General features: G+C 72.6%; 84 protein-coding genes (2 of these 84 running past the window's edge). 43 read left to right on the top strand and 41 right to left on the bottom strand.

Annotation, left to right across the window (positions count from 1 at the left end; translation table 11 throughout):
- Positions 1-764: the final stretch of an ABC transporter ATP-binding protein gene (locus C4V41_RS43105; RefSeq protein WP_103961816.1), read on the top strand. Its footprint begins 1,123 nt before the window's first position; the window shows 764 of its 1,887 coding nt (coding positions 1,124-1,887); its start codon lies beyond the left edge, outside the window; it ends in the stop codon at positions 762-764.
- Here C4V41_RS43105 and C4V41_RS43110 read toward each other — a convergent pair.
- The gene (locus C4V41_RS43110) at positions 736-1,620 is read right to left on the bottom strand and encodes a sulfotransferase family protein (RefSeq protein WP_103961817.1); all 885 of its coding nucleotides are present in this window, start codon (positions 1,618-1,620) and stop codon (positions 736-738) included. The genes C4V41_RS43105 and C4V41_RS43110 overlap by 29 nt on opposite strands.
- Before the next feature lie 42 nt (positions 1,621-1,662).
- On the opposite strand from C4V41_RS43110, the gene C4V41_RS43115 reads away from it, so the two are divergent.
- From C4V41_RS43115 to C4V41_RS43125, 3 genes are read left to right on the top strand one after another with little or no spacing between them, the layout of a single operon-like run.
- Positions 1,663-2,388, top strand: a complete 726-nt coding sequence (locus tag C4V41_RS43115) for an SIR2 family NAD-dependent protein deacylase (RefSeq protein ID WP_103961818.1) — start codon at positions 1,663-1,665, stop codon at positions 2,386-2,388.
- On the top strand, positions 2,375-3,271 hold the full coding sequence (locus C4V41_RS43120) for a S66 peptidase family protein (RefSeq protein ID WP_103961819.1): 897 nt from the start codon (positions 2,375-2,377) through the stop codon (positions 3,269-3,271). Before C4V41_RS43115 ends, C4V41_RS43120 begins: the two co-directional genes overlap by 14 nt.
- 33 nt (positions 3,272-3,304) lie before the next feature.
- Positions 3,305-4,198, top strand: a complete 894-nt coding sequence (locus tag C4V41_RS43125) for a hypothetical protein (protein WP_103961820.1) — start codon at positions 3,305-3,307, stop codon at positions 4,196-4,198.
- A gap of 94 nt (positions 4,199-4,292) precedes the next feature.
- Here C4V41_RS43125 and C4V41_RS43130 read toward each other — a convergent pair whose 3' ends face one another.
- Positions 4,293-6,608 (bottom strand): ATP-binding cassette domain-containing protein, encoded by a 2,316-nt coding sequence (locus C4V41_RS43130; RefSeq protein WP_103961941.1) that lies wholly within the window; start codon positions 6,606-6,608, stop codon positions 4,293-4,295.
- A 211-nt stretch (positions 6,609-6,819) separates the two neighbouring features.
- On the opposite strand from C4V41_RS43130, the gene C4V41_RS43135 reads away from it, so the two are divergent.
- The 4 genes from C4V41_RS43135 (at position 6,820) to C4V41_RS43150 (ending at position 11,782) form a co-directional block, all read left to right on the top strand.
- Complete coding sequence (locus tag C4V41_RS43135; RefSeq protein WP_103961821.1) at positions 6,820-7,488, top strand: hypothetical protein; 669 nt, start codon at positions 6,820-6,822, stop codon at positions 7,486-7,488.
- A gap of 12 nt (positions 7,489-7,500) precedes the next feature.
- The gene (locus C4V41_RS43140) at positions 7,501-7,818 is read left to right on the top strand and encodes a hypothetical protein (RefSeq protein WP_103961822.1); all 318 of its coding nucleotides are present in this window, start codon (positions 7,501-7,503) and stop codon (positions 7,816-7,818) included.
- Positions 7,815-8,285 (top strand): hypothetical protein, encoded by a 471-nt coding sequence (locus C4V41_RS43145; RefSeq protein ID WP_103961823.1) that lies wholly within the window; start codon positions 7,815-7,817, stop codon positions 8,283-8,285. Before C4V41_RS43140 ends, C4V41_RS43145 begins: the two co-directional genes overlap by 4 nt.
- Positions 8,286-8,365: 80 nt before the next feature.
- Positions 8,366-11,782, top strand: a complete 3,417-nt coding sequence (locus C4V41_RS43150; RefSeq protein ID WP_103961824.1) for an RHS repeat-associated core domain-containing protein — start codon at positions 8,366-8,368, stop codon at positions 11,780-11,782.
- Between the two features lie 61 nt (positions 11,783-11,843).
- Here the strand turns inward: C4V41_RS43150 and C4V41_RS43155 are convergent, their stop codons facing one another.
- Complete coding sequence (locus C4V41_RS43155) at positions 11,844-13,007, bottom strand: pyridoxal phosphate-dependent aminotransferase (RefSeq protein WP_200824609.1); 1,164 nt, start codon at positions 13,005-13,007, stop codon at positions 11,844-11,846.
- 261 nt (positions 13,008-13,268) lie between these two features.
- Complete coding sequence (locus C4V41_RS43160; protein ID WP_103961826.1) at positions 13,269-14,756, bottom strand: hypothetical protein; 1,488 nt, start codon at positions 14,754-14,756, stop codon at positions 13,269-13,271.
- 396 nt (positions 14,757-15,152) lie between these two features.
- Between C4V41_RS43160 and C4V41_RS43165 the strand changes: the two genes are divergently transcribed.
- Together C4V41_RS43165 and C4V41_RS43170 are read left to right on the top strand one after the other, a co-directional pair.
- Positions 15,153-18,353: an nSTAND1 domain-containing NTPase gene (locus tag C4V41_RS43165; protein ID WP_160150581.1), complete on the top strand. Its 3,201-nt coding sequence runs from the start codon at positions 15,153-15,155 to the stop codon at positions 18,351-18,353.
- Positions 18,310-19,035: a WD40 repeat domain-containing protein gene (locus C4V41_RS43170; protein ID WP_103961828.1), complete on the top strand. Its 726-nt coding sequence runs from the start codon at positions 18,310-18,312 to the stop codon at positions 19,033-19,035. Before C4V41_RS43165 ends, C4V41_RS43170 begins: the two co-directional genes overlap by 44 nt.
- Here the strand turns inward: C4V41_RS43170 and C4V41_RS43175 are convergent.
- On the bottom strand, positions 19,011-20,141 hold the full coding sequence (locus C4V41_RS43175; RefSeq protein ID WP_235030747.1) for a PP2C family protein-serine/threonine phosphatase: 1,131 nt from the start codon (positions 20,139-20,141) through the stop codon (positions 19,011-19,013). The genes C4V41_RS43170 and C4V41_RS43175 overlap by 25 nt on opposite strands.
- Positions 20,142-20,585: 444 nt before the next feature.
- Here C4V41_RS43175 and C4V41_RS43180 point away from each other — a divergent pair, with 444 nt between their 5' ends.
- The 7 genes from C4V41_RS43180 (at position 20,586) to C4V41_RS43210 (ending at position 31,743) form a co-directional block, all read left to right on the top strand.
- Positions 20,586-23,306: a lantibiotic dehydratase gene (locus C4V41_RS43180; RefSeq protein WP_103961830.1), complete on the top strand. Its 2,721-nt coding sequence runs from the start codon at positions 20,586-20,588 to the stop codon at positions 23,304-23,306.
- The gene (locus C4V41_RS43185; protein WP_103961831.1) at positions 23,306-24,757 is read left to right on the top strand and encodes a hypothetical protein; all 1,452 of its coding nucleotides are present in this window, start codon (positions 23,306-23,308) and stop codon (positions 24,755-24,757) included. The genes C4V41_RS43180 and C4V41_RS43185 overlap by 1 nt, the downstream gene beginning before the upstream one ends.
- A 116-nt stretch (positions 24,758-24,873) precedes the next feature.
- Positions 24,874-26,826, top strand: coding sequence for a lantibiotic dehydratase (locus tag C4V41_RS43190; protein WP_146104000.1), 1,953 nt, complete (start codon positions 24,874-24,876; stop codon positions 26,824-26,826).
- A gap of 92 nt (positions 26,827-26,918) precedes the next feature.
- Positions 26,919-28,661: an ABC transporter ATP-binding protein gene (locus tag C4V41_RS43195; RefSeq protein ID WP_103961833.1), complete on the top strand. Its 1,743-nt coding sequence runs from the start codon at positions 26,919-26,921 to the stop codon at positions 28,659-28,661.
- A 44-nt stretch (positions 28,662-28,705) separates the two neighbouring features.
- Entirely contained in the window at positions 28,706-30,481 is a 1,776-nt protein-coding gene (locus C4V41_RS43200; protein WP_200824610.1) for an ABC transporter ATP-binding protein, read from the top strand.
- 48 nt (positions 30,482-30,529) lie between these two features.
- Complete coding sequence (locus tag C4V41_RS43205) at positions 30,530-31,363, top strand: NAD-dependent protein deacetylase (protein WP_327537506.1); 834 nt, start codon at positions 30,530-30,532, stop codon at positions 31,361-31,363.
- A 5-nt stretch (positions 31,364-31,368) separates the two neighbouring features.
- Positions 31,369-31,743 (top strand): YchJ family protein, encoded by a 375-nt coding sequence (locus C4V41_RS43210; RefSeq protein WP_103961835.1) that lies wholly within the window; start codon positions 31,369-31,371, stop codon positions 31,741-31,743.
- Between the two features lie 4 nt (positions 31,744-31,747).
- Here the strand turns inward: C4V41_RS43210 and C4V41_RS43215 are convergent, their stop codons facing one another.
- From C4V41_RS43215 to C4V41_RS43230, 4 genes are read right to left on the bottom strand one after another with little or no spacing between them, the layout of a single operon-like run.
- On the bottom strand, positions 31,748-33,562 hold the full coding sequence (locus C4V41_RS43215; RefSeq protein ID WP_235030748.1) for a glycoside hydrolase family 2 protein: 1,815 nt from the start codon (positions 33,560-33,562) through the stop codon (positions 31,748-31,750).
- 13 nt (positions 33,563-33,575) lie between these two features.
- Positions 33,576-34,418: a carbohydrate ABC transporter permease gene (locus tag C4V41_RS43220; protein WP_103961836.1), complete on the bottom strand. Its 843-nt coding sequence runs from the start codon at positions 34,416-34,418 to the stop codon at positions 33,576-33,578.
- A complete protein-coding gene (locus tag C4V41_RS43225; RefSeq protein ID WP_103961837.1) occupies positions 34,415-35,344 on the bottom strand; it encodes a carbohydrate ABC transporter permease in 930 nt (309 codons plus the stop codon). Before C4V41_RS43225 ends, C4V41_RS43220 begins: the two co-directional genes overlap by 4 nt.
- Complete coding sequence (locus C4V41_RS43230) at positions 35,341-36,378, bottom strand: LacI family DNA-binding transcriptional regulator (protein ID WP_103961838.1); 1,038 nt, start codon at positions 36,376-36,378, stop codon at positions 35,341-35,343. The genes C4V41_RS43225 and C4V41_RS43230 overlap by 4 nt, the downstream gene beginning before the upstream one ends.
- Before the next feature lie 150 nt (positions 36,379-36,528).
- Between C4V41_RS43230 and C4V41_RS43235 the strand changes: the two genes are divergently transcribed.
- On the top strand, positions 36,529-37,992 hold the full coding sequence (locus C4V41_RS43235; protein WP_103961839.1) for an ABC transporter substrate-binding protein: 1,464 nt from the start codon (positions 36,529-36,531) through the stop codon (positions 37,990-37,992).
- 28 nt (positions 37,993-38,020) lie between these two features.
- Entirely contained in the window at positions 38,021-39,448 is a 1,428-nt protein-coding gene (locus tag C4V41_RS43240) for a sulfatase-like hydrolase/transferase (RefSeq protein ID WP_268808800.1), read from the top strand.
- 57 nt (positions 39,449-39,505) lie between these two features.
- Here the strand turns inward: C4V41_RS43240 and C4V41_RS43245 are convergent, their stop codons facing one another.
- From C4V41_RS43245 to C4V41_RS43265, 5 genes are all read right to left on the bottom strand, one after another.
- Positions 39,506-40,336, bottom strand: a complete 831-nt coding sequence (locus C4V41_RS43245; RefSeq protein WP_103961840.1) for an SAM-dependent methyltransferase — start codon at positions 40,334-40,336, stop codon at positions 39,506-39,508.
- A 68-nt stretch (positions 40,337-40,404) separates the two neighbouring features.
- A complete protein-coding gene (locus C4V41_RS43250) occupies positions 40,405-41,400 on the bottom strand; it encodes a LacI family DNA-binding transcriptional regulator (RefSeq protein WP_103961841.1) in 996 nt (331 codons plus the stop codon).
- The gene (locus C4V41_RS43255) at positions 41,397-42,275 is read right to left on the bottom strand and encodes a carbohydrate ABC transporter permease (protein ID WP_103961842.1); all 879 of its coding nucleotides are present in this window, start codon (positions 42,273-42,275) and stop codon (positions 41,397-41,399) included. Before C4V41_RS43255 ends, C4V41_RS43250 begins: the two co-directional genes overlap by 4 nt.
- Entirely contained in the window at positions 42,275-43,159 is an 885-nt protein-coding gene (locus C4V41_RS43260) for a carbohydrate ABC transporter permease (RefSeq protein WP_103961843.1), read from the bottom strand. Before C4V41_RS43260 ends, C4V41_RS43255 begins: the two co-directional genes overlap by 1 nt.
- Positions 43,156-44,481, bottom strand: coding sequence for an ABC transporter substrate-binding protein (locus C4V41_RS43265; RefSeq protein WP_103961844.1), 1,326 nt, complete (start codon positions 44,479-44,481; stop codon positions 43,156-43,158). Before C4V41_RS43265 ends, C4V41_RS43260 begins: the two co-directional genes overlap by 4 nt.
- A gap of 181 nt (positions 44,482-44,662) precedes the next feature.
- Between C4V41_RS43265 and C4V41_RS43270 the strand changes: the two genes are divergently transcribed.
- From C4V41_RS43270 to C4V41_RS43290, 5 genes are all read left to right on the top strand, one after another.
- Positions 44,663-46,648, top strand: coding sequence for a beta-galactosidase (locus tag C4V41_RS43270; protein WP_103961845.1), 1,986 nt, complete (start codon positions 44,663-44,665; stop codon positions 46,646-46,648).
- A gap of 9 nt (positions 46,649-46,657) precedes the next feature.
- The gene (locus C4V41_RS43275; RefSeq protein WP_103961846.1) at positions 46,658-47,758 is read left to right on the top strand and encodes a glycoside hydrolase family 53 protein; all 1,101 of its coding nucleotides are present in this window, start codon (positions 46,658-46,660) and stop codon (positions 47,756-47,758) included.
- Positions 47,759-47,841: 83 nt separating this feature from the next.
- Positions 47,842-48,480, top strand: coding sequence for a nitroreductase family protein (locus tag C4V41_RS43280; protein WP_103961847.1), 639 nt, complete (start codon positions 47,842-47,844; stop codon positions 48,478-48,480).
- Positions 48,481-48,533: 53 nt separating this feature from the next.
- Entirely contained in the window at positions 48,534-49,577 is a 1,044-nt protein-coding gene (locus C4V41_RS43285) for a uroporphyrinogen decarboxylase family protein (protein ID WP_103961848.1), read from the top strand.
- 31 nt (positions 49,578-49,608) lie between these two features.
- The gene (locus C4V41_RS43290; RefSeq protein ID WP_103961849.1) at positions 49,609-50,439 is read left to right on the top strand and encodes an SAM-dependent methyltransferase; all 831 of its coding nucleotides are present in this window, start codon (positions 49,609-49,611) and stop codon (positions 50,437-50,439) included.
- Here the strand turns inward: C4V41_RS43290 and C4V41_RS43295 are convergent.
- From C4V41_RS43295 to C4V41_RS43370, 16 genes are all read right to left on the bottom strand, one after another.
- Positions 50,436-51,827 (bottom strand): GH1 family beta-glucosidase, encoded by a 1,392-nt coding sequence (locus tag C4V41_RS43295; RefSeq protein ID WP_103961850.1) that lies wholly within the window; start codon positions 51,825-51,827, stop codon positions 50,436-50,438. The two genes, C4V41_RS43290 and C4V41_RS43295, sit on opposite strands and share 4 nt — an antisense overlap.
- Before the next feature lies 1 nt (position 51,828).
- Positions 51,829-54,108 (bottom strand): alpha-xylosidase, encoded by a 2,280-nt coding sequence (gene yicI / locus C4V41_RS43300; RefSeq protein WP_103961851.1) that lies wholly within the window; start codon positions 54,106-54,108, stop codon positions 51,829-51,831.
- A gap of 49 nt (positions 54,109-54,157) precedes the next feature.
- Entirely contained in the window at positions 54,158-56,149 is a 1,992-nt protein-coding gene (locus C4V41_RS43305; RefSeq protein WP_103961852.1) for a beta-galactosidase, read from the bottom strand.
- Positions 56,150-56,151: 2 nt separating this feature from the next.
- On the bottom strand, positions 56,152-57,171 hold the full coding sequence (locus C4V41_RS43310; RefSeq protein WP_103961853.1) for a LacI family DNA-binding transcriptional regulator: 1,020 nt from the start codon (positions 57,169-57,171) through the stop codon (positions 56,152-56,154).
- Between the two features lie 143 nt (positions 57,172-57,314).
- Complete coding sequence (locus C4V41_RS43315) at positions 57,315-58,274, bottom strand: arabinan endo-1,5-alpha-L-arabinosidase (RefSeq protein ID WP_235030749.1); 960 nt, start codon at positions 58,272-58,274, stop codon at positions 57,315-57,317.
- Between the two features lie 298 nt (positions 58,275-58,572).
- On the bottom strand, positions 58,573-59,112 hold the full coding sequence (locus C4V41_RS43320; protein WP_103961854.1) for a dihydrofolate reductase family protein: 540 nt from the start codon (positions 59,110-59,112) through the stop codon (positions 58,573-58,575).
- Positions 59,113-59,141: 29 nt separating this feature from the next.
- Positions 59,142-60,146, bottom strand: coding sequence for a LacI family DNA-binding transcriptional regulator (locus C4V41_RS43325; RefSeq protein ID WP_103961855.1), 1,005 nt, complete (start codon positions 60,144-60,146; stop codon positions 59,142-59,144).
- A complete protein-coding gene (locus C4V41_RS43330; RefSeq protein WP_160150582.1) occupies positions 60,143-61,231 on the bottom strand; it encodes a Gfo/Idh/MocA family protein in 1,089 nt (362 codons plus the stop codon). The genes C4V41_RS43325 and C4V41_RS43330 overlap by 4 nt, the downstream gene beginning before the upstream one ends.
- 34 nt (positions 61,232-61,265) lie before the next feature.
- Positions 61,266-62,114, bottom strand: coding sequence for an amidohydrolase family protein (locus tag C4V41_RS43335; protein ID WP_103961857.1), 849 nt, complete (start codon positions 62,112-62,114; stop codon positions 61,266-61,268).
- A 34-nt stretch (positions 62,115-62,148) separates the two neighbouring features.
- On the bottom strand, positions 62,149-62,610 hold the full coding sequence (locus tag C4V41_RS43340; RefSeq protein ID WP_103961858.1) for a VOC family protein: 462 nt from the start codon (positions 62,608-62,610) through the stop codon (positions 62,149-62,151).
- Complete coding sequence (locus C4V41_RS43345; RefSeq protein ID WP_103961859.1) at positions 62,607-63,593, bottom strand: alpha-ketoacid dehydrogenase subunit beta; 987 nt, start codon at positions 63,591-63,593, stop codon at positions 62,607-62,609. Before C4V41_RS43345 ends, C4V41_RS43340 begins: the two co-directional genes overlap by 4 nt.
- Entirely contained in the window at positions 63,586-64,533 is a 948-nt protein-coding gene (locus tag C4V41_RS43350) for a thiamine pyrophosphate-dependent dehydrogenase E1 component subunit alpha (protein WP_103961860.1), read from the bottom strand. Before C4V41_RS43350 ends, C4V41_RS43345 begins: the two co-directional genes overlap by 8 nt.
- On the bottom strand, positions 64,530-65,903 hold the full coding sequence (locus C4V41_RS43355; protein ID WP_200824612.1) for a lyase family protein: 1,374 nt from the start codon (positions 65,901-65,903) through the stop codon (positions 64,530-64,532). Before C4V41_RS43355 ends, C4V41_RS43350 begins: the two co-directional genes overlap by 4 nt.
- A 2-nt stretch (positions 65,904-65,905) precedes the next feature.
- Positions 65,906-66,664 (bottom strand): SDR family NAD(P)-dependent oxidoreductase, encoded by a 759-nt coding sequence (locus C4V41_RS43360; protein ID WP_160150583.1) that lies wholly within the window; start codon positions 66,662-66,664, stop codon positions 65,906-65,908.
- Between the two features lie 88 nt (positions 66,665-66,752).
- A complete protein-coding gene (locus C4V41_RS43365; RefSeq protein ID WP_146104001.1) occupies positions 66,753-68,534 on the bottom strand; it encodes an aldehyde ferredoxin oxidoreductase C-terminal domain-containing protein in 1,782 nt (593 codons plus the stop codon).
- 43 nt (positions 68,535-68,577) lie between these two features.
- On the bottom strand, positions 68,578-69,369 hold the full coding sequence (locus C4V41_RS43370) for an IclR family transcriptional regulator (protein WP_235030750.1): 792 nt from the start codon (positions 69,367-69,369) through the stop codon (positions 68,578-68,580).
- A gap of 166 nt (positions 69,370-69,535) precedes the next feature.
- Between C4V41_RS43370 and C4V41_RS43375 the strand changes: the two genes are divergently transcribed.
- The 4 genes from C4V41_RS43375 (at position 69,536) to C4V41_RS43390 (ending at position 74,996) form a co-directional block, all read left to right on the top strand.
- Positions 69,536-71,098 (top strand): carboxylesterase/lipase family protein, encoded by a 1,563-nt coding sequence (locus C4V41_RS43375; protein WP_103961864.1) that lies wholly within the window; start codon positions 69,536-69,538, stop codon positions 71,096-71,098.
- Between the two features lie 182 nt (positions 71,099-71,280).
- Positions 71,281-72,456 (top strand): ROK family transcriptional regulator, encoded by a 1,176-nt coding sequence (locus C4V41_RS43380; protein ID WP_103961865.1) that lies wholly within the window; start codon positions 71,281-71,283, stop codon positions 72,454-72,456.
- A 125-nt stretch (positions 72,457-72,581) separates the two neighbouring features.
- Entirely contained in the window at positions 72,582-73,703 is a 1,122-nt protein-coding gene (locus tag C4V41_RS43385) for a sugar phosphate isomerase/epimerase family protein (protein WP_103961866.1), read from the top strand.
- Between the two features lie 42 nt (positions 73,704-73,745).
- Positions 73,746-74,996, top strand: coding sequence for a cation:proton antiporter (locus C4V41_RS43390; RefSeq protein WP_103961867.1), 1,251 nt, complete (start codon positions 73,746-73,748; stop codon positions 74,994-74,996).
- 194 nt (positions 74,997-75,190) lie between these two features.
- Here C4V41_RS43390 and C4V41_RS43395 read toward each other — a convergent pair whose 3' ends face one another.
- The 3 genes from C4V41_RS43395 to C4V41_RS43405 are packed head-to-tail and all read right to left on the bottom strand — an operon-like array spanning position 75,191 to position 78,836.
- Positions 75,191-77,734, bottom strand: coding sequence for a serine/threonine-protein kinase (locus tag C4V41_RS43395; protein ID WP_103961868.1), 2,544 nt, complete (start codon positions 77,732-77,734; stop codon positions 75,191-75,193).
- 38 nt (positions 77,735-77,772) lie between these two features.
- Positions 77,773-78,033 carry a hypothetical protein gene (locus tag C4V41_RS43400; RefSeq protein WP_103961869.1) on the bottom strand — a complete coding sequence of 87 codons (261 nt, stop codon included), beginning with the start codon at positions 78,031-78,033 and terminating at the stop codon, positions 77,773-77,775.
- Complete coding sequence (locus C4V41_RS43405; protein ID WP_200824613.1) at positions 78,030-78,836, bottom strand: phytanoyl-CoA dioxygenase family protein; 807 nt, start codon at positions 78,834-78,836, stop codon at positions 78,030-78,032. The genes C4V41_RS43400 and C4V41_RS43405 overlap by 4 nt, the downstream gene beginning before the upstream one ends.
- Before the next feature lie 90 nt (positions 78,837-78,926).
- On the opposite strand from C4V41_RS43405, the gene C4V41_RS43410 reads away from it, so the two are divergent.
- On the top strand, positions 78,927-79,691 hold the full coding sequence (locus C4V41_RS43410; protein ID WP_200824614.1) for an AraC family transcriptional regulator: 765 nt from the start codon (positions 78,927-78,929) through the stop codon (positions 79,689-79,691).
- Between the two features lie 25 nt (positions 79,692-79,716).
- On the opposite strand, the gene C4V41_RS43415 is transcribed toward C4V41_RS43410, so the two are convergent.
- From C4V41_RS43415 to C4V41_RS43425, 3 genes are read right to left on the bottom strand one after another with little or no spacing between them, the layout of a single operon-like run.
- Positions 79,717-79,887, bottom strand: a complete 171-nt coding sequence (locus tag C4V41_RS43415; RefSeq protein WP_103961871.1) for an MbtH family protein — start codon at positions 79,885-79,887, stop codon at positions 79,717-79,719.
- Positions 79,866-85,328, bottom strand: a complete 5,463-nt coding sequence (locus C4V41_RS43420; RefSeq protein ID WP_103961872.1) for a non-ribosomal peptide synthetase/MFS transporter — start codon at positions 85,326-85,328, stop codon at positions 79,866-79,868. The genes C4V41_RS43415 and C4V41_RS43420 overlap by 22 nt, the downstream gene beginning before the upstream one ends.
- Positions 85,325-91,609: a non-ribosomal peptide synthetase gene (locus C4V41_RS43425; protein ID WP_103961873.1), complete on the bottom strand. Its 6,285-nt coding sequence runs from the start codon at positions 91,607-91,609 to the stop codon at positions 85,325-85,327. Before C4V41_RS43425 ends, C4V41_RS43420 begins: the two co-directional genes overlap by 4 nt.
- A gap of 331 nt (positions 91,610-91,940) precedes the next feature.
- On the opposite strand from C4V41_RS43425, the gene C4V41_RS43430 reads away from it, so the two are divergent.
- The 9 genes from C4V41_RS43430 to C4V41_RS43470 all read left to right on the top strand — a co-directional run bounded on the left by C4V41_RS43430 (position 91,941) and on the right by C4V41_RS43470 (position 101,932).
- Entirely contained in the window at positions 91,941-92,261 is a 321-nt protein-coding gene (locus C4V41_RS43430; RefSeq protein WP_160150584.1) for a phosphopantetheine-binding protein, read from the top strand.
- Positions 92,258-93,571, top strand: coding sequence for a glycosyltransferase (locus tag C4V41_RS65570; protein ID WP_103961875.1), 1,314 nt, complete (start codon positions 92,258-92,260; stop codon positions 93,569-93,571). Before C4V41_RS43430 ends, C4V41_RS65570 begins: the two co-directional genes overlap by 4 nt.
- Complete coding sequence (locus C4V41_RS43440; protein WP_103961876.1) at positions 93,568-94,749, top strand: glycosyltransferase family 4 protein; 1,182 nt, start codon at positions 93,568-93,570, stop codon at positions 94,747-94,749. Before C4V41_RS65570 ends, C4V41_RS43440 begins: the two co-directional genes overlap by 4 nt.
- Positions 94,746-95,681: a thiamine pyrophosphate-dependent dehydrogenase E1 component subunit alpha gene (locus tag C4V41_RS43445; protein WP_235030751.1), complete on the top strand. Its 936-nt coding sequence runs from the start codon at positions 94,746-94,748 to the stop codon at positions 95,679-95,681. Before C4V41_RS43440 ends, C4V41_RS43445 begins: the two co-directional genes overlap by 4 nt.
- Complete coding sequence (locus C4V41_RS43450; RefSeq protein WP_103961877.1) at positions 95,678-96,688, top strand: alpha-ketoacid dehydrogenase subunit beta; 1,011 nt, start codon at positions 95,678-95,680, stop codon at positions 96,686-96,688. The genes C4V41_RS43445 and C4V41_RS43450 overlap by 4 nt, the downstream gene beginning before the upstream one ends.
- Positions 96,685-97,749, top strand: a complete 1,065-nt coding sequence (locus C4V41_RS43455; RefSeq protein WP_103961878.1) for a 2-oxo acid dehydrogenase subunit E2 — start codon at positions 96,685-96,687, stop codon at positions 97,747-97,749. The genes C4V41_RS43450 and C4V41_RS43455 overlap by 4 nt, the downstream gene beginning before the upstream one ends.
- On the top strand, positions 97,746-99,068 hold the full coding sequence (locus tag C4V41_RS43460; RefSeq protein WP_103961879.1) for a condensation domain-containing protein: 1,323 nt from the start codon (positions 97,746-97,748) through the stop codon (positions 99,066-99,068). The genes C4V41_RS43455 and C4V41_RS43460 overlap by 4 nt, the downstream gene beginning before the upstream one ends.
- An 85-nt stretch (positions 99,069-99,153) precedes the next feature.
- Entirely contained in the window at positions 99,154-100,989 is a 1,836-nt protein-coding gene (locus C4V41_RS43465; protein WP_103961880.1) for a LamG-like jellyroll fold domain-containing protein, read from the top strand.
- Positions 100,990-101,008: 19 nt separating this feature from the next.
- Positions 101,009-101,932, top strand: a complete 924-nt coding sequence (locus C4V41_RS43470; protein WP_103961881.1) for a lytic transglycosylase domain-containing protein — start codon at positions 101,009-101,011, stop codon at positions 101,930-101,932.
- Between the two features lie 6 nt (positions 101,933-101,938).
- Here C4V41_RS43470 and C4V41_RS43475 read toward each other — a convergent pair whose 3' ends face one another.
- Positions 101,939-102,313 carry a VOC family protein gene (locus C4V41_RS43475; protein ID WP_103961949.1) on the bottom strand — a complete coding sequence of 125 codons (375 nt, stop codon included), beginning with the start codon at positions 102,311-102,313 and terminating at the stop codon, positions 101,939-101,941.
- 134 nt (positions 102,314-102,447) lie between these two features.
- Between C4V41_RS43475 and C4V41_RS43480 the strand changes: the two genes are divergently transcribed.
- Both C4V41_RS43480 and C4V41_RS43485 read left to right on the top strand, forming a co-directional pair.
- A complete protein-coding gene (locus C4V41_RS43480) occupies positions 102,448-102,846 on the top strand; it encodes a hypothetical protein (protein ID WP_103961882.1) in 399 nt (132 codons plus the stop codon).
- A 40-nt stretch (positions 102,847-102,886) separates the two neighbouring features.
- Complete coding sequence (locus C4V41_RS43485; protein WP_103961883.1) at positions 102,887-105,907, top strand: WD40 repeat domain-containing protein; 3,021 nt, start codon at positions 102,887-102,889, stop codon at positions 105,905-105,907.
- A 34-nt stretch (positions 105,908-105,941) separates the two neighbouring features.
- Here C4V41_RS43485 and C4V41_RS43490 read toward each other — a convergent pair whose 3' ends face one another.
- Both C4V41_RS43490 and yczE read right to left on the bottom strand, forming a co-directional pair.
- Positions 105,942-107,696 (bottom strand): glycoside hydrolase family 15 protein, encoded by a 1,755-nt coding sequence (locus C4V41_RS43490; protein WP_103961884.1) that lies wholly within the window; start codon positions 107,694-107,696, stop codon positions 105,942-105,944.
- A 78-nt stretch (positions 107,697-107,774) separates the two neighbouring features.
- Positions 107,775-108,344 (bottom strand): membrane protein YczE, encoded by a 570-nt coding sequence (gene yczE, locus C4V41_RS43495; RefSeq protein ID WP_235030752.1) that lies wholly within the window; start codon positions 108,342-108,344, stop codon positions 107,775-107,777.
- A gap of 95 nt (positions 108,345-108,439) precedes the next feature.
- Between yczE and yczR the strand changes: the two genes are divergently transcribed.
- Positions 108,440-109,867 carry a MocR-like transcription factor YczR gene (gene yczR / locus C4V41_RS43500; RefSeq protein WP_103961885.1) on the top strand — a complete coding sequence of 476 codons (1,428 nt, stop codon included), beginning with the start codon at positions 108,440-108,442 and terminating at the stop codon, positions 109,865-109,867.
- Between the two features lie 107 nt (positions 109,868-109,974).
- Here yczR and C4V41_RS43505 read toward each other — a convergent pair whose 3' ends face one another.
- Positions 109,975-110,583, bottom strand: a complete 609-nt coding sequence (locus C4V41_RS43505) for a trimeric intracellular cation channel family protein (RefSeq protein WP_103961886.1) — start codon at positions 110,581-110,583, stop codon at positions 109,975-109,977.
- 10 nt (positions 110,584-110,593) lie between these two features.
- On the bottom strand, positions 110,594-112,072 hold the full coding sequence (locus tag C4V41_RS43510) for a peptide MFS transporter (RefSeq protein ID WP_103961887.1): 1,479 nt from the start codon (positions 112,070-112,072) through the stop codon (positions 110,594-110,596).
- Positions 112,073-112,198: 126 nt separating this feature from the next.
- On the opposite strand from C4V41_RS43510, the gene C4V41_RS43515 reads away from it, so the two are divergent.
- Together C4V41_RS43515 and C4V41_RS61130 are read left to right on the top strand one after the other, a co-directional pair.
- Positions 112,199-114,043 carry an AMP-dependent synthetase/ligase gene (locus C4V41_RS43515; protein WP_103961888.1) on the top strand — a complete coding sequence of 615 codons (1,845 nt, stop codon included), beginning with the start codon at positions 112,199-112,201 and terminating at the stop codon, positions 114,041-114,043.
- Positions 114,044-114,114: 71 nt separating this feature from the next.
- Positions 114,115-115,343, top strand: partial view of a hypothetical protein gene (locus tag C4V41_RS61130; protein ID WP_146104002.1) — the 5' portion only. The gene runs 175 nt beyond the window's last position; 1,229 of the gene's 1,404 nt are visible here — the first part of the coding sequence; its start codon is at positions 114,115-114,117; the stop codon falls past the right edge of the window.

Genomic DNA, 115,343 nt, shown 5'->3' on the forward strand with positions numbered 1-115,343 from the left:
CGGCCGCTGACGAGGTCTCGCTGGCCTCGCTGGAGTCGGTGGCCAGGCAGGACACCGGGCCGTCGCACCCGGTGCTCAAGGGCGTGTCCTTCACGGCCGCCCCCGGTCAGCTCATCGCGCTCGTCGGCCACAGCGGCGCGGGCAAGACCACGATGACCTCCCTGGTGTCGCGCCTCTACGACGTCAACGAGGGCGCGGTCCGCGTCAACGGGCTCGACGTGCGCGACGCCACCCTCGCCTCCCTGCGCGACACCGTGGGAGTGGTCATGCAGGACGCCCATCTCTACCACGACACGATCGCGGCCAACCTCCGATATGCCAGGCCTGAGGCGTCCGACGAGGAGATCTGGGAGGCTCTCAGGGCCGCGCAGATCGGTGAGATGGTCGAGAGCCTGCCCGACGGCCTCGAAACCGTCGTGGGCGACCGCGGCTACCGGCTCTCCGGCGGCGAGAAACAGCGGCTGGCGCTGGCCAGGCTGCTGCTGAAGGCGCCGCGCGTGGTCGTGCTCGACGAGGCCACCGCCCATCTCGACTCCGAGTCCGAGGCGGCCGTGCAGGTGGCGCTGAAGACCGCGCTGGAGGGGCGCACCTCGCTGGTGATCGCGCACCGGCTGTCGACCATCAGGGAGGCCGACGAGATCCTCGTCATCCACGACGGGCGCATCGCCGAGCGGGGCGGCCACGAGGAGCTGCTGGCGCGCGGCGGGCTCTACGCCGAGCTCTACCGCACCCAGTTCAGCTCTTCTGGTAGCCCAGCCGGGTGAGCTCCTCCCTGGCGACCTTGCGCACCAGGTCGAGGTCGTCGCGGCGGAGCCGGGTGCGCCAGGCGCCGACCTTGGGCACGGCGTCGGCGTAGAGCACGGCCTTCGACACCCGCGTCTCCAAGAACTCCGTCAGCGCGGCGGCCGACTGCGGCGGCTTGCCGACCAGGTCCTCGTAGCGCAGCGTCAGGAGCCGGCCCTCGGGCAGCGTCCGGCGCAGCTCGGCGCTCAGGCGGACGGCGCTGCGCCAGCGCAGCGCGCTCTTGCCCGCCGCCGGCATGGTCTTCCAGCGTTCGAGGTGCTCGTCCTTGTTGACGCCGAGGAACGCGTTGGGGAACTCGGTCTGGTCGGTCAGCATCGCCGGCTTGAACCAGGCCAGGCACGCCGGGTCGGCCAGCATGTCGGACACCACGTCCCTGCCGTCGCGGATGAGCTGCACGAACCGGGCGTCGGGGAACGCCTGGAGCAGCACCGGCGCGCTGTAGATCAGGTCGGGGCTGCCGTCGCCGAACCGGGTGACGTCGGCGGCCGACACACAGGGACCGGTGCCCGTCACGCCGCCCGCCTCGCGGCACGGCTCGGCGCACTCGCCGCAGGAACGGGGCAGCACCTGCCAGGACTCGGCGAGGGCGTCGCGCATGACGCGCACGGCGCCGGACGTACGGGCGATCGAGGGCTTGCGGGCGAAGGCGTAGAGCACGTGCGCCACGCTCGCCCGGCCCATCGTCACATGGAAGCCCGGAGAGCGTTTCAGGGCACGGGCCAGCAGGTCCGCGCCGGAATGCGGAGCTCCGAGCAGGAAGACCGGCCGGCGGACTTTGATGCCGTTGACCACGAGGATGTGGGGCGGAAGTCGCATACGAGGGACAAGTGTGACACCGTTTGCCAGGTGAACGAGCCAATGCCAGTGTCGGTTCTCACCGGAGCGGGCATCTCCACCGACTCGGGCATCCCCGACTTCCGGGGCCCGCAGGGGGTCTGGACCAAGAATCCGCAGGCCGAGGCCAATGCGACGATCGACCGTTATGTGGCCGACCCCGGCGTCAGGCGGAGCGCGTGGCGGGCCAGGCTCGACAGCCCCGCCTGGAGCGCCCACCCGAACGCCGCGCACCTCGCGCTGGTCGATCTCGAACGGGCCGGGCTGCTGCGCGCCCTCATCACACAGAACATCGACGAGCTGCACCAGCGCGCCGGCTCCGCGCCCGGGAAGGTCATCGAGCTGCACGGTACGATGCACCGCGCCGAATGCCTGTCCTGCGACCTGATCACGCCCATGGACGAGGTGCTGGCCCGGGTGGCCGCCGGCGAGGACGACCCGCCGTGCCCGCGGTGCGGCGGCATCCAGAAGTCGAACACGATCTCGTTCGGCCAGTCGCTCAAGCCCGAGGTGCTGGACGCCGCGCGCCGTGCCGCGCAGTCGTGCCGCGTGTTCGTCGCGGTGGGCACCTCGCTGACCGTGCACCCGGCCGCCGGGCTCTGCGGTGAGGCGCTCGACGCGGGCGCCTCGCTGGTGATCGTGAACGCCGAGCCCACGCCCTACGACCCCTTCGCCGACCGGGTCATCAACGAGCCGATCGGCCAGGCACTGCCCACGCTCGTCAAGGAGTTGATCGATGCAGCCCGCTGACACCGTCGCGATCGTCTCGCCGTCGGGGCCGCCCAACGCCGTCCTGCTCAAGCGCGGCATTCAGCGGCTCGAGGCCCTCGGGCTCAAGGTGGTGACCGGATCGCACGTCCTCGGCCGGCAGCGGCTCGACTTCCTGGCGGGCTCCGACGCCGAACGGGCCGCCGACCTGCAGGCGGCCTGGTGCGACCCGGCCGTCTCCGCGGTGTTCTGCTCCCGCGGCGGCTACGGCGCCGGCCGGCTGCTGGGCCTGCTCGACTGGGACGCCATGCGGGCCGCCGGGCCCAAGGTGCTCCTCGGGTCGAGCGACATCACGGCGCTGCACAACGCGTTCGCGATCGAGCTGGGCGTGCCGACGCTGCACGGGCCGATGGCGGCCTGCGACGTCCTCTCCGGCGACGAGCAGGGGCCGGAGCCGGTGACCTGGGAGAGCCTGCGGGCGGCGCTGTTCGGCACGCCCCTGCCGGTCGCCGGTGACCGGGTGCTGGCGTCCGGGCGGGCCGAGGGCGTGGTGACCGGGGGCAACCTGTCGCTGCTGGCCTCGATGTGCGGAACCCGGTGGCAGCCGTCGTTCGATGGGAAGATCGTGTTCCTGGAGGACATCGCGGAGGAGCCGTACCGGATCGACCGGATGCTCTCCCAGTTGCTGCAGGCGGGCGCTTTCGACGGTGTACGCGGGATCGCGCTCGGGTCGTGGGTCGGGTGCGGGGATCCGTACCCGGTTCTGGAGGAACGCCTGGGGCCTCTGGGGGTGCCCGTGGTGGCCGGGCTTCCGGTGGGACACGGGTCGCCACAGTGGAGTGTGTGGTTCGGCGAGCTTGGGGCTATCGATACCGAATCGTGCTCCCTAGCTGGTCCGATCCGGCAGAGGGAGCAGGCAAGGTAGGAGGGACGAATCCGACAGAAAGGGACACGGCGCGTGAGTTTGTTCAGACGTGACCGGGGGTCCTCGCGCCGGCCGATCGAGGATGTCGATCTCGATTCGCTGCTCGCGCTCGTCGCGGAATCTCTCGGATACTCCTTCGAGTTCGCTCGTGACGGCTCCTCGGTGAAGCTCAGGGGCGACCGCGACATCGTCGTCCGGCTCACCGGGCTGCGGCGGGAGGCGGGGCGCAGGGCCAGGGAAGACTGGCCCATGCTCGTCTCCGAGCACCTCGGGCACGCCGTCTCCACCGCCGAGTCCGCCGCCCTGTCCGCCAACGGGCGGTGGCTGGACGTGTGCGACCTGCGGCAGGCCAAGCCGTTGCTGCGGACCCGGGTCGAGGCCGTGGACGAGGTGCCCGACCTGACCCGCGTCGTCGGCCGTCACCTGAACGCCGACCTGGTCGAACTGCTCACCGTGGGCACGCGCGCCGTGCGGCCCGAGGAGGCCGGGTGCTGGCCGATGCCCCCGGCGCGGGCCCTCGACCTGGCCGTGGCCAACGTCGGGCGGGAGGAGCGGCTGAGGGCCGAGCTGATCGAGCTGTCCGGCACGCCGGTGACCCGGCTGACCGCCGCCCGGCCGTGCGCGGCCACGCATCTGCGGTGGCTCGGCGGCCATCTTCCGGTGCCGGCGGACGGGGTGCTGGTGGTGCTGCCGGATCCGTACACGCTGCTGGTGCATCCCGTGGACGGGATCGGGGTGGTGCGGGCCATCGAGCGGCTGCGGGTGCACGCTGAGCGGATCTCCGGGCTCAGCTCGCAGGTCTACTGGTGGCATGAGGGGCGGTTGACGCTGATCAAGGCGGACATCGTCACGCAGGCGGGGCAGACCCGGCTGGTGGTGGCGCCACCGCCGGACTTCGCCCGCGTGCTGGCCCGGCTGGCCGTTTAGGGTCCTCCCGTATTTCGGTCCTTGTCCCTTGAGAGACGGGCGGGGCCGGGGCCCGAGGGCGCCGGGCCTCCCAAGGCCCGGCGCCGTCTTCGTGTCAGGGGCGGTTGACGTAGTCGCGCAGGTGGATGGCGGTGAGGGAGTCGCCGGTGGCCACCAGGTCGGACGGGGTGCCGGAGAAGACGACCTGGCCGCCGTCGTGGCCCGCGCCCGGGCCGATGTCGACGATCCAGTCCGCGTGAGCCATGACGGCCTGGTGGTGCTCGATCACGATGACCGAGTTGCCGTCCTCGACCAGCCGGTCGAGCAGGGCCAGCAGCTTGTCCACGTCCGCCAGGTGCAGCCCCGTGGTGGGCTCGTCCAGCACGTACGTGGTGCCGTTCTTGGCCATGTTGATGGCGAGCTTGAGCCGCTGCCGCTCCCCGCCCGACAGCGTGGTGAGCGGCTGCCCCAGCCCCAGGTAGCCGAGGCCGACGGCGACGAGGCGGTCGAGGATCGTGCCCGCCTGGCCGGTGGGGAAGAAGTCGCGCGCCTCCGCCACCGGCATCGCGAGCACCTCGCTGATGTTCTTGCCGCGCAGCGTGTACGTCAGCACCTTCGGCGTGAACCGCTTGCCCTCGCACTCCTCGCACACCGAGGCCACCTCGGCCATCATGGCCAGGTCGGTGTAGATGAGCCCGATGCCCTTGCAGGCCGGGCACGCCCCCTCGGAGTTCGCGCTGAACAACCCCGGCTTCACCCCGTTGGCCTTGGCGAACGCCGCGCGGATCGGGTCCAGCACCCCGGTGTAGGTGGCCGGGTTGCTCCGGCGCGAGCCCCGGATCGGCGACTGGTCGGCCACCACCACGCCCTCCCCGCCGGAGACGTGCCCGTGGATCAGCGAGCTCTTGCCCGACCCCGCCACGCCCGTCACCACGGTCAGCACGCCGAGCGGGATGTCCACGCTCACGTCGCGCAGGTTGTGCAGGGTGGCGTTCCTGATCGGCAGGTGCCCGGTGGGCTTGCGGACGTTCTCGCGCAGGCGTACCCGGTGGTCGAGGTAGCGGCCCGTCAGCGTGTCGGAGGCGCGCAGCCCGGCCAGGTCGCCGTCGTAGCACAGCCGGCCGCCGTGCGTTCCAGCGCCGGGCCCCAGGTCCACGACGTGGTCGGCGATCGCGATCGTCTCCGGCTTGTGCTCGACGACGAGCACCGTGTTGCCCTTGTCGCACAACTGCAGCAGCAGGTTGTTCATCCGCTGGATGTCATGCGGGTGCAGCCCGGCCGTGGGCTCGTCGAAGACGTACGTGACGTCGGTGAGGCTGGAGTTGAGATGGCGCACCATCTTCACCCGCTGCGCCTCGCCGCCCGACAGCGTGGACGACTCCCGGTCGAGGCTGAGATAGCCCAGGCCGATCTCGACCAGCGAGTCCAGCGTCGAGCGCAGCCCGTCGAGCACCGGGCCCACCGTACGGTCGCCGATGCCGCGCACGAAGTCGGCCAGGTCGTTGATCTGCATGGCCGAGCACTCGGCGATGTTCCTGCCCTGGATCAGCGACGAGCGGGCGGCCTCGTTGAGCCGGGAGCCGCCGCAGGCGGTGCACGAGGTGAGCTTGACCGCCCGGTCGGCGAACGCCCGCGCCCCCGGCTGCATCGAGTCGCGGTCCTTGCCCAGGTAGGCCCGCTTGATGCGGGGGATCAGGCCCTCGTAGGTGAAGTTGCTGGTGCCGTACTTGAGCTTGGTGGCGGGCTTGTGGAGCAGGTCCTGCCACTGCTGCTCGGTGAAGTCCTTGAGCTTGGCGTCGTTGTCGAACAGGCCCGAGCCGGTCACGATCTGCCAGGGCCAGCTGTCCACGGCGTGCATGGGGACCTTGATGGCGCCCTCGTTCAGCGACAGCTCCCTGTCGACCAGCTCGTCCACGTCGATCTCGGACGCCTTGCCCAGCCCTTCGCACTCGGGGCACATGCCCTCGGCCAGGTTGAAGCTGAAGGCGGAGGCGGAGCCGACGCTGGGCGAGCCGATCCGGCTGAAGATGATCCGCAGCATCGTGTGCGCGTCCGTGGCGGTGCCCACGGTGGAGCGGGCGTTGGCGCCCATCCGCTCCTGGTCGACGATGATCGCCGCGCTGAGGTTGTGCAGCGCGTCCACGTCGGGGCGGGCCAGGCTCGGCATGAACGCCTGGATGAACGCCGTGTACGTCTCGTCGATCAGCCGGCGCGACTCCGCGGCGATCGTGTCGAAGACGAGTGAGGACTTACCGGAGCCGGACACTCCGGTGAAGACGGTGAGCCGCCGCTTGGGGATGTCCAGGGAGACGCCCTTGAGATTGTTCTCCCTGGCGCCACGGACCTGGATGTGGTCGTGGCTGTCCGCGGCGGAGTGATCGCGGAGTCGGACGGTGCTGGCCTGCTGGCTGGAGAGCACGGAACCTTCCATCATCGGCTGACTTTTTATGCTGTAAGGGGATAGCCGGGACAGCTTACATCGGTCTGGAGGGTCCGGCGTATCGCAACAAGCAGTGAAATACGGGCGAACGATCGGCATCGGCCGCGGTGGATCTTCCCGGCGGCGGCTAGCGTGGCAGACGCTGTCAGTGCACCATCGGTCGGAGTGCGTCGAGTTGCGTGGGAATCACCGGGAGAGCGGCGTGCGTGTCGTTCTCGCGAGGGAAAGGCTGGTCTCGGTCGGGATCGATCCGCGGCTGCTGCGTGAGCCGCCGGAGACCGTCGCCGAGGTCGTGGCGGGGGAGATCGACGCGGCTCTGCGCGACCGGCCCGCCGATGACGAGGACGTGCCACGGGTCGAGCCGCTGGCGCTGGCCCGGGAGTTGCGCGCGGTGCGGGCCGAGCTGGACGCCAGGATGGCGCGGGTACGAGCGTCGATCCAGGCGAGCGCGGCCGGGCTGCGCGAGGAGGCCGAGGTGCCGGGCGACGTGCCCACCCTGGACTTCGGTGAGCTGTTCGACCCGCTCGTCGAGGTGCTGGAGACGATCGGCGGCGTGCCGGTGGAGGATCTGCGCGGGGAGTCCGGCGGACCGGTGAGCGCCGTCTGCGCGCCCGGGCCGCGGCTGGTGTCGTTGCGGGTGACGCCGCGGGCGATGGGCGGCGGTTCGCGGGAGTTGGGCGAGCGCGTGGCGGGCGCGGTCAACGCCGCCCTGGACGATCTGGCGGCCGGGCTGCTGCGGCGGCGCGAGGAGGCCGGCGCCGAGCAGATCATGGCCAGGGTGGCGGAGCTGCGGGAGCTGGGCGTGCTGCGGATGCAGGCGTACGTCCAGGAGATGACCGGGATGATGGCCGGGATCCGGCCGCGAGCGTGAGGGGGCGGCCGGGTGGCCGATGAGACGTGGGTGGACTGGGCGGGGCTGCGCCGCTCGGCGGAGGGCCTCGGGACGGCGTACGAGGACGCGCTCACCGAGGTACGGGCCTTCCAGGAGCGGATGGCCGGCTACGGCGCGCCCTGGGGCGTGAACAACGTCGTCAGCCAGGCGATCGGCCTGTGCTACGGCGCCGCCAGGGACGAGCACGCCACCTGCCACACCGACAACCTGGACGCCTACGGCGGCTACCCGGCGGGCATGCGGGCCATGGCCGGCAACGGCCGTCTCGCCGAACAGGACACGGCCGCCATGATCGGGAGCGTCCAATGAGTTTCGAGCTGCCCGCCGCCCTCGCGCCGATCGAGCTGTTCCTCGGCCGGCTGTTCTCCGACGGTGACGAGGACGTCCTGGTCCAGATGGGTGACGAGCACGACGGGCACGCTGTCAGGATGCGGGAGCACCTGGTCGCGGGGGCCGAGCATGTGCGGGGGTTCACCGGCGCGAACCTGGGCGACGGCGTCACCGCCCTCGACGAGAGCTTCGGCCATCCGGAGGGGCCACCGCGCAACCTGGCCGACGCCGGCACCGGCAGCCGGGTCATCGGGCTGGGGCTGAAGACGTCGGCCGGGATCGTGCTGGCCCACAAGGGGATCACCCTCTTCCAGTACGGCCTCACCGCGGCGGCCCTGGCCGAGACTCTGGCCACGGGCGGGGCGATGGCGCCGTTCGTGCGGCAGGCCGGGCAGCGGGCCGTCGACGCGGTCGCCAACGTCACCGTGAACGAGCTCCTAAGTTGAGATGACATCTCGGCGCACACCCCTTCCGGCGCCCCGCCCCGCTCATATGATCTTGCGCGGTCGGAGATCGGGGGGTTCGGGTGGCGGCGCCGCTGGGGTTGTTCAAGGCTCTGGCGGCGTTCCTGCGCAGCCCGGGCGCGGGGGCCCGCGCGGGCGCCACCGCCATCCGGCCGATCAGGTCGTCCCGGCGGGCCGGGCGGGACCGGGCGTACGCCTCCCGCGTGCTGACCAGGGACCCGATCGACGTGGCGACGGGCGAGGTGCTGCTCCGGCAGGTCGACGCGGAGGTGGCCGGGGCGCTGCCGCTGTCGTTCGAGCGCACCTATGTGTCGTCGTACCGGAACGGGCGGCTGTTCGGCGCGGCGTGGGCCTCGACGCTGGACGAGCGGCTCGCGATCGGTGACGGGCACGTGCGGTTCGCGGCGGCGGACGGGATGGTGCTCACCTATCCGGACGCCGGGCCGCGCCTGCCCCTGGAGGAGGTGGACGGCGGGTACACGATCACCGACCCGCTGACGGGCGTCATCAGGCACTTCACCGGCACCGAACTGGCCGCCGTCAGCGACAGGAACGGCCACCGGATCGAGATCGCCCGCTCCGGCGGGCTGCTGGAGGTGCGGCTGCCCGGCGGCCGCCAGGTGGCCGTGGAGCTGGAAGGCGAGCGGGCGGCCGTGCTGCGGGTGGCCGGTGAGGTGGTGGCCTCCTACCACCACGACGACGCCGGGCGGCTCAGGGAGGTGGGCGACGCCCGCGGGGAGCCGCTGCGGTTCGCCTACGACGAGGGCGGGCGGCTGGCCGGGTGGACCGACCGCAACGGGTTCCACTACCGCTACACCTACGACGAGCTGGGGCGCGGCGTCCGGGGCGAGGGGTCCGGCGGGTTCCTCGACGTCTCGCTCGCCTACGCCGCCGACAGCACGACGGTCACCGACGCGCTGGGGCACGTGACGACGTACCACTTCAACGAGCTGCGCCAGGTCGTCGCCGAGGTCGATCCGCTCGGCCGGCGCACGCTGAGCGAGTGGGACCGCGACGACCGGCTGCTGTCGCGGACGGACCCGCTCGGCCGCACCACCCGCTACGGCTACGACCCGGCGGGCAACCTGACCACGGTCGTCCGGCCCGACGGGCTGCGGATGACCGCCCGGTACGACGCGCTCAACCTGCCCGTCGAGATCGTCGAGGCCGACGGGGCGGTGTGGCGGCAGGAGTACGACGAACGCGGCAACCTCGTCGCCGTCACCGACCCGGGCGGCGGCCGTACCCGGCACGCCTACGACGCCCTGGGGCACCTCACGGCGACCACCGACGCGCTGGGCCGCCGCACGCGGGTGGAGACGGACGCGGCCGGGCTGCTGTCGGCGGTGACCGGCCCGGTGGGCGCGGCCATCCGGGTCGAGCGCGACGCCGCCGGCCGGGTCACCGCCCTGACCGATCCGGCCGAAGGGGTCACCAGGCTCGGGTGGGCGCCGGGCGGCGAGCTGCTGTGGCGCACCATGCCGGGCGGCGGGACCGAGCGGTGGCGCCACGACGGCGAGGGCAACCCGGTCGAGGCGGTGGACGCGGCCGGGGGCACGATCCGCACCGAGTTCGGGCCGTTCGACGTGCCCGTCGCCGAAGTGGGGCCCGATGGCGGGCGGCTCGCGTACACCTATGACCGCGAGCTGCGCCCGCTCACCGTCACCGACGCGCGGGGCCTGGTCTGGCGGTACGAGTACGACGCCGCCGGCCGGCTCGTCCGCGAGACCGACTACGACGGCCGCGCCCACCGCTACGCCTACGACGACGGCGACCGGCTCGTCGAGCGCGTCAACGCGGCGGGCCAGACGGTCCGGTACGCCTACGACGTCCTCGACAACCTGGTCGAGGAGCGCGGCGAGGACGTGACCACGTTCGCCTACGACCCGGCGGGGCGGCTGGTGCACGCCCGTGGGCCCGGCGCCGAGCTGCGCTTCGAACGGGACGCGCTGGGGCGCATCCTCGCCGAGACGTGCGACGGGGGCACGCTGACCAGCGACTACGACCTGGCCGGGCAGCGGGTGCGGCGGCGTACGCCGTCGGGGGCGCGCAGCGACTGGAGTTACGACGCGGGCGGCCGGGCCACCGAGCTGCGCACCGCCGGCGGGGCGCTCCGGTTCCGGTACGACGCGGCGGGGCGCGAGGTCGAGCGGCACGCCGGCGGCTGGGCGCTGTCGCAGTCGTGGACCCCCGATCACCTTCCGGCCTCGCAGACCGCGTGGGGCGTCCTGCACCGCTCGTACCAATACCGTGCCGACGGCCTGCTCACCGCCGTCACCGACCAGGACGACGGCCCGCGCCACTACACCCTGGACCCGGCCGACCGCGTCACCTCGGTGTGCTCGGCGGACCGTGAGGAGCGCTACGTCTACGACCCCGCGGGCACCGTCACCGAAGCATCGGTCCACGCGGGGCCCGCCCTCGTCCTGGCCGGTCGTGTCCGCTACGAGTACGACGCGCAGGGCCGGGTCACGCGGCGGACGTCAGGGTCGCGGGAGTGGCGCTACGAGTGGGACGCCGAGGACCGCCTCGTGGCCGCCGTCACCCCCGGCGGCGGGACCTGGCGCTACCGCTACGACCCGCTCGGCCGCAGGGTCGCCAAACAGCGCCTCGACGGCGCGACCGTGGCCGAGGAGATCCGCTTCGTCTGGGACGGCGACGTCCTGGCCGAGCAGGTGACCGACGGCGGGGTCACCACGTGGGACCACGAGCCGGGCACGTTCCGGCCGCTCACCCAGACCGAGCGCGCCCACGGCGGCGGGCCACGCTTCCACGTGGTCGTCACCGACGCCATCGGCACCCCGACCGAGCTGATCGACGCGGCCGGCCGGATCACCGCCCGCCTGCGCACCACCCTCTGGGGCGACGGCGGCCCGTCACCCTGCCCGCTGCGCTTCCCCGGCCAGTACCGCGACGACGAGACCGGCCTGCACTACAACGTGCACCGCTACTACGACCCCGTCGCGGGCCGCTACCTCAGCCAGGACCCGCTCGGCCTGGCCCCGGGCCCCGACCCGTACGCGTACGTCCCCAACCCCACCCGCCAGATCGACCCCCTCGGCCTGGCCCCCTGCCTGCCGGCCGTGCACGTCGCCTTCGGGCTGGGCAAGAACGGGCAGCTCAAGGCGTTCGCCGCCACGGTCGGCGCCCGCACCTACTTCAACCTGCCGAGGGAGTGGTACGTCGGCGAGTTCAAGGAGATCGTCCGCCACATCGTGGACCACCCGTCGGCCAAGATCTCGTTCAACCTGACCGGCATCCACAGCCCCCGGGCCTCGGTCAAGCGCGTGCGCAAGTACGGCCGCACGATGGGTCTGCGCAGGGGCACCGAGTTCATGGGCAAGAAGGCCGGCTACACCGACTTCGAGCTCTACACGATCGCCCACGCGCCGCAGTCCTGGTCCAAGATCACCTGGTACCGGGAGTCCCGCCTGCCGTGGCGCAAGGGGCTGCGCGAGACCGCCAACCCGTTCGGCTGAACGGGCTCCGGCCCGCCGGGACGCGGTGGGGCGCGTGGGACCCGGCGGGCCGGAGCGGTGTTCAGGCCGACAGCGGGTTGACGGCTCTGTGGTGCGTACCGATCACGGGGATCTCGTGCAGGCTGCCCGAGTACAGGAACTGCGTCATGCCGATCAGCAGCCGCCGTACGTCGTCCTGCGGGCGTACGACCAGGCGCAGGAACTGGCTGGTGGTGCCCAGCTTGTTACCGCACTCACGGACGTACACGCCGTGCTCGGTGAGCAGATGGTCGCGCAGAGGCACGCCGTCGTGCCCCGGCGGCAGCTTCACCAGCAGGAAGTTGCCCTGCGAGGCGAACACCGACAGCCCCGGCATGGTGCCGAGCTGCTGGAACATCGCCCGCCTGTCGGCGCCGAGCCGCCTGAGGCTCTCCTGGTACTCACCCATGAACTGCCGCATCATGAACACCACGACCTCGGCGAAGGAGTTGAGGTTCCACTTGGGCAGCGCGTCACGTACGCGCCCGGCCAGCGCCGGGTTGGCGACCATGTAGCCGAAGCGGATGCCGTGCAGGCCGAAGTTCTTGCCCAGGCTGCGCAGCACGATCACGTTCGGACGGACCGCCGCCTCGGCGGCGATCCCCGGGTACGGTTCGGCGTCCACGAAGTCGCCGAACGACTCGTCCACGATCACCAGGTCCAGGTCGATGAGCTCGTCGAGCAGGTGCAGGACCTCGTGTTTGGGCAGATAGCCTCCATCGGGGTTGTTCGGGTTGCAGATGACCGCCACCCGCGAGCCGCGCATGCGGACGAACTGCACGAAGTCGGTGACGTCGAGCGAGAAGTTGCGGCTCTCCAGCAGGGGATACATGTCCACCCGCTTGCCCGTCTCCAGCGGCTGGTCGGTCCAGCGGCCGAAGGTGGGGATCGGCACCGCCAGGCTCTCGCGCACCAGCAGATGGTCGATCCAGGTGATCAGCTCCGTGGAGCCGTTGCCCATCGCGACCGTCTTCGGGTGCAGCCCGAGCGTGGAGCAGAGCTCCTCGGTGATCGTGCCGGCGTCGCTCGGATAGAACTTGAGAATCGTTTCCAGGTTCCTCCCCAGGTGCTCGAAGATATCCGGTGTTGGAAAATATGGGTTGCAAGGTATGCAGAAGTCCACCGGGGCGCGCTCTCCTGAGGAGCTGCGCATAAGTGAGAAGTACGACGGGCTGTGCGCCTGCGCCCGCAAGAGACTGAGCTCCACGACACCTCCATGGACCACGTGTCCGATGTGTGAAGGTACGCGCGGGCGGACGAAGTGGTTCATGGTGGGCGTCCGACCTGTCCGTCCGACTTTGTCCGAGCAATGCCGGACACCCTTCTCCTACGCCCCGCGCCACGCTCGACTGGCCTCATCGACGCCGGCCAGGGAGGGACGTCATGGGCACCGGGCACACACGGGGACCGACGGATGGTGGCGGCGGGGAGTCGGACTGGGGCGAGGAGGACGGCGACGACCTTTCGCTCACTCCGGTCCGCTGAGGCGGGGGAGCACCGCGTCCGGGTCGGCCTGCAACTCGGCCTGCCAGGCCCGCAGCCGGCCCGTGCGCGGTCTGATCGGCGTGCGCGTCACCTCCGACAGCCACGACAGGGTCGCCCACGCCACCCGTACCGTCTGGTCGAAGAGCTCGCCGGGCAGGTGCGGCACCTGCGCGCGCAGACCGCCCCGAGGCGGCGGGACGCGCAGGAAGAGATCGTGCCCGTCGGGCCGCCGCGCCCGCGCCATCGACCGGGACAGCCCGTCGTAGTGCCCGGCGATACGCCGGCTCTGGCTCTCTCCGTCGTGCCGGCCGGGCGCGTAGTCGCCCTCGATCCGCCGGCCCCACCAGCGCAGGTACGCCATCGGCGGCCGCGCCGTGACGATCCTGGCGGGGGTGGCGAGCAGCGCGCGCACCTCGGGCTCCGACAGCTCGCCTGAGTCGGCGACGAAGGCCGCGGGGCGTACCAGGACGACCGCCGGCCACGGCTCGCGCTCGGCGTCGCGGCGGGCGATGTACTCGGCGACGGCCATCCAGCTCCGGTTACGGGAGCGTACGGCGTCGATGGGGAACGCCCCGATCCGGCCCGACCTGGTCACCAGGATGTTCTTCCTGACCAGCACGAACTGCCAGCCCAGCGCCTCGGCCAGCAGCGCGGCGGCCATGCCGGTGCCGTGCCTGCCGCCGAGCATCACGATCGTCCTGGGCTCGGAGCAGGTCCACGGCACGGTGCCGAGGGGGAACTGGCGGCCGCTGATCGCGCACTGGACGAGCAGGTGCGCCGGCCAGTCCGTGGCCGCCTGCCGCCAGGTCCGGCCGTCGGCGCCCTGCCAGGTGTACTCCTGGCCGTTGTTCAGGCTGCGCCGGGTCCTCGCGCGCAGCTCCAGGCGTATCAGGGCGAAGTCGTCGCGCGGGCCCCGCGGCCAGTGCAGCGCGGAGGCGGCGGCCAGGTCCGCCAGCTCCGCCTCCGGCAGCGGGCCTACGCCGGGCCGGGGCTCCAGCTCGGCCACGGTCGTCGTCGCCGCGCGGTACCGCTCACCCGAGACCACCTGCGACAGCCGGACCTCGAACCGCTCGGCCGCGGCCGGATCGTCGAGCAGGAGCTGCGCCGCCATGAGCGGCGCGGCCGGCTCGGGCCGGGCGAGCTGCGCCAGGTACGGCTCCGCCTTCTCCAGCGTGCCCACCGCCCGCCCCATCTCGTCGGCGAGCGCGGCCAGCTCGTGCGCCGACAGCTCGCTCTCCGGCAGCCACCCCATGGTGTGGAACAGCTCCGCCACCGGCACACCCGCGTACAGCCCCAGGTCGCGCAGGAAGTCGGGATGGATCGGCCGCTCGCCCTTGAGTATCCGCCGGACCAGGCTGTCGTCGCGGTCGAGCCGCCGCGCGATCGCCGCCACCGAGGTCGGCTCGCCCTTGGCCGCCAGCGCCCGCAGGCACCGCCCCGCGATCTCTCGAATGGGAATCTCCCCGGCCATCACGCCTCCATGCCAAATCGACCTGCGGAACGGGACAGGGCGGCCTTTTTGCACCTTAGGCCAATTCTTCAGAATTGACTTGGGGAACCGGGCGGGAGAGCAAAAGGATGGCATGCATGGAGGGAAACTGCGTCGCCTACGGGATTGACACCGGCATGGTCGGCTGGATCCACGATGACGACGGCTGGGAGCCTGACGGGGACAGATCGGAACCGGCTATCACCACGGAAGCCATGGAGCCGGTGGCGGCGAGGTAGGAGTCCGCATCCGGGACCCCTCGCAGCCCAGGTCAAGGCCCATGAGCGCTGGGTCCGCCCGCGTCTCCTGGCGGGCGGGCCCAGACCATTCGGGCGGGTTACACTGGGCCCTCCTATTGGCTCGCGGATAGAGAACGCCATGGCCGATGAATGGACGAGATCCGGCCGCACCATAATTGAGCGGGTCGCCACCAGAAACGGATTCGCGCGGGCGCTGACGACATTACGCGAGCGCGCCGGGCTGACCGTCAGAGACGTGGCGAGAGGGGCCGGAATTCCTGACAGCACGGCTGGGGATTATTTCGGCGGGGCGCATCTGCCGCCCGCGACCCAGCCGGATGTGCTGATACGGATACTCAAGGTCTGCGGCGTGAACGAGCCTGCCGTGGTGGAGCTGTGGCTGGAGCGGCTCGCCGAGGTCAGGCGGGCGCCGGGGCGCCGGCCCGCGGGGGCGCCGAGCCCGTATCGCGGGCTGGAGAGCTTCCAGGCCGAGCACGCCGGCTGGTTCCACGGCCGCGACCGGGTCGTCCGGCATCTCGTACGAGAGCTACGGGCCAGGGCGTCCGGCACGACGGGCCCGCTGGTCGCGGTCGGGCCGTCGGGGTCGGGCAAGTCGTCGGTGCTGCGCGCGGGGCTGATCCCGGCGCTGCGGCGGGGGGAGCTGGGAGAGGGCTCGGCCACCTGGCCCGTGATCCTCCTCACCCCCGGCACCCATCCCCTCCACACCCTGACCGCCGGCCTCACCCCGCTCGTCCCGGACGGCGGCGGGGACGCGGAAGCGCTGCTCACGCGGGCCGGAGCCGGGGACGGCCGGTTGGTGATCGTGGTGGACCAGTTCGAAGAGATCTTCACGGCCTGTGCCGACCACGGCGAGCGGCGGGCGTTCGCGGACGCCCTGTGCGCGGCGGCCGACCAGAAGGGCGGCGCCCTCGTCGTGCTCGGCGTGCGCGCCGACTTCTACCCCCACGTCCTGCGCTTCCCCCGCCTGGCCCGCGCCATGCAGGAGGGCCAGGTCGTCATCGGCCCCATGACCGAGGACGAACTGCGCGAGGTGATCGTCGGCCCCGCCAGGAAGGCCCGGCTCGACATCGAGGACGGCCTGGTCGAGCTGCTCCTGCGCGACCTGCGCCCCCTCACCGCCGAGGGCGGCACGGGCGCGGCCCACGACGCGGGCGCGCTGCCGCTGCTGTCGTACGCGCTGCTGGCCACCTGGCAGCGCAGCCGCGGCCGCCGGCTCACCGTGCCCGACTACCGGGGCTGCGGCGGCATCAGCGGCGCGGTCGCGGACACGGCCGAGCTGGCGTACGCGGAGCTCACGCCCGCCCAGCGGAGCCTGGCCCGGCGGATCTTCATCCGGCTGGTGCACGTCGCCGACGACATGGCCGACTCACGCCGCCGCCTGACCCTGGAACGACTGCTGTCCGACACCGGCCACACCGCGTCCGAGGAGCTCCAGGACGTCCTGGACACGTTCGTCGAGCGGCGGCTGATCACCGTCGGCTCCGACGCCGTGGAGATCACCCACGAGGCCCTGATCCACGCCTGGCCCCGGCTGCGCGCCTGGATCGACGCCGACCGGGCCGGCCTCATCGTGGCGCAGCAGTTCGCCGACGCGGCCCTCGCCTGGCAGCGCGAGGGGCGCGATCCCGCCTCCCTCTACCGGGGCGCCCGGCTGGCGGCCGTGCGCGAGTGGGCGGACAGCGGGCACCGGGACGAGCTGTCGTCCTCGACCCGCGACTTCCTGGCGGCCTCCATCGGGCTGGAGGAGGAGGGGCTGCGGGTGGCGCGGCGGCGCACCAGGCGGCTGCGCTCGCTGGTGGCGGTGCTGGCCACGCTCGTGCTGCTCACGGTGACGGCCACCGGGCTGGCCCTGCGCGGCCAGCGTACGCTCACCGAGGAACGCGACATGGCGGTGTCCCGCCAGCTCGCCGCCGACGCCGACCGCCTGCGGGGCAGCGATCCGGGGCTGGCCGCGCAGATCGCGCTGACCGCGTACCGGGTGGCGCCGACGGTCGAGGCCCGTTCCAGCCTGCTGAGCGCGTACGGCGGGCCGTCGGTGACCCGGCTGCTGGGCCCGGCGGGCGTGCCACGGCGGATGGCCTTCAGCTCGGACGGCCGTCTCATGGCGACGGCCGACGCCACGCTCAGGCTCTGGCGCATCCCACCGGGTTCGGGTGCGGCCGTCGCGCTCGGGGCGCCGGTCGCTACGGAGCCGTCGCGGACGCTCGTCTTCAGCCCCGACGGCCGTACGCTGGCCGCCTTCGCCGAGGCCGGGACGGTCAGGCTCTGGGACGTCGCCGACCCCGCCAGGCCCGCCCCCATCAGCGCGCCGATCACCAGCCCCGGCGGCGCGGCCCCCGCCTACAGCCCGGACGGCCGGATCCTGGCCGCCGGCGGCTCGAACGGCACCGTGACGGTCTACGACGTCGCCGACCCGCGCCGGCCCCGGCGCCTCGGCGCGCCCCTGACCGGCCATTCCGGCACCGTTCAGACGGTCGTCTTCAGCCCCGATGGCAGGCTGCTGGCCGCCGGGAGCGCCGACCACACCGTGCGCCTGTGGGACCTGACCGATCCGGCGCGGCCCGTCCGGGTCGGCGCGCCCATCAGCGGTTCGAGCAGCGTGCTGCACCTGACGTTCGCGCCCGGCGGCGCGACCCTCGCGGTGGCCGCGAGCGGCGAGGAGAAGACCGTCCGGCTCTACGACGTGACCAGGCCCGGGCGGCCCGCCCGTCTCGGCGCGCCCATCGAAGGCCCCGCCGGGCTGGTGAACTTCGCCGACTTCAGCCCCGACGGCAAGACCCTCGCGGTGGCCAGCTCCGACAACAAGGCGTGGGTATGGGACCTGGCCACCCGCCGCACCATCGCCCTCCTGCCGCACCCCGCCCCCGTGGCCGAGGCCCGCTTCCTCGACGCGAACCGCCTGATCACCACCGCCGAGGACGGCACCACCCGCCTCTGGACGCTCCCGGGACCGCTCATCACCGACCCGAAGGACACGGTGTTCACCGCCGCCATCGGCACCGACGGCCGCCACCTGCTGGTCGGCGCCGACGGCTCCGACGAGACGGTGCGGCTGTACGACATCGCCGACCCCCGCCGGCCGGCCCCGCTCGGCCCGCCGATGAGCGTACCGACCGGCCTGGGCCTGTCCGGAGCGGCGGCGCAGCGGCCCGGCGGCGGGCTCGTCGCGGCGGGCACCCTGGACGGCCCCGTCCACCTGTTCGACGTCCGCGACCCCCGGCCGGCCGATCCGGCTGGAACCCCCGCTGACCGGCGCGAAAGCCAACATCGAGTCGGTGGCCTTCGCCCCCGACGGCCGCACCGTGGCCGCGGCCAGTGACGACGCCACCGTACGGCTGTGGGACGTCACCGACCCCGGCAGCCCGGTCCCGCTGAAGACACTCGACGACGCCGGCGCCAACGTGTACGCCACCGCCTTCAGCGCGGACGGCCGCCTGCTCGCCGCCGGGAGCGGCGACAACAACGCCTACCTGTGGGACGTCACCGACCGCGCGCACCCCGTCCGCGTCGCCCCGCCGCTGACCGGCCACACCCAGGAGGTCTACTCCGTGGCCCTGAGCGGGCACCTGCTGGCCGCCGGTGGCGCCGACAAGACGGTCCGCCTGTGGGACATCAGCGACCCGCGCCGTCCCCGCCCGGTCGGCAGACCGCTCACCGGGCCCAACAACATCGTCTACTGGCTGAGCTTCAGCCCCGGCGGGGGCCTGCTCGCGGCCGGCAGCGGGGACGGCACCGTGTGGCTGTGGGACATGCGCGACCCCGCCCGCGCCACCACGTACGCCAACCTGGCCGGGCTGACCAACTCCGTGTGGATGGTCGGCTTCAGCCCCGACGGGAAGATCCTCGCCGCCGGAGGGGCCGACAAGGCGGTTCGGCTGTGGAGCATGGACGCCGAGCGGGTCGCGACGCACGTCTGCGCCGTGGCCGGCGACCCGATCACGGCCACCGAATGGAACCGGTACCTACCCGGACTGCCCTACGATCCACCCTGCCCGCCGTGACCCTGCTCGCCGTGACCCCGCCGTGACAGGGTGAGGATGGCGATGTCGTCGCGCGGGACGGTCATGGTGAAGGCCCGCAGGTCGTCGCCGAGCGCCGCGGCCAGGTTCGCCGGCGGGTCGCGGGCCCAGGCGCGCAGCCGCTCCTCCAGCGGGTAGAAGGCGCCGCCGGGGTCGCGGGCCTCGGTGACGCCGTCGGTGCACAGCAGCAGCGTCGCGCCCGGCGGGAACGTGAAACGCGCCCCCCGCCGCCGCGACGTCGTCAGGTCCGCGAGACCGAGGGGCACGTCGGGCTCGCCGAGGTCCACCTGCCGGACGTCGCCGTCGTGGATGACGAAGGGGGCGATGTGCCCGCAGTCGACCGCCTCGACCGTCTGTCCGGGGCCGATGTCCAGCAGGAGCGCGGTGACCATGCGCTCGGGCTCGCCGGTGTGCGTGGCGAACCCGTTCTGCCTGACCACGGAGTTCTCCAGGGCGGCCACGACGTCGGTGAGCGCGGCCTCCCGGTAGGCCGCCTCCCTGAACGACCCCAGCACGGCCAGCGCCGTGCCGATCGCGGGCGGGCCCTTGCCCTGGACGTCCGCGATCAGCACCCGTGTCCCGTGTCGGGAGGGGGCGACGTCGTACATGTCGCCGCCGACCATCGTGTCCTCCTCCACCGGCTGGTAGAGGCCGTCGATGAGCACCTCCGCGGTACGCAGTGGCAGCGGCCGCACGATCAGCCGCTGCAGGGCGGCCGCCGCCGAGCGCAGCCGGCGCACCTCCTCCTCGCGCCGCACCCGGTATCGGCACCCGATCACGCTCACCACGCCGAACAGCGCCGTGAACCCGGCCGCCAGCAGGTTGTCGTCCACCTCGCCGCCGAGGTAGGCGACGATCCCGCCCTCCACCAGCACGACCCACATCGAGGCGATGGCCGTCTGCCACACCGTGCCCAGGCCCGAGACGATCGCGGGCAGGAAGATCAGCAGCGGCCACAGTCGCACGGCCGTGCCCGTGGTCACGTCGAGCGCGGCCACCACCGCGGTGATGAGGACGAGGCCCACCGCGAACACCGGCGTCGTGAGCCGCCCCGGCTCGCCGCCCTGGTGCCGCTTGTCGTCCGTCACCGATCCCCTCACCCCCCATGTCATCTTCTATCAGTCCGTTTCGCCTGTCCCGCCTTCTGGCGCGCGCCCTTGACCGCACCTTGCCCTGATGCGAATGAGTGCCGTAATGGAAACCATTGTCTTAACGGCTCGGAGAATGCGCGTCAGGCGTTTTGAATACCGGCCGAATGCGCGGCTCGACGGCCGCGGTGAATGTGCGGCTGCGGGTCGCTCTGACGCTGTGTACAGGCAGGATAGGGCGAGACGCTACGCAAAGTAAACAGTGGTGCCCTTTATGGCGGGGTTTGTTTGTGTTGGCGGGTAATCCTCCGCGAGGCGCGGTCCGGTGAATTGTGAGTTCTCATTTTCTTTTAATCGGCGAACTTATTGACAGAGAAAAATGATCTTGTAAGCATCTGAGTTGAGGCGTCACCGCTCCCGATTAATGTCAGGAAAGGAAACCGCGTGATCGAGCACGACTGGACCCTGCTGCCCACCGTGGTCGTACGGAGCGCGGGGTTCCCCTGGGAGCTCGTCCTGTCCCTCGCCTACCCCAGGGCGGCGGAGACGGCCGCGACGGTCGTACGGCTGGAGAGGCAGGCCCTCGACCTGCTCGCCGACGCGCCCGCCCACGGCGCGACGAGCGATGACGCCCGCCGGGCCGGCTCGCCCACCGGCTCGGCGGGAAGCGGGCGGCTGTCGCGTGGTCTGCGCAGCCGCCTGCGCGACCTGCGCCCCCTGCCGGCCGGCGCCCCCGGCCCTGACGACTGGCTCGTCGCCTGGAACAAGGCGACCGGTCTGCTGGAGGAGGCCCGCCTCACGCTGACCGGCCTGGCGGCGGGGGACGCGGCGCTCGTCCGGGCGGCCGTGAGCGGCGTGGTGACCGACGAGCGGTTCCTCGACGCGCTCGTGTGCTCCGCGCCGGGGCTCTACCGGGAGCTGCGGCGCGGGGCCAAGGGCGGCAGGACGCGCCGGGAGCTCGCGGGCCACCTGCAGGAGCTGTCCGCCAAGTGCGGCACGTCGGGCTGCTTCGGGCCGATCAACTACGCCACCATCGAGCCCGGCCGGGCCAGCGGATACACCTGGGAGGGGCATCGCGCGTGCCCGCGGCGGGTGGCGTTCCCCGCCGCGCGGGTGGGCGAGGCGCTCCAGCAGCGCATCCTGGCCGACTCCGGGCTGGTGGCGCGGCTGGTGCCGCGGCGCAAGACGTGGGCGGGAGACGTGCTCGACGGGGCCGCGTTCGTGGCGTGGTGCGACGGCGACCGCACGCTGGCCGAGATCGCCGCCGAGTCGGGGACAGGCCTGGAACGGGCGTCGGCGGCGCTGGCCGTGGCGGTGCGCCGCGGACTGCTCACCCACGACCTCTGCCCGCCCGCCACCATCCCCGACACCCTCGGCTGGCTGCTCGAACGGCTGACGGCGGCGGGTGTCCCGATGACCCGGCCAGGACCCGGGTCACCAGGCCGTGAGGGCCGAAAACCGCCCAGCCTGTCCTGCGAGTGCGGCTTTCCCCACGGGTCCGACGGGCACTCCGCCCGGCGCGGCCCGCATACGGACGTTCCCCCGCAGGGCAGGCGCGCCCTCGCCGGGCGGCCCCCGACGGACGCCGACCTGCCCCTGGGGCGGCGCGTCGGCGAGATCGCCGAGCTGCTCGGGCAATACCCCACCGCCTCGCCCGACGTGAAGCTGGCCGTCCAGCGGCGGATCGAGGCCCTGGCCGGGGGCGGGCGGCGCGATGACCGGGTGATCGTGCACGAGGCCGCCGCCGGCACGCTGCGGGTCACGGCCGGCGAGGGGCTGGCGGCCGACCTCGAGCGCCGGGTGCCGCGCGTGCTTGACCTGCTGGCGGGGGAGGCCGAGCTGACCAGGGTGCGTACCAACCGGTTGCTCGCCGCGCGGCTCGGCGCGGGCACGTTCGAACTGTCCGAGGCGCTGCGCGCGACCGGCGACCTGGAGGTCCAGCACGACGACCGGCTCGCGGCCCGGATCGCGGCCATCGTGCGCGACGCGCCCGCCGGAGCCACCGTGCTCAACCTCGCGGGCCTGCTCGACGAGCCCGCCGCGCCGGCCGCGCCCGTGCTCTGCACGGCCGACGTCATGGTCGCCGCGCCCTCGCTGGAGGCGTACGAGCCGGGCAGGACCCCGCTGGTCCTCGGCGACCTGCACGACGGGGTGCTGCTCACGCCGTGGGCGCTGCAGTTCCACGAGGAGAGCGCCGCGTGCCTGGCCGAACGGGACACCGAGATCCGGCGGGCACTGTCGGGGTTCACCGCGCTCAACGTCATCGCGCGCCGCACCAACGGCCTGCCGCCGCTGGAGCTGCCAGGGCCGGTGCTGGAGCTCGGCGGCGTGGCGGCCGACCCGATGCGGCGCCGCATCGGACTCGACGAGCTGTACGTCCACAGCGACGGCCGCCGCGCCGTCCTGCACGCCAAGGGCATGGACGAGCCGCTGATGTTCCACAACGGCGAGCACGACACGGCCCTGCACACGGCGCTGGCCCTGCCCAGGCTCCGCCGGATCCGGCTCGGCGACCTGCCCCGCGTTCCCCGTCTGACCTGGGACAACGTCGTCATCTCGCGGCGGCGCTGGCGGGTCGGCCGGACCTCGTTCGACGCGCTCGGGCAGGCCGCGGGCGATCGCGAGCTGCTGGTCGCCATGGCGCGGCTCCGGGAGACCCACGACCTGCCGCCCACGTTCTTCGCCGCGTCGCCGCGCGAGCGCAGGCCCATCTACGTCGACACCCGCTCACCGGCCCTCATCGAAGGGCTGGGACGCCTGGCCGGCACCGCCGATCGGCTCACGGTGACGGAGGTGCTGCCCGGGCCGGAGGACTGCTGGCTGCGGGAGAAAGAGCAGCGCTTCCCCGCCGAGCTGCGCTGCGTCTACCTGCGACCCGCCCGGAGCGTCCGCCACGACCCCCGGCCGTCCCACCGCCACAGACCGGCGGCCGCGCCCGCCGGACCGGCCGCCCCGCAGCGGCGGCGGGACGGCGCGGTCGCGCGGCTGGGCGGCTCCGGGGAAGGGCCGGACGACTCGATCGGCAGGCCGGGTGGCTCGCGCCCGGCCGGCGGCGAGTGGTTCGGTCCGGAGCCGCCCGGCCTCCGGGTGACGGCCCAGCCGCGCGAGCAGTCCGTGTCCGAGGGGCGTGCGCACCCGTACCCCTGGCCTGGAGAGGGTGGTTGATGGACCTGTACGTGGTTCCCCCGTTCACCGACTTCACCACCGAAGTCGTGCCACCGGCCGGGGCGGAGGTGCTCGATCTCAACGAGCACCTCGTCCAGCGGCTCGCCGACCCCCGCCGGTTGCGCTCCGCGCGGTCGCGTACCGGGCTGTTCGGGCGGGCGGCGGCGGCCATTCTCGAACGGAAGGCGTTCGACGAGGCCCACCTGAGAGCGATCGGCACGGCGCTGCGGCTGGCCGCCGACCCCGCCGTCCGGCTCACCATCGACGACCTGGAGCTGGCCGAGGGCAGCACCCAGAGCAGCAGGGACGTGCTCGGCGCGGCCGACCGGTGCGAGCTGTTCGGCCCCGAGCTCGGCCTGGCCGCCGAGGCCGCCGCGGGGCGGCGGGCGCACGTGGTGGTGGACGCCGAACAGCAGCTCCCGGCCGCGTTCGCGCTGGTGCGGGCGCTGGGGGCGCACCGGGTGACGCTGTGCGGGCGGCTGGTGGCCGAGCAGGTCGCGGCGCTACGCCGGGTGCCCGCGCTGGCCGGGGTCGAGTGGCGGGAGCGGACACCCGAACGGGTGATCAGGCCCATCTGGTACGCCCCGGCGGCGGCCTCCCTCACGGGCACCGGCGTGCGCGGGACCTCCACGGACGGTGGCTTCTCGCGGCCCGTCGAACCCGTGCGCTGGCTGACCGGCAAGGACCAGCCGCCCGCGACGGGTCCGTGGGCCGGGTGGCTGGACGCGGCGCGGGTGGCGGCCTTCCCGCCGGAGGCGCTGGGCCGCTGCCGTGGGCTGACGATCAGCATGACCCGGATCGACTTCCTGGCCGCCGTGACCGGCCTGAACGGCATGACCGTCAACCTGCGGCGGCTGCTGGCCGCCCTCCCTGCCGAGGTACCGGTGGCCTGCGAGCTGGCCGTCGGGGCGCCGGGGATGGCCGCCGGTGTCGTGGGGGAGTCGCTGGAACTGCTGGCGGACGGGCCCGGTGGGGTGCGGGCGGCCGGGCTGCGGCCGTACCGGATGGGGATCCGGTCGGTGTGGGCCGGGCAGAGCGTACGGTTTCCGCCGCCCGCCGCCGATGACCTGGCCCGATGGATCGATTTCGCCGCGCCGGAGACCATGGGGGCGCGCGAGGTACGGACCCTGATCGGTCACTGGCGCGACCGGCTCCCCGGGTTGCCGCCCGGCCGCCTGGCCGCCTGCTCCATCGCCGGTGCGCCGTCATCGCCCGCGTGTGTGTGGGATCCGTGCGCGGAGGTGGTGGCGGACTCGGGGCCCGACGGGCGGGAGACGTTCGCGGTGAGCCTGCGTTCTGGGCGCTCGTTCCGGCTCCACCAGGGCCTGGTCGCGCCCGTCTCCCGGCTCGCCGCCGCCGACCCCCACGCCCTCGACGGCCTCACCGCCGGAGCCCGCGCCTGGCTGACGACCGGCCTGGCCGAGGCCGGTGTGCTGAGGGGGCGGGGATGAGCGGGCTGACCTTAGGTCCTGCGGCGGCACACGGCTTCAGAACGGAAGGCGGTGGCCAGAACGTGACCTGCGGCTGTGGCGATCAGGGTGTGGCCGGTGGTTGTGGCGACCCGGACATGGCCGCACACCCGGGTGACCGGGACGTCCCCGAGGGTCCTGATGGCCAGGGCGTGGCCGGCTGCTGGGATGGCGAAGGGGGGGCCGGAAGCAGTGGTGAGGGCTCGTTCGGCGGGGACGGGCTCTCGTGGCGGGTTCCGGTCGGTGGGGGAGAGGTGGTCGTCGAGTTGTATCCGTGGGCGGGGGTGCGTACCACCGGGCTGCCCGTACGGTTGCTGGACGGTCTGGGGCATCCCGATCTGCGGCGGCTCACCGAACGGCTGCTCGCCGCCGACCGGCGGTTGTCGGCCGAGCGGGACCTGTTCGAGCGGAGTGCCGCGCCCTTGCGGGATGCGGTGCTGCGCCTGTCGGCTGACCAGCGTGCTCTTGCCCGGCGGTGCCTGAAGAGCGTGCGGGCCGGTGCACCGCTGAGCGGTGACGAGATTCGGCTGCTGGACGCGCTCGGGCTGGCCGAGCGGGTGCGGCGCTGGCAGTCGGCCGTCGTGGCGGCGGGCGCGGCGCGGGCCGCCGCCAGGAGCGCGCACGCCGCCGCCCGGCTAGCCACCCGGCGGGTCGTCGCCGAAGCGTATGACGACGATGTCGTACGGCACGCGGTCTTCCTCACCGACCCCGACTTCTACCGGGCCATCGCGAAACGACCTTTGGCCCGGCGGCCGGGGGACGGCACGGCGCGACGGTCACGACTGCTGACCGCCGCCGCCCACCGTCACCTGCGCCGCTTAGTTGCCAGTGCCGGCGGCCCTCTGCTCTACGCCCGCTTCGACCAGGAAAGCCCCGATGCGCCGCAGGTAGGGGAGTGGCCGGCCGTCGAGGGGCGTGAGGGGCGTGGTGTACGGGCTGATCGTGGCCGCCTGGTCGGGCCATCGAGGCTGGACAGGTGTGAGGGGTGTGAGGCCCACGAGGTGCGCGAGGTGTCCTGGGCGGCCGAGGTGCCGATCGGTGAGCAGTGGCCGGGCGAGGCCGGTGAGCAGCGGCTGGGTGCGTGCGATGAGGAACGGTCCAGCCGGTTCGGGGAGTTCGGGTCGAGGGCGGGTGGTGAGGAGGGGTCGAGCCGGTTTGGCGGGTGCGGGTCGAGGGCGGGTGGTGAGGAGTGGTCGTGCGGGCACGATGAGCGGGCGAGCGGGTCTGACGGACCGTCGGCAGGTGCGTCCGGTGAGCGGGTGGTCATCGGGGAACCGGCGCTGAGCCGGTTGCGGGAGGCGCTGTCCTCGGTGCTGCCGCTGTGGTGCCTGGCCGACCGGCTCGCCCGGCGAGGGGACGCGCAAGTGCTCCGCGACGTCCTGACCGGGCTCGCCGCCCAGGCCCGCCAGGCGGAGGTCATCCGGCTGAGCGGCCGGGACGTGGCCGCGGCCACCGCCGCGCTGTGGGCAGACGAAGGGCCAGAGCCCGGACTGCCCGGGCCCGAGCTGATGGCCGTGGGTGCGGACCTGAGCCAGGCGACCTGGCTACTGGCCGGCCTGCACGACGACGGCCCAGCCCGGTGCGACGGTCTCGTCGGCGGGCGCGGCGGCTGCCCCGTTCTGCCGTGGGTTGGTCTGGGTGCTCACACTCCGCGCATCATGATCGACGATCTCGTCTACCAGCGGGCCCGCTGGCGGTTTCCCCTGCCCGAGGAGCGGGGTGCGGACGCCTTCGACCGGTGGGTGGTCTTTCACCGGCGATGTCAGGAGCGCGGCCTGCCCCGGTACGTCTTCGTTCACCACCCCGCCGACCCCCGCCCCCTCTACATGGACCTCTGCGACCCCCTCGCCGTGGAGGACCTGGCGAGACGTGAGCCGGCCGAGGTGCTGGTGACCGAGATGCTGCCCGGCCCCGAGGCGGGAGGGCTCTGGTGGCGGGGAGTGGACGGCGGGGCGGAGTGCGCTGAGCTGCGGTTGAGGTGCCGGGTCCGGCCCGCGCACGACGTAAATCGGTTGCCCGAAACGCGGAAAGGTGGTGATAATCCCGGCTGAAGCAGCCCACGAATCAAGGAGGTCCCCGATGCGGGGAGCGTACGTGTCCTTCCAGCGCACAGAATCCTCCATTCCAAAGGGCATGACGCTTCTTGAGACCGTTCAAGCATCGGACCACACCCCATAACCCGTCCGTCCTGCGCCTGCTCCGTCCCGGACGGCGCTCCGCCGCGGCGCTGGCCGCGGCCGTGGCCGCCGCCACCGCGCTTCCGCTGGCGGCACCCCAGATCACCCGGCGCTTCGTCGACGACGCCATCGGCGGCGCCGGACTGCGGCACCTGACCCTCATCGCGCTCGGCTACCTGGTGCTCGCCGTCGCGGGCCAGGCCGCCAGGACGGTCACCGCCTGGCTGGCCGGCCGGCTCGCCTGGGACGGCACCAACCGCCTGCGCGAGCGCCTCGCCGGGCACGCGCTCGGCCTGGACATGGACTTCCACGGAAAGCACACCCCCGGCGAGCTGATCGAGCGGGTGGACGGCGACGTCGTGGCGATCGCCGACTTCGTCATGGCGTTCCTGCTGGACGTGGTGGCCGGCGCGCTGCTGCTGGCCGGCGTGATCGTCATCGTGTTCGCCGTCGACTGGCGCATCGGCGCCGCGCTGCTGGCGTACTGCCTGGTCATCGGGTACGCGATGGCGCGGGCCCAGCGCCTGGCCGTCCCGTCCGCGGCCCGGGCCCGCGCGGCGAACGCCACCCTGTACGGCGCCCTCGAAGAGCGGCTGGCCGGCGCCGAGGACCTCCGGGCGAACGGCGGCGGCGAGCACACCGTGCGGCGCTTCCACCAGATCAGCGCCGACCTCTGCCGGGCCGAGAAGCGGGACGCCCGGATCGGCACCATGCTGCTGGCGGGCACGTCGGTGGCCTTCGCCGCCGGCACGGCCATCATGCTCGGGCTGGCCGCCTGGACCGTCGAGGCGGGCACGCTCACGGTGGGCACCGCCGTGCTGCTCTTCCAGTACACGCTGATGGTACGAGCGCCGTTCGAGCGGCTGATCGACCAGATCAGGCGCTACCAGGCGGCGCTGGCCGGGCTCGCCCGCATCGGCGCCCTGCTGGCCGAACGTCCCGCACTGGCCGCCGGCTCGCTGCCCCTGCCCGCGACGGGCCCGCTCGCCCTGCGCCTCGACGGCGTCGGCTTCACCTACCCGTCGCTCTCCGGCGAGCAGGTCCTGTCGGGCGTCGCGCTCACGCTGGCCCCCGGCGAGACGCTCGGCCTGGTCGGGCGGACGGGCAGCGGCAAGAGCACCGTGGCCCGCCTGGTGCTGCGCCTCTACGACCCCGTAGAAGGCACGGTACGCGTCGGCGGCGTCGACCTGCGCCAGGCCGACCCGCTGTCCATCCGCGCCAGGGTCGGCGTCGTCACGCAGGACGTGCAGCTCTTCGCGGCGAGCGTACGGGACAATCTGACGCTGTTCAGGACCTCGCCCGGCGACGACCGCCTGCGCGAGGCCCTCACCAGGGTCGGGCTCGGCGACTGGCTGGCCGGGCTGCCCGACGGGCTGGACACCGAACTGCGCGGCGTGTCGGCGGGGGAGGCGCAGCTCATCGCGTTCGCGCGAGCGTTCCTCGCCGACCCCGGGCTCGTCGTGCTCGACGAGGCGTCCAGCCGGCTCGACCCGGCCACCGAGCGCCACATCGAGGAGAGCATCGACCGCCTGCTGGCGGGCCGGACCGGCGTGATCATCGCGCATCGCCTGTCGTCGCTCGCCCGCGTGGACAAGATCGCGGTCCTCGACCACGGCAAGGTCGTCGAGTACGGCCGCCGCGCCGACCTCGCCGCCGACCCGGACAGCAGATTCGGCCGGCTGCTCGACCTGGCAGGGGTGAGCCGGTGAGGCCCGACGGGAATGGACGGGTGTGGCCCGGCGGGAGGCGGCGGATGCGGCCGGTGATGCTGGTGGCCACCCGGCTGGCCACGTTCGACCTGCGCAGATACCTGATCGGCGCCCTGCTGTGGCTGCCGGTCCACGTCGTCCCGCTGGCCGGAGGGCTGGTGCTGCAGCGGGTCTTCGACCAGATCAGCGGCCACCAGCCGGCGGCCCTGCGGGCGACCCTGTGGTTGTGCGCGGCGTTCGTGGGCGTGGAGCTCGTCCGCGGGGTGATCATCGTCATCGCCTGGACGTACGGGGTCTACTGGTGGAACGCCGCGGCGGTCCTGCTGCGGGCCAACGTGCTGCGCTCCATCCTCACCGCGCGCGGCCCGGCCGCCGCCCGGCTGCCGCACTCCTCCGGCGAGGGCGTGGCCCGCATGCGCGACGACGTGGCCGACGCCGTGGACTTCACCGACGAGAGCGTCAGCCTGGTGGGCACGGTGCTGTTCGCCGCCGCGGCCCTGCCGATCATGGCCTCCGTCGATCCCGTCATCACGCTCGTGCTGGTCCTGCCGATGATCGTGGTGGGCGTGCTGAGCCGGACGATGCGGCGTACCGTGGCGAGACTGCACGGGCGGGCCAGGCGGCTCGGCGCGGCCGTCACGGCGTACGTGGGGGAGATCTTCGGCGGCGTGCTCGCGCTCAAGACCGCCGGCGCCGAGGCGGCGGCGCTGGAGCGGCTGCGCGCGCACAACCGGCGGCGGCGCGCGGCCGCGGTCAAGGACCGGCTGGCCACCGACCTGCTCGACGCCGTCACGACGACCACCGTCGAGCTCGGCATCGGGCTCGTCCTGCTGCTGGCCGCGCCCGCCATGGCCCGCGGCGACTTCACCGTGGGCGACCTCGCGCTGTTCACGAGCTATATCGGCTGGCTGACGGCCCTGCCGAGGACGATCGGGACGGTGCTCTACCGGCTGCCGCAGGCCGCCGTCGCCACCGAGCGGCTCACCCGGCTCATGGCCGCGTACGAGGACGCCGATGATCTGTCGCGGGGCGCCGACGTCTGGCTGCACCGCGATCCGCCGCCCCTGGCGCCGCCGCCCGAGCACGACGAACCCCTTCGGGTGTTCGAGGCGCGCGGGGTGACCGTGCGCGGGGTGCTGCACGGGGTCGATCTGCGCGTCGAACGCGGCTCGTTCACGGTCGTCACCGGGGCCGTGGGCGCGGGCAAGACCACGCTGGTACGCGCCCTGCTCGGCCTCCTGCCCCTGGACGAGGGCACGATCACGTGGAACGGCACCCCGGTCGAGGACCCGGGCACCTACCTGGTCCCCGGCCGGGCCGCCTACGCCGGTCAGGTGCCCAGGCTGTTCTCGGAGACCCTGCGGGAGAACCTGCTGCTCGGCCGGCCCGCGAGCGACGGCGCCGCCCGGCGGGCGCTGGAGCTGGCGGCGTTCGACCGGGATCTGGCGGCGCTGCCGGACGGGCTCGGCACGGTCGTCGGGCCGCGCGGCACCCGGCTGTCCGGCGGCCAGGCGCAGCGGGCCACGGTCGCCCGGGCCCTCGTACGCGAGCCCGACCTGCTCGTCGTGGACGACGTGTCGTCCGCGCTGGACGTCGAGACCGAGCGGCTGCTGTGGGAGCGGATCGCCGGGCGCGGCGGCCCGGAGACGGTCCTGGTCGTCTCGCACCGGCAGGCCGCGCTCGAACGCGCCGACCAGGTGATCGTCCTGGACCGCGGCCGGGTCGCCGGGCGGGGCCGGCTCGGCGACCTGCTGCGGGACTGCCCGGAGATGCGGCGCCTGTGGCACGCCGAACAGATCGCCGAAGCGGAAGAACGCTGAAGCACCGTGGCGGAGGAGCACACCGGTGGCTGAGGCACCATGGAGGATGTGACATCAAGCACCATGCGGGTGGCGGAGCTGGCCGAACTGGTCGCCCAGGGAGGCGTGGCGGTGCTCAGCGGGGCCGGCCTGTCGACCGAGTCGGGCATCCCCGACTACCGGGGGCCGACGGGCCTGGCCAGGAAGGCCGAGCCGATGACCTACCAGCGGTTCGTCGGCAGCGCCGAGGCGCGGCGGCGCTACTGGGCGCGCAGCCACGTCGGCTGGCGCCAGATCGGCCTGGCCCGGCCCAACGACGGGCACCGGGCCGTGGCCGAACTGGAGCGGCGCGGCCTGCTGGCCGGCATCGTCACCCAGAACGTGGACGGCCTGCACCAGGCGGCCGGGGCGCGCCGGGTGATCGAGCTGCACGGCGGGCTCGACCGCGTCGTCTGCCTGTCGTGCCGGGAGCGCACCCCCCGCGCCGAGCTGGAACGCCGCTTCCTGGAGGCCAACCCGGACTGGGCGGCCAGCGGCCGGATCAACCCCGACGGCGACGCCGTGCTCACCGACGAGCAGGTCGCCGGGTTCCGCGTGGTCGACTGCACCGGCTGCGGCGGGCTGCTCAAGCCCGACGTGGTGTTCTTCGGCGAGAACGTGCCCAAGCCGCGCGTGGACGAGTGCTTCTCCATGGTCGGCGGGGCGCGGGCGATGCTCGTGCTCGGCTCGTCGCTGGCGGTCAGGTCAGGGCTGCGGTTCGTCACGAGGGCGGCCGCGCTCGGCCTGCCCATCGCGATCGTCAACCAGGGCCCGACCGGCGGCGACGGCGACGCCGCGCTCACCCTCGACGCCCCGCTCGGCCGTACGCTGACCGATCTCACCACCAGGCTCACGGCAGAATAGGGATCATGTCTGCGCACACCTGCCTCTGCGGCCTGCCCGTCCCCTACCCGGCCTGCTGCGGCAAACTGCACCGGGGCGAGGCCGCGACCACGGCCGAGCAGCTCATGCGCTCCCGCTTCACCGCGTTCGGGGTCGGTGACGAGACCTACCTGCTGCGCACCTGGCACCCGTCCTCCCGCCCGCCTCACATCGGCCTGGACAAGCGGGTGCGGTGGGTGCGGCTGGAGGTGCTCGAAACCACCGGCGGCACCGTCGTGCACACGGAGGGGACGGTCCGCTTCCGCGCCCACTATGTCGACCGCGGCAAGCCGGGCGAGATGGAGGAGAACAGCAAGTTCGTCCGCGTCGAGGGCCAGTGGATGTACGCCGGCATGGCGTAGCCGCTCAGTCCCTGGGCGAGGTCCGTTCGATGGCCGCCGGGCGTCGCTGGGCGGCGCGGATGCGGGAGACGTCCAGCTTGCTCGTACGGTCGAAGCGGTAGATGCCGTTCTGCTCCTGGAAGACGTCGGTGAGCTGCGTGTAGCAGTAGCCGAACATCCGGGGGTCGTCCAGCAGCACCCCGACCAGCCCGGCGAACCGTTCCTGGAGCTCCTCCTCGCTCGTGGGCCGCTCGCCGTATCCCCAGGAGTTCTCCTCGGGACGCGCGTCCGGGTTCCACCAGATGCCGCCGAACTCACTGCAGAAGTACGGCTGGCCCTGGTACGGCACCGACCACGCCGTCCCGTCGGGGTCGGCGTTGACGTACGGCCTCCCGTCGGCCAGGCCCGCCATCAGCTTGCCGAACGCCACGGGATCCTGCTCGTAGCAGTGCGAGTCATAGACGTCGGCGCCGGGCACCCGGTGCGCGTAGCCGGAGGCGTCGACCACCGGCCGGGTGGGGTCGGCCGCCTTGGTGGCCAGGTACATACCCCAGGTGACGTCGTCGAGCACGGTGATCTGGTCGGTCGTCCTCTGCCACGTCTCGTTGAGCGGGCACCAGCCGACGATGGAGGGGTGGGAGTAGTCGCGCTCGACCGCCTCCAGCCACTGGGTCACGAACGACGCGGTCGGCCGCTGGTTGTCGCCGGCCGGGCCGCCGGTGCGGGCGCCCCAGTCGCCGAACTCGCCCCAGACCAGGAAACCCGCCCGGTCGGCGTGGTAGAGGTAGCGCTCCTCGAACACCTTCTGGTGCAGCCGGGCGCCGTTGAACCCGGCGGCCACGGCCAGCTCGATGTCGTGGCGCAGGGCCTCGTCGGACGGCGCGGTCATCAGGCCGCCGGGATGGTAGCCCTGGTCGAGGACCAGCCGCTGGAAGAGCACGTCGCCGTTGAGCAGGACGGCGTGCCCGTCGATGGTGACCGAGCGCAGACCGGCGTAGCTCTGCGCGGTGTCCACCACGGCGCCGTCGCCGTCGAGCAGGTCGATACGCAGGTCGTACAGGTGCGGGTCCTCGGGGGACCACGGCCGTACCCGGTCCTCCGGCAGCGGCAGCCACACCTCGGGGGTGAGGTCGAGGTCGGCGCGTGCCCGTGCCGACGCGACGTCGCCGTGCCGGTCCGAAATCGTCACCTGGACGCGGTGCCCCGGCCGGTTCGCCGACACCGGCACGGTCACCCGGAACGCGGACGCCGCGACGTTCGGCGTGATCCGCGGCCGGCCCAGGTGCGTGCCGGGCACGGGCTCGCACCACACCGTCTGCCAGATGCCGGTGGTGCGTCCGTAGAGCGCGCCGGTGCCCTCGAAGCTGGTCGCCTGCTTGCCGCGCGCCTGGGGGCCGGAGCGGGAATCGCGGGCGCGCACGACGACGGTGTACGCGTGCGCAGGATCGGCCACGGCGGCCAGGTCACAACTGAACGAGGTGAACCCGCCCCGGTGCCGGCGGACCTCGACCCCGTCCACCCACACCGTGGCGTCGTGGTCGACCGCCTGGAAGTGCAGCAGCACCCGCCGCCCGGCCCAGTCCTCCGGCACCCGGACGGTACGCCGGTACCAGACGGCCGGATGGAAGTCCGGGTCGCCGATGCCGGACAGTTCGGACTCAGGGCAGAACGGCACGACGATCTCGCCGGTCAGGTCCCGATCGAGCAGGCCGCGCTCCAGCCCGGAGTCGCCGGCGTCCCGCTCGAACTGCCAGGTTCCGTTCAGGCACCGCCACGCGGTACGGACGAACTGCGGTCGCGGGTATTCAGAGCGGGGGACGATCTCGGACACGTTGCTCACTTTCTCAATGGGGTCAGGATTTGACGGCACCGGCGATGCCCTCGACGAAGTAGCGCTGCAGCGCGATGAACAGGGCGACGACCGGCAGTAGCGAGATCGTCGCCGCGGCGGCCATGCCGCCCCAGTCGGTGGTGTTCTCGCCCACGAAGGCGAGCATGCCGACGCTGACGGTGCGCAGGTCGGGCCGGGAGAAGGTGAAGACCAGCGGCAGGAAGAACGCGTTCCAGGTGGACAGGAACGTGAGCACGGTGACGGTGGCCGTGACCGGCTTGGCCAGCGGCAGCATGATGCGGAAGAAGACGGTCCAGAAGCCGGCGCCGTCGAGGAGCGCGCTCTCGGTCAGCTCCTTGGGGATGCCGCGGAAATAGCCGGAGTAGAGCAGGATCGCGGCCACGTTCGCGGCGCCCGACATCGCCAGGATCATGCCGGTCAGCGAGTTCAGCATGCCGAGCTTCTGGGCGATGTCGACCAGCGGGATGATGGTGTAGCCGGACGGCACGAACAGCGTGGCGACCAGGAGTCCCATGACGATCTTGCGGCCGCGGAAGTCGTGGCGGGCGAGGGCGTAGCCGGCCATGGCGCACCGGACGACCACGATCACCACCGTGCACACGGTGACGATCACGGTGTTGAGCAGATATTTCCCGAACTGCGCCTCGCCCCACGCGCGCTCGTAGTTGTCCCACGCCAGGGTCTCCGGCAGCAGGTCGAGCCCCTTGGTGAACACCTCGGCCGACGTCTTCAGCGACGCCGACACCATCCACAGGAACGGGTAGATCCAGATCAGGCAGCCGATGGCGAGCACGGCGGCGGCGATCCACCAGGGCAGCCGGCGCAGCGCCTTGGCGGGGTTCATGCCGCTCTCCTGGCCTTGCGGGTGGCGCGGACCGCGAGCAACTGCAGCAGGCCGACGACGCAGATGAACAGGCCGAACAGGACGGCGGCCGCCGACGCGTACCCGAGCCGGGGGATCGTCGCGGCGAAGGCCCACCGGTAGATGTACACCTCGATCACCTCGGTCGAGTAGAACGGGCCGCCCCCGGTCATGGTCAGCACGAGGTCGAAGACCTGCAGCGACGCCTCGATCGACAGCAGGGTGATGATGACCAGGAACGGCTTGAGCAGCGGCATGGTGATGTGGCGCAGGATGGCGAGGGCGCCGGCGCCGTCGAGGCGCGCCGCCTCGTACACCTCAGCCGGCACGGTCTGCAGCGCGGCCAGCCAGTAGACCAGGGTGATCCCGAACCACTTCCACACGTAGACGGCGATCGTCGTGCCCAGGGCCGTCGACGACTGCCCGAGGAAGTCGATGCCGTCCGGCGCCAGACCGGCCTCGCGCAGCGCGGTGTTCACCGGGCCGCCGGCCGGGTCGAAGACGAACTGCATGACCACGCCGACGATCGCCGTGGTGGTGACCACCGGCAGGAACAGGGCGGTCCTGAACAGGTTGCGCAGCGGCATGTGGGGCGAGTTGAGCACGATCGCGATCAGCAGCGTGGCCAGCACCTGGACGGGCACCGCGACGAGCATGAACGTCAGCGTCAGCCGGAACGAGCTCCAGAACATCGGGTCGGCCAGGACCTCCTGGTAGTTGGCCAGGCCGATGAACGTCGCCCCGGCGTCGAACCCGTTCCAGTCGGTGAGCGAGTAGACGTAGCTGCCGACGATCGGGTAGACGGTGAACGCGCCGTACAGCAGGACGGTCGGGGTCAGGAACAGCCAGACGTACAGGGTGGTGCGGTCGCGGCGCCGTCGCGCCGCGGACGGGAGCGCGACGGTCATTCGCCGGCCTCTGGAACGCCCGCGGTGCTCTCGTCGATCATCAGCCGCCACGGCGCCTCAAGCTGCACGGCCGGGCTCTTGTCGCCTTCGACGCGCTCCAGCAGCCGGGTCACGGCGAGCTCGGCGATCCGCGCCTTGTCGGGGACGACGGTGGTCAGCGGCGGGGTGGCGAACCGGCCCTCGTCGATGCCGTCGAACCCGGCGACGGCGACGTCCTGCGGCACCCGCAGCCCCCGGGCCAGCACCGCCCGCATCGCCCCGAGCGCGAGCAGGTCGTTGTAGCAGAACACCGCGTCCGGCGGCTCGGCCAGGTCGAGCAGGCGCTCCATGGCGTCCCGGCCGTCCTGGCGCTGGTAGCGTCGCACGCGCACGGTCAGCTCGGGCCGGATGGGCAGGCCCGCCTCGGTCAGCGCCTGCTCATATCCGGCCGACCGATGCGCGGCCGTCGCCCGGGCCGGCCGGCCGGCCGACGCCTTCGGTCTGTGCGGTACGCCGATGGCGGCGATCCTGGTCCGGCCCAGCGAGATCAGGTGCTCCGTCGCCGCCTTGGCCGCGGCGGTGTCGTCGATGGCGACGTGGTCCACGCCCTCCACCTGCACCTCGCCCAGCATCACCGCCGGGCAGTCGCCCGCCCAGCTGCGCAGCTCGTCCTCGGTCAGGCCGAGCGGGCTGAAGATGAACCCGTCGAACAGGGCCGACCGGTCCCGCCGCATCAGTATCTGCCGCTCGCGCTCCGCCGACCCCTCGGTGCGGTCGAGGAGCACCGTGTAGCCGCGCTCCTCGGCCTGGTCGACCACGTGGGCGGCCAGTTCGGTGAAGTACGGCACGTCCAGCGGCAGGACCAGGGCCAGCAGGTTGGAGCGCCCCCGGTTCAGGCTGCGCGCCGCCAGGTTGGGCCGGTAGTCGAGTTCGTCCAGGGCCCGTTGCACCTGGGCGCGGGTCTCTTCGGACACGTAGGCGAAGTTGTTCACGACGTTGGAGACGGTCCGTACGGAGACTCCCGCCCGGCGCGCCACGTCACGTTGTGTCACCACAGTCGTTCACCCTCCTGTCGGGAGTCGAGGACACCAAGTTGCTGAAGAAGAGTCTTGCCGCGCGGCATGCCGCGTGGCAAGAATGAGTTTGCCACGCGGCAACATCGATTAACCAGACCTTCACGGCCGCGGGGGTGAAAGGCAGGACCGATGACCGCGATGACTCGGCGGGGTTTCCTCGCCGCTGCGGGAACTCTGGCCGTCGCGACGGCGACCGGCGCGTGCGGCTCCGGCGGCTCCGGCGGCGGGGTCGGTGGCGCGGGCAACTCGCTGACCTGGTGGGACCACCAGAACCAGTTGCAGAAGGCGAAGGCGGAGATCTTCGCCACGTTCGCCAAGAGCCCTGGCGGCGTCCCCGTCCAGTACAACTACTACAACCCCGCCAAGATGGGCCAGGCGCTGCAACTGGCCAAGCAGAGCGGCCAGCTACCGGACGTGCGCACCAACGCCGGACTCAACCTGCCCGCCGCGGCGCTCGTCGCCGCCGGGTGGTCGCAGCCGCTGGAGCTCACCGACGAGGCCAAGGCCCGGGTCCAGGACTCGCTCATCGAGGGCCTGCACATCTTCGACGGCAAGATCCACGCGTTCCCGATCTTCAGCCATCAGACCTACTCCTCGGTCACGTGGTTCAACACGGAACTCGTCTCGCGCGCCGGGCTGGACCCGGAGGCGCCGCCGAAGACCTATGACGAGTTCCGGGCCGCGGCCAGGAAGGTGCAGAGCTCGGCCGGCGGCGGGACGTACGGCTGGGTGTGGAACATCGGCATGCCGAACCGGCTGGGCGAGCAGGTCAACGACCTGGCGCAGGCGGGCGGGTTCGCGGGGTTCGCCGGAGTGCTGTACAGGAACGGCGAGTTCGCCTTCCACGCCGACGAATATCTCAACGTGATCGAGTTCCTGGTCTCGCTGCGCCAGGACAAAGTGCTGGTGCCGGGGGCGAACTCCTGGCTCGACGACGTGGCCAGGGCCCGGTGGACCGCCGGGATCGCGGCCTACTACTTCGACGGGCCGTGGTGCCCCGGGGTGGCGCTCAAGGACACGGCCGCGTTCGGTGAGAAGCTCGGCGTGGGGCCGATCCTGATGCCTGAGGCCGGGGCCGCCGTGGCCACCTACCACGCGCCGCAGGCCGGGGACTACTGGCTGTCGTCGGCGAGCAAGAAGGCCGCGGTGGCGAGCAGGCTGCTGAGCGAGCACTTCACCACGGAGGAGTATTCACGCACGGTCGCCGGGACCATGTCGCAGCCTCCGCGCGACATCTCCGTCGTCGGCGACTCCCAGGCGCACCCCGCGTACAAGAAGCTGGTCGGCTGGTTCAAGGAGAGCGTGTTCCTCGCCCCCGAACCGATCGCCGGGAACAAGGACATCGGGCAGGTGCAGATCGAGATGAAGCCGGTGACCCCCACCCTCGGCGACATCGTGCAGGGCGCGCTCACCGGCGACGTCACCGACGTCCGCGCGGCGCTGACCAAGCTGTCCAGCGACAGCGCCAAGCAGCGCGACGCGGCCATCGCGGCGGCCAAGCAGAAGGGCGCGCAGGTCGGCCAGGACGACTTCGCCTTCCCCAACTGGAAGCCGCGTTCGGACTACCTCAAGCCGATGTACGCCAAGCGCTAGCGGAGCCCCTGTGAACCGACCGAACATCGTGCTGATCATGACCGATCAGCAACGGGCCGACTGGACCGCCGCCGGCGGTTTCCCGCTGGACACCATGCCCTTCCTCGACGGGCTGATGGACACCGGCGTCCGGTTCCGGCGCGGATACACCACGTCCCCGCTGTGCGTGCCCGCCCGGGTCAGCCTGCTCACCGGCCGCTACCCGTCCGCGCACCGGGTCCGGCAGAACAGCGCCGCGCGGCACGTGCTGCGCGGGGCCGACCTCGTGGACGTGCTGCGCGACGCCGGGTACGCGCTGCACCTGGCGGGCAAGACGCACTTCTACCGGCAGGCCGCGGACTTCGACACGTTCGCCGCGCCGTACTGGCACGACCGCGGCCCGGCCGGCCACGAAGGGTTCGAGCGGTGGCTCGAAGGGCTCGACCACTCGGTCGGTCACGAGCCGACGCCGTTCCCGCTGGAGCGCCAGTCCCCGTACCGGATCGTCTCGGACGCGATCAGCGCCATCGAACAGACGCCCGCCGACCGGCCGGTCTTCACCTGGCTGTCGTTCCCGGAACCGCACAACCCCTACCAGGTCCCGGAGCCGTACTTCAGCCTGTTCGACCCGGACGACATGCCGGAACGGCTCGCCGGGCCGGAGGCGATCGAGCGCAAGGGCGGCACCTACACCTGGCTGCGCGACCTGATCGAGGAGAAACGGCCCGGCTACGACGCCGAGTGGCGGCGCTACCGCGCCAACTACTGCGGCATGCTCCGGCTCATCGACGACCAGTTGCGCCGGTTCTTCGCACATGTGGGGGAGCGGGAGACGCTGGTGTTCTTCGTCGCCGACCATGGCGACTACACCGGCGACTACGGGCTGCAGCGCAAGGGCGCGGGCATGGCCGAGCGCCTGATGCGCATCCCGTTCGCGGTGACCGGGCCGGGCGTGCGGGCCACGGTCAACGGCGCCGACTTCGTCTCGCTCGCCGACCTGCTCCCGACGATCTGCGACGCCATCGGCGCCGAGATCCCGGCCGGCGTCCAGGGCCGCAGCCTGTGGCCCATGCTCACGGGGGAGCCGTACCCGGCCGAGGAGTTCGCCACCGGGTACGGCGAACGCGGGTTCGGCGGGTTGTCCTACGGCGCGGGGGAACGCCCGCCGCTGCATTTCCCGTACGAGGGCCGCACCTTCGACGAGCTCAACACCGTCACCCAGTCCGGGACGACGGTGATGCTCCGCCGCGCGGAGTGGAAACTGCTCCTCGACGAACGCGGCACCGGCGAACTCTACGACCTGGCCACCGACCCCGCCGAACTGGACAACCGCTACGACGACCCCGCGCTCGCCGGCGTCCGCGCCGCCCTCACCACGGATCTCGCCCGCTGGATGATCCGCGTCCGGGACGACCTCCCCCAGGGGGCCTACACCCTCAAACGGGCCCCGCACAACTGGCACCACACCCCGGACTGACGGCCGCACCTCCCGCCGTCCTCAAAGGGGGGTCTCAGCCGAAGTGCGCCGGGAAGGTCACGGCTTGCGGGCGACGGCTCCGACGAAGGTGTGGTACGTGATGCCGGGCTCCGCCTGGTCAGCCGAGCCGGGCCGCCACTCCGGCAGCGGCACCAGGCCCGGCTCCAGCAGGTCGAGGCCGTCGAAGTAGGCCAGGATCTCCTCGCGGGTGCGCCACCGGCCCGTGCCCAGCGTCTCGTTGAAGATGCGCTCGGCCGCGAACGCCTGCCGGGACACCTCCGGATGGGCCAGGCCCGGGTTGTGAAAGTGGGAAGCGGCCAGGTGGCTGCCCGGCGCCAGGCGGCTCATCATGCGGGCGGCGATCCCGGCCGGGTCCTCGTCGTCCGTCAGGTGGTGCAGGATCGCGAACATCAGCAGCCCCACCGGGCGTGAGAAGTCGATGAGCCGCCCGACCTCCGGATCGTCGAGGATCGCGTCCGGCCGCCGCAGGTCGGCCTCGACGACCGTGGTGCCGTCGTCCACGGCGAGCAGTGCCCGGGCGTGGACGAGCACGACCGGGTCGTGGTCGACGTAGACCACCCGGGTGCCCGCGGCGGCCGACTGGGCGATCTCGTGGACGTTGCCGCGCGTGGGCAGGCCCGAGCCGATGTCCAGGAACTGGCGGATGCCCGCCTCCGCCGCCAGGAAGCGGACCACCCGCCCGAGGAACTCGCGGTTGGCGCGCGCGGCCTCCGGGGCGTCCGGGGCGATCACGAGCGCCCGCTGCGCCATCTCCCGGTCGGCCTCGTAGTTGTCCTTGCCGCCCAGCATGAAGTCGTAGACGCGGGAAACGTTGGGCTTGGTGGTGTCGACCCCTGGTGGCGCCTGTTCCCGTTCGTCGTCAGCCATGGGAGGCTCCTTCGGGTACGCCGATGGCGCGCCGATCGTAGCGCTGAAATGTCGCGAATGCCCTGGGATCAGGCCGACTCGCGGATCACCAGTTCCGTGGGCAGTATCACCGGCTCGACCGGCCCGGCCCCGTCGATCAGGGCCAGCAGCAGCCGGATCGTCTCCTGCGCCATCTCGGCCAGCGGCTGCCGGATCGTCGTCAGCGGCGGATGCGTCGAGATCGCCACCGACGAGTCGTCGAACCCGCCCACCGCCACGTCCTCCGGCACCCGGCGGCCCGCCGACCGCAGCGCGGCCAGCGCCCCGGCCGCCATCAGGTCGGAGGCCACGAAGACGGCGTCGATGTCGGGGGCGCGCTCCAGCAGCTCCAGCATCGCCCGCTCGCCGCTGGCCTGCGTCCAGTCGCCGTGCGCGATCAGCCGCTTGGTGGCCTTGCGGCCGAGCACGTCGGCGAAGCCTTCGAGCCGCTGGATGCCGCCCGGCGTGTCCATGGGCCCGGTGATCATGGCGATGCGCTTGCGGCCCTGGGCGACGAAGTAGCCGGTCATCTGGCGGGCGCCGAGGCGCTCGTCGGCGGCGGCGTACGGGATGACGGTCTCGCGCCCGATGACCGCGCCGCAGGAGACGGCCGGCGGGCCGGTGCGCAGCGCGTCGAGCAGCGGGTCGCCCGCGTGCGTCGAGACCAGCAGCACGCCGTCGGCGTGGCCGCCGCGCACGTAGCGCACCACCCGCTCGCGGTCGCCCTCGTCGCCCGCCATCATCATCACCAGCGACAGGTCGCGCTCGGCCAGCATCCTGATCGCCACCCGGATGAGCGTGCTGTAGTTGGGGTCCTCGAACAGCTTCTCGTGCGGCTCCGACAGGACCATGACGATCGAGCCCGTCCGCTGCGTGACCAGGCTGCGTGCGGCGCGGTTGACCACGTAGCCGGTCTCCGAGATGGCCCTCTCGATGGCCACGCGCGCCGCCGGGCTCACGTATTTGTCCCCGTTGAGCAGGCGGGACACCGTGCCGCGGGAAACGCCCGCGGCGGCGGCGACATCGTGGATCGTGGGGCGCTTCATTTGACGGCTCCGGAGGACAGGTCGGTCTTCCAGTATCGCTGCATCGTCAGGAAGAGCGCGATCAAGGGCACGATCGACAGGAAGGCGCCCGTCAGGATGAGGTTGTAGAGCGAGGGCTGGTTCGCCCCGGCGGCCAGCAGCGTGTACAGGCCCACCGTGAGCGGGAACTTGCCGTCGTCCCCGAGCATGATGAACGGCAGCAGGAAGTTGTTCCAGATGGCCACGAACTGGAACAGGAAGATCGTCACCATGCCTGGCACCATCAGCGGCATCGCCACCCGCCACATCAGGTGCCCCTCGCTCGCCCCGTCGATCCGCCCCGCCTCCAGCAGGGAGTCGGGGATGGCCGCGGCGGCGTAGATGCGGGCCAGATAGATGCTGTACGGGTGCAGGATCTGCGGCAGCAGGACCGCCCAGTAGCTGTCGGCCATCCCGATCTTGGAGAACAGCAGATACTGCGGGATCGCCAGCACCACGGCGGGCACCAGGATGCCGCCGATGAGCAGGTTGAAGATCAGATTCCGGCCGGGGAAACGATATTTCGCCAGCGCGTACCCGGAGATCGCCGAGACCGCCGTGGACAGCAGCGCGCCGCCGCCCGCGTAGAGCAGCGTGTTGCCGGCCCAGAGCCAGAACACGCCGTCCCGGTAGGCGAACAGCTCCCTGATGTTGTCCAGGAAACCGGTGCCGAGGGCGAGCGTCGAGGTGCTGAACAGCTCGCCCGGCGACTTGGTGGCCGCGATCAGCACCCACGCCACCGGGAACAGGCAGTAGATCGCGCCGATGAGCAGCAGCGCCGTCGGCACGACGCCGATCGCGCCGCCCGCGCCCACGCGGGCCCGCCGGCGCGTTGAAGCGGCGGTGACCGTGGCCATCAACCCTCCCCGAAGGCGCGGTTGCGGACCACGCGCAGGAATCCGAACGACAGGACGAGTGAGATCGCCGCGATGACGATCGAGGTGGCCGCGGCCGAGTACAGGTCGCCGGTGACGAACGCGTCGCGGTAGACCTTCATCAGCGGGCTCCACGTGGAGCTGATCGTGTTGGTCAGCGGCCGCAGCGTGGTGGGCTCGGTGAAGACCTGGATGGTCGCGATGATCGAGAACACGGTGGTCAGGATGATCGCCGGAGTCAGGATCGGGATCTTGACCCGCAGCGCGATCTGCGTCTCGGAGGCGCCGTCGAGCCGCGCGGCCTCGTACAGGTCGCGGGGGATCGCGCGGAGCGTGGTGTAGAGGACGAGCATGTTGAAGCCGACGCCGCCCCACACCGCCACGTTCGCCATCGAGTACGTGACGGTGGTGGCCCCCAGGAAGTCGACGTCCAGGATCGCACGGAACGGGCTGAGCGAGGGCAGGTAGAGGAAGCCCCACAGCAGCGTGGCCGCCACGCCCGGCACCGCGTACGGCAGGAAGATCGCGATCCGCGAGAACCGGGCCAGCCGCACCCGCGCCGAGTCCAGCAGCAGCGCGAACAGCAGCGCCAGCCCCAGCATCACGATCAGCACGAGCGCGCCGTAGCCGAGCACCCGCAGCCACCCGGTCCACAGCTCGGAGTCGGCGAGGGCGGCGGCGAAGTTGTCGAACCCGACGTACACCTCCCGCCGCGCCCCCTTCCCCAGCCCGAGCCCGGAGACCCTGGTGCGGCGCATCGCCAGGTAGACGGTGTAGCCGATGGGCACCGCGAGAAACAGCGTGAACAGCACGATCGCGGGGGTCAGGAAGAGGTACGGCCAGACCCCCCGCTCCGATCGCTTCATGAGGCGAGCTGGAAGCCGGACTTGCGCATGTCGGCGACCGTGGCGTCCTGCATGCCCTGCACGGCCTCGGAGAACGGGCTGCCGTTCTGCAGCGCCTTGTCGAAGCCGTCCTTGAAGGCGTTGTAGGTCACGCCGACGTTCGGGCCGAAGGTGAACCCGCGCGCCCCGGCGGACACGGTCGCGGCCTGCTGCCAGAAGTCGGGCTGGTTGGCGAAGTATTCGGGCGCCTCACCGAGCGCCGACTGGGCCTTGGTCGCGGCCGGGTAGATCGCGGCCTCCTTGACCAGCAGCTCGATGGCGGCCGGGTCGGTGTTGAGCCAGGTGGCGAACTGGGCGGCGGCGGCCTTGTTCGGCGACTTGGCCGACACGGCGGTGGACGAGCCGCCCCAGAACCCGCTGAAGCTCTCGCCGGCGTTCCACTGCGGCAGCGGCGCGACGGCCCACTTGCCCTTGGCCTTGGGCGCGTTGCTCGACAGCACGCCCGGCGCCCACACCGCGGACGGCCAGGTCAGCAGCTTGCCGTCGTTGAGCGCCTTGTTCCACTCGGGCGTGAAGAACGGCATGTCGTCGATGGCGCCCTCCTTGACCAGCCCGCCCCAGTAGTCGGCGACCTTCTTGGTGGGCTCGTCGGCGATGTTCACCTTCCAGGACTCGCCGCTGATCGACCACCACTGCGCCCCGGCCTGCTGGGCCAGCCCTGTGAACGCTCCCGGGTCCTTGCTGGAGAAGGTCCCGAGGTAGGCCTTCGGGTCCTTCTCGCGCAACTGCCTGGCCGCGTCGCCGTACTCCTGCCAGGTGGCCGGCACCTTGAGCCCGTGCTTGTCGAACAGGTCCTTGCGGTAGAAGAGCATCATCGGGCCGCTGTCCTGCGGGATGCCGTAGACGGACTCGGTGCCGAGGGTCACCAGGCGCCACAGGCCCTCGCTGAACTCGCCCTTGATCGAGGTGGTCTCGGCCTTCAGGTCGGCCACCGCGTCGGCGGCGATGAACGACGGAAGGTGCTGGTATTCGGCCTGCACCACGTCCGGCGGGTTGCCGGCCTTGGCCGCGGTGAGGAACTTGGCCGCCGCGTCGTCGCCGCCCGCCTGCTTGCTGACCGTGACCTGGATGTTCGGGTTGGCCTTGTTCCAGACCTCGGTGATCTTGTCCATGTTGGGGGCCCAGGTCCAGTACGTGAGCTTGACCGGGCCCTGGGGCGCGGCCGTGGTGCTCTGCGCGGCCTTTGGGCTCTCGGGGCTCTCGGCGGGCTCGCTGGACCCGCAACTCGCGAGGGTGGCCGTGAGTGCGACGGCCAGGGCTGCTCCAAGGCGGTTGGCGCGCATGCGTACCTCCAGAAAGTTCTGTGAACGTGCACAGAGTGGAACAGGGCCGAAACAACCGTCAAGGGGTTGTTATGTTCTCGTTAACACGCCTGCCCCGCCCGCAAATGGGGGAGGGACGGTTCCCTTCGGGGCCTGGTGAGCATTACTGTGCACGTTCACAGAAGCTTTTCGAGGGGGATGGATGTATCCGGAGCGTCCTGCCGGTATCGCCTATGGCGGGGACTACAACCCCGAGCAGTGGCCGCGCGAGGTCCTGGAGGAGGACGTCGTCCTCATGCGCGAGGCCGGGGTCAACCTGGTCAGCCTCGGCCTGTTCTCGTGGGCGCTGATGGAGCCCGAGCAGGGGCGCTACGCGTTCGGCTGGCTGGACGAGATCATCGACCGGCTGCACGCCGGGGGCGTGGCCGTGGACCTGGCCACGCCGACCGCCGCCCCGCCCGCCTGGCTCGTCGCCCGGCACCCCGACGTGCTGCCCGTGACCAGGGAGGGCGTGCGGATCGGGTTCGGCGGCCGGCAGAGCGCCTGCTCCAGCGCCCCGGCCTTCCGCGAGGCGACCGCGCGCCTGGTGCGGGCGATGGGGGAGCACTACCGGGGCCATCCCGCCGTCGTGATGTGGCACGTGCACAACGAATATGGGGCGCCGCTCGGCGAGTGCTACTGCGAGCACAGCGTGGCCGCGTGGCGCGAGTGGCTCCGCCACACTTATCGCGATATTTCGGCTCTTAATGAGGCGTGGGGCACGACCTTCTGGGGCCAGACCTACACCGACTGGTCCCAGATCGACGCCCCCCGCGCCAACCACACCGCGATCAACCCCGCCCAGCGCCTCGACTACGCCCGCTTCAGCGACGGCCAGCACCGCGAGCACTACGCGCTCCAGCGCGACATCCTGCGCGAGCTGACCCCCGGCCTCCCCGTGACCACGAACTTCGCCGGCACCGTCAACTGCAAGTCCGCCGACCTGTGGCAGTGGGCCCGCGAGCTGGACGTGATCGCCAACGACCACTATCTCAAGGCCGAGCGGCCCGACAACCACATCGACCTGTCCATGTCCGCCGACCTCGCGCGCTCCGTGGCGGGCGGCGCGCCGTGGATGCTCATGGAGCACTCGGCGGGCGCGGTCAACTGGCAACCGCGCAACATCGCCAAGCGGCCGGGGGAGATGCGCCGCAACAGCCTGGCGCACGTGGCGCGCGGCTCGGACAGCGTGCTGTTCTTCCAGTGGCGGGCCTCGCGGTTCGGGGCCGAGAAGTTCCACTCGGGGCTGGTGCCGCACGCCGGCACGGACTCCGAGCAGTGGCGCGAGGTGGTCCGGCTCGGCGCCGACCTGCGCAAGCTCGACGGGGTGCGGGGCGGCCGGGTGCGGGCCGAGGTGGCGATCGTGTGGGACTGGGAGTCGTACTGGGCGCTGGAGCTGGACTGGCGGCCGTCGGTGGACCTGACGTTCAGGGAGCGGGTGGACGCCTTCTACGAGGCGCTGTGGCGGGAGCACGTGACGGTGGACTTCGTCCACCCTTCCGCCGATATTTCGGGGTATCGGGTGGTGGTGGCGCCCAGCGCGTACCTGCTGACCGAGGGCTCCGCCAAGAACCTGCACCGGTACGTCGAAGCCGGCGGCAACCTGCTCGTGTCGTATTTCTCCGGCATCGTGGACGAGTACGACACCATCCACCCCGGCGCCCACCCCGGCGCGCTGCGCGAACTGCTCGGCCTGTCGATCGAGGAGTTCCACCCGCTGCGCGAAAACGAGACGGTCCCGCTGTCCGGTGGAGATCCGGCCCGGGTGTGGTCCGAGCGGGTCCGCCCGGCCGGCGCGGTCACCGTACGGGACTTCGCCGGCGGGCCCGACGCCGGTCACCCCGCCTTCACCCGCCACGACCTGGGCGCCGGCACCGCCTGGTATCTGGCCACCGCCCCCGTCACCGGCCTGCGCGACCTGCTCACGCAGGTGCTCGACCACGCGAACGTGTCCCGTCCGCGCGGCCTCCCCGAAACCCTCGAACTGGTGCGCAGGGGCGGCCACGTCTTCCTGATCAACCACGGCGACGAGCCCGTCACGGTCGAGGGGGTGAGCGGCACCGGCGTGTTCGACGGAGCGCGCCACGACGGCGCCGTCACCGTCGCGCCCGGCGCGGTCACGGTCGTCGCGGAATCCCCCCATCCCTAGGGAGACCCGATGAAACGCGTCCTGACCACACTGCTGTTACTGGCCGCCCTCCTCATCGTGCAGCAACCCGCCCACGCCGGCGGCCGCCTCCAGATCCGCGGGGCCGACATCTCCAGCCTCGCCAAGTCGGAGGCGTTCGGCGGCGTCTACCGCGACGCCCGCGGGCGCAGGGGCGACGCGCTGCGCATCATGGAACGGGCGGGCCTCAACTACATGCGGCTCAAGGTCTGGGTGAACCCGGCCGACGGCTACAACACCAAGGAACGGGTCCTCGCGGTGGCCAGGCGCGTCAAGGCGCAGGGCATGAAGCTGCTCATCGACTTCCACTACTCCGACACCTGGGCCGACCCGGGCAAGCAGTTCAAGCCGGCCGCCTGGGCGGCGCTGCCGTTCGAGCAGCTCAGGCAGGCCGTGTACGACCACACCTACGACGTGCTCAGCGCGCTGCGCCGCCAGGGCACCACGGCCGACATGGTGCAGGTCGGCAACGAGATCAACGGCGGCCTGCTCTGGCCCGACGGCTCCAACGCGAACTGGCCGAACACGGCCGCGCTGCTGAACGCCGGCTACGACGCGGTCAAGCGGGTGTCGCGCTCGACCAAGGTCGTGCTGCACCTGGCCAACGGCGGCGACAACGGCCTCTACCGGTGGTGGTTCGACAACGCCGGCGCCCACGGCATCCGGTACGACGTCATCGGGCTGTCGTACTACGGCTACTGGCACGGCACCCTGGAGGCATTCCAGGCCAACATCAACGACGTCGCCACCCGGTACGGCAAGCCGGTGGTCGTGGTCGAGACCGCGTACCCGTTCACGACGGCCGACGACGACGGCTGGGAGAACATCATCACCTCGGGCGAGCCCTTCCCCGGCTACCCGGCCACCCCGGAGGGCCAGTCCGCGATGCTCACCCGCGTCGCCGACATCGTCCGCGCCGTCCCGGACGGCCTGGGCCTCGGCCTGTTCACCTGGGAGGCCACCTGGACCGGCGTCAAGGGCAACGGCTGGGACCCGGCCGACCCGACGACCGGCAACGGCTGGGAGAACCAGGCCCTGTTCGACTACGACGACCGGGCGCTCCCGGCCATGCGGGTGCTCGGTCACCTGTGACCGGGCGCGCGGCCCCGACCTGTGGCTCGGCGCGGCCTGAAGCCCTCTCGGCGGATCACCCGCCGAAGCCGCATGATGGGCACATGACGATCGAACCGGACGAGCTGCTCACCACCACCCGCAGCGTACGCAAGCGCCTCGACCTCACCCGTCCCGTCCCGCCGGAGCTGGTCCGCGAGTGCCTGGAGATCGCCCTCCAGGCACCCACGGGCGGCAACCGGCAGGAGTGGCACTGGATCGTGGTCACCGATCCCGGGCTGCGCAAGACGATCGGCGACTACTACGGGCGCTCGTGGCGCCGGTACTACGAGTCCGGGTCGTCCGCCCGGGGGCTGTTCCAGGACGATCCGGTCAGGTCGGCGGCCCAGGCGCGGGTGTCCGACAGCGCCACGTACCTGGGCGACCACATGGGGGAGGTCCCCGTGCTGGTGATCGGGTGCATCAAGGTGGGGGGCGGGCTGCCGCCGGGCAACCAGGCGGGGCTGTGGGGGTCGCTGCTGCCAGCCGCCTGGAGCTACATGCTGGCCGCGCGGGCGCGAGGGCTCGGTACCGCGTGGACGACGTTGCACCTGGCGTACGAGAGCGAGATCGCCACGCTGCTCGGCATCCCGGGCGACGTCCGGCAGGGGGTGCTGCTGCCCACCGCGTACTACACGGGTGAGACGTTCAAGCCCGCGAGTCGGCAGCCGCTGGAGGAGGTGCTTCACGCCGATCGCTGGTAACGCCCTCGCGGCGGGCGCACAGTGGAGGTCACGACCGATGTGAAGGAGGGCCCGTGATCTCCTTGCCGCCGCTGCCGACCTCGCTGGTCGGCAGCTACGCCCAGCCCGACTGGCTGATCGACCGCGCCAAGCTGGCCGGCCGGTTCCCGCCGCGCGTACGGGCGAAGGAGCTGTGGCGGGTCCCGCCCGACCTGCTCGCCCAGGCCCAGGACGACGCCACCGAGCTGGCGATCAGGGCCCAGGAGCGGGCCGGGCTGGACATCGTCACCGACGGGGAGATGCGCCGCGAGAGCTACTCCAACCACTTCGCCACCGCCCTGGACGGCATCGACCTCGACCACCCGGGCACCGCCCTGGACCGCAGCGGCCACCCCAACCCGGTCCCGCGCATCACCGGCCCGATCCGCCGCCCGCGGCCGGTCGAGGTGGACGACCTGCTGTTCCTGCGGGCGCGGACCGAGCGCGTGATCAAGATGACGGTGCCGGGGCCGTTCACGATGAGCCTGCAGGCGCAGAACGACCACTACCCGGACGCCGAGGCCGCCGCCATGGACTACGCGGCGGCGGTCAATGCCGAGATCCGCGACCTGTTCGCGGCCGGGGCCGACATCGTGCAGATCGACGAGCCGTACATGCAGGCCAGGCCGGACGCCGCGCGCGCCTACGGGCTGGCCGCCCTCAACGCCGCACTGGACGGCGTCACCGGGACGACGGCCGTGCACATCTGTTTCGGGTACGCCGCGATCATCCACGAGCGGCCGGAGGCGTACTCGTTCCTGCCGGAGCTGGCCGGCTGCCCGGTCCGGCAGGTGTCGATCGAGACCGCGCAGTCCGGGCTCGACCTCGGGGTGCTGTCGGACCTGAAGGACAAGACGATCATCCTCGGGGTGATCGACCTGTCCACACCGGACGTGGAGCCGGTCGAGGTGGTGGCGGGGCGGGTACGCAGGGCGTTCGACCGGGTGCCGCCGGAGCGTGTCGTCATCGCCCCCGACTGCGGGATGAAATACCTGCCCAGGGCGTCGGCAGAGGGCAAGATGCGAGCCATGGCGGGGGCCGCGCGGCTGCTCCGCGAGGAGCTAGGATCATGGCGCTGACCCCCCTGATCTTCACCGCGAGGAGCCCACAGTGCCCGAGAGCGAGCAGGACAAAGCGTTAGCCGAGATCGACACCAGCAAGCCCAGCGTCTCCCGCGTCTACGACTACATGCTCGGCGGGAAGGACAACTACGAGATCGACCGTCAGGTCGCCGCCGCCGCGCTGGCGATCGCGCCCGACGCGCCCCAGGCCGCCCAGGCCAACCGGGAGTTCCTGCGGCGCACCGTGCGCTACCTCACCGCCGAGGCGGGCATCCGCCAGTTCCTCGACATCGGCTCGGGCCTGCCCACGCAGGGCAACGTGCACGAGATCGCCCAGTCCGTCAACCCGGGCACCCACGTCGTGTACGTCGACCACGACCCGATCGTCCTCGTCCACGGCCGCGCCCTGCTGGCCGTGGACGAGACCACCGCGATCGTCAACGCCGACGCCCGGGAGCCGGAGGAGATCCTCGGCGACCCGAAGACCCGCGCCCTCATCGACTTCGACGAGCCGGTCGGGCTGCTGATGTTCGGGATCCTGCACCACCTGTCCGACGACGAGGACCCGGGCTCGGTGCTGCGCCGGCTCGTGGCGCCGCTCGCCTCCGGCAGCCACGTGGTCATCTCGCACTTCCACAACCCGGGCGAGGCGATGCCGGAGGTGTCGCAGCAGGCGTACACGGCGGAGAAGGTCTTCAACGAGCACCTCGGCACCGGGCGGTGGCGCACCCGGGAGGAGATCCTCGCCTACTTCGACGGTCTCGAACTGCTGGAGCCCGGGGTGGTGCCGCTGCCGGAATGGCGGGCCGACTCGGCCGACCACGCCACCCCGGGGATCACCTACCACACCTTCGTGGGGGGTGTGGGGCGCAAGCCCTAGCCGGGCAGCTTGTTGGCCGCGACCACGTCGCGGTACCAGTGGGCGCTGTCCTTCCAGGTGCGCAGTTGCGTGTCGTGGTCCACGCGGACGATGCCGAAGCGCTTGGCGTATCCGTGCGCCCACTCGAAGTTGTCCATCAGCGACCACACGAAGTATCCCCGCACGTCCGCCCCGGCCGTGATCGCCTCGGTCACGGCCGTCAGGTGGCGGTTCAGGTAGTCGACGCGGCGCTCGTCGCGGATCCGGCCGTCGGCGTCCACCTCGTCCGGGAACGCGGCCCCGTTCTCGGTGATCATCAGCGGCAGGTCCGGGTAGTCGCGGTGCAGGCGTACCAGCAGCTCGGTCAGGCCGGTCTCGTCGATGTTCCAGCCCATCTCCGTGTACGGCCCCGGCTGCTTCACGAACTCGACGTCCTCGCAGGCGATCCACGGCGAGGCGGCCCCGTCCTGGTGCCCGTCGGCGGTCTCCCTGGCACTGGCCCCGTCCCACTGACGGACCAGCGTCGGGTTGTAGTAGTTGACCCCGAGCACGTCCAGCGGCTGACAGGCGGCCGCCTCGTCCCCGTCGAGGACGAACGACCAGTCGGTCACCGAGGCGGTGTCGGCGATCAGGTCGCGCGGGTAGGCGCCCTCCAGCATCGGGCCGAGAAAGGCCCGGTTGGACAGCGCGTCCGCGCGCCGCACCGCGTCGGCGTCGCGCTCGGACACGCCGCGCACGTGGTGCAGGTTGAGCGTGACCGACATCCGGGCGTCCCTGGCGGCCGTCGAGCGCAGCGCCTGAACGGCCAGGCCGTGGCCCAGGTTCAGGTGGTGCACGGCGGCCAGCGCGGCGGCGGGCTCGGTCCTGGCCGGGGCGTGCACGCCGGAGGCGTAGCCCAGGTAGGCCGAGCACCACGGCTCGTTCAGGGTGATCCACGTCGCCACCCGGTCGCCGAGCGCCTCGCCCATGAGACGGGCGTACTCGGCGAAACGCAGCGCGGTGTCGCGGACCGGCCAGCCGCCCGCGTCCTCCAGCTCCTGCGGCAGGTCCCAGTGGTAGAGGGTGGCCACCGGGGCGATGTCCCTGGCCAGCAGCCCGTCCACCAGCCGGCTGTAGAAGTCCACGCCCGCCCGGTTGACCGGGCCCTGGCCGCCCGGTTGCACACGCGGCCAGGAGATGGAGAACCGGTACGCGCCGACGCCCAGCGCCGACAGGATGTCGAGGTCCTCCTCCAGCCGGTGGTAATGGTCGCAGGCCACGTCACCGGTGTCACCGTTGGTGACCAGGCCCGGCGTGTGGGAGAAGGTGTCCCAGATGGACGGGCCGCGGCCGTCCTCGTTCCAGGCGCCCTCGACCTGGTAGGCGGCCGTGGCGGTGCCCCACAGGAAGGTGTCGGGGAAGGCGGTCATGTCACTCCTTGGCGCTGAGAGGGATCTCGATGTGGTCGGTGCCGGACGCCGCCGCGGCGTGCCCGCCGGAGCAGCGCAGGTTCCAGGGGAGCGGTGCGCCCTCGACGCGGCGGGCGCGGACGCGCTCACCCTCGCGGGTCACCTCGAACACGGCGGCGGGGGCGCCGTCCAGGCCGGGCACGGTGACGGTACGGGCGGCGCCGTCGGGCAGCTCGTAGACCTCCAGCGTGACGCCGTCGGCGTAGTCGTAGTCGGGCCGGTCCTCGCGGGCTCCCGTCGCGATCACCGCGCCCGGCCGTACGAGCAGTGGCAGGCTGTCGAACCCGTGCCGCTCGGTACGCCAGCCGGGCCCGCTGACCCGCTCCCCGTCGAGCAGCCGGGTCCACACCCCCTCAGGCACGTAATATGAAATATCACCATCTGCCGACAGAACGGGCGCCACCAGCAGGTCGGAACCGAGCAGATACTGGGCGTCCAGGTAGTCGCAGGCCCGATCTCCGGGGAACTCCAGCTGCATCGCCCGCATCATCGGCAGCCCCTCGGCGGTGGCCTGCACGGCGGACCCGTACAGATAGGGCATCAGCCGGGCCTTCAGCCGCGTGAACGCGCGCAGCACGTCCACCGACTCCTCGTCGAACAGCCACGGCACCCGGTACGACCCGCTCCCGTGCAACCGGCTGTGCGACGACAGCAGCCCGAACGCCACCCACCGCTTGAACACCGCCGGATCCGGCCGCCCCTCGAACCCGCCGATGTCGTGGCTCCAGAACCCGAACCCGGCCATGCCGAGCGACAGCCCGCCGCGCAGCGACTCGGCCATCGCCTCGAACGTCGACTCGCAGTCGCCGCCCCAGTGCACCGGCAGCCGCTGCCCGCCGGTCGTGGCCGAGCGCGCGAACAGCACCACGTCGCCCTCGCCGCGCCGCTCGGCCAGCACGTCGTGGACGGTCTGGTTGTAGATCAGGCTGTAGTAGTTGTGCATGCGCTCGGGGTCGGAGCCGTCGGCGTAGACGACGTCGGTCGGGATGCGCTCGCCGAAGTCGGTCTTGAACGCGTCCACGCCGATGTCGAGCAGCCCGCGCAGCTTGCCCGCGTACCACTCGCGGGCGGCCGGCGAGGTGAAGTCCACCAGCGCCCGGCCCGCCTGCCAGTAGTCGTCCTGCCAGACCGTGCCGTCCGGGCGGCGCAGCAGATGCCCGGCCGCCGCCCCCTCCTCGAACAATGCCGACGCCTGCCCGATGTAGGGGTTGATCCACAGGCACACGCGCAGCCCGCGCTCCTTGAGCCGCCGCAGCATGCCCTCGGGGTCGGGGAACACCTCCGGGTCCCACTCGAAGTCGCACCAGCGGAACTGCCGCATCCAGAAGCAGTCGAAGTGGAACACGCTCAGCGGCAGGTCCCGCTCGGCCATCCCGTCCACGAACGACGTCACCGTCGCCTCGTCGTAGTCGGTGGTGAACGAGGTCGACAGCCACAGGCCGAACGACCAGGCCGGCGGCAGCGCCGGGCGGCCGGTCAGCGCGGTGTAACGGCGCAGGATGTCGGCGGGCGTCGGCCCGTGGATGATCAGGTACTCCAGGTCGTGGCCCTCGACGCTGAACTGCACCCGCGACACGGTCTCCGAGCCGACCTCGAACGACACCCGGCCCGGGTGGTTGACGAACACGCCGTAGCCGCGGTTGGTGAGGTAGAAGGGGACGTTCTTGTAGGCGATCTCGCTGCTGGTGCCGCCGTCCTCGTTCCAGACGTCGATCGACTGGCCGTTGCGGACCAGGGCGCCGAAGCGCTCGCCGAGGCCGTACACGAGCTCGCCGGCGCCGAGTCTGAGCTGCTCCATCATGAAGTGCCGCGCGTCCGGGTCGTGCATGATGCCCAGGCTCTTACCGGAGCTGCGGGTCAGCTCCCGGTCGCCGGCGCTGAACGTCATCTCCCACGGCGCGTCCCTGCGCACCCGCACGGTCAGGCCGCCGCTGGTCAGGCCGGCCTCGGCGGCGTCCACGACGATCTTCACCTCCGGGTCGTCGTCGCGCACCGCGAAGGCGGGGGCCTGCGGCACGGACCCGGCGAAGTGCGTGGTCCGCACGCGGATCACGTCCGGCATCGGCGACGACAGGTCCACGGTGATCACCGGGCCGTCGATGGTGTTGCCGCGGCGGGTGATCTCCCGCGTCGGCGCCAGGACGCGCAGCGAGCCGGCGTCCGCGGTGACGTCGTGCGCCGTGACGGCGTAGTCGCCGCGCACGCCGGGGCGCATCCGCCAGTAGCCGTCTTTGAACTTCATGCCAATCCGTTCTTGAGCGACGATCGGGGTGATCGGCTGGCCAGGTGTTTCAGCGGATGGCGGCGACCGCGCGGGGCGTCAGCGTGACGTGGCCCGTCGCGGGGGACCCGGTCAGCAGGTCCTCGGCCGTCGTGTGGGGGATCGGCACCTCCACGGTGGTGGTGCCGTGGTTGAGCAGGAACAGGACGTCGCCGCGGCGGACCGCCTCGACGCCCGGCGGCAGATCGGGCAGCTCGCCCGTCACACCGGCGTCGGCCAGCACCCGGCCGGTCAGCGCGGAAAGGGCGGCGGGCTCGGGCATCGTGCCGACGTACCAGGCGACGCCCTCGCCGCTGCGGTGCCGCGTCACGGCGGGCCCGCCGTCTTCTGCGAACTCGGCTACGACCTCGGCGCCCTCGGCGGCCAGCAGCTCGGTCCACGTGTGCGCCTCGAACTCGGTGCCGTCGCTCCACCGGCAGCGCACGGGATGATCGTCGGGGGCCGGCATCCACTCCTCGCCGGACGCGCCCAGCACCTCCCGTAGCGGCGCGGGGAACCGGCCGGTGCGCACCTGCGCCCGCGGGTCCACGACCCCCGAGAACGGCCCGACCACCAGCACGCCGCCGCCCCGCACGTACGCGGTCAGCGCGGCCGCGTCCCGGTCGCCGACCAGGAACAGGTTCGGCACCACGACCAGCGCGTACGCCGATAGGTCCGCCGACGGCGGCACCACGTCCACGCTCACCCCGCGCTCGAAGTACGGCACGTAGTAGCTCAGCAGCTGGTCGGTGGCGTTGAGCCGGTCGCTGGGCCGGCCGCGCTCCTCCAGCGCCCACCAGCTCGCCCAGTCGAACACCATCGCCACCCGCGCCGGCACCGGCTCGCCCGCCACCGCGGCGAGCCCGCGTAGCTCCTGCCCGTGCGCGCGCACCTCGGCGTGCAGCCGCGTGTCCGCCCCCGCGTGCGGCACCATCGCGGCGTGGAAGCGCTCGGCGCCGAACCGGGAGGCCCGCCACTGGAAGTAGCACAGACCGTCCGCGCCCCGGGCGAGCGCCTGCAGCGACTCCAGCCGGAACTGGCCGGGCGGCTTCGGCAGGTTGTGCGGGCGCCAGTTGACCGCGTTCGTGGACTGCTCCATCAGCAGCCACGGCCGCCCCTTGGCCAGCCCGCGCATGAGGTCGTGCGTCAGCGCCGTGAGCGCCGGGGCCATCGGGTCGCCCGGCTCGGGGTAGTGGTCGTTGGAGACCACGTCCTCCTCATCGGCCCACGACCAGTAGTCGACCGGCTTGAACAGCCCCATGAAGTTCGTGGTGACCGGAATGCCCGGGGCGCGCTCGCGCAGGAGGTCGCGTTCGGCGCGGAAGTGCTCCAGCAGCGCGTCGGAGCAGAAGCGCCGCCAGTCGAGGCGCTGGGCGGGGTTGATGATGTACGGGGCCAGGCGCGGGGGCAGGATCTCGGCCCAGTCGCTGTAGTGCTGGCTCCAGAACGTGGTGCCCCAGGCGTCGTTGAGCGTTCCGAGGTCGCCGTACCGCTTGGTCAGCCAGGCGCGGAACGCCTTCGCCGACTCGTCGCAGTGGCACACCTGGCCGTACTCGTTGCCCACGTGCCACAGGGCCAGCGCCGGGTGGCCGGCGTACCGGTCGGCCAGGGCGCCGACGATCTCCAGGGCCCGCTCCCGGTAGACGGGGGAGGAGGGGCAGAACTGGTTGCGGGCGCCGTACCAGAGCCGGTGCCCCGACTCGTCGATCGGCAGCGTCTCCGGCCACCGGTGCCCCAGCCACGGCGGCGGCGAGGCCGTCGGCGTCGCCAGGTCCACCGCGATCTCGTGCCCGGCCATGAGGTCCAGCACCCGGTCGAGCCAGCCGAAGTCCCGCACGCCCGGCTCCGGTTCGAGCCGGCCCCAGCTGAACACGCCGACCGTGACCAGGTTGACCCCGGCGGCCCGCATGAGCGCGGCGTCCTCGGCCCAGACCTCCTCCGGCCACTGCTCCGGGTTGTAGTCCCCGCCGAACAGCAGCCCGCGCCCCTCGGTGAGCGTGTGCATGCCCAGCCGTGCCGTCATGGTCAGACCCCCTTACGCGGCGGCGCGGAGCTGTCCCCGGCCACCAGCCGGCAGGGCACGAGCCGCTGCCGCGGCGGCGCGTCACCCCGCAACCGATCGATGAGCATGCGCGCGCCGAGCCGGCCCAGCTCGGCACTGGGCGGTTCCAGCGTGGTGAGCCTCGGATGGAACATCTCGGCCACCCGGGCCGACGACAGCACCAGCATCAGCGTCAGGTCCTCGGGGATCCGCCACCCGCGCCGCGCCACGGCCGCGATCACGCCCACCGCCGCGTGGTCGTCCATGACCGCCAGCGCGGTCACGTCGGGGTGCTCCTCCAGCAGCCGCTCGAACGCCTGCCCGCCCTCTTCCGCGGAGCCGGGACGGAAGTCGCCCACGTAGGCGAGCCCCGCCTCCCGGGCCGCCGACTCGAACTCGGCCCCGGCCCTGATCGCGGGCCCGTACTGGGCGGCGTAGGTGCCGGTGGACAGGTTGAAGAAGGCCAGCTTCCGATGCCCCAGCCCGGCGACGTGCGCCACCGCCTCCCGCGCCGTGGCCGCGAAGTCGATGTCCGCGAAGTCGATCGATCCCGGCTCGCGCGTCCGCCCGATCATGCTGAACGGCACCCCGGCCGCCGACAGGAACTCCGGCCGCTCGTCGTCGAGGCCCACCTCCATCAGCAGCACCCCGTCGACCAGCCCCAGCCCGGTGAGATGCCGCAGCTCCTCGATCGGATCGGCGTTCTCGGGCGACAGCAGCAGGTGATAGCCCAGCTCGCCGGCCGCCTCGGCGGCCCCGGTGGCGAACTGCATCTCGGTCAGCCCGAACCCGCCGCGCGGGGCGGGGAACAGCAGCGCCAGGATGCGGGTCCGCTTGCTCTGCAGGCCGCGGGCCAGCAGGTTGGGCCGGTAGCCGAGCTCTTCTGCGGCCTGCTCGATCCGCCGCTTGGTCGCCGCCGCCACCGGGCGGGTGCCGTTGAGCGCGGCGGACACGGTACTGACCGCGACCTGAGCCCTCTCGGCCACGTCACGTAGCGAGGTCATTCCACTCCGGGAGACTGGTTGTCGAAACGTTTCGCACAACCTAGAGTCCGGTTTGTGGAGATGTCAATGGCGCCAATTCGGGCACCCAAAACTCACAGGCGACGCTTGAGCGGACCCGCCGGCGGCTTCCGGTCGTAAGGGGGTCAGTAGACGTAGGGCCAGCCGGCTGAGTCCCAGCCGATGAGGTTGATGCCGAGCTTGGGCGTGCCGTTGTCGTTGCCGTCGTAGTAGTGGTAGACGAGCAGGTCGCCGTCCACGTCCGACAGCACGCTCTGACCGCCGGGGCCGATCACGCGGCCGTGGGTCTCCAGCACCATCGTGCCGCCGCCCGAGAGCATGGAGACGCCGGCGCGGTCGGTGTAGGGGCCTGTGGGGCTGGTGGAGCGGCCGACCTTGACCTTGTACGTGCTGCTCGTGCCCGCGCAGCAGCGGTCGTACGAGGCGAACAGGTAGTAGTGGTTCCCGTGCTTGACGATGTCAGGAGCCTCGACGGCGTAGGGCGCGTCGGGCCGGGTGGCGAGGTGGTGGAGCGTCTGGTCGGAGGAGAGCCGCTTTCCGGTCGAGGGGTTCAGCCGGATCATGCGGATGCCGGTCCAGTACGAGCCGAAGCTGAGCCACCACCGGCCGGAGGAGTCGACCAGCAGGTTCGGGTCGATGGCGTTGTGGTCGTTGGCGGTCGTGGTCGCGTAGACGACGCCCTGGTCGGTCCAGGAGCCGGGCTGGCCGGTGGTGCTGGTGGCCAGGCCGATGGCGGAGTTGTTGGAGCCGAAGCTGGAGACCGCGTAGTACATCAGGTATCTCCCGCCCTGCTGGGAGATGTCCGGCGCCCACGGGTCGTTGCCGGAGGAGTAGGTACGCCACCACGACGGCGCGGTGCGGAAGGCGTTGCCGGCCCGCGTGAAGTGCACCCGGTCGGTCGAGGTGCGCGCCTCCAGGAAACCGTGGGTGGAGTAGAGGACGTAGCCGGACGAGGTGCGGATCATCGTGGGGTCGTGGACCACCACGTCCCCGGTGACCCGGCCGGGATTGGGGTAGGCGAGCGCGGCGCCCGTGAGCAGCAGCGCGGTCGCGGTGGCGGCGATGAGACGGGACAGACGGCGCAAGGGTCCTCCTCGAATGGGGGATGCCGGACGCTGCGCCGTGCGTCGCAGGCAATGTAGGCGCGCCTTTTCGCCGCCGTCAACCCTGGAGGGGGCGGGCGTGAAACTTACATCGCCCCCGTCCCGGCGACCTGCGGCGACGCGCGGCGCTCTTGACAAGGGCTGTCAGGGTTCGTACGGTCGGGCCCGCTTTCCACAGGTGATGTTAACGCTAACATCACTGAAGCCGGAGGCTGCGCCGCGTCATCCGCCCGGCCTGGCCCGCACCAGGCCGGACGGGTGACGCCTGCTCGCGATCAGGTCAGAGCACCCGATACCAGAGGTTCGTGGCGTGCGGCACGTGGTCGGCGCGGAGCCGTTCCAGCCGGACCTCGGCCCCGCCCGGATGGTCGAAGAGCCGGACCCCGTCGCCCAGGAGCACCGGCGCCACGATCGTGAGGACCTCGTCCAGCACCCCGGCCGCCAGGCACTGCCGGGCGACGTCGGCGCCGAGCACGTTGACGTACTTGCCGCCCGCCGCGGCCTTCGCCGTCTCGACCGCGGTCGCCAGGTCGCCGGCGAACGTGACTCCCGGCACCGGCGTCTCCGGGATGCGATGGGTCAGTACGATCTGCGGCCCGTCCCAGCCGCCGCCGAACGCCTCGCCCTCGCTCTCGGTCCCCTTGTACGGATCGTCCCCGCCGAACGTACGCCGGCCCACCAGCAGCGCGCCGACCTCGTCGATCAGCCCGTCCACCAGCGGGTTCGGCCCGAGATGCGCGGTAAGCCAGGACATGTCACCACCGGGACCGGCGATGAAGCCGTCCGCCGACATGGTCACCGAATACAGCAGTTTGCTCATGACCGTCAGACCTCGGGGTGCGGGGAAAATCATCGGCGCGGGGGAGCGGTGGAGCGGCGCTGGATCAGCTCGATCGGCCCGGCCAGCACCTCGGCCACCGTGTCGTCGGGCTTCAGGCTGCCCAGCAGGGTCACGCCGCGCCGGCCCAGCTCCGCCAGCGGCATCCGTACGGTGGTCAGCGCCGGATAGAGGTAACCGGCCAGGTCGAGGTCGTGCACGGCGACGATGGAGACGTCGCGCGGGATCTCCAGCCCGGCCGCCCGCACGCCCTCCATGGCTCCGATGGCCGAGGCCACGTTCGCCACGAACACCGCCGTCGGCCGCTCGGCGATCGACATCAGCCGGGCCATCGCCGCGGCCCCGCCCGCCGGGGTGTAGTCGGCCGCCACGATCGGCCCCTCCGGCAGGCCGGCGTCGCGCATCGCCGCCGAGTAGCCCGCCGACCGGCGCGCGGCCGTGTCGGCGCGCGACGGGCCGGCGAGGTGGGCGATGCGGCGGTGGCCGAGCAGCACCAGGTGCTCCACCGCGAGCGCGGCGGCGCGCTGGTCGTCGAGGATGACGTACCGTTTGACGCTTCTGCTGCGGTTGTTGAGCATCAACCATGGAATGGCCGCCTGGTCGAGCTGCCCGATCAGCCCGGACTCGTTCTCGGCGCCGGCCAGCAGCAGGCCGTCGATGCGGCCCTGGCCGATCCGGTCCATGTACTCCCCGAGCCCCGCGCCCGTCGCGCTGCCGGTGACCAGCACGTAGCCCTGGGCGGCGGCCTCCGCCTCCGCGCCCTTGATGATCTCGGCGTAGACGGGGTTGGCGAAGTCGGGGATGAACAGCCCGAACATGTGCGCCCGCGACGTGCGCAGGCTCCGCGCGGCGACATTGGGCCGGTAGCCCAGCTCGTCGATCGCCGCCAGCACCCGCTCGCGCGTCTCGGGCCGGATGTTGAGCGTGGGGTCCTTGTTGACGACCCGCGAGACGACGGCCCGATCCACCTTCGCCATCGCGGCGACGTCGGCGAGCGTGACCCGGGAGCGCTTCATGAGGACGATCCTGGACGCCGGCTCTCGCCGCTGTCCATCGAACGGTAGAGCGCGTCGAGCAGGCGCAGTGTGCCCAGGTTGTCGGCGCCGGAGGTCTCCGGCTCGCCGCCCTCGGCGATGGCCCGCAGCAGCGACCCCATCGGCCCGGCCACCGCGTCGGGCAGCCAGCGCCCGGTCACCGGGTACGGCAGCCAGCCGTCGGTCGGCACCACCCGGCTGTCGACCTCCAGGGTGTCGGGGCGGCCGCGCGGATAGTCGTACAGCAGGCCGAGCGTGCCCTTGATCGCGCCCAGCGTGCCGTCGATGCGGAAGGACGCCTCCTGGTCGCCACTGCGGTTCTCGTGCGTGGCGTGCACCAGCGCGCGCACCTCGCCCGGATAGATCAGCGTGCTCATCGTGCGCGTCTCGCCCCTGGCGAGCTGGCCGGGCGTGCGGCTGCCGGTGCAGAACACGCGCTCGGGGTCGCCGAGGATCGAGCGGATCGCGTCGAGGTAGTGGATGGAGTGGTAGACGATCTCCAGCCGGTCGGTGGTGACAAGCCAGTCCCAGGCGCTCCAGTCGGTGAGGATGTTCACGGTGAACGTCATCGCCGTCGGCTCGCCGATCCAGCCCGCCCTGACCATGGCGCGGGCGGCGGCGATGCCCTCGTCGAAGCGGAGCTGCTGGTTGACCGCGATCTTGAGCCCGGTGGCCGCCGCCAGGTCGACCAGGCCCTGGCCGGTGGCGACGTCGGGCGCGAACGGCTTCTGGCACAGCACGTGCCGGCCCGCCGCCAGCGCCGCCCGGGCGACGCCGGGCTGCGCCTGCGGCGCGACCGCGATGTCCACGACGGCGGCCCGCTCGTCGGCCAGCAACTCCTCCAGCGACCCGTACGTCCTGGGCACCCCGTGCCGGGCGGCCACCTCGGCGGCGCGTCCGGCGTCGAGGTCGTACAGGCCGGTCACCTCCAGCCCGGCCTGACGGTAGGCGGGCAGGTGGGCCACGTCCACGATGGCCCCGGCGCCCACGATGGCGATCGGCCGCCGGTGCGCCCCGGGAATGGTCAGATCGGCCGCGGCCGCGATCGGAGCGAAGACATCGATCACACCGCCACCTCCCGGAAAGCCTGACGAGCGCCGATCACGCCGCCACCTCCTGGATGCCGTAGAAGCGGGCCGCCGTGCCGCCGAACACGGCCGCGCGTTCGTCGCGGGACAGCCCCGACAGGGCGTGCCGGGTCTCCCGCCACACCTGGTCGTAGTCACCCGCCAGCAGCGCGACGGGCCAGTCGCTGCCGAACATCAGCCGCTCAGGCCCGAACACCTCGACCGCGTGCTCCACGTACGGCCGCAGGTCCGCACCCGTCCAGCCGTCGCCGGCGGCCGTGTTCAGCCCCGACACCTTGGCGTACACCCCCGGGCACGCCGCCGCCCGCGCCAGCAGCGACGCCCACGGCTCCCAGCCCTTCTCCCTGATCGGCGGCTTGGCCAGGTGGTCGATGACCATCCGCAGCCCCGGCACCCGCTCGGCCAGCACCGGCACGTGCTCCAGGTGCCGCGGCAGCACCGCCACCACGTCGAACGGCAGCCCGGCCGCCGCGAGCGACCTCAGCCCCTCGATCACCGTGTCCCGCAGCACCCAGTCGGGATCGGGCTCGTCGTGAATGAGATGCCTGATCCCGGCGAAGCGCGGATGCCGCCGGTACCGCTCCAGCGCCTCCGCCGCCTCCTCCGGCCGGTGCAGCGGCACCCACCCGACCACCGCGCCGACGAAGTCGTGCGCGTCCGCCTGCGCGAGCATGGCGTCGGTGTCGGCGTAGGAGTCCATCGACTGCACCAGGACCGTGCGATCGACCCCGGCCGCCGCGAGTTGCGGGACGAGCTCCGCCGGTTCGAACGTGCGGAAGATGGGCCCGGCCTCCGGCGTCAGCCAGGGGTACGCACCCGTCTCCAGGTTCCAGAAGTGCTGGTGGGCGTCGACGACGGTCATCCAGCCCCTCCTCCCGTGATCAATCGTTTGAGCGTCACAAACTAGCAGGAGGCTGGACGAGCTCCAGCGTGATCTCGTCCGGGTCGAGGAAGTAGCAGGCGTAGCCGCCCCTGTTCACGCCCGCCGTGATCTCGGCCGGCGGGTTGACGAACCGCACCCCGGCCGCGGCCAGCCGGGTGTGCTCGGCGCGGGCGTCCTCGACGGTGAGCGCCAGATGGGCGGCGCCGGGCAGGTGGCGGGCGGGGTCGCGGGGCTCGCCGCGCGGGCGTACGTACTCGACCAGCTCCAGGTCGTGCGTGGACACGCCGCGCGGCTGGCCCGGCACGGCGAGCTGGGCCACCCGCAGCACGGCGTCGGGGTAGCCGACCAGGCGGCGCGTGTAGGCGTTGTCCTGCTCCTGCCGGTGCACCAGGGCGAAACCGAGCAGATCCCGGTAGAACGCCACGGACCGGTCGAGGTCGGCGACGGTGAAGGAGAAGTGCCACACGCCTCTCATCCGAGCGCCTCCCCCTTGACCAGGGCCAGGACATCTCCCGAGATGCGAGCGGCGTCCGGGACCAGGGCCTGCGCCAGGACCGGCGCGGCCGGCATCCGCACGTCCGGCGTGCCGATCCGGAGCGGCGGCGCGAGCAGCGGCACGCCCGCCCCCGCGACGCGGGCGACGACCTCGGCGCCGAAACCGCCGGTGACGTTCGCCTCGTGCACGACCGCCAGCCTGCCGGTCCGCCGGGCGCTCTCGACCACCGCCTCGGTGTCGAACGGGTTGAGCCACGGCGTCTCCAGCACCTCCGCGTCCACGCCCCGCCCGGCCAGCATCTCAGCCGCCTCCAGCACCCGGTGCGTCATCGCGCCCCAGGTGACGAGCGTGACGTCGGTCCCGGCCCGCCGGGTGCGCGCCGCGCCCATCGGCCGCACCGCGCGGCCGGTCTCGACCGGCTCCTTCGGCCCGAAGTACAGCGTGCGGTTCTCGATCACCAGCACCGGGTCGTCGCAGTGCACGGCGCTCACCAGCAGGTCATAGGCGTCCTGCGGGGTGCTCGGCAGGCACACCCGCAGCCCCGGCACGTGCAGGAACAACGCCTCCAGGCACTGCGAGTGCTGCGCGCACGCGCCCGGCGCGTTGCCCTGCTGGGTGCGGATCGTCAGCGGCGCCGTCAGCCGGCCCTCCGAGACGTAACGCACGTTGGCCGCCTGGTTGACGATCTGGTCGAGGGCCACCAGCGAGAAGTCGGCCCACATGATCTCCACGATCGGCCGGCGGCCCATCATGGCCGCGCCCACCGCGCTGCCCAGGATGGCCGACTCGCTGATCGGGGTGTCGAAGGCCCGCTCGCCGAACCGCTTGCGCAGCCCCCGCGTCACCCCGAACACGCCGCCGGGCACGCCCACGTCCTCGCCGTAGACCAGCGTCTCCGGCAACTCCTCCATGAGCCGGTGCAGGGCCGCGTTCACGGCCTCGCCATAGGACAGGTCAGGCATACAGGTGCTCCCTCGCGGTGGCGGGGTCGGCGAGGGGCGCGGCCAGCGCGGCCGCGGCGGCGGCGTCCATCTCGTCCCGCGCCGTCCGCTCGGCCGCGTCGACGTCGTGCGCCGGCACTCCGTCGGCGAGCAGGCCCTCGCGCAGCCGGGCGATCGGCTCCTCGCGCCTGATCCGGTCCAGCTCGCCCGGCCGCCGGTAGGCTTCGGCGTCGCCGATGTAGTGGCCGGCCAGGCGCTCGGTCATGCACTCCAGCAGCGTCGGGCCGCCGCCCTCGCGGGCGACCTCCACGGCGTCGCGCATGTGGAAGCGCACCGCCTCGGCGTCGTTGCCGTCGATGCGGTGGCCCGGCATGCCGTACGCGGCGGCGCGGTCGGCCAGGCGCGGGCTGCGTACCATGTCGGCGATCGGGGTCAGCTCCGAGTAGCGGTTGTTCTCGCACACGAACACGACGGGCAGCGAGAACGCGGCGGCGAAGTTCATCGCCTCGTGCACCGCGCCCTGGTTCATCGCCCCGTCGCCGAACACGCTCACCGCGACCCGGTCCGAGCCGTCGTGGCGGCCGGCCAGCGCCGCGCCGCACGCGATCGGCGCGCCCGCGCCCACGATGGAGTTCTCGCCGTGGAAGCCGTACTCGGCGGCCGTGAAGTACGCCGACCCGCCGCGCCCGCCGTTGACGCCGCTCGCCCGGCCCATCAGCTCCGCGAACAGCGGCTCCGCCGGCACCCCTCGCGCCAGGGCCCACCCGTGGCCCCGGTAGGTCGCGAACAGCGCGTCCCGCTCCTCCAGCGCGTCGCACGCCCCCACCGGGATGGCCTCCTGCCCGATACAGAGGTGCACCGAGCCCACGATCGGGCCCTCGGCCCGCAGGTCGCGCACCTTTTCCTCGAACGCGCGGATCCGCCACATGGCCAGCAGGTCCGCCGGCCGTCTCTCACTCATCGCTCATTCCTCCGCGCTTGTTTTCGGGCTTCATTTCTCCAGGCGTCCAGGGCCGCGGCGCAGATCGCCCCGGCGTCGCCGACGTAGGACTCGGGCGGGATGGGCAGGGCGCCCAGGCTCTCCAGGTCGCCGGGCCCGGCCACGTCGCGCAGCGCGTCGGCCAGCGCCCGCCCGCCCTCGCGCGCCTCGTGCGCCGCCTTGTAGACCAGGTCGTGGGCCCGCTCCCGGCCCAGGGCGGGCGCCAGGCGCATCATGTACGCCTCCGCCATGATCAGCCCGCCCTCGGCGTCCAGGTTGGCCCGCATCGCCTCCGGGTAGACGCGCAGCCCCGTCGCGACGTCGGCGGCCGTGGCCAGCGCGCCCGCGGCCAGCTCGGCCAGCAGCGGGACGACGTACCACTCCACCTGCCACTCGCCGGCCGCCCGCTCGTGCCCGGCCTCCATCGCGCGGAACAGGCCCGAGCTGAGCGCGCCCGCCGTGCCCGACATGCCGATCACGGCCTCGCAGCCGATCGGGTTGGCCTTCTGCGGCATCGTGGACGAGGCCCCGCGATGGTGGCCGCCCGCCTCGCGCACCTCGCCGACCTCGGTCCTGGACAGGTCCACGACCTCGCGGGCGAACCGGGCCGCGGTGGCCGCCAGGCTCGCGCAGGTCACGCCGAACTCGGCGACGCCGTCCCTCGCCACGTGCCACGGCACCTCCGTGGTACGCAGGCCGAGCAGTCCCGCCACGCCCGCGCGCACCTCGGAGGAGCGCTCGCCCATGGCCGCGGACGTGCCGCCCGCCCCGAACAGCGACACCACCCGCACATGCCCGGCGGCCGCCGCCACCCGCTCGCGCTGCCGCGTCAGCTCGGCCAGCAGCACCGCCATCTTCGCCCCGAACGTCGTGGGCACCGCCTGCTGGGCGTGCGTGCGGGCGGCGACCACGGTGCCGGCGTGCGCGGCCACCATCCCGGCCACCGCGTCGCCGAACGAGGCGAGCAGCGCGGCCAGGTGGTCGAGCGCCGCGCCCATCTGCAGGGCGAGGCCGGTGTCCATGATGTCCTGCGTGGTCGCGCCGTAGTGGACGCGCCCGTTCGGGCCGTCGGGCAGGGCCGCCGAGATCATCCGGATGAGCGGCAGGATCGGGTAACCGACGTTCACCGCCTCCGCCCAGAGCCTGGGCAGGTCGATGGTGGCGGGCACGCAGGCCGCGGCGATGGCCGCCGCGTCGTCCGGGCCGATGACGCCCGCCTCGGCCTGGGCCAGGGCCAGCGCGGCCTCAGTGCGCAGCCAGGCCAGCACGGTGCTCTCCGCGGAGAAGATCTCCGCCATCGCGCCGTCGCCGAACAGCTCGGGCAGCAGCTTGAAGGTCTGCCTGGTCGCCAAGGTCAGTCCATCTCCAGTCCGCCGTCGACGTTCAGCGCCTGGCCCGTGATGAACGACGCCAGGTCGCTGGCCAGGAACAACACCGCGGCGGCGACCTCCTCCGGCCGCCCGGCGCGGCGCAGCGGCGAGCGCTCGCCGACCTCCTTCAGGTAGGCCGCGCCCGCGTCCGGGCCGAAGCGGCGGTCGCGGTCGCTGATGATCTCGTCCCACATGGCGGTGAGGAAGACACCGGGGCAGACCGCGTTCACCCGTACGGGCGCCAGCGCCTCGGCCGCCGACTTCGTCAGCGACAGCAGCGCCGTCTTGGTGGCCGAGTAGTGGGCCGCGTTGGGCCGGCCCGAGCGGGCGGCGACCGAGGCCAGGGTCACGATCGAGCCGCCGCCCTGGGCGGCCATCCGCCTGCCGGCGGCCTGGGTGAGCCAGAAGGCGGCGTTCAGGTTGACGTCCACGATCCGCAGCCACTCGTCCTGCTCGATGTCGAGCAGGGGAGTGGTCCGCATGATCCCGGCGCAGTTGACCAGCACGTCGATCCGGTCGAGGCCGTCCACCAGAGCCCTGGCCTGGGCGGGGTCGGTGAGGTCCGCCGCCCGCGCCGCGACGCCGAGCTCGTCCGCCGCCCCGGCCAGGCGGGGGCCCTCCAGGTCGGAGAGCACGACGTCCGCTCCGGCGTCGCGGAGCGCGCGGGCGCAGGCGGACCCGAGCCCGCCGGCGCCGCCCGTGACGAGCGCGGTGCGCCCGGTCAGGTCGATCGTGACAGCCATCCCCGATGGTCTCCCTCGGTTGCGTTCAAACGATTGACCAGAACATAGCAGGGGGCTCACAAACCGAACAAGAGGCATTTCCAGGGCGTTAACGCCAGCCGAGCTCCTCGTAGAACGCGGTGCGGGCCCGTTCGAAGGCCGCCCGGTCGAGGACCGCGCCCTTGTGGGGGCCATCGGTGATCGGCTCGGTGTGCAGGCGGTCCGGGAGCTCGTCGGGGCCGCCGCCCTCGCGGCCGGCGTACACGCGCAGGGCGTCCAGCCGTTCCTGCCCGGCCGCCAGCAGGTCCTCCAGGGTGAAGTCCGTGCCGAGGACGGCCGTGACCAGGGCGGTGAGGTGGTCGATGGTCAGGGGGCGGGTGGGGGAGGAGGCGAAGACGCACAGGTTGAGCGCGTCGAGGGCGCTCCACAGGCGGAGCAGGCGGGCGCTGCGGCGGCCCCGCTCCTCGTCCAGCTCGCCGGCCGGGGCGGGCTCGGCGCCGATCCTGCGGGCCTCCTCGAAGCTGTAGAGCAGGCCGGCGACGGGGTCGAAGTCCAGGTCGTGCTCCAGCGCGTCGTAGCGCGGGCCGCCGGGGGCGATCGCGTATCCGAGGCCGATGCCGGGCTGGATGCGCGGGTCGAAGCAGGGCAGCTCGGCGCCCTTGACGGTCATCGCGTACGGCGCCGCCGCCGGCCCGATCCGCTCCGCCGCCCTGGCGGACCCTTCGGCGAGCAGGTCGCCCAGCGGCCCGGACCGGCGGGCGACGTTCGCGACGAGCCCGGCCAGCGCCGCCGCGTCCCCGAACGCGAGGTTGCCGCCGGGCAGCAGCCCGCGTTCCGCGCACTCCATCGCGAAGGCCAGCGTGCCCCCAAGGGACACCGGGTCGAGACCGAGGTCGTTGCAGAGGGCGTTCGCGGCCAGGACGGTGTCGAGGTCGTCGATGCCGAGGTTCCACCCCAGCGACACGAACGCCTCCTGCCCGAGCCCGCCCGACCGCCGTTCGAGCCCCTCCTGGTCGGGGGCGTACACCTTCATGCAGTCGTTCGGGCAGCCGGGACAGGACCCGGTGGTCGCCAGCGCGCGGCCGGAGTAGTCGCGCGCCGCCGGGACCCGCAGCCCCGTCGCGCCCGCCACCGAGAAGTTCCGCACCGAGGCGTAACCCGGATCGAGCGGGTCGCCGACCCAGCCCGCGAACCCCGGCTCCCCCGCCTGCAGCGCGGCCAGGGGGTTGGCGGGCATGGCGGCCCGGTAGGAGGCCGTCAGCGCGGCGATCGCCGCCGGGTCCGCCACCTCCGCGGGGGCGTCGCCGACGCACACGACGGCCTTGAGGTTCTTGGCGCCGAACACCGCGCCGAGGCCGTAGCGACCGGCGGCGAAGGCGAGGTCGGTGACCACGCTCGCGTACCGGACCAGGTTCTCCCCGGCCGGCCCGATCGCCGCCACGTGGGCGCCGGTCCCGTGCCGGGCGCGCAGCGCGTCGGTGGTGGCCGCCGTGCCGAGTCCGCGCAGCTCAGCGCACTCGTGCACGCTCGCCTCGCCGCGCTCGATCAGCACGTACGACAGCCGCCCGGCCCGCCCCGTCACGGCCAGGGCCTTGGCGCCCGCGGCGCGCATCCCGGCCGCGAACGGCCCCAGCGCGTGCGCCTCCCCAGCCACCCCCGTCAGCGGCGACTTGGCCAGGAACACCGCCTTGGCCAGCCCGGGCGCCGCCGTCCCGCCCAGCATGCCGGCCGCCACATAGAGCAGCGCCCGCGGATCGTACGGATCCAGCCCCGCCGGCGTCCGCTCACTCATCAACCGCAACCCGAGGATCGTGCCGCCGAAATGCCCCTTCTCGGCGGATCGATATTCCTTCTCGACATTCCCGCTGGTCAAATCCACAATGATCGGCACGACGGGCACGACATCACATATCACCCGGTGGACGCAAGCCTTCCTACGGCCGCCCGGGATGCGACCGCAGCCAGCGCGACAGCCCCCGCGCGGCGGTGACCACGGCCGGGACGAGGGCGCCCGGCTGCGGGTCGCCGTGCCGTACCACGACCGACAAAGCGGCCACCACCTCGTCGGAGGCGTCGCGCACGGGAGCCGCCACCGACACCGCGTCCAGCGTCACCTGGCGGTCGCTGATGACGTAGCCGTCGCGCCGGACCTCGGCCAGCACCGAGCGCAGGCGGGCCGGATCCGTGACCGTCCGCGCGGTGAACGACGCCAGCGGCCCCGCCAGGTAACGCTCCTGCGCCTGCGGCGGCGCGTACGCCAGCAGCACCAGGCCGACGCCCGTCGCGTGGGCGGGAAAACGGCCGCCGACCCGGCTGAGCACGCCCACGGCGTCCCGGCTGGAGATCCGCTCCAGGTAGAGCACCTCGGCCCCGTCCAGGACGGCGAGCTGGACGTGCTGGCGGCTGACCTCGTACAGATCCTCCAAATACGGCATCGCCGCCTCGCGCAGCCCGAGCCCGCGCGGCGCCAGCGCGGCCACCTCCCACAGGTGCAGCCCGATCTGGTAACGGCCGTCGCGGTCGCGCTCCAGCGCACCCCACGACACCAGCTCGCTGACCAGGCGGTGCGCCGTCGTCAGCGGCATCTCGGTGCGGCGGCTGATGTCGGACAGGCTCATCCGGCGGCGCTCGCTCGAGAACGCGCCGAGCACACTCAGGACCCGGCTGGCCACGGACCTGCCCCCGCCTTGCGCGGGAACCGGGCCGGGCATCTCCGTAGTGGTCATGGACCCGCCTTTCTGACTGAGTCGATCACCCCCTGTCTCATGGTGTGGTGAGGAATGTCTTCCGTCCAGCGGTGGAGCCGCTATCGCGGATCACGCGCGGCTCGTATGGTGTCGGCGCGACCGTTGTCGGCGTGACCCAAGCCGGTCCTCGAAGGAGCTGCTCACCATGCCCGTGGCCCTCAGACCTCGCTTACTCGGAACGGCCGTCACCGTCGCGGCCCTGCTCCTCACCGCGACCCCCGCCACCGCCGAATCGGGAGCCCGTCCGGTGGCCCGCACCGACACCGGCCTGGTACGCGGCGCGCGCGCCGACGGCGTGGACCGCTTCCTCGCCCTGCCCTACGCCGCCCCGCCCGTCGGCGACCTGCGCTGGCGCGCCCCGCAGCCGCCGCCCGCCTGGCGGGGCGTGCGCGACGCGGCCGCCTGGGGCAACCGCTGCCCGACCGCCGTCAGCCCCAACGGCCCGCGCTCCGAGACCGAGGACTGCCTGTACCTCAACGTGTTCCGCCCGGCCGGCACCACGGCGGGCCGCAAGCTGCCGGTGCTGTTCTGGATCCACGGCGGCGGCCTGTCCAACGGCTCGGCCAACCAGCACGACGGCACGCTCATCGCCCAGCTTGAGGACGTCGTCGTGGTGAGCGTCAACTACCGCCTCGGGGTGCTCGGCTTCCTCGCCCACCCGGCGCTGACCGCGGAGGCGGGCCAGTCGGGCAACTACGGGCTGCTCGACCAGCAGGCCGCGCTGCGCTGGGTACGCAGCAACATCGGCGCCTTCGGTGGTGACCCCAGCCGCGTCACCATCGACGGCGAGTCGGCGGGCGGCTGGTCGGTCTGCGGCCACCTGACCGCCCCCGGCTCGGCCGGGCTGTTCGGCCGCGGGATCATCCAGAGCGGCTCGTGCCTGGCCTTCCCGGCGGAGGAGGGCGAGCGCGCGGGTGCCTCGATCGCGACCACGCTCGGCTGCGACACCGCCGCCTGCCTGCGCGCCCTGCCTCCGGGGCGGCTGATCGACGGCCCCCAGTACGCCCGCTTCCTGTACGGCTACCCGGCGCTTCCCGAGAACCCCGACACCGCCGTGCGGGCCGGCCGCTTCCAGCGCGTGCCCCTGGTGGTGGGCTCCACGCGCGACGAGGGCCGTACGTTCCTGCAGGGGAACCGGGGGTGGACCCGTGAGCAGTACGAGAGCTGGGTGCGCGCCCTGTTCGCCGGCCGGGCCGACGCCGTTCTGGCGCGGTATCCGTGGCCTGCGCAATCGGACCGGTTCACCTCGGCGTACCTGACCGGGGCGATCTTCACCGACTCCGGTTTCCTGGCCGGCATCGGCGGCTGCCCGACCCTGCGCCTCATCGAGGCGTTCGCGGCCCACACCCGCGTGTACGGCTACCGCTTCGACCACCGCACCGGCCCCGGCCTGAGCCCCGAGCCCGCCGGGTACGAGTGGGGCGCGGGGCACGCGGCCGAGCTGGCCTACCTGTGGCCGAGCTTCGACAACGGCACGCCGATCGCGCCCACGTTCGACGCCGCCGAACGCCGTCTGGCGCGCGACATGGTGCACCATTGGGGATCGTTCACGCGTACGGGACAGCCGTCCGCGCGGAACGCGGCGCCCTGGCCGTCCGTCAACCGGACCTCTCTGCTCATGTCGCTGCGGGCCGGGGGCCGTTCGGTTCCCGTTCCGCTGACCACGATGGCGGCCGAGCACAACTGCGACCTCTGGGAGGCGAGCTGAGGACCCGGCCCGGGTGGCATCCCCTGACGCCCGCGTCTCGGCGCGACGGCGGGCGAGGACCGGGCCAGGTGCGGGACATAAAATCCCGGTGACGCATATGTCCTACATATTTCGGGACGATAAATCCGACTTTTAATTCTTGTCAACATAAGTCGGACGATTTCCGAAGTAAGGTAGATCGTATGCCACGTGGATCCAACGGACAGAGCGCTGGGGCGGGAGCGCTGCTGGCCATCCTCAGGGACGGGCGGGCCCGGACCCGCGGGGAACTGGCCGAGCTCAGCGGCCTGTCCAGGTCCACCGTGGCCCAGCGCCTCGACGGCCTCATCGACCACCGCTGGGTCGTGGCCGGCGAGGGGGCCGTCTCCTCCGGCGGGCGGCCCGCCGCGGTCTACACCTTCAACGAGGCCGGCCGGGTCGTGCTCGCCGCCGACCTGGGCGCCACCCGCGCCCGCCTGGCCGTTCTCGACCTCGGCCTCAACGTGCTCGCCGAACGCGCCGGCGAACTGCCCGTCGACCAGGGCCCCGAGCCCACACTCGGCTGGCTCGTCACCGCCTTCGAAGACCTGCTGGCCGGGATCGGGCGCGACCTCACGCACGTGTGCGGAGCCGGCGTCGGCCTGCCGGGACCGGTCGAGCACGGCTCCGGACGGCCGGTGAACCCGCCGATCATGCCGGGCTGGGACGGCTTCGCCGTGCCCGGCTGGCTCGGCGAACGCCTGGGCGCCCCCGTGCTGGTCGACAACGACGTCAACATCATGGCGCTCGGCGAGCACTGGGCCGCGGGACCGGCGGCCGACCACCTGATCTTCATCAAGATCGGCACCGGCATCGGCTGTGGCATCATCTCCGGCGGCCGGCTGCACCGCGGCGCGCAGGGCGCGGCGGGCGACGTCGGCCACATCCGGGTGGCCGCCTCGGAGGCGCCGTGCCGGTGCGGCAACACCGGCTGCCTGGAGGCGGTCGCCGGCGGCGCGTCGATGGCGGCGGCCCTGCGCGGCGCCGGCGTCGAGGCGGGCGGCAGCCGGGACGTGGTGGCGCTCATGCGCGCGGGCGACCTGCGGGCCACCCGGCTCGTCCGGCAGGCGGGCCGCGAGGTCGGCGCCGTGATGGCCTCGATCGTGAACTTCTTCAACCCCTCGGTCATCGTGATCGGCGGCGCGGTCGCCGAGGCCGGCGAGCAGGTGCTGGCCGGCGTACGGGAGACGATCTACAGCCGTTCGCTGCCGCTGGCCACGCAGCATCTCGGCATCCGCGCGAGCGAGCTGGGCGACCGGGCGGGCATCGTCGGCGCCGCCGTCATGGTGGTCGAGCACGTGCTCGCGCCCGCCACCATCGACCAGTTCGTCACGCATTGACCATTCCGGGGGCGCGTAGTCCAATGAGATCGTCCCGAGCCCGGGGCGGTGGCATGCCCTCAGGGCCCGGCACGGAACCGCTGTGACGTGGTCGGCGCACGCGTCCCTCCAGGAAGGGAACCCGCGTGAGCCATCACCATGCCCCCGAAGCCTTAACGCTCTACCGTCGTCTGGGCCTGAGCCGTCGCCGGCTCTTCGCCGCCACCACCGGCCTGGCCGCCGCGGCCACGCTCGCCCAGCCCGCCGAGGCCGCAGAGGCTGCCGAGGCCGCTTCCAGACGGGCGCTCATCCCGCGCGGCAAGCGCGGCATCATCCTCTACACCGTCCGCGACGCGGTCGGCCGCGACCCGCTGTCCACCACCCTGCCCTCCGGGTTCCGGCGCGTGCTGGAGGAGCTCGGCCGGATCGGCTACCGGCAGGTCGAGTTCGCCGGGTACCGCCAGCACGCCAACGCCGAGGGCGGCGCGAACCTGGAGACCGTCGAGGGCGCCCGGCTGCTGCGGGCCTGGCTGGACGACAACGGGCTGCGCGCCCAGGGCAACCACGGGTTCATCCCCGGGTCGTGGCCGCTGACGACCGCCGACCTCGACCGGTTCAAGCAGACGCTGGAGATCGCGAACATCCTCGGCCTCGCCCACGTGGGCACCGGCGCGGACCCGACCGGGAGTGCGTACAAGGCCGACTGGGACGTGGCGGCGGACAAGTGGAACGAGCTCGGCTCGATCGCCCGCCGGGCCGGCGTCCGGCTGTACACGCACAACCACGACGCCGCCTACGCCTTCCTGCTCGACAGCGGGCCGCTCGACGAGCAGGGCCGGCCGACGCGCTCGTCGGGCATCCGCAAACTGGAGTACTTCTTCGGCATCAGCGACCCCAGGCGCGTCTACTTCGAAATGGACATCTTCTGGGCGCACGTGGCGCGGTTCAAGCACCACACGTACACCGCGCCCGACGGCTCGGTGCGGACTGACGTGTTCGACCCGCTCGCCACCGTCCGGGCCAGGGAGCACCGCTTCCCCCTGTTCCACGCCAAGGACGGCACCGCCAACCCGGCCACCGCCAACGGCTACGACATGGTGCCGTTCGGCACCGGCGACATCGACTACCGGCGCTTCTTCTCCCGGCTGCGGGAGCGGGAACGGCACAACCCGATGTACGAGCAGGACAACGCGCCCGGCACCGACCCCGCCCAGTCGCTGCGGTACGCCGAGCTGAGCTACCGCAACATGGCCGCCCTGCGCGGCTGACCTTGATGGATAAAGGGTGATCTCCGGGGCAGGGGGCCGGGGATGTCCACGCTCGATCTCGTCCTGGCCCTCGGCGGGGCGGCCGCTCTGCTGGCCGCGATCCTGCCCGAGGTGATCGCCCGCCGTCCCCTGTCCCTGCCCCTGGTCTACCTGCTCGGTGGTGTGCTGCTGTTCGCGCTGCCCCTCGGGTTACCCGAGCCCGACCCGATCGCGCATCGGGTGGCGCTGGAGCACATCACCGAGCTGTGCGTGGTCGTCTCGCTCATGGGTGCCGGCCTGGCGATCAACCGCAGGGCGGGGCTGCGCGGCTGGTCCACGACCTGGCGGCTGCTCGGCCTGGCGATGCCGCTGACCGTGGCCGGGGTCGCCGTCGCGGCCACCGCGCTGCTCGGCTGGCCGATCGCGGCGGCCCTGCTGCTCGGGGCCGTGCTCGCGCCGACCGACCCGGTGCTCGCCTCGGACGTGCACGTCGGCGAGCCGGTGGACGCCGAGAACGCCGACGACGAGATCCGCTTCGCCCTGACCTCGGAGGCCGGGCTCAACGACGGGCTGGCCTTCCCGATCGTGTACGCCGCCATCGCCGCCGCGGCCTTGGGCGGTGGCCGGCTGGGGGAGTGGGCGCTGGTGGACGTCGTCTACCGCACCGTGGCCGGGGCGGTGGCGGGGCTGCTGATCGGCCGCCTGCTCGGACGGATGTTCTTCCGCGCCCGCTCGGACGGGCTGCGCCTGTCGGAGCGCCGCGACGGGTTCGTCGCACTGGCGGCCACGTTCCTCGCGTACGGGGTGACGGAACTCGCCCACGGGTACGGCTTCGTCGCCGTCTTCGTCACCGCCCTCACCATCAGGCGGGCGGAGCACGGGCACGGCTACAACAACGTCCTGCACGGGTTCGTCGAGCAGATCGAACGGCTGCTGACGGCCTGGCTGCTGCTCCTGCTCGGCGGCTTCGTCGCGACGGGCGGCCTGGCGGCCCTCACCTGGCGCGGCGCCGCCGTCGGGGTCCTGCTGCTGCTGGTGATCCGCCCGCTGACCGGCTGGCTCTCCCAGTGGCGCGGCCCCGCCGGGCCCCGGGAGCGGCTGGTGATCTCGTTCTTCGGCATCCGGGGGATCGGGTCGCTGTTCTATCTCGCGTACGCGCTGGGCCAGGCCGACTTCGGCGTACCGGCCGAGGAGCTGTGGGCGGTGACGGGCTTCACGGTGCTGGCCTCGGTCGTGCTGCACGGCGTCACGGCCACCCCGGTCATGGACCACGTGGACGCCCTCCGCGACCGCCTGACGACCCCGAACACGTGACCCACCGCTCCTTCACCGGGGACTGCCCTTCACTACTGGGGACCGCTCTCCCTCGCCTGGGAGCGCCGCTCCTTCACCTGGGGATGCCCTTCACCACCGGGGATTCCCCTCCACCACCGGGGAGCGTCCTCCCTCGCCCGGGACTGCCGCTCCATCACCTGGGACGCCCTCCACCACCGGGGACCGAGGCTTCATCACCCGGGACCGAGGCTCCAGAGGTGCAACGTGCCGTTGCCGGTCGCTCCGGCGATGCCCGGGCGGCCGTTCAGGTCGGCCACGGCGAGGGTGCGGACGGCGCCGCCGTCGTCGTCCGAGCCGAGCAGGCCGAGGAGGTTGCCGTTGTCAAGGTTCCAGACGCGGACGGTGACCTCGCCGCCCGCCGGGGCGTGGGCGACGGCCGCGATGGGCAGGTCGCCGAGCCGGCCCGCGACCAGGGCGGTGACACCCCGGTCGTCGGGGCTCTGGCCGCTGAAATTCCACTTCTTCCTGCGCTTGCCCGTCGCCAGGTCGTAGACGCGCAGGGTCGCGTCGAGGTGGGTGGACACGAGCACCGGCTTGCCCTTCACCTCACCGCAGGCCAGCATCTCGATGCCGCCGATCTCGCCGGTGCGGAACGTATGCGTCTGCTTCCCCGTGGCCAGGCGCCGCACCCGGATCCGCTCGCCGCCGTCTCCCGTGACGAGCACGTCGTGCCCGTCCAGCCGGCCGAATGCCAGGCCGTGGATACCTTGGAAATGGTCCGTGATCGTGGATCCAATCTGCTTGCCGGTGGACAGGTCCCACAGCCGTACGACGCTGTACAGGTCCCGCAGGCCGTCGTACTTCTGCGACACCGCGACCGCCCGGCCCGCGACCGTGACGGCCACGATCGGGTCACTGGCCCGGCGGTTCTCCAGGCTCTCGCCCGTCGGGGTCCACAACCGCATCCTGCCGTCACTGTGCCCCGAGGCCACCACCGGCCGTCCCGCGAGGTCGCCGACGGCCACCGACGACACCGCCCCACCCCCGTCACCGATCCGGGTGACGGCCGCGCCCGCTTCCCAGGCGACCACGACGCCCTTGGCGGTGCCGCACACGACGGTACTCCCGGCGGCGGCCAGCGCGGCGGGTTCCCCACTGCCACCGGGCAGGGTGGCCGGCCCTCCGACCACCGCCCCGAACGGCTCCGCCGACGCCACCACCGAGGGCGACTCCGACGGAGACACGGACGTAGATGCGGACGTAGACGCGGATGGAGACGCGGACGGAGTGGACGTGCCGGCGCTCTCCCGCGGTGATGTGTCACCATCCGGCCGCCCGGTAGCCCCGTCATCCGCCCACAACAGCCCACCGCCCGGCCGGAGCACGGTGAACGCGGCCACCCCGAGAGCGGCCGCCGCCACACCCCCGCCCAGAACCACCCGCCGACTGACCGCGTTCCTGCGGCTCGGCGCCGTCCCCTGCCCCGGCGCCTCACCGGCGTTCGCGCCTGCCGCAGACGCGGGGGAGGGAATTGCAGCACCAGGTAATGGGCCGACCGGCAAGCGGTCAACCGGCAAGGGGCCGACGGGTGCAGGACCCGAGGGTCCACCTTGTGTGGGTCCTGCGGGGCCTGAGGGTCCACCCTGCACGGGCCCGGCCGTTCCGGGGTGGATCGGTAAGGGGCTGGCGGGTGCAGGGCTTGAGGGTTCGGCCGTTCCGGGGGCGACTGGCATGGGGCCGGCGGGTGTGGGACCCGAGGGTCCACCTTGTGCGGGTCCTGTGGAGCCTGAGGGCCTGCCCTGCACAGGCCCGGCCGTTCCGGGGTTGACCGGCGCGGGACCTGAGGGCCCATCCCGCACGGGCCCGCCCTGCACGGGCCCGCCCTGCACGGGCCCGGCCGTTCTGGGGCCCGCCGGGGAGGGGTCGGGGTGGGGAAGGCTGGTCGGTGGGGGTGAGGAGCGGGCCGTGGGGCCCGTTTGGCGGATCAGGTCCTGGAGGAGGCCGGCCGGGGTGGGGCGGGCGGCGGGGTTCTTGGAGAGGCAGGCTTCGAGCACCCCGAGCAGGTGGCCCGGCACCCCGTCCAGCCGGGGAGCCCCGCTCAGGATCGCGTTCATGATGACCGCCACCGTCTCCCCGGCGAACGGCGGCTGCCCGGTCGCGGCGAAGACCATCGTGCCCGCCCAGCTGAACACGTCCGACGCGGGCCCCACCCGCTCGCCCCTGAACTGCTCAGGCGACATGTACGTAGGCGTCCCGATCGGCCCGGACGTGCGTGTGGTCGCGTCGAGCGCCTTGGCGATCCCGAAGTCGATGACGATCGGCCCGTCCGGCCCCATCAGCACGTTGCCCGGCTTGAAGTCCCGGTGCACGATCCCCGCCTGATGGATCGCCGCCAGCGCCGTCAGCGTGGAGATCGCCAGCCGGTCCAGCGCCCCGCCCCGGCGCGGCCCCGAGACGCGGACGGCGGCCTGGAGGGTGTCACCGGGAACGTACTCGCTGACGATGTACGGCCGCCCGTCCGCCACTCCCACGTCCAGCACCGCCGCCGTGCAGAACGCGGCCACCCGCCGCGCCGCCTCCACCTCCCGCAGGAACCGCCACGTGACCTCGTCGTCCTGCGCGAGATGGCTGTGCAGCACCTTGATGGCGACCTCGTGCCCGTCGTCACCGGCCCCCTGGTAGACGAGGCCCTGCCCGCCGGAGCCGAGCACGCCGAGCAGGCGATAGCCGCCGATCCGCTCGGGATCGTCGGGCCGGAGCGGGCGCATGCCGGCCATCCCGCTCCTTCCACGAACCACACCGAACCTATGCAGACCTACGACATCTTCTCAAAGAAGAACTCGTGCTTGAGAAAGGACGTGTCGTATTCGTGCCCCGGGTACGGCGGAATCAGCTGCGACGCCTGGAACAGCCGCCACCCGTCGCGGAGCGCGTCCACCCCGGTCTCGTACGGCGGCTCGTCCCCGTCGCCCGCCGTCGGATTCGTCCGCCCGGTGCCGTCATAGGACGACCAGCCCACCACCCGCGCGTCGAGGGCGGAGGTGGCCAGGTAGAGCACGAGTACCTGCTGCTTCATGCGACCCTCCCGGGGCGGTTGTTCACGCGGGTCGTCCAGTATTCGATGTCGAACGAGGCGTCGGCGGTCATCGCCCGCCACAGGCGCGCCCGGTTGTGGATCTCCAACCGGCCGGTCGCCTGCTCGTACCAGGGGAAACGGGTGTTCAGCGCGTCCACGACGGCCGGGTCGGCCAGGTCGGAGGTGTCCCAGAGCCGTACCTGCGGCACGGTCGGGTTGAAGCGGATCTTGAACATGTACCGCCGTGTGGAGCTGTCGTTGCGCCGGCCGCCGTGCCAGATGCCGTGGTGCAGCAGCATCACGGTCCCGGCCGGGCACGTCAGCCGGGTCTGGCCGAGCAGGTTCTGGTAGCGGCCGGTGTCGCTCTCGTTGATGCGCCGCAGGTGGCTGCCCGGCACCACGAGCGTGCCGCCCATGTCCGCGCTCACTTCGCGCGGGTAGTACATGAGCTGGACGTCGAAGGCGTCCATGCGGGTGTCGATGATGGCGTCGGCGTGCAACGGCTGGGCCTCACCGCCCTGGGGCTCACGAACGTGCACCGCGTGGTGGTCGACGGTCGGGTCGGGGCCGACGAGGGAGTGCAGGGCCCCGGCGACCTCGGGCAGCTCGATCAGCCGGCGGGCGAACGATCCCTCGGGGAAGGCGCTGGTGACCGGGGTTCCGTACGGCACGCGGGGGATGCCCGCGTCGAGGACGCCGATCGCCTGGTCGTTGAGCTCGGCCGGGACGATCCCGTCGAGCCGCAGGTAGCCGGCGGCCACGAATCCGGCCACCTGTGCGGAGGTGAGCAAAGTGGTTCGCATGCCTCAAAGCTAGAATCGGACATCGTCCGTGTCGTGGGTTCTAATCATCAACTACTGGTCGATTTTCGCTCACCGAGGAGGGCAGGCATCGTGCGTCATGTGACCCTCGCGCTCTCCGCGCCACCGGCGGTCGCCGGGGCGGGCGTGGGCGTGCACGGCATCGTCAGACCGCTCGACGTGTGGCGGCTGCCGGACCTGTGGCAGCTCCACCTGTACGGCTACGCCGCCGAACTCGTCCTCGAAGGCACCACCCACGCGATCAAGCCGGGACACGTCAGCCTGATCCCGCCGGACGCCGAGGTGCATTTCCACTATCGGGGCAGGTCAGAGCACCTGTACGCGCACTTCCGCCTGCCCGGCCGGGACGAGCGGCGGACCGTGGCCGTCATGCGGGACGCCGGTGACCAGGCCCCCGTCATCGGCGCCGCGCTGCGCCAGGCCATCGCGGCCGTCCCCGAGACGCCGGCCAGGGCGTCGGCCGAGGTGTGGTCGGTGCTCTGGCGGGTGGCGAACCTGCCCCTGGCCGGCACCCCGCACGCCGTGGTGGCCGCGGCCATCGAGCACATCGAGGCCGACCTGGCCGCGCCGCTGACCGTACCGGCCATCGCCAGGGCCGCCGGGGTCTCGCACAACCATCTCACCCGCCTGTTCCGCGCCCAGACCGGCGACACGGTGGTCGGCTACATCCGCCGCCGGCGGCTGTCACGGGCGCTGCACCTCCTGCGCGAGTCGACGCTGGCGATTCCCGCGATCGCCGCGGCGGTGGGGATCCCGGACCTGCAGGCGTTCAACAAGGCCTGCCGCCGCGAACTGGGCGCCTCCCCCCGAGCCCTCCGCACCCAAAGCCCACCGTGAGCCGCCCCGCGCGACCCGGCACCCTTCACCGCGCGCTGAGCGGCCGCATATCCGTCCACACCTCGTCGATGTGGGCCAGGCAGGCGTCTTTCGCACCCCCGAACCCCACCGCCCGCCACCCGGCCGGCACCTCCCGGTCCGCCGGCCACACCGAGTACTGCTCCTCGCCGTTGATCACGACCTGGTATTCGTCCACGCCTTCTCCTTGGTCAGAGCCCCGCGCTCGCGCAGGGCCTCGAATCCGATCACGTCGTCGGGCGGCGCGTCGGGTACGAGGTCGTCGAAGTCCCACAGCACCCTGCGCCGCCTGGCGACCAGTACGCACAGCGCGATGGCGGTGCCCAGCAGCACGTACAGGAACCCGATGCCGCGCCCGTCACCGGTGCCGATCACCAGGCCGACGGTGTCCGCGAGCGCGCCCCCTTCGCGGAACATCGGCTCGAACAGGGCCGTGCCCAGCGGCGCGACGACCGCGTACCCGAGCGGCAGCGTCGAGAAGGCCACGAGCTGGTTAAGCGCGAAGACCCGCCCGTGATAGCGCTGCGGGATCTTGACCTGCACGATCGTCGTGTAGACGCCGTTGAGCAGGGTCAGCGACAGGAACAGCCCGAACACCCCGATGACGATCACCACGAGGTCCTCGCGCACCCCGATCACCACGGCGGAGAGCGCCAGCGACAGCGTGAACATGAGCTGCCCCCGGAAGCGCCGCACCCGCGGCCCGCCCCACACCGCCATGCCCAGACCGCCGAGGAACACCCCGAGCCCGCCGAAGAAGGAGACCGTCCCCACCTCGGTCAGCGACGCGAACGACAGCACCAGCGGCGAGATCATCAGGAACAGCGCCGCCATGAACAGGTTGACCACCGCGAAGAACGTGACCATGCGGCGGAAGCCCTTGTTGCCCCACGAGTAGCGGAAGCCGTTGACCAGCTCGGCCGTCATCGACTCGCGGCGGCGCAGGGCCATCGTGGCGGGGAAGCGGATGAGCAGCAGGGTGCCGATCGCGATCGCGTAGCTGACCACGTCGATGACCAGGATGCCCTCCAGCCCGATCAGCGCCATCAGACCGGCCGCGGCGAGGGGCACGATGAGCTGGGCGACGCCGTTGATCATGCCGACGACGCCGTTGGCGTGGCCGAGGAACCGTTTGGGCACGAGCTGCGGGATCGCCGAGCCGTACGCGATGCGCTGGAACGCCAGCGCCACCGACAGGCACACCAGCAGTGGGTAGATGTGCCAGATCTGCAGGTTGCCGGTCCACAGCAGCAGCCCGAGCACGAGCTGCGAACCGCCCGCGCCCGCGTCGCCGAGCAGCATGATCCGGCGCCGGTCACTGCGGTCCACGATCGTCCCGGCCAGCGGCGCGATCAGCATTCCCGGTACGAGCGCCAGCACGGAGAACAGCGCGAAGTCCACCAGCGAATCGGTGGTGAGGTAGATCCAGATCGGTACGGCGAACTCGGTCAGCGCCGACCCGATGATCGACAACGCCTGCCCGCCCGCCACCCCGAAGAACCGCCGCATACTCGGCCGCGGCCCACCCCCGCCGGCGGGCACAGCGGCGGGCACAGCGGCGGGCACAGCGGCGGGCACAGCGGCGGGCACGGGTGCGGCGGCGTCAGGGGGCGCGGCCGTCGTTTCCGGGGTGGTCGTGGAGACGCCTTCCAGCCACCACGTCTCCTCCCCGGTGACCCGTTCCAGCGGCTCCGTCCGGCCGGTGGCGATCGCGCCGTGGGTCCGGGTGACGATCTCGGCCAGCTCCTCCGCCCGATATTTCAGGAAAAAGTGCGCCGCCTCATCCAGGACCGCACACCCCGTCACCCCCGACAGCACGTGCCACTCCCGATACCGCTCCTGGTAGTACTCCATGACCGGATCCCGCTCCCCGGCCACCGAGATCACCGGCGCCGCCAGCCGCCCGGCCGACTCCTCGAACAGCCGGGTGAAGTACCGCTCCGCCGCCCGCGTCCCGTGCCGGCGGTTGCGGACGATCAGCTTGAGCTCCTCCGGACTCAGGCCGGAGACGTCGAGCCCGGCGACGGTGAGGGCGTTCACCCGCCCCTGGTCGCCCCGCAGGTCCTCCAGCCGGTGCCGCAGCCGGGTCAGCCGCCCCTCCGGCCGCGCGAACGGAAAGATCCCGCCCAGGTAGACGGCCTCGACCGCCCGCCCCGCCGCCTCCAGCCGCCGGGCGATCTCCGCGGTGATCATGACGCCGAGCCCGCAGTGGCCGTACAGCACCAGCGGCCCCCGTACCTCGGCCAGGATCTGCTCGGCGCAGACCCGCGCCACCTCGTCCGGCGGCATGGACTCCTCGCCGAGCTCGTGACCGGGCACGGCGATCGAGTACAGCGCCCAGTCGGCGGGCAGGGCGTCGGCCAGCGGCTTGTAGATCACCGCGCTGCCGCCCCCGTACGGCGCGCAGACCAGCGTGGTCGTGGCGGCGCGCGGCGGCGTGAGCCGGTGCAGCAGCCCGCCCCCGCCCTGATCCTCCCCGTCGAGCAGGGCCGCCGTCTCGGCGACGGTGGTGTGCTTGAACAGGTCCATCAGCGTCAGCCGCCGATCCGGTACGGCCTTGCGCAGCCGGGCCAGGACCCGCATCGCGAGCAGCGAGTGCCCGCCGAGCTCGAAGAAGTCGTCCAGCGCCCCGACCCGCGCCAGCCCGAGCACCTCGGCCCACACCCCGGCGACGATCTCCTCAGCCGGGGTGCGCGGCGGGACGAACCCGGTGCCCCCGTCGAGCCGGTCGTCCCCGGGGTCGGGCAGGGCGGCCCGGTCGACCTTGCCGTGTGACTTCAGCGGCAGGTGGTCGAGCCACACGTACCGTACGGGGATCATGTAGTCGGGCAGCCGCTCGCGCAGCCAGGCGCGCACCTCGGCGGTGGCCGGCCGGACGGCCCCCTCAGCGGGCAGCAGGTAGCCGACGAGCCGGTCCCCGCGCAGGTCGGCGACCGCCTGGGCGACACCGGGACACTCCGACAGCACGGACTCGACCTCGCCCAGCTCGACCCGGTAGCCGCGTACCTTCACCTGAAGGTCGCGCCGTCCGAGGAACTGCAGGCTCCCGTCGGGCAGCCACCGCCCGAGATCCCCCGTGCGATACATGCGACCGCCACCGGGATCCGGCAGGAAGCGGTCGGCCGTCAGCGCCGGCTTGCCCAGATATCCCCGCGCCAGCCGGTCGCCACCCAGGAAGATCTCCCCGACCACGCCTGCCGGGACCGGGCGCAGCCGCTCGTCCAGCACCTGCACGCGCGCGCCCGGGAGCGGCCGCCCGATGGGCAGCGTGGTGTCGCGCGCGGGTTCGGCCGGATCGACCGCGAACGTGGTGATGCCGACCGTGGCCTCCGTGGGCCCGTAGTGGTTGACCACCGCGCAGCGGCCGAGCGCGGCCAGCTCTCGCGCCCAGGCCCAGCCGGACGCCTCGCCGCCCAGGATGAGCAACCGGCGCGGCAGCAGCCCGGCCGGCTCCGCCTCGGCCAGCAGCGCCGCCAGGTGCGACGGAGTGATCTTCAGGTAGTCGGCGGGGGAGCGGGCGAAGTACTCGGCCAGCTCGGGGGCCGACGTCCTCGACGGGATCAGGTGCAGGCAGCCGCCGGTCAGCAGCGCCAGGTAGAACGTGGTGACGCCGAAGTCGAAGGCCAGCGACTGCAGCAGCGCGAACGACGAGCCGGGCTCGACCGCGAAGCGCTCACCTACCCCCGCCAGGTACGTCACCACCTCCCGGTGCTGGATCGCCACGCCCTTGGGCCGGCCGGTGGTGCCCGAGGTGTAGATCACGTACGCCAGGTCGTCAGGCCCGATCCCGGCGTCCACCGGCTCGAACGGCCCGCTCGGCTCGTCGATGAGCACCTCGGTGAGCCCGGCGGGCAGCGGCCCCCGTGACGCGGCCGACGTGACGGCGGTGCGCACGCCGGCGTCGCCCGCCATGTACGCGATCCGCTCGGCCGGCTGCTCCGGGTCCAGCGGCACGTACGCCGCCCCCGCCTTCAGCACACCGAGCAGCGCGACGGCCAGCCCGGCCGACTGCTCCAGGCACACCGCCACCCGGTCACCGGGCCGGACCCCGACGTCCCGCAGGCGCCGCGCGAGCCGCCCGGACCGCCGGTCGAGCCCCTCGTAGGTCAGCGTCTCCTCACCGAACACCACCGCGGGCGCGCCGGGCGTGCGCGCGGCCTGCTCCGCGACGAGGTCGTGCAGCAACCCGCGCGCCACCGGCGGGGGAGCGGTGCTCCACGCGTCCAGCCGGGCCCGCTCGGCGGCGGGCAGCAGCTCCAGATCGGCCAGCCGCGTCTCCGGCGCGGCCACGGCCGAGCGCAGCAGCGTGTCCAGCCCCGCCGCCATCCGCTCGACCGTGCCCGCCTGGAACAGGGCGGTGTTGTAGACGAACGTGCCGCTCAGCGCGCCGGCGTCCTCGTGCAGGTACAGGCTGAGGTCGAACCGGCTGACCACGGTGTCGGCCGCGAACCAGGCCAGCTCCCGCGCCCCGGCGTCGATCGGCTTGGCGGTGTAGTTCTGCAGCGCGAACATCACCTGGAAGACGGCAGACCTGCTGACGTCCCGCTCGACGCGCAGCTCGTTGACGAGCTGGTCGAACGGCAGCTCCTGGTGCGCGTACGCGTCCAGCGCCGCGTCCCTGACCCGGCCCACCAGCTCGGCGAACGGCGGATCCCCCGACAGGTCGGCGCGCAGCGCGAGGGTGTTGACGAACATCCCGGCCAGGCCGTCCAGCTCCGGCAGCCCCCGCCCGCTGACCGGGCTGCCCACGGCGAACGCGCTCTGCCCGGACCACCGCCCGAGCAGCGCCTGGAAGGCGGCCAGCAGCACCATGTACGGCGTCGCCCCGCGCTCCTCGGCCAGCGCCCGCACCGCCGAGGCCAGGCCGGCGTCGAGGCGGAACCCGTGGGCGGCGCCCGCGAACGTCTGCTCGGCCGGGCGCGGCAGGTCGGTGGGCAGCTCCAGCGGCGGCACCCCGGTCAGCAGGTCCCGCCAGTAGTCCACGTCGGCCCGGTACGCCGGGGTGCCCACACGCTCGCGCTGCCACCTGGCGTAGTCGCCGTACTGGACCGGCAGCGCGGCCACCGGCTTCCCGTCGTGCAGCGCGAACAGCTCGTTGAGCACGACGTCCCAGCTCCAGCCGTCGGCGACGGCGTGGTGGGCGGCGAGCATGAGCACGTGGTCGGCGGGCCCGAGCCGGACCAGCAGGACGCGCAGCGGCGGCCCGGCCGCCAGGTCGAACGGGCGGGCCAGCACCGCCGACACCAGCGCGCGGGCCTCCTCGGGGGAGCCCGCCGTGGCGGTGCGGAACTCGGGTGCGGGCTCGGGGTCGATGACGAGGCGCGGCAGCCCGTCATCGTCGGTGACGAACCGGCTGCGCAGGCTCTCGTGCCGGGCGGCCACCTCGCGCACGCCCCGCCGCAGCGCGTCCGGGTCGAGGTCGCCGGTGATCCGGGCGGTGCACGAGACGGTGTACGCGGGCGTGCCGGGCAGGTACTGCTCCAGGAACCACAGCCGCTCCTGCGCGTGCGAGAGCGGCGGCTCGGTGCCCTCGGGGCGCGGGGGGATCGTGGTCGTGGCGGTACGCCGCCGCAGCCGCCGGGCCAGCAGCGCCTGCTTGGCGGGGGACAGGCCGGTCACGGCACCTCCGTGGCGTCGAGCAGGAGCTGGGCCTCTTCGTCGGACAGGCCCTCCAGGTCGGCCAGCAGGATCTCCTCCACCGCGCCCGCGAACTCCTCCACCGTGCGATGGCTGAAGAACGTCCTGATCGGTACGTCGACGTCGATGGTGGCCCGCAGGCGGGCGGCGGCGCGTACCGCGAGCAGGGAGTGCCCGCCGAGATGGAAGAAGTCGTCGGCCGCACCCACCCGGGAGACGCCGAGCAGGTCGCTCCACACGTCGGCCACCAGCGCCTCGGCGTCGGTGCGCGGCGCGACGTACCCGGCCCTGGACCCGGTCCGCGCGCGCCCGACGGTGCCCGGCGCGGGCAGCGGCTCCACCCTCCCGTCCGGCCGCAACAGCCCCCGCTCACCGGTCCCGCGAATCACCCCGGCCGACCCGGGCGAAACCGGCGAACCCCACGGATCGACCACCGGCCCGTCCGCCGCCTCGTCCACCAGTTCCGAGACGTTCCGCTCCGGCTTGGCCGCGACCCGCTCCAGCAGCGCCGTGAACCGACCGGCGAACCGCCCGACGGTGCCCGCGTCCAGCAGCGACGCGTCGTACTGGAAGGCCAGCTCCAGCCCCCGCGCCTCCAGGGCCAGGTCGTACACCGTGTCAACCGGGTCCGGCATGAACGGCTCGTGCTCCAGGCCGCCGAACGCCCCCGGCATCGGCACGTCCTCGTGCACCGTCAGCGTCGTCTGGAACAGCGGCTCCTGACCGGGATCGCGCTCCACCTCCAGCGCGGACAGCAGCCGCTCGGGCGACAGACCGGCGTGCTCGGCCGCCTCCCGCTCGGCCGCGCGGGTGAGCCGCAGCAACTCGGTGAACGCCGGATCGCCCGGCAGCTCACCGCGTACCACCAGATGCCGGGTGAGGTGCCCGAACACGCCCTCCAGCCCGGCCACCTCGCGCCCGGCGACCGGCAGCCCGATCATGAACCCGATCTGCCCGGTATGCCGGGCCAGCGCCACCTGGTAGGCGGCGAGCAGCACGGTCCGCGACGTCCCGCCCGCCTCCCGCCCGAGCCGTTCGAGCCGCTCGCCCAGCTCGGGGTCCAGCCGGAGCTCGTGGCGTCCGCCGGTGCGGGCCGGCAGCCCGGGCCTGGGCCGGTCCAGCGGCAGGTCGAGGACCGGCGACCCGGCCAGCCGCCCGCACCAGTGCTCCAGCCCGGCCTCGGCCGGCGCCTCGCGCCCGCCTCGCCAGAGCGTGACGTCACCGGCCTGTACGGGCGGGGGCGGCGGTTCGCGGCGCTCGTACAGGATGGCCAGATCACTCAGCAGCACCCCCAACGACCAGGCGTCGGCCACGATCGGATGGGCGGCCACGCACAGCACGTGCTCCCACGCGGCCAGCCGGACCAACGCCACCCGCACCGGCGGCGCGGCCCCCAGATCGAACGGCTCGGCGGTGAAGGCGGCGACCAGCCGCCGGGCCTCCCGCTCGGCGTCCGGCACCCTGGTCAGGTCGTGCCGGGCGAGTGGCGGCGTGAACTCGGGCTCCACCACGAGCAGCGGCCGCCCCTCCGCGCCCGGGAACCGGGTCCGCAGCCCCTCATGCCGGGCAGCGACCCCGGCGAGGGCCGCGACCAGCGCCTCGTCGTTGAGCGGCCCGCGCAGCCGGAGCGCCACGGACAGGTGCGCGCCCGGGTCGCCGCCCAAGGTGTCCAGGAACCACAGTCGTTCCTGCGCGGGCGACAACGGCACCGCCGCGTCCGGCTCGCGTGGCCGCAGCGGCACCTCCTCGGCGGCCCCTGGAACCGGCAGCGCCTTGCGGTCCACCTTGCCGTTGGGCGTGAGCGGCAGCGTCTCCAGCGGCACGAAGACCGAGGGGATCATGTACGCGGGCAGCCGTTCGGCCAGGTGGGCGCGGAGCGCGGCCGGATCGGGCCCTCCCGTGAGATAGGCGACCAGCCGCTCCCGGTGCACCGCCGCCACGGCCTGCCGGACGCCGGGATGGGTTTCCAGAGCCGATTCGATCTCCCCGAGCTCGATCCGGTGGCCGCGCAGTTTGACCTGGTTGTCCGTCCGGCCCAGGTATTGCAGCGTCCCGTCCGCGCCGAGCCGTACGACGTCGCCCGTGCGATAGAGACGCCCGCCGGGCGGCCCGAACGGGTCCGGCACGAACCGCTCGGCCGTCAGGGCGGGCCGCTGATGGTATCCGTTGGCCAGGCCCAGCCCGCCGATCAGCAGCTCGCCGGGGGCTCCCGCCGGGACCGGCTCCAGATGTTCGTCGAGTACGTAGACGCGGGTGTTCCCGATGGGCCGGCCGATGGAGACGCGGCCGGGCTTCACCTCCCAGGCGGTGGACCAGATCGTGGTCTCCGTCGGGCCGTAGACGTTGAACAGGCGGCCCACACTGGTTCTGAGCTCGTCCGCCAGCGGCTCGCTCAGCGCCTCGCCGCCGACGAGCGCGGTGATGGCGGGGCCGGCGCACCCACCGGCCAGCAGCACTCGCCACCCCGACGGCGTGGCCTGCACGTGGGTGACACCCTCGCGCCGGATCTGCTCACCCAGCAGGGCGCCGTCCAGAGCGGAGCCGGCGATCACCGTACGCGCGCCCGTGATGAGCGGCAGATACAGCTCAAGTCCCGAAATATCAAAGGAAAGGGACGTGACCGCCAGCCACACGTCGTCCGGCCCCGCCCCCAGCAGCTCCTCCATGGCGACCAGGAAGTTCAGCAGCGCCCGATGCGGCACCACGACGCCCTTCGGCCGCCCGGTCGACCCGGACGTATAGAGCACATACGCCTGATCAGCCGCTATATCCAGGTTGCTCGCGTCGTAAGCCGAAAAATCATCATCCAGCGTCAGCACGGTGCCGTCGAACTCCGGCAACCGTTCCCGCAGTTCCGCCGGAACCAGCACCGTCCCCGCCCCCGAGTCCCGCAACACCAGCTCGATCCGCGCCGCCGGGTAGTCGGGATCCAGCGGCAGATAGGCCGCCCCCGCCTTGAGCACCGCGAGCATCGCGGTCAACGCCCCGGCCGACCGCCCCGCGTACAGCGCCACGACAGACCCCGGCCCGGCCCCGGCCTCGACCAGCCGCCGCGCCAGCCGGTTCGCGGCCCCGTTCAGCTCCCCGTAGGACAGCGTCAGAGCCCCGTCCACCACCGCCACCCGCTCAGGCGCCTTCGCAGCCCACGCCTCGAACAACGGCACCATCCCCGCGACGGCGGGCAACTCCAGCGCCGTGTCGTTGGGCCCGTGCAGCAGCCCTTCCCGCTCGGCCCCCGTCACCCGGGCCAGCGACGACAGCCGGGCCCCGGGCGAGGCCGCGACGTTCCGCAGCAGGTCGCCGAACCGGGCGGCCAGGCGTTCGATCGTGGCCGGGTCGAACAGGGACGCCTCGTACCCGAACGCCAGCTCCAGCCCGCCGGCGTCGAGCCAGGCGTCCAGCGTCACGTCGAAGCGGGCGGGCGCGTAGTCGGCGTGGAACACCTCGGCCGTGGCGTCCCCGAGCGTCGTGGCCGCGCCGTCGTCCTGCGTGTGCAGGATCAGCATGGTCTGGAACAGCCCGGTTCCGCCGCCCATCCGCTCCATCGGCACGTCGCCGTGGGTGAAGGCGTCGAGGACGGTGCGCCGGGTCCGTACCAGCAGGTCGGTGAAGGCCGGATCGCCGGACAGGTCGCCGCGCAGCACCAGCGTCTCGGCCAGGAAGCCGATCAGCGGCTCCAGCTCGACCCGGTCCCGCCCGGCCACCGCCGTGCCCACCGCGAGGTCGGCCTGCCCGCTCTGCCGGGCGAGCAGCGCCTGGTAGGCGGCGAGCAGCACCATGAACAGCGTCGTCCCGGTCGTCCGCCCGAGCTCCTCCAGCACCCCCACGACCTCGTGCGGCACCCGAGCCCGATGCACCGCCCCCCGCCTCTCGCCCGGCCGTGGCCGGTCGGCCGGGAGTTCCAGCGCCGGGACCCCGGCCAGCCGCTCCCGCCAGTACGCCAGCGCGGCGTCCCTCGCCCCCGCCGCTTCGCGCTCCTGCCGCCACCGCGTGACATCCCCGTGCTGCACCACCAACTCCGGCAGCCCTGCCCCCTCGTAGCAGGCGGCCAGATCGCCGAGCAGCACGTTCTGCGACCAGCCGTCCCCGACGATGTGATGGAACACCACGCACAGCACGTGCTCGTCCGCCGCCAGCCGCACCAGCGTCGCCCGCACCGGGGGAGCGGCCACAAGATCGAAGGGTGCGTTCACCCGCGCGTTCACCCGCCGCCGCGCCTCCGCCTCCCGCTCACCGGCCGGAAGCTCCGTCAGATCGACCCGCTCGACCACCACCGTCGCGTCCGGCTCCACCACCGCGACCGGCACCCCGTCCACCTCGGGGAACCGGGTCCGCAACGTCTCATGCCGCGCCACGACCGCGCCGAGCGCCGCCACCAGCCGGTCCGGCTCCAGCGCCCCGCGCAACCGCCGCGCCAGGTACACGTTGTAGGAGGCGTCCGCCGGATCGAGCCGGTACAGGAACCACATCCGCTCCTGCGCGGGCGACAACGGCGGCGCGACCCCTTCCGGGCGCGGCCTCGGCGGCGCCGACGGCGTTTCGAGCTCCTGTACGGCGGCCGCGAACGCCGCCACGGTCGAATGGGCGAACAGCACCGCGACGGGCACCTCGACCCCGAGCTGCCGCGCCACCCGCGCCGCCGCCCTGGCCGCGAGCAGCGAGTGCCCGCCAAGGAGGAAGAAGTCGTCCCCGGTGCCGGCCGCGTCCAGCCCGAGCACCTCGGCGAACACCTCGGCCACCACCCGCTCGGCCTCGGTCCGCGCCGCCCCGCCCGCCCCGCTCTCGGGCAGCCCGGGCTCGGGCAGCGCGTTGCGGTCCACCTTCCCGTTGGGGGTGAGCGGCAGCGTCTCCAGCGGCACGAACACCGACGGCACCATGTACGAGGGCAGCCGCTCGGCGACCCACCCCGGAAGCCCGCTTCCGTCCCCTGCGAGATAGGCCACCAGCGTCTCCCGCCGCACGGCCACCACGGCCTGCCGCACCCCGGGATGGGCCTCCAGCACCGATTCGATCTCCCCGAGCTCGATCCGGTGGCCGCGCAGCTTGACCTGGTTGTCCGTCCGGCCCAGATAACGCAACGTCCCATCGGGTTCGAGCCGCACGACATCGCCCGTGCGATAAAGACGCCCCCCGGGCGGTCCGAACGGGTCCGGCACGAACCGCTCACCGGTCAGCCCGGCCCGGAGGTGGTACCCGTTGGCCAGGCCCAGCCCGCCGATCAGCAGTTCGCCCGTGGTGGCCGGCTCCATCCGCTCGTCGACCACGTGAACCCGCGTATTGCCGATCGGCCGCCCGATGGACACCCGGCCGGGCCGTACCTCCCAGGCGGTGGACCAGATCGTGGTCTCCGTCGGCCCGTACACGTTGAACAGCCGGCCCACGCGGGCCCTGAGCTCGTCGGCCAGCGGTTCGCTCAGCGCCTCGCCCCCGACCAGCGCCGTGACAGCGGGACCGGCGTAGTCGGCGGCCAGCAGCACCCGCCACCCCGACGGCGTGGCCTGCACATGCGTGACACCCTCGCGCCGGATCAGCCCGGCCAGCCGATGCCCGTCCCTGGCCGTCCCCGGATCGGCGATCACCGCTCGCGCCCCGGTGACGAGCGGTAAATACAGCTCAAGTCCCGAAATATCAAAAGAAAGGGACGTAAGCGCCAGCCACACGTCGTCCTGCCCGGCCTCCAGCAGTTCCTCCATCGCGACCAGGAAGTTCAGCAGCGCCCGATGCGGAATGACCACGCCTTTCGGCCGCCCGGTCGAACCAGAGGTGTAGAGAATGTACGCCGGATCGGTAGGATCAACCGCGATGTCCGGATTATCCTCCGAAAGGGATGAATCGCCGGATAATTCCAGCACGGTGCCGTCGAACTCCGGCAACCGTTCCCGCAGTTCCGCCGGAACCAGCACCGTCCCCGCCCCCGAGTCCCGCAACACCAGCTCCACGCGCGCAGCCGGATAGCCGGGATCCAGCGGCAGATAGGCCGCCCCCGCCTTGAGGACGGCCAGCATCGCGGTCAACGCCCCGGCCGACCGCCCCGCGTACAGCGCCACGACAGACCCCGGCCCGGCCCCGGCCTCGACCAGCCGCCGCGCCAGCCGGTTCGCGGCCCCGTTCAACTCCCCATAGGACAGCGTCAGAGCCCCGTCCACCACCGCCACCCGCTCAGGCGCCTTCGCAGCCCAAGCCTCGAACAACGGCACCATCCCCGCGACGGCGGGCAACTCCAAGGCCGTGTCGTTCAACTCTGCCGGGATCATTTCGCGCATCGCGCCATCCTTCGCCGGACGGGCGTGGCCGCCCCGTCATGGGAACGCTCCCACGGGACGTCAGGTTAAGTACGCCCTCGCTCCACGGTCAACATCAATTGAATATTTAACTGAATTGCTCGGGCAAACGCGGGCGATATGCCATCTAGCTGCGGTTCCTTACAACTCCGTTTCGGAAACATTACTGAGACTGTTCCCTTGACATCTCTCCGCTGTGATCCCAGGCTCGTTCAGGGGGCCTTCCTGGGACGTTTTTTGGGAGCGCTCCCATGACCTTGCCTGCCCTCTGAGCGCCCGGAGAACGGTAATGACACCGACAGAGGAAGCCGTCATGGGGATCTGGACCGAGCTCCTGACCACCCCGCCCCGTACCGTCACCGACGACTTCTTCGAGCTGGGCGCGGAGTCGCTCACCGTGGTGCGGTTCCTGGCCGTGGTCCAGGAGCGCTACGGCGTCGAACTGCCCGTGGACGAGCTGTTCGCCGCCGACTTCACCGTGACGGCGGCGGCCACGCTCATCGACGAGACGCTGCTCGGGGGCGTCACCGGCGACCAGCTCGCGGAGCTGCTCGACGAGCTGGAGGGCATGTCGGAGCAGGACGTGCGCGCGCTGCTGGACGATACCTCGCCGCTCGGCGAGACCTCGACGTGACGGGCGCGGCGACCGGCGGGGGAGCCGGCTCCGCGCCGAGCATGCTGCTGGTGACCCACGGGACCGACGGCGACGTGCTGCCGTTCGTCCGGCTGGGCCGGACGCTCAGGGAGCGCGGGCACGAGGTCACGCTGCTCACCCACGCGCCCTACCGGAGCCGGGCCGAGGCGGCGGGGCTCGGGTTCGTGGCGATCGACACGCCGGAGGGGTACGACCGCTACCTCGCCGACAGCGCCCTGTTGCCCGGCGCGCGGGCCACCCTGACCTGGCCCGACTTCTACCGCCGCAACGGCCTCTTCGACCAGCTCGCCCGGGAGTGCCGCGAACTCGCCGACCGGGTCGGACCGGGCCGCACGGTCCTGGCCGGCCGCCACACCTCGGCCCTGTCGGTCCTCATCCTGAGGGAACTGCTCGGGGTTCCGGCGGCCTGGATCGCCGTGGCCCCGATCCAGCCCATGGCCACCGCCGTCGCCCGCCACCTCCACCAGCACGTGCTCGCGGACGGCATCGACGAGGTCCGCGCCACGCTGGGCCTGGGCCCGGTGACGAACTGGCCGGCCTGGTTCTCCTCCGCCGACCTCCACCTCGGCCTCTGGCCCACCTGGTTCGACCAGGCCGGCCCGCCCTCCCCCCGCTCCCTGCGCCTCACCGGCTTCCCCACCCCGGACGAACCCGACGCTCCGCGTAACGAGCCGTTGCCTCCCGAGGTGGTCGCGTTCCTGCGCGGGCCGGAGCGTCCGGTGCTGGTCACGGGTGGTACCGGGCGGATGCTGCACGCCGGGTTCTACGAGGCGGCCGTGGCGGGTTGCCGGCTCGCCGGGCGGCCGGCGCTGCTGGTGGTCCCGCACGAAGAGCTGGTCCCGCGGCCCCTCCCGCCGGACGTGCTGTGGGCTCCCCGGCTGCCGTTCCCGGCGGTGATGCCCGAGGTCGCCGCGGTGCTGCACCACGGTGGGATCGGCACCCTGACCAGGGCTCTCGCGTCGGGCACCCCGCAGGTGATCCTGGCCCACGGCGCCGACCGCCCCGACAACGCCGCCCGCCTGGCCGCCAAGGGCCTGGCCCACTGGCTGCCCGCGACCCGCTGGAGCCCGGACGAGGTGGCCCGCACCCTGACCGCCGCCCTCAAAGCCGCCCCCGGATCCGCCCCCGAGGCCCCCGCCGACGGCCTGGCCGCCGCTGCGGAACACCTGGAGTCCCTCCTGACCCGCCCCGCCGGCAGATCTCGGGTGCTGGCCGACCTGCCGCCCGAGCACCGCCGGGTGCTGGCCGCGCGCCTGCGGCGCCGGCTCGCGGAGCGGGGTGCGTCATGAGGATCCTGCTCGCCCAGAACATGATCCACCTCCCCTCCCACGGCGGCGCGAACAAGTCCAACCGCATCCTCATGGAGCACCTGGCCGCCAGGGGCCACGAGGTCCACGTCGTCGCCCCGCTCTCGGGAGCCATGCGCACCACCGACCAGGAAACGACCCCCCGAGGCGCCCACCCCATCGACACCGGCTGGCCGGACGAGGCCGGCTACGAGCACGGCGGGGTGACCGTGCACGCCGTGACCCGCCCGTCCCTGCTGGCCAGGCGGGTCGCCGACGTGGCCGGCCGGCTCTCGCCCGACTGGACGCTGGTCCCGTCGGACGACCCCGGCCTGATCATGCTGGGCGCGGCCCTCCGAGCGACCCCGGACCGGGTCGTCTACCTGGTGCACACCCTGCAACAACTGCCGTTCGGCCCGGGCGCGTTCTACCCGAGCGCCGCCGGTCTCCGGATGGTCCGCCGGGCCGCCGGCGCGGTCGCGGTCAGCCGGGCGGCGCGCGCCCACTGCCTGCGCCACGCCGCCCTGGACGCGAAGCTGATATATCCGCCGATCTACGGAACGGCCCCGGCGAAAACCACCACCGCCACCCACGTCACCATGATCAACCCCTGCGGCTACAAGGGCCTGCCGATCTTCCTGGCCCTGGCCGACGCCCGCCCCGATGTGCGCTTCCTGGCCGTCCCCACCTGGGGCACCACCGACGCCGACCAGGCCGAGCTGTCCCGCCGTCCCAACATCACGATCGTCCCTCCGGCCGACGACATCGACGACATCCTGTCCCGTACCAGGGTCCTGCTCATGCCCTCCCTCTGGGACGAGACCTTCGGATACGCCTGCGTCGAGGCCATGCTCCGCGGCGTCCCCGTGCTCGCCTCGGACGTCGGCGGCCTGGCCGAGGCCAAGCTGGGCGTGCCGTACCTGCTGCCGGTCAAGCCCGTCGAACGGTACGAGAGCGCCGCGCACGCCCGCCCGGTGCCCGTGCTGCCCGAGCAGGACCCGGCTCCATGGCTGGCGGCCCTGCGGCGCCTCCTCGACGACCCGATCCACCACCAGGACCTCGCCACCCGCTCCCGCCAGGCCGCCGCGCGCTTCGTCGCGGGCCTGCCGGAGGGCGCGCTGGAGGCGTACCTGACCGAGCTGGCCCCGGCCCGAGCCAGGATGAAAGGAACGGCTTCGTGACCGCCACCCACCTGTGCCCCGGAGAGGTGGCGCGCGGCCTGTCACCCCTCAACGGGGACGACCTGGCCCGGCTGCTGCTGATCCGGCACTTCGAGACCGCCCTGCTCCGCCTGTTCGGCGAGGGCCTGCTCAGCGGCACCACGCACACCTGCCTGGGCCAGGAGTACGTGCCCGTCGCCCTGAACCCGCTCCTCCGCGCCGACGACTTCACCTTCAGCAACCACCGCGGCCACGGCCACTTCCTGGCCCGCTACGGCGACGAGGCCGGCGCGCTGCTGGCCGAGATCATGGGCAGGGAGGGCGCGCTCTGCGGCGGGGTGGGCGGCAGCCAGCACGTCTACCACCGCTCGTTCATGTCCACCGGCGTCCAGGGCGAGAGCCTGCCGGTGGCGGCCGGGATGGCGCTGCGGCTGCGGCGGGCCGGGCGGGGCGCGCTGGTGTGCGCGTACGTGGGCGACGGCACCTGGGGCGAGGGCTCGGTCTACGAGGCGCTCAACCTGGCCGCGCTCTGGCGTACCCCGCTACTGGTCGTGGTGGAGAACAACGGGATCGCCCAGTCGACGCCCACCGCCCGGCAACTCGCGGGCACGATCGCGGGGCGGGCGGCGGCGTTCGGCATCCCGTACCGCAAGGTGGACTCCGTCGACGTCAACGCCATCCGGGCGGAGCTGGCCGCGCCCGTCGCCGCCGTCCGGGACGGGTTCCCGCTCGTGGTGGAGTTCGTCACACACCGGCTGGGGCCGCACAGCAAGGGCGACGACACCCGTACCCCGGAGGAACTGGCGCGGGTGAAGGAGAACGACTGGTACGCGCGCTACGCCGCGGCCTACCCGAGGCGGTTCGCGGTGGCCGACGAGACCTGGCGGCGGCACGTCGCCGACCTCGTGGCCGAGGTGTCGGCACGCCCGCCGTCCACCTGGGCGGCCCTGTGATCGAGCGGGTGGCCGAGCGGGTGGCCGAGCACCTGAACCGCGCCCTGCACGAGGTCCTGGCCGCCGACCCCGCCGTGTACGTCCTGGGCGAGGACATCGCGGACCCGTACGGCGGCGCCTTCAAGATCACCAAAGGGCTGTCGTCGCGGTTCGGCGAGCGCGTCCGCTCCACCCCGCTCAGCGAGGGCGCCATCGTCGGCGCCGGAGCCGGGCTGGCGCTGGCCGGCGACAAGGCCATCGTCGAGATCATGTTCGCCGACTTCGCGACCCTGGCCTTCGACCAGCTCATGAACTTCGCCGCCAAGTCCACCACCATGTACGGCCGCCCGGTCCCGCTGCCCCTGGTCGTCCGCTGCCCGTCCGGCGGCCACCGCGGCTACGGCCCCACCCACAGCCAGAGCCCGCAGAAGCACTTCCTCGGCATCCCCGGCCTGCCGGTGTTCGAGCTGACGCCCTTCCACGACGCCCGCGCCCTGCTGGAGCACTGCTTCGCCACGCTCACGCCGTGCCTGCTGTTCGAGGACAAGGTGCTCTACACCCGGCGGATGTTCCACGAGGGCGTGGTGGACGACCTGTTCAGGTACGAGCTGATCGGAGCGGGCCCCGGCGTCGCGCGGGTGCGCCTGGAGGGCGTCGACGACTACGACTGCACCCTCATCGTCCCCGGCGGCATGGCCCACCGCGCCGTCGAGGCCATGCGCGACCTGCTGCTCGACCACGACATCCTGTGCGAGCTGCTGGTGCCCGCCCGCCTCTACCCGCTCGACCTCACAGGCGCGTCACCCCGTGGCCGGCACGTCTGCGTCGCCGAGGACGGCCCCGCCGGCGGCACCTGGGGCGCCGAGGTGGCCGCCCGCCTCTATCCGGCCCTCTGGGATCGGCTGACCCGGCCGATCACGCTGGTCAGCGCCGCCGACAGCGTCATCCCCGCCGCCCCTCACCTGGAACGCGAGGTGCTCGTGCACGCCCACACCATCCGCCTGGCCGTCCTGGAGGCGCTGGCATGACCGCGGTCGTCGTCCCCAAGATCAACAGCAACGACGCGCGGTACCTGCTGGTCGAGTGGGTGGCGAAGGACGGCTCCACGGTACGCCCCGGCGACGTCCTGGCCCTCATCGAGACCTCGAAGACGATCGAGGAGCTCGAATCCGAGTACGCGGGCGTACTCCGCCACGTCGTCGAACAGGGCGCCGAATGCGAACCCGGCCAGACCATAGCCCGCCTCGGCGGCCCTGCCCCGGAGCCGGCGCCCCCACCCCCACCCACCTCCGGCCCCGTCATCACGGCCCCCGCCCGCGCCCTCATGGACGAGCTGGGCGTCACCGAGGACCAGGTACGCGCCCTGAACCACCCGGTGATCCGCCGCACCGACGTGACCGCCGCCTTCACCGGCGAGACCGACCTCATCCTCCCCCCGCCCCAGCGGCGCATCGCCGACGTCGTCACCCGGGCCCACCGCGAGACGCCCGCCGCCTACACGGTCGTCAAGATCGACGTGGAGGAGGCGCTACGGCTGGCCCGCGAGCTCACCCCCCGCCTCCGCACCCTGATCGGCCTGCCCGAACTGCTGGTCAGAGCCGTGGCCGGGCTGACCGCCCGGTTCGAGCCGATGTTCGCCACCCCGATCGCCCCCGGCCGCCTGCGCCGCGCGCCCACCGCGCACGTCGGCGTCACCATGGACGTGGGCAAGGGCCTGTACGTCCCCGTGGTGCGCGACGCCACGAACCGCTCGCTGGAGGAGATCTCCCGGACGCTGATGGCCCACCGGATGACCGCGATGCGCGGCGGGTTCCGCGAGGAGGACCTGTCGGGCGCCAACATCGCGGTGACCCTGCACAACCAGGGCACGGTCACGCTGGCGATCCCCATCGTGTTCCCCGGCCAGGTCTGCGCGCTGGCCCTGGCCGCGCCGCAGCGGGAGGTCGTACCGGACGGCGACGGTTTCGCGGTGCGCAGGACCGTGCACCTCGGCCTGGCCTACGACCACCGCTACGTCAACGGCCACGACGCCGTGCTGTTCCTGGACGCGATCAGGACCGCCCTCGAAACGCCCGGGGACCTGGCGTGACGGCGGACCGCCTGGCGGGCCTGTCCGACCGGCGCCGCGAGCTGATGACCCGGCTCCTCGCCCAGAAGGCGGCCGCCACCGCGATCCCGGCCCTGCCCAGGAGCGGGGCCCCGATGGAGTGCTCCCACGAGCAGCGCAGGATCTGGCTGGCCACGCGGGCCACGCCCGATTCGGCCCCGCCCAACGTCACGCTCGGCCTGGCGGTCACCGGCGAACTCGACCTGACACGCCTGCCGGCCGCGCTCACCGCCCTGGTGTCCCGGCACGAGACCCTGCGCACCCGCTACACCAGCGTGGACGGCCTGCCGTACCAGGTGATCAGGCCCGCGCAACCGGTCCCGCTCGAACTGACCGACCTGACCGCCCTGCCCGAGGCGGAACGCGAACCGGAGGCCCTGGCCCTCTCCCTGGCCGCCGCCGGCGAACGCTTCGACCTGGAACGCGGCCCGCTGCTCCGGCTGACCGTCTACCGCCTCGGCCCTCATGAGCACCGCCTGTTCCTGGTCTGCCACCACATCGCCTGCGACGGCGGCTCCCTGGCCCTCGTGGCGGCCGACCTGGCCGCGCTGTACTCGGGCGCCGAACTGCCGCCACCCCCGTCTCTCCAGTACGCCGACTACGCCGCCTGGTCCACGGCCCGGGCCAGGGTGCCCGAGCGCCTCCCGTACTGGCGGGACCGCCTGGCCGGCATCGAGCCCGTCTTCCCCCGCGTCCCGCCCACGCCCGCCCGCCCGGGTGTGACCACCGCCGTGCGGATCGGGCGCGACGTCGTCGACCGGTGGCGCGACGGTCCCGTGACGTCGTTCGCCGTGCTGCTGGGCGCGTACCTGGTGCTGCTGCGGCGGCTGAGCGGCCGCGACGACCTGGTCGTCGGCACGGTCACGACCGGTCGCGGCCGTCGCGAGCTGGAGCCGGTCGTGGGCTGCTTCATCAACCTGGTGCCGCTCCGGGTCACCGTGGGCGACGACTTCCCCGCGCTGCTCACCCGCGTCAGGGAGGCGGTCGCCGGTGCGCTGGCCAACGAGATCCCGTTCGACACGCTCGTCTCCGGCCTCGGCGCCCACCGGCTGCCCGGCGTGCACCCGGCCTTCCAGGCCGCCTTCGTGCACCGCGACGACCCCGCGCCGCCACCCGGCTGGGCCGGGCTCCGAGCCCGCGTGTGGGAGCACGAGGTGGACGACGCGAGCTTCGACCTCGGGCTGACCGCCACGCCGCGCGGCGCGGAGTACGAGCTCGCGCTCACCGGCGGACCGGCCCGCTTCACCCCCGGCGACCTGGACCGGCACGCCCAGGCCCTGGCCGCCATCCTCGACCCCTAGATTTCCACCGGCGGAGGGCGGGCGTTACCGTCCGGGTCACGTACGACGATCACGGTGCTGCGCGGCACCCTGAAACGGAGTACACGTGACCAACCCCTCTTTCGGCCGTCGCACCCTGCTGGGCGCGGCGATCACCGCCCCCGCCGTCGCCCTGACCGCCCCCGCCGCCGCTGCCACCACCACCGGCGGTGGCCGGTTCGACCGCGACAGCCCGCGCTTCACCATCGGCGTGCTGCCCGACACGCAGTACCTGTTCGACGAGGACAGCTCCGACCCCGCCCCGCTGCGCCAGACGTTCCGCTTCCTCACCGGCGAGCGCGAGAGCAGGAACATCGCGTTCATGACGCACTTAGGCGACGTGACCGAGCACGGCAGCGAGCACGAGATCGCCCTGGCCGGCGACGCGTTCAAGGCGCTGGACGGCAGGCTGTCCTACAGCGTCCTGGCCGGCAACCACGACATCCGGGGCGGTGACGACCAGCGCGGCGACAGCGCGTACCTGAAGGAGTTCGGCCCGTCCCGCTACGCCAGGATGCCCACCTTCCGCGGCGCCTCGCCCGACGGCTACAACAGTCACCACGTCCTCGACGCGGGCGGCCGCCGCTGGCTCGTGCTGGCGCTCGACTGGCGCGTCTCCGACCAGGGCCTGCGGTGGGCGCAGGGCGTCCTCGACGCCAACCCGGCCCTGCCCGCCATCCTCACCACGCACGACCTGGCCTGGTCCGGCGACGACGGCGTGGCCGCGCTCTCCCAGTTCGGGCAGCGCCTCTGGGACGTGCTGATCAGGCGCAACGACCAGATCTTCCTCACCCTCAACGGCCACTACTGGCCGTCCGGGCGCACCGTGCTGAAGAACGACGCGGGCCACGACGTCCACGTGCACATCGCCAACTACCAGGACCGCTACTACGGCGGCGCGGGCATGGTCCGGCTCTACGCCTTCGACCTGGTCCGCAACGTGATCGACGTGGAGACCCTGTCGCCGTGGCTACTGGCCCGCGACCCCGGCGAGCGTACCCCGCTGGAGGCCGAGCACCTCGAACTGACCGGCCCGGCCGACCGCTTCAGCCTCGCCATCGACTTCGACGAGCGCTTCGCCGGATTCGCCCCGCCCGTCCCGCCCCCGCCCAGGCCCGCGAAGGCGGTGATGCCGCGCGGCACCGTGGCGTACTGGCGCTTCGACGCCGAAGGACTCACCGGAGCCGGTACGGACGGCGCCGTCGTCCCGGCCGGCACGGTCGCCCGCGACCTGACCGGCGGCGGCAACGACCTCACCATGGAGCTCCTGCACGCCAGCGCCCCGGAGACGCTGAAGTGGTCGGCCGAGCACCACGAGGGCCAGCCCGCCCACGCCAGCCTCCGCTTCGACGGCGGCAAGAACCCCGACCGCGGCGCGGTGCTCAGGTCGGCGGCGAACGCGCCGATCAACGGCATGACGTTCACCTCCGGCTACACGATCGAGGCGTTCATCAAGCTGCCGGACCCGTTCGAGGGCGACCACGCCTGGATGGGCATCCTGAGCTGGGAGGGCCGCAGCGGCGACGCCGGAAAGTCCAGCGGCTGGTCGCCCGACGAGCCCACGTGCAGCCTCAACCTCTCACCCGAGCGCTTCCTGCAGTACGTCGTCTACCCCACCGGCCGCGACGCCGACCCCACCTCCTGGAGCCACGCCCTGCCCGTGGGCCGCTGGACGCACGTGGCCGTCGTCAACGACGCCCGCCGCACGACCGTCTACGTGGACGGCTCCAAGATCGCCCGCAACCCCGCCCAGCCGTCCAAGGGCATCTCGACGCTGGGCCGGCCGTTCGCCATCGGCGGCACCCAGTTCGCGCTCCGGTACGGACAGGGCTACTACGGCTGGATCGGCGACGTCCGCATCGTGGCCAGGGCGCTCAGGCCCAAGGACTTTCTGACGGCCTGATTGGGTAGGTTGGCCCTCCATGGAGGAACGCCCGCAGCACCCACGACGTCCCCGCCGGGGCCACGCGCTCGCCGCCGCCGCCTTGATCGGCGCGGCGGCCTGCGGTTCACCGCCCGCCGCCCGCACCCCCGTCGCGCAGACGCAGGCCCCACAGCCCTCCAGCGCACCGGCGGAACAACCTCCCGAGCGGTGGCTCCCGGCCGCCGACGAGAAGATCCCGGAGAGCCCCGCCGCCCTCGCCACCGCGCTGAAGCGCACCTCGGCCGCTCTCAATGACGCCGTCGACGCCTGGAAGGAGGAGGGCGGCGAGCCGCCGGAGGACGTCGTGCTGCTGTCCCTGTACCAGCAGCGCATCTACCGCTACACGGCCCGCCACGCCAAGGTCGCCTCCCGGGCCTTCGCCCGCCTGCCCGCCGCGCTGGCCGCCTCGTCCAAGGACAACACCTCGGCGATCAGGGAGCTGCTGGCCCTGGCCCGGCCCATCAAGCCCAGTGCCACGTTCAAGGTCCAGCCGCCCCGCCCCGCCGCCGAGCTGCTCGGCCACTTCAAGAAGGCCGAACGCCGGTTCGGGGTGGAGTGGGAGGTGCTGGCGGCGGTGATGTTCGCGGAGACCAAGTTCGGCCGGGTGAAGTCGGCCAGCCACGCCGGGGCGCAGGGGCCGATGCAGTTCATGCCCGCGACCTGGAAGGCGTACGGCCTGGGCGGCGACATCCAGGACCCGCGCGACGCGATCATGGGCGCCGCCAACTACCTGAAGGCCACCGGCGCTCCCCGGAACTATCAGCGGGCGCTGCACGCGTACAACCCGTCGCAGGCGTACGTGAACGCCATCCAGCTCCACGCCCGCCAGATCAAGCGCGACCCGCGCAACTACTACGTCTACTACAACTGGCAGGTGTTCGTCCTGACCACGGCGGGGGAGCGCCGCCTGACGGGCCCTTAAAGGCCCTTAGAGGAACAGGCAGAAGGGATGCCCGTCGGGATCCAGCAACACCCGCACGTCGTCCTGCGGCTGGAACCCGGCGAGCACCGCCCCGCACGCCACGGCCCACTCCACCGCCGCCGCCAGGTCGTCGACCTGGATGTCGAGATGCTGGGAGGCGGTCTGCCCGCCCGGCACGCTCGGCCACACCGGGCGGGCGTAGTGCCGCTCGTACTCGAAGTTGAGCGTGAAACCGGCCACCCCCTCCGGCGGCCGGACCTGCGCCCACTCGCTCTCGTCCGCCGTGACGGGCAGGTCCAGCAGCCGTGCGTAGAAGCGGGCGAGCTCACCCGGCCGCGACGTCCCGATCGTCATGGAGGTCGCTCTCAGAAGTGGCGGCATGATCAAAACTCCCCTTCCCTCCGAGAGTTGTTCAGTCCAGGTGAGCGCATTGCTGAACAACCATCGGCCCGATCCAATGAGAACTCCGGCCTGGGGGTGCCCAGGCGAAGAGGGATGAAACGGGGAGTATCTCGATGCGACTCAAGCCGATCGGAACGCTCGCGACCGCCGCCATCCTCACCGCCGCGCTATCGACGGTGACGACGACGCAGACCTCCGCGGCGGCCGGCTTCCACGACAGTTCCCGCGCGGTCTGGACCGGCATCCCGCCCGCGCTCGTCGGACGGGCGCAGGGCGGGGTCAAGTCCAACCACACGCGGATCTGGATCTGCGACCGCGTCGACGACGAGATGGGAGCCAGGACCCGCTACTGGACGACCAACGGGGGCTACGACATCGTCGGTGACGCCGACGGCGGAGGCGGCAACTGCGGCGAGGAGTCGTCGTACAACGGACAGCCGGTGACCCACTACCAGGTCTGCGTCGGCAGAAACGGCGCGAACACCCACTGTTCGGACAGAGTCGCCGCCTAGAGCGGCGAATTGTCGGTCGTCTGCATTACGGTCCCTTGGCATGATCATCAATGGCTGCCACATCGTGCTCGCCGGGCGATTCGGCCGGATCTCGAAGGATGAGGCCGCACGTGCCCTGGAGCTGCTGGGCGCGAGGGTGACCGCGTCGTTCTCGGCGAACACGGACCTGGTCTTCGCCGGGGCGAAATCGGGGGCGAAGGCGGGTCCGGCGGCGGTGCGCGGCGTTCCGGTCTACGACGAGGACGCGCTGCTGGCCGTGCTCGACGGCCGGGACCCCGGCACACCGCCGCCGTCCCCGCCTTTCACCGGTGTCCCGGACGGGCGGATGGACCCCGGCGAGGCCCTCGACCTGCTCAAGAACGCCGACTGGTCCACCTTCTCCGCGCCGCGCGACACCGTGCCGCTGCGCGAGGCGCTCCAGGCCCTGGAGCGCGCCCACGGCGTCACCGAGGCGCATCGCCTCGCGACCGCCAGGATCCGCGACGCGGGCGCGCTGCTGCGCCACTCCGGTGTGCACCGGGGCGAGCTGAACGGCCACGCGCTCAGCCCCGACGGCCGCCATCTCGCGGTCGGCAGCGCGCCGGGCGACGACTACGACCGCGGCGGCGTCCTGCAGCTCTTCGAGGTCGCCACCGGCCACTGCGTCCACGCGATCGACGGCATCATGGGCGGCATCGGCTTCCCCGACTACGCCCGCAGCCTCCAGTGGTCGGCCGACGGCCGGCGCATCGCGCTGGAGTACAACACCAACGCCACCGGCGTGTGGGACCCGTTCGGCACCGCTCACGAGCCGATCGCCGACGCGTTCTTCCTCGCCTCCGGCAGGCCGCTGGGCATGGCCTTCGCCCCGGACGGCAGGCGCGCCCTCGTCTTCGGCGGCGGGTCGGGGATCGTGCGCAACGTCATCGTGGCGATGCACGAGGGCTCGGTCGCCGGGCCTCCCGACGCCAACCGGGAGGGAACGCCGCCGATCGAGTTCGACGGGCCGCTGCCGGGCGGGCTTGAGAAGATCTGGGGCGATGAGCTCCTGCTGAACCGGGCGTTCTGGTCACGCGACGGCTCCCGGATCTATGGGCAGTTGTCGGGCGAGTACGCGATGATCTCCCTCGACGTGGCCGCCCGGCGCGTCGCCTGGATCCTGCCCCTGGAGGAGGACACCGAGGCGGCCCCGCCCGAGTGGAGCCCGGACGAACGGCTCGTGGCCCACCAGCGTGACGGGAAACTCGTCATCGCCGACGCGCTCACGGGCGAGACGACGGCCGAGCTGCCCGGCCGCCCGGGCGCCGACGTCCTGTGCTGGGGCCCTGGCGGCCGCCTGGCGGTGGTGGACCCGGCGACCGGAACCGTCGCGATCGCCGACGCGACGACCGGCGAGCACCGCTACGACCTCGCCATCCAGGCCGGCACCTCCAACCCCGGTGGCTGGGACGCCCGTTCGTGGGCCTGGTCACCGGATGGCGAGCGGGCCGCCTGCGTCACCGCCGAGGGCCGGATCGAGATCTGGTCGCTCGGCGACCACCCCGAACGGCTGCGAGTCCTGGACGGCATCCGGCGCATCGCCGGCCTGTGGACCCACGGCTTCGGCCTCGAATGGCCCACGGACGACGTGCTGATCGCGATCGGCGGGCACGCGGTGCGCTTCCTGCGCCCCGGGACCGGCGAGATCATGGCCGACCACCCGTTCCACCACGCCCCGTCCGCCCGCCGCCCGCTCGTCCTCACCGGCCGCGACCTCGGCGACGGGCTCCCGCTCGACCCGTCGTTCGCGCTGGACGAGGACACCTGGGCGGTCGCGTTCGAGGACGGCACGGTCATCGCGCCGCCCGGCCGCGACGACGACCTCGACGGCCGGCTCTGCTGGTCCGTCGCCCGCCGCTTCGCCTGGCCGCTGCGCTGGGGCGAGCCCAAGACCTTCCCCGACCCCGCTATCGCGGGCCTGGGGGCCGCCTCGCCGGAGACCGGGCACCTGCTGGCGCCGTTCAGGGGCCGCGGCAGCACGGCGGAGCGGGCCGGAACATGGCCGCCGCCCGGCACCGCCACCGTCTCCGATCTGATCACGGTGACCCGGGGCACGCTCGCCGACCTCACCGGCCAGGGCTTCCACAGCGAGTGGACCGTGGACACCCTCCAGCAGCTCGCCATGATCCGCGCCCGCAGGGGCGAGGCCGCGGAAGCCCGCGAACTCGCCCTTTCGATCCCGGAACACCAGCGGCGCCCCGGGCTCCTCGCGCGGGTCGCGCTCGCGCTCGGCGCGGCCGGTTTCACCGCCGAGGCCGCCGCCGTCCTCCCCGACACCGGCGACGACCTCTCCGACGTGAGCGACGCGGCCGACATGGCGGCGCTCGCCGGCGCCTACGCGGTCCTGGGCTGGCGGGAGCGCTCCGAGCGGTGGTTCGCCGCCGCGCGCAAGACCGCCGACGCCCACCGGTCGAACTGGGGCGCCCGCCTGCCGCTGGTCTGGGCGCTCACCCAGTGCGGCCAGGAGCGGGAGGCCCGCGTCGTGCTGGACGAGGGCACAGGCGTGCCGGGACCCCGGCACTACGGCGTTCCCTGGCTGGTCTGCCTGCTCAGGCGGGGCGAGACCGAGCTGGTACGCGAGCTGATCGGGGAGCGCAGCAGGCCGGTCGACCTTAACGGGACGCGCACCGGCGGGGACCGCTGGTTCGACGACTGGGCGGCGCCCCGCGCGCTCGCCGTCCACGGGCAGCCCGGCCTGGTCCGGCTGTGGGGCGAGGTCAACGGGTGCTGGGTGGAGCCCCACCTGGAGCTGGCCGAACGGATCGCGGCCGACGGCCCGCCCACCGGGCCGACCGCCGCCGAGCTGACCGACCTGGCCGTCAAGCACGCCGACCTCGTGAAGCGCCCGAAGGCGGCGAAGCGCCGCGACTCCGCCCACCTGGCCAGGGAGGCGGCGGAGTGCGGCCACGTCGGCGCCGTGCTCGACCTGCTGCCCTGGATGTCCGGCCCCAACAGGCACGGGCTGGACAGCAACACGCACACCTGGGTCGCGCTCAGCGCCCTGCGGACCATCGCGATCGGCGTGGACGTCGAGGTGTGGTGATCGCGCGGGTGCCCGGCCGGGCACCCGCGCCTCCCTACGACAGGGCCCGGGCCGCGTGCACCAGAGGCACGTGGCTGAACGCCTGCGGGAAGTTGCCCACCAGGCGGCCGTAGCGGGGGTCGTACTCCTCGGCCAGCAGCCCCACGTCGTTGCGCAGGGCCAGCAGCCGTTCGAACAGGTCTTTGGCCTCGTCTTTGCGGCCCTGCATCGCCATGACCTCCACCAGCCAGAAGCTGCAGGCCAGGAACGCGCCCTCGCCGCCGGGCAGCCCGTCCACGTCGTTGTCCTCCGCGATCGGGTAGCGCAGGACCAGCTCGTCGGCCATGAGCTCCTTCTCGATCGCCGCGACCGTGCCGGCGACGCGGGGGTCGTCGGCGGGCAGGAAGCCCACGATGGGGATCATCAGCAGCGCCGCGTCCAGCTCCGACGAGCCGTACGACTGCGTGAACGTGTTGCGCCGCTTGTCGAACCCCTTGTCGAGGATCTCCGCGTGCACGGTGTCGCGCAGCGTCCGCCACTTCTCCACCGGCCCGGTGCGGTGGAAGCGCTCCACGTATTTGACCGCCCGGTCGAGCGCCGCCCAGCACATGACCTTGGAGTGCACGAAGTGCCGGCGCGGGCCGCGCACCTCCCACAGGCCCTCGTCGGGCTCGTCCCAGTGGTCCTCCACGTAGTCGAGGAGCTGCCGCTGGATCGTCCACGCCCGGTCGTCGGCCGACAGGCCGCGGCTGCGGGCGACGAAAAGGCAGTTCATGACCTCGCCGTAGACGTCGAGCTGCAACTGCCGGACCGCCTCGTTGCCGATGCGCACCGGGCGGGAGTCCTCGTAGCCGTCGAGCCAGTCGAGGCGCAGCTCGGGCAGGCGGCGTTCGCCGGCCACGCCGTACATGATCTGGAGGTCCTGGGGCCGGCCGGCGATCGCCCGCAGCAGCCACGCGCGCCAGTCGGCCGCCTCCTCCAGGTAGCCGGAGCTGATGAGGGCGTCGAGCGTCAGCGTGGCGTCGCGCAGCCAGCAGAACCGGTAGTCCCAGTTGCGCACCCCGCCCAGGTCTTCGGGCAGCGACGTGGTGGGCGCGGCCACGATGCCGCCGGTCGGCGCGTACGTCAGGCCCTTCAGCGTGATGAGCGACCGGACCACGGCCTCCCGGTAGGGGCCGTCGTAGGTGCATTTGCCGACCCACTCCGCCCAGTACGCCTCGGTCTCCTCCAGTTGGTTCTCGCAGTGGATCTGCTGCGGCATCGGCTCGTGCGACGGATGCCACGTGAACACGAACGGCAGCCGCTGCCCCTCCTTGACGGTGAACGTCGCCCGGTGGGCGTAGTCACCGCCCTTCAGCGGCACGGGGGAGTGCAGCCACACCGAGTCGGGCCCGCCGATCGCCTGCAGGTGCCCGTTGGTGCGGCGCACCCACGGCACGATGCGCCCGTAGTCGAAGCGCACCCTGAGCTGCGTGGAGACCTCCACGCTCCCGGAGACCCCCTCGACGATGCGCACGACGTCGGGGTTGCGGTCGCGCGGCGGCATGAAGTCGATCACGCGGACCGTGCCGGTGGGGGTGTCCCACTCGCTCTCCAGGATGAGCGTGTCAGGACGATAGCGGCGCCTGGTGGCGGGCCTCCTGCCGGTGGGCCCCATCCACCAGTGCCCGTTGCGTTCGCTGCCGAGCAGTGCCGCGAAGCACGACGGCGAGTCGAACCTGGGCAGGCAGAGCCAGTCGATCGAACCGTCCCTGGCCACCAGCGCGGCCGACTGCATGTCTCCGATCAGGGCGTAATCCTCGATCCGCATGCCTCAACGCTACTGGCGAAGGGGTGATCCCGTGGCCGGGTCGATCATGTCGCGTCATGTCCGGCCCGGCCACGAAGATCACGTCAGGGGGAACCAGCGGCTGAACAGCTGGGTCAGCGGCCCGATGGCCAGGGCGAACACGACGGTCCCGATCCCGACCGTGCCGCCGAGCAGCCAGCCGATGATCAGCACGGTGACCTCGATGAGAAAGCGCCCGAGGCGTACCGACAGGCCGAGCCGCACCAGGCCGGTCATGATGCCGTCCCGGGGTCCTGGGCCCATGCCGGCGCCGATGTAGAGGACGGTGGCGAGCGCGATGGAGACGACGCCGCCGGCCACGCAGGCCGCCTGGAACGCCAGATTGCCCGGCGTGGGCAGCAGGTAGATCGCCGCGTCGGCGAACAGGCCCAGGAACACCACGTTGCTCAGGGTGCCGATCCCCGGCTTCTGCTTCAGCGGGATCCACAGCAGCATCACCAGCGCGCCCACCAGGATGATGATCGTCCCGATGGACAGCCCGGTGCGCAGGCCGAGGCCCTGGTGGAAGACGTCCCACGGGTCGTTCCCCAGCCCGGATTCCACCTGGAGGCCGATGCCGAGCCCGTAGAGCGCCAGCCCGCCGTAGAGGCGGACGAGGCGGGCGGGCATGGTGGCAGGCCGGGAAACGGTCGTATCGCTCATAATGGACCAAGAGTGGCAGGGTTCAACTTGCCAAAACAGGGCCAATGACGAAAAGTGGCCTTATGAGGCACCTGTCAGCGACGCAAGTGGCCCGGCTGGTCCAGGCCGATCCCGCCGCCCGGCCGTACTACCGCGCCCTCGCCGACGGCGTCCGCGCCCTCATCATGGACGGCCAGATCCCGGTACGCGTCCGCATGCCCGCAGAACGCCACCTCGCCGAGACCCTCAAGGTCAGCCGCACCACCGTCACCGCGGCCTACGACCTGCTGCGCGAGCGCGGCTACCTGGAGAGCCGCCAGGGCTCCGGTAGCTGGACCGCGCTGCCCGACCCGGCCACCGCGCCCGACAACCCGTGGCTCAGCGCCGACGGCGACGGCCTCGTCCAGCTCCAGTGCGCCGCCCCGCCCGCCCCCGCGGTCCTGCGCGAGGCGATGATCGAGGCGGTCGACGACATTCCCCGGTACGGCATGGGCAACGGCTACGACCCCATGGGCCTGCCCGTCCTCAGGGAGCGCATCGCCGCCTACTACACCGCCAAGGGCGTGGCCACCAGGCCGGAGCAGATCATCGTCACCACCGGCTCCCAGCACGCGCTCCAGCTCGTCATCGGCCTGCTCGTCCGGCCGGGCGACGCGGTGGTCGTGGAGTCGCCGACGTACCCGCACCCCATGGAGGCGGCCCGGCACCGCGGCGCGCGGATCGTGCCGGTCGGGATCTCGCACGAGGGCTGGCAGCAGGACCTGGTCGCCGGTGCCATGCGTCAGTCGGGGGCGCGCCTCGCCTACCTCATGCCCGACTTCCACAACCCGACGGGCGCCCTCATGGAGGACCCGGTCCGCGCGGCCGTCGCGGGGGCCGCCCGGCGCGCCGGCACGATGCTGCTGGTGGACGAGACCTGGGGGGAGCTGGCGCTGGACGACGTGCCGCCGACCTCGCCGATGGCCGCCTTCGACACCGACAGCCGGGTGATCAGCGTCGGGTCGGCGTCCAAGCTGTGGTGGGGCGGGCTGCGCATCGGCTGGGTCCGCACCACGGCCGCGCTGGCCCGCAGCCTGGCCCTGTTCCGCTCGTCGGTGGACATCGCCAGCCCGGTGCTGGAGCAGCTCGTGGTGGCGCGGCTGTTCGACCGCCTGGAGGAGACGCGCGCCGAGCGCCGCCGCACGCTGCGCGCCTCACGCGACGCGCTGGTGTCGGGGCTGCGCGAGCACCTGCCGGAGTGGACGTTCGCGGTGCCGCGCGGCGGTGGCACCCTCTGGGTCCGCCTGGACACCGCCGCCACCCCGCTCGCCGAGGCGGCGCTCGCCCACGGCCTCCGGCTCGCGCCCGGCCCCTGGTTCGGCCTGGAGGGCACCCTGGAGGGCTACCTCCGCCTCCCCTTCACCCACCCGCCCGGCCTTCTCGCCGAAGCCATCACCCGCCTCCGCGCCGCCCGCGACCACGGCCCCACCGGCACCCCGCTCACCCCGGACTCGCTCATCGCGATGGTGTGAGCGGTCGCCGCGGGTCTCGTGGACGGCCGCGACGATGTCGTCATTCGCCGGGCCGTTCTTTTGCGGCCGTCGCAGCGCGCGGTCCGTTGTCCCGGGATCCGCCGCCGTCACTCGCCGATCCCCCTGGCCAGCGGCGCGCGCCAGTTGCGGCGCATGGCGGCGAGCCTGAGCCCGAACGCCAGCACCGCCGCCGCCAGCGTCGCCGGCCACCCGTACAGTCCGTGCGCCCACAACCCCGCCATCGCCCCCGACCCCAGCATGGCCGGCACCGCGTAGAGCTGCCGGTCGTACAGCAGGGTCGGGATCTCCCCGGCCAGGACGTCACGCAGCATGCCCCCGCCGATCCCCGTCGTGACCCCCAGCAGCGCCGCGTGCAGCGGGCTGAGCCCGTATTCGAGGGCCTTCTCCGTCCCGACCGCGCAGAACAGGCCGAGCCCCGCCGCGTCCAGCACCAGGATGGCCGGCATCACGCGGGCCACGTGCGGATGCCAGAAGAAGACGATCGCCGTGGCCACCACGGGCACCAGGACGTAGCCGAGGCTCTGGAAGGCGGCGGGCCGCACGTTCAGGATCAGGTCACGGACGACGCCCCCGCCCAGAGCGGTCATTTCGGCCAGCACCCCCATCCCGACCACGTCGAGGCGTTTGCGCACACCCATGAGCGCCCCCGACAGGGCGAAGACAAAAATGCCGACAAGGTCGAGAATTTCGGACACGTCGGAATGTTTACCTCATGACGGGCTCATGATGCTCGGCCATCATCACCCGCAACTTCCGCGTGAACATGAACAGCGCCACCCCGGCCACGATCGCCATCGCCGCCAGCACCAGGTAGTACATCGGCTCCGACAGCACCCGGTTGAGCCGCCCCGTCTGCCCGCCGACCGCGTCGCCCACCGACACCGCGATGAACCAGACCCCCAGCATCTGCCCCTTGAACGCCTCCGGCGCCAGCTTCGTCGTCACCGACAGCCCGACCGGGCTCAGCGACAGCTCCCCGAACACCTGGATCAGGTAGACCAGCACCAGCCACCACACCGACACCCGGCCCGCCCCGGCCAGCGCCGCCGCCACGGCCATGACCACGAAGCTCAGCCCAACCATGACCAGCGCGAACCCGAACTTCTGCGGCGTGCTCACCCGCGTGCCCAGCCGCACCCACAGAGCCGCGAACACCGGTACGAAGATCATGATGAACAGCGGGTTGAACGACTGCGTCGTGGCCTGGTTGATCGAGAAGCCGAACAACGACAGGTCGGTGTGATCCTGGGCGAAGAACAGCAGCTTGCTCGGCGCCAGGTCGTAGATCATCCAGAACACGGCCGCCGCCACGAACAGCCAGATGTACGCCTTCATCCGGATGCGCTCATCCTCGGTCAGGTCGTGGCCGCCGAACATGATGTACGCGAAATAGGCCACCGGCACCACCAGGATCACCACCGTGACCACCAGGGTCAGCCGGTCGATCGTCAGCGTCCCGGTCGCCGCCCACACCCCCAGCGCGCCCGCCGTCACCACCACCGCGAACGCCGTGACCAGCCCGGCCCGGCGCCGCTCGCCACCCGACAGGGGCATGCCCGGCCGCTCACCGATCCCGCGCAGCCCGCGCCCGCCCCAGAGGTACTGGGCCAGGCCCAGCGCCATCCCGACCGCCGCCGCCCCGAACCCCAGGTGCCAGCGGTCGCCCTCCGCCAGCCGGCCGACCACGAGCGGCGCGAAGAAGGCGCCCAGGTTGATGCCCAGGTAGAACAGCGAGAACCCGGCGTCCCTCCGCCCGTCGTCCGCCTCCGGGTAGAGCCGGCCGACCATGACGGAGATGTTCGGCTTGAGCAGGCCGGTGCCGGTGATGATCAGCAGCAGCCCGAGCCAGACGAAGAACGCCGACCCCGCCGGGATCGCCATGCTGATGTGGCCCAGCATGATGACGAACCCGCCCCAGAACACCGACCTGCGCGCCCCGAGAATGCGGTCCGCGATCCAGCCGCCCGGCAGCGCCACCAGGTAGATCAGCGCGCCGTAGACGCCGACGACCGCCTGCGCCGTCTCCTGCGACAGGCCCAGGCCCTGGTGCGCGGGCGAGGCGGCCATGAACGTGGCCAGGATCGCCCGCAGCCCGTACCAGCTGAACCGCTCCCACATCTCGGTGCCGAACAGGGTGGCCAGGCCCCGCGGATGCCCGAAGAACGTCCTTTCGCCGCCGCCCATGACCTTCCTCTCCGCATTTGTGTGATCACTCTACGTGAAGGATGTTCCAAGGTCTTGCCGCTACCCCGGGGGTGTGGTGCGATGCATGCCATTCATGCAAGTGAATACTGACTGGAGGCGGCTCCCATGGCCGAAGCCCTCGAAGTCCTCGAAGTCCGCGCCGAGATCGAGCGGCAGATCGCTGGCCGTACCGTCTGCGAGCAACTCAGACAGGCGGCCGAGCAGCACCACGACGCACCCGCCTATTCCGACCCCGATGGGGACGGCTGGAGCACGCTGACCTACGGGCAGGCGCGCGAGCGGGTCCTGGAGATCGCGGCCGCGTTCGCCGCGCTGGGCCTCGAACCCGGCGAATCCGTGGCCCTCATGATGGTCAACCGCAGCGAGCACGTGCTCGCCGACCTGGGGGCGGTGCACGCGGGGGGAGTGGGCTGCACGGTCTACTCGACGTTCGCGCCGGACCAGATCGCGTTCGTGGCCGGCGACGTGGGCGCCAAGTACGCCGTACTCGGCGGCCCCGCCGAACTGGCCCGCTGGGAGCCCGTGCTCGACCGGCTCGGCGACCTCCGCAAGATCATCATGCTGGAGGGCGCCCCGGCCGGCGAACGGTTCATGACCTGGGCGGACTTCCTGGAGCTGGGCCGCGAGCGCCTGGCCGCCGACCCCGGCCCGGCCGAGGCCCGCTGGCGCGCGGTCACCCCCGGCGACGTGGTCACCGTCCTCTACACCTCGGGCACCACCGGCATGCCCAAGGGCGTGCCGCTCACCCACGCCAACATCTTCTACGAGGTCGCCGCCACCGACCGCCTCACCTCGCTGCCGATGCGGGGCACCCAGATCTCCTACCTCACCTACGCGCACATCGCCGAGCGGGTGCTCAGCCTCTACCTGCCGCTGGTCAAGGTCTCCCACGTGCACTTCTGCACCGACCTGGCCAACCTCGGCGCCACGCTGGGGCAGGTCAAGCCGATGCTGTTCTTCGGCGTGCCGCGGGTGTGGGAGAAGATGATGGCCCGGCTCCTCGCCGTGCTCGCCACCCAGCCGGAGGAGCAGCAGGCCGCCGTACGCGAGGCCATGGCGGCGGGCGCCGCGTACGTCGAGGCGGGCCAGCACGGCCACACCGTCACCCCCGAGATCCAGGCCGCCTACGACCAGGCCGACGCCTCACTCCTGTCCATCATCCGCGGCATGATCGGCTTCGACCGCGCCGAATGGACCGCCACCGGCGCCGCGCCCCTGCCCGACGAGGTGCAGCGCTTCTACGCCGGTCTCGGTCTCAAGGTCATCGACGTGTACGGCATGACGGAGACGACCGGCGCCTTCACCGGCAACAGCCCCGCCTGCTACCGCCTGGGCACGGTCGGCAGGGCCGAGCCCGGCGTCGAGATCCGCATCGCCGAGGACGGCGAAATCCTCACCCGCAGCCCGCTCAACACCCGCGGCTACGTCAACCGCCCCGAGGCCACCGCCGAGCTCATCGACGCCGACGGCTGGCTGCACACCGGCGACATCGGCACGGTCGACGACGACGGCTTCTACCGGGTCGTCGACCGCAAGAAGGAGCTCATCATCACCGCGGGCGGTGAGAACATCTCCCCGGCCGAGATCGAGAACCACCTCAAACAGCACATCCTCATCGGCCAGGCCCTCGCCTACGGCGACAACCGGCCGCACCCGGTGGCCGTGCTGACGCTGGACGCCGAGGTGGCGCCGGGCTGGGCGCAGTCGCGCGGCATCACGTTCGCGTCGCTGGCCGAGCTGGCCGAGCATCCGGAGATCCTCAAGGAGGTCGGGACGGCGATCGAGGCCGCCAACACCAAGCTGGCCAGGGTGCAGCAGGTGAAGAAGTGGGCGCTGCTCGGCACCGAGTGGACGGCCGAGACCGAGGAGCTCACCCCGAGCCTCAAGCTCAAGAGGCGGATCATCCACACGAAGTACGCCGACGTCATCGAAGGGCTCTACTTGGGCTGATCCCGGGCTTTGCCATTCGGGGCGTGTGTTGTGGTCCTGGCCATTACCGGCCGGTTCCTACCGTCTCGATCATGACCAGAAGCCTGCTTCTCCTCTCGCTCGCGGCGGGGTCGCTCACGGCGCCCGCGGCCGCCGCCGCGACCGAGCCCGCCATCCGCGCCATCACCGTACGTCCCGCGGCCCCGGTCGTCGGCGCGCACGGCTCCGTCCGCCTGGTGATCGACGTGATCGCCAAGGGGGTACGGGGTAAGGACGGCGTCTCCGTCAAGGTCGAACCCGGCACGCCGCCCGCGCCCCTGCTGGCCGACAAGGCGCCTGTGCTCCCGGACCCGGCACCCGACCTCCCACCGGCCTCCGCCCCGGCCCCGGTCCGAGCGCCGGCCCAGCCACCGGTCCAGCCACCGGTCCAGCCACCGGCCCAATCACCGGCCCAATCACCGGCCCAATCACCGGCCCAATCACCGGCCCAATCACCGGCCCAATCACCGGCTCAGCCTCCGGTCCAGTCACCGGCCGAACCGCCGGCCCAGTCTCCAGCCAAGCCTCCGGTCCAAGCGCCGGCTCGACCCGCGGTCCAGCCACCCGGCCAGCCAGCAGGTCAACCACCGGCCGAACCGCCGGCCAAATCACCGGCCCAGGCACCGGCGGAGCCACCGGCCAAGTCGCCGGCCAAGTCGCCGGCCCAATCACCGGCCGAGCCTCCGGTTGTCGCACCGGCCGAACCACCGGCCCAGGCACCGGTCCAGCCGCCAGGCATGGCGCCGGCCCGGCCGGCGGTCGAGCCCCCGGCCGGGTCGCCCGCCGGGTCGCCCGCCGGGTCGCGGGCCGGGTCGCCGGCCGTGGCATCGGCCGGGTCGCCGGCCGCCGCAGCCGTCCAGCCGGAGCGGCGGCACGCGCCCGGCACCGGCCCCAAGGACGGCGTCCCCGCGGCTCGCCCGGTGACCGGCCCGGTTACAGGCCCGGTGATCCCGCCCCGTCTGGTGTGGCGTCTGGCCCCGGCCCCACCGGCTCGTATGACCGGCGGCTGGCAGACCTGGCGCTTCCTCCCGGACAAGCGCCTCAACCGCTACTACGCGGCCGGCACCTGGACGATCACCGTCACCGCCAAGGGCCCGGGCGGGACGACCATCACCGAGTACGCCGCGTTCGACCTCAAGCGGGAGACCAAGCTCACATCGGTGACCGCCGACAAGGCCGCCCGCTCCAACGGCGGCGTGCGCCTGCGCGGCTCGCTCACCCGCGTGGACCCGCGCGGCCTCACCGACCACGGCCCGTTCGGCAAGCAGCCCATCGAGATCCT

This window comes from Nonomuraea solani, assembly GCF_900108335.1.
Taxonomy (GTDB): domain Bacteria; phylum Actinomycetota; class Actinomycetes; order Streptosporangiales; family Streptosporangiaceae; genus Nonomuraea; species Nonomuraea solani.

Coding starts and splice junctions, on each gene's coding strand:
- C4V41_RS43305 (WP_103961852.1), bottom strand. CDS start 56,149: ATGACGGCACGGCTGGGCATGCACACGCTCACCGAGGGGCGCGGGCTG.
- C4V41_RS43115 (WP_103961818.1), top strand. CDS start 1,663: ATGCCAGTGTCGGTTCTCACCGGAGCGGGCATCTCCACCGACTCGGGC.
- C4V41_RS43400 (WP_103961869.1), bottom strand. CDS start 78,033: ATGAAGCAGCAGGTACTCGTGCTCTACCTGGCCACCTCCGCCCTCGAC.
- C4V41_RS43515 (WP_103961888.1), top strand. CDS start 112,199: ATGGCCGAAGCCCTCGAAGTCCTCGAAGTCCGCGCCGAGATCGAGCGG.
- C4V41_RS43455 (WP_103961878.1), top strand. CDS start 96,685: ATGACCGCGGTCGTCGTCCCCAAGATCAACAGCAACGACGCGCGGTAC.
- C4V41_RS43375 (WP_103961864.1), top strand. CDS start 69,536: ATGCCCGTGGCCCTCAGACCTCGCTTACTCGGAACGGCCGTCACCGTC.
- C4V41_RS43200 (WP_200824610.1), top strand. CDS start 28,706: ATGCGGCCGGTGATGCTGGTGGCCACCCGGCTGGCCACGTTCGACCTG.
- C4V41_RS43340 (WP_103961858.1), bottom strand. CDS start 62,610: ATGAGAGGCGTGTGGCACTTCTCCTTCACCGTCGCCGACCTCGACCGG.
- C4V41_RS43480 (WP_103961882.1), top strand. CDS start 102,448: ATGCGACTCAAGCCGATCGGAACGCTCGCGACCGCCGCCATCCTCACC.
- C4V41_RS43510 (WP_103961887.1), bottom strand. CDS start 112,072: ATGGGCGGCGGCGAAAGGACGTTCTTCGGGCATCCGCGGGGCCTGGCC.
- C4V41_RS43260 (WP_103961843.1), bottom strand. CDS start 43,159: ATGAAGCGATCGGAGCGGGGGGTCTGGCCGTACCTCTTCCTGACCCCC.
- C4V41_RS43120 (WP_103961819.1), top strand. CDS start 2,375: ATGCAGCCCGCTGACACCGTCGCGATCGTCTCGCCGTCGGGGCCGCCC.
- C4V41_RS43405 (WP_200824613.1), bottom strand. CDS start 78,836: ATGCGAACCACTTTGCTCACCTCCGCACAGGTGGCCGGATTCGTGGCC.
- C4V41_RS43370 (WP_235030750.1), bottom strand. CDS start 69,369: ATGACCACTACGGAGATGCCCGGCCCGGTTCCCGCGCAAGGCGGGGGC.
- C4V41_RS43425 (WP_103961873.1), bottom strand. CDS start 91,609: ATGCGCGAAATGATCCCGGCAGAGTTGAACGACACGGCCTTGGAGTTG.
- C4V41_RS43490 (WP_103961884.1), bottom strand. CDS start 107,696: ATGCGGATCGAGGATTACGCCCTGATCGGAGACATGCAGTCGGCCGCG.
- C4V41_RS43280 (WP_103961847.1), top strand. CDS start 47,842: ATGACGATCGAACCGGACGAGCTGCTCACCACCACCCGCAGCGTACGC.
- C4V41_RS43430 (WP_160150584.1), top strand. CDS start 91,941: ATGGGGATCTGGACCGAGCTCCTGACCACCCCGCCCCGTACCGTCACC.
- C4V41_RS43310 (WP_103961853.1), bottom strand. CDS start 57,171: ATGACCTCGCTACGTGACGTGGCCGAGAGGGCTCAGGTCGCGGTCAGT.
- C4V41_RS43395 (WP_103961868.1), bottom strand. CDS start 77,734: ATGGCCGGCATGCGCCCGCTCCGGCCCGACGATCCCGAGCGGATCGGC.
- yczR (WP_103961885.1), top strand. CDS start 108,440: ATGAGGCACCTGTCAGCGACGCAAGTGGCCCGGCTGGTCCAGGCCGAT.
- C4V41_RS43360 (WP_160150583.1), bottom strand. CDS start 66,664: ATGGCTGTCACGATCGACCTGACCGGGCGCACCGCGCTCGTCACGGGC.
- C4V41_RS43210 (WP_103961835.1), top strand. CDS start 31,369: ATGTCTGCGCACACCTGCCTCTGCGGCCTGCCCGTCCCCTACCCGGCC.
- C4V41_RS43345 (WP_103961859.1), bottom strand. CDS start 63,593: ATGCCTGACCTGTCCTATGGCGAGGCCGTGAACGCGGCCCTGCACCGG.
- C4V41_RS43335 (WP_103961857.1), bottom strand. CDS start 62,114: ATGACCGTCGTCGACGCCCACCAGCACTTCTGGAACCTGGAGACGGGT.
- yczE (WP_235030752.1), bottom strand. CDS start 108,344: ATGCCCGCCCGCCTCGTCCGCCTCTACGGCGGGCTGGCGCTCTACGGG.
- C4V41_RS43225 (WP_103961837.1), bottom strand. CDS start 35,344: ATGACCGTCGCGCTCCCGTCCGCGGCGCGACGGCGCCGCGACCGCACC.
- C4V41_RS43165 (WP_160150581.1), top strand. CDS start 15,153: ATGGCCGATGAATGGACGAGATCCGGCCGCACCATAATTGAGCGGGTC.
- C4V41_RS43295 (WP_103961850.1), bottom strand. CDS start 51,827: ATGACCGCCTTCCCCGACACCTTCCTGTGGGGCACCGCCACGGCCGCC.
- C4V41_RS43325 (WP_103961855.1), bottom strand. CDS start 60,146: ATGAAGCGCTCCCGGGTCACGCTCGCCGACGTCGCCGCGATGGCGAAG.
- C4V41_RS43275 (WP_103961846.1), top strand. CDS start 46,658: ATGAAACGCGTCCTGACCACACTGCTGTTACTGGCCGCCCTCCTCATC.
- C4V41_RS43185 (WP_103961831.1), top strand. CDS start 23,306: ATGGACCTGTACGTGGTTCCCCCGTTCACCGACTTCACCACCGAAGTC.
- C4V41_RS43245 (WP_103961840.1), bottom strand. CDS start 40,336: ATGGCTGACGACGAACGGGAACAGGCGCCACCAGGGGTCGACACCACC.
- C4V41_RS43470 (WP_103961881.1), top strand. CDS start 101,009: ATGGAGGAACGCCCGCAGCACCCACGACGTCCCCGCCGGGGCCACGCG.
- C4V41_RS43250 (WP_103961841.1), bottom strand. CDS start 41,400: ATGAAGCGCCCCACGATCCACGATGTCGCCGCCGCCGCGGGCGTTTCC.
- C4V41_RS43350 (WP_103961860.1), bottom strand. CDS start 64,533: ATGAGTGAGAGACGGCCGGCGGACCTGCTGGCCATGTGGCGGATCCGC.
- C4V41_RS43110 (WP_103961817.1), bottom strand. CDS start 1,620: ATGCGACTTCCGCCCCACATCCTCGTGGTCAACGGCATCAAAGTCCGC.
- C4V41_RS43485 (WP_103961883.1), top strand. CDS start 102,887: ATGATCATCAATGGCTGCCACATCGTGCTCGCCGGGCGATTCGGCCGG.
- C4V41_RS43220 (WP_103961836.1), bottom strand. CDS start 34,418: ATGAACCCCGCCAAGGCGCTGCGCCGGCTGCCCTGGTGGATCGCCGCC.
- C4V41_RS43145 (WP_103961823.1), top strand. CDS start 7,815: ATGAGTTTCGAGCTGCCCGCCGCCCTCGCGCCGATCGAGCTGTTCCTC.
- C4V41_RS43130 (WP_103961941.1), bottom strand. CDS start 6,608: ATGGAAGGTTCCGTGCTCTCCAGCCAGCAGGCCAGCACCGTCCGACTC.
- C4V41_RS43475 (WP_103961949.1), bottom strand. CDS start 102,313: ATGCCGCCACTTCTGAGAGCGACCTCCATGACGATCGGGACGTCGCGG.
- C4V41_RS43160 (WP_103961826.1), bottom strand. CDS start 14,756: ATGGCCGGGGAGATTCCCATTCGAGAGATCGCGGGGCGGTGCCTGCGG.
- yicI (WP_103961851.1), bottom strand. CDS start 54,108: ATGAAGTTCAAAGACGGCTACTGGCGGATGCGCCCCGGCGTGCGCGGC.
- C4V41_RS43440 (WP_103961876.1), top strand. CDS start 93,568: ATGAGGATCCTGCTCGCCCAGAACATGATCCACCTCCCCTCCCACGGC.
- C4V41_RS43320 (WP_103961854.1), bottom strand. CDS start 59,112: ATGAGCAAACTGCTGTATTCGGTGACCATGTCGGCGGACGGCTTCATC.
- C4V41_RS43235 (WP_103961839.1), top strand. CDS start 36,529: ATGACCGCGATGACTCGGCGGGGTTTCCTCGCCGCTGCGGGAACTCTG.
- C4V41_RS43390 (WP_103961867.1), top strand. CDS start 73,746: ATGTCCACGCTCGATCTCGTCCTGGCCCTCGGCGGGGCGGCCGCTCTG.
- C4V41_RS43380 (WP_103961865.1), top strand. CDS start 71,281: ATGCCACGTGGATCCAACGGACAGAGCGCTGGGGCGGGAGCGCTGCTG.
- C4V41_RS43265 (WP_103961844.1), bottom strand. CDS start 44,481: ATGCGCGCCAACCGCCTTGGAGCAGCCCTGGCCGTCGCACTCACGGCC.
- C4V41_RS43270 (WP_103961845.1), top strand. CDS start 44,663: ATGTATCCGGAGCGTCCTGCCGGTATCGCCTATGGCGGGGACTACAAC.
- C4V41_RS43255 (WP_103961842.1), bottom strand. CDS start 42,275: ATGGCCACGGTCACCGCCGCTTCAACGCGCCGGCGGGCCCGCGTGGGC.
- C4V41_RS43190 (WP_146104000.1), top strand. CDS start 24,874: ATGGCCGCACACCCGGGTGACCGGGACGTCCCCGAGGGTCCTGATGGC.